Below are 115,343 nucleotides of genomic sequence, written 5' to 3' on the forward strand. Positions count from 1 at the left end.
ATACAATATCTCGCGGAACTCATGGAACAGTACATATTCCTCATATTACTTTAACAGTTCCGATAACCATATCTCGTTCAATGGAATGCCAAGCTTATCTGCTGCAGGAGGATAAATCACTTTTCCTTTATTCAGACTTCTGCATTTAGACATGGTTATAAACTAGCGATGTAAGATGCTAGTCATAGACTTCTATGTATTCATGCTCTATGACTATGAGTAGCCCAGGCCTAGGCTCTAGCTGGTTGGCCATTGAAGCTATTCTCTCGGCTAGTCTTTGTATTTCGTTCTTAGAAGGCTGGTAGGAAATGTAGATTACTCCATACCTTATCAGAGATAAGAGACTTGGTACTGTAAAATCGGCGTCTCTTGTTAATATTATCCGCTCAAGTTCGTTTGCTATATTGACTAACTCTTTGTCGCTAATACCCCGGATACCTAAGTCTTGTAAACGAGTAACATCTACGCCATACTGTCTCAAAAAGGTTACCAGCTTTTTAGGTATATTTTCATCAGCTAGAAGCCTCAGCAACGACTCTAACCCTCTTTAGCGTCTTAGATGCAAACCTTAATGCCTCATATACGGCTTCCAACGGTATATCAAATTCCTCAGCAACCTCTTCGGGTCTCCAGCCAGCCGCAAGCATGTCTAGAATATCGTCAACTGTTATGCGAGTTCCTCTAACGGTTGGTCTGCCACCACGCTTTCCTGGCACCACTTCTAGCCATTTGTATCCTGGTAGTAGCACCATTTCTTTGGATACCTCCATGCCCATCTTACTTATAGGGTATTACATTCCAATATCTTTATCTCTCCAAGATCCCACACGATAAAAGATCTCAAATAAAAATAGAATTTAATAGAGAAACAATCTCGATAACATGGGCGTCCCATACATTATCCTACAGGGTATAAATAGATTAGGGAATCGTCCCAACTCAATGGAGAACTATGGGACGATTGTTTTAAGTGTCGGCCTCCGGAGCCGCAGGGTCTTGGGCTCTGAATCCCGGCTGGCCCGTCACATGGGTGATTCTCCTTTAATACTTTACACTTCTATTTCAACGCTAAATTAATTATATTTTTATTTTATTAAATTATTAAACTAGAAGGCATGTTTACAAGTATTCTATAGGTCTTGAGATAGTCATCCTTATAGTCTTTCTTGTTCCATGTTAATAGTATCACTTTCTCGTACTCCTCAGATAAATGCAGTGCTAGGACAACGAAATCGGCATCTGCTAGATCGTTCACGCAAATTCTTGGCAGTCTCCAAATAGTCCGTGTAAGCTTGCTTCACGATGATCTTCACGCCTAGTAATAGGATCCTTACTGCCACTCTTAGCTCTTCAATATGTATTTTCTTTCTCTTGGCTAGCTCTACTAAATGCTCTTCTATCTCCTGTAACGCCTTTTCCGGCATATAGGTCTCTACTCCGAGGACATCTATGAGATAAACTATCACTTTATCCTATCTGAGCACATGTTGCATCTCTCCATGAACTCGTGCAACCCGAATGTTTATAGTGCGGGTCTCCGGAGCCGGAGGCTCGCGGGTTCAAACTCTCGGCGAGCCCCCGCAGTCCAATCAGTGATTGGTCGTTAAGAGACAGTAGTTGATTCTTACATTGCATCTCTTCTTATCTATGGCGCCCTCGATAGCTCTTGCCCTTTCCAACCTGCCTAGCGCCTTATCAGTTATAACTTGGATCTCTGGGCATGGGATTCTCACAGTTGCTATGTCATTTATTTTTGTCTCTATCGTACATGGGAGAAGCTTTTCATATGTGAAGAGCATCCATTTATCTAAGTGCTTGAGCTGTACGTCAGCCATGATGTCTACTAGCACTCCATCCAGTAAGACTCTCCCATGGAATCCCCTAATCGTACTCCCTTCTCGCCACCTTACTGGCTCAAGCATACCAATGCCTTGTTCTTGTTGAATCATGGTGTTTAGCTTCTCAACGTTTTCCTTGCTTACAAGTATGTCGATGTCGTCGGGCTTGATTGCAGATATGCCTAGGAGATAGTCTGCTAGACTACCAATTACTATGTATCCAATACGATGCTTATCAAGTAGCTTATCAAGTTTAACCAGTACGTTTAACAGCTCAGCCATATTCAACCTGGCCACCGATCCCTACCTGATGTCGTATTATAAAATCTTGGCTACGTGAGTTGCTCATGACTGTAGGTATCAATGCTTTATATTAAATCTTATGATAGTTTATTAAGGTCCTTAGAGTTCACTTAGTTCTCTAAGGAATTCTTCAAGTAGCTTCCTAGATATCCAGAAGCCGCTTTCTACGAGCTTATCTATTATTGGCTTTGCCTTAGGAATTAGTCCTCCATATTTAGCTAGCGCTATCACGCCTAGCGTACCCATTACTTGTAGTCCCAGCTTTTTAGCTATTTCTCTTGCATCGCGGTCGTCGACGAGTAATAGATCTGCGTTTCGCTCTAGTGCTAGAACTATTGCTTCTGCTTCACCGCTATCCACGAACCCTTCAAGAAGAGTTACTAGCCTCCTATTACCAGCTTTCCCTACATGTATGAAATCTGCCCTCACTATCTTCTCATGGCCAGGCTTGCCTTTAACTGCTATTTCCCTCCAGACAGCTTCTGAGACAAGGATCTTCCCAAAGGGTTTCTCCAAGAGGTCTAAACGGCATATCCTGGCAAGTGCGATAATAACGCTTGAATTAGAGACGACTAGAAACTCTCCCTCCGCTCTGTTACTCTCTTGTCTTCTCTGCAAGCTTCTTAGCAACCTCCAGGTCTTCTTTCAACTCCTCTTCACCGTAGTGTAGCGGTATGCCTTCCCTGGCTAGTAGTTCTAGGAAATCCCATTTCGAGAGACCCGCTATCCTTCTAGCCTGGCCCAGCGACGCTATACCCTTTTCATAAAGCCTCAACGCTAGTTCTATCCGGAGTCTTTCCTCAAGCTCGCCAGGAGGAATCCTTAGACCCTCAGGAACCTCGATAACAACTCGTTTGGCACTAGTCCTGGCCACTTAAATCCCCTATAGTTACCTTATGCTTATAGGAAGAAGATATTAATCTTAGCCGCCCCCAAGATAGACCAGGCTTTAACAACATTAAATCTCCAAGCTAAACCGTCCCATATACTAGATAATAGGTATAAAAACTTTACCTATCTGTCCCAGAACATCATCAGCTTCTGGGACAGTGTATTTAAATGACAGCCTCCGGAGCCGGAGGCTCGCGGGTTCAAATCCCGGCGGGCCCGCTATATTCCATAAGCTAGTGTTTTGGATGGAGCTAGCGGTAACATATGGTATTTAATGTCTAGGTCACTGTTGGTAGTTGTGGGAGTATTATATGGCGGGCCGTGATAAAGCCATTTTAGAGATTATTAAGAGTGAGAGAGTTCCTTATCGAGACCCGGAGAGGCTTTTCCTAGTCCTGGGGTTGCTCTTATCACGCAGGATCTCTATGGGCAAGGCCGCCGAGCTGCTGGGTTTACGTATCGATGAGCTTTGGCTGGTGTTGAGGAGGCTCGGGATAGAGTATGAGGTAGTTGACGAGGAGGAGGCAGAGGAAGAAATTGAAGCCTACAAGAGGCTCTTTAAGAGTGGTTCTTAACACGTCTCCCCTCATAGTGCTATCAAAGTTAGGGTTACTCGAATTAGCCTTGACAGAGTTGTTTTCTGAAGCTCAGATCCCACAGGGTGTATTGTCTGAACTTGGGAGAAAAGATGATGCCGTCTATCACCTGGTAAAAGACATGGTGAGGAGGGGACTGCTCAAGGTTGAAGAAGTTTCCGTGTCTTTCCCGAGGCTTGGCACGGGAGAGTCATCTGCTATACTAGTTGCACTGAACAAGGGTAAGGTTGCTGTAATCGATGATAAGAGGGCGAGGAGGCTTGCCCGGGAGCTAGGATTAGAGGTTATAGGAACACTAGCAATTCTACGGAAACTATATGAGCAAGGCTATATTAAAATGACGATAGAAGAACTCTATATTAAACTCTTAGACCTGGGCTTTTACATCAGAAGAGACATTTATGACAAAATATTTAAAAATAAAAATAAATAAAGTTAATTACATAGTATGGGCACACTTCTTACACGATATTACTCCAAACCTAATTTCAAACGATTCATGCAAAACATTAAGCATATATGAGGATCCTTAAAATACCTAAGGCCTTTACCCAGACATGTTGCAATATTATCGGTAATGAGCTGCCAATAGGATTATCACGCTGAAGTGCATGTTGCGTTCCCTCATGGATTCATGCAACATTGGTTTATTTAGAGCGGGTCTCCGGAGCCGGAGGCTCGCGGGTTCAAACTCTCGGCGAGCCCGCCACTATTCTTTAGTTCTACTTTAGTTTTAGTTTCTTTAGAATCTCGTTTATTACACTATCAGATACCCTGAACCCGTGTTCTTTTAGTTCTCTTAGTGCTCGGATTAGCTTGTCTTTGTCTATGATACCTTTATCGTATGCTAGTCGTAGGAGGCCTATTGTTCCCTTGACTGCTAGCCCCATGGATTTCGCTTTAAGTCTTGCAATTCTATCATCGAGGATTACCGTGCAGCCATGCTCAACTGCTAGTGCTATTGCCTCCGATTCACCTATACCTAGAGGATCGTGGAGAGCCTCCACCAGCGCTCTATCCCGTGGCGCTAAAACCTTTACCTTACCTTGGCGTACGAGATCTTCTAGCTCTCCTGAGCCAGGCCTGCCGCGGCCCTTAACTGCTACCTCCTCGTAGACCGCTTGAGGCACGATTATCTCCATGCCAGGCGCTTCCATGATATCCGCCATACCTATCTCTGCAAGAGCTATTATGGCGCTAGAATCTAGTACTAGGCATCTACTAGCCTTGTTCTTCAATTCCCAGCTCCTCTCGGAGCTCCTCATCACTATAAGGGTAGGCTTGTATCCCCCTCCTACGAAGCTCAACTAGGAAGTCGTATAGGCTCGTCCCAGCCAGCTCGGCTGCACGCTCAACACTAACAACGCCCCGAAGGAATAGATCGACGGCATAGGCTAGCCTAACCTCCCTCTCAACATCCCCAACATAGTGAGAAGGCACCCTAACCCTAACAACCACCTCACGAGACAACCCATCCCCCCGCTACCAATAATACATCGCAACCCTTAAGTCCTTAAAGCCCCGCAACATGGAATAGAGTGTCCTATATGTTACCTCCATACTGGTATAAATGAGTTAGAAACTGTCCCAGAATAATGGAGAGTTATGGGACGATTGTTTTTGAGTGCCGGCCTCTGGAGCCGCGGGGGTCTCGGGCTCAGACCTCACAAAACTATTATTATCCAGGCGTAGAATTATATTAGTAACTGAGATAGTGGAACTAGTCGATACATTCTTCGAGTTTGATAACCTCTCAACGTGATATATCATCTCTTTACATTAATTTATAATTAGTTATATTATATTTTGAAATTAAGGTTATCGAGCAAACCCTCTAGGTCCTGTTTATCTAAGATGTAGAATGCCTTGATCTTGGACTTTTTGGCGTTTAGTGCTTGTACTCTGTCGCTTGTTGCTAGGGGCGCGTTTAGGGTCCTGGCTAGGCCGATGTAGTAGGAGTCTGCACCCCTAGAGCCAGTAGCCAGAGCAGTCTCTACTGCTTCTGTGAAGTAGAGGTCGTCTCCAACAAGCGTTACCTCGTCTCTCAGCCTCCCGACTACACCCCTCGCTACGCACCCAAACACCTTCTCAGCCGACACTACGCGAAGCTCTTCCCAGCCAGCAAAGAGGTCCACGGCAACAGAGGTGTCAAATACTAGCTTCTCCACACCAGCCTACCCCTCTCCCGAGAGAGAACCTCACTAGGCTCCCCTCCCCGGCCCGTTAGACTACGGCGGACACGGCGGGCATACTTTACTAAATCCTCCTTCAAGACCACAACTACCTCTTCACCCTCCTCGAGCCCTAGAGGCTCAAGAGTCTTTAGCACCCTGTTCTCATACATCACAGGTATAACTTTGGACGACTTTTTCCCTACTATCATTAATATGATTAATAGGGGCTCTAGGCTTTTGCCTCTAAGTTGCTGCAATGGATTCATCGCTGGTATGAGCCCGTGGGAGTACTGTGATGTCTTCCTCGTCTACCGCGTCCTTGGCCATTGCTATATCGAGTACGAGCCTTATCTTGGCATCCTTCAAGCCATGCCAGACTCTCCCTAGCATGACTGGCTCTGTTACCCCCAGGCTCTTCAGGAACCCGTTAATTGATACGACTCCAGCATTTGATAGTATGACGTAGATTGGTTCCTCGGGCTTGGCTGGCCATTTAAACTCGATCGATCCAGGCTCCCTCGTCTCGGTAATCCTGGCCTTGTACTTGATCCCCTCGTATACCCCTGTTATCTCGACTCGTGCCCCCCTAGACTTTGATCCGGGAGCTCGATAATACTCAAGGCGGCCTCGTATGACCCCGTCTTCCACGTCTATTTCAGCCCTAGCTATATCCCGCTCGTGTGATACTTGGAGCGTCCTCCTACCTATGGCTATTGGTAGGGATGGCTTGCGGTATAGAGCTATGCATACATCGAATACCGGGGTCGCGTATTCTCTCTCCCTTACAATATAGCATGGTAGATTCACCCACTCGACAATGCTCCGGGCGGAGCCAATGCTCACCGGCCCAGCTCCGACTACTACACGTGACCAGTCCACGTTAGCGGCTATACTCTCGGCCTCGGCGAAGTCCTCGGGGCTCAGCGTTTCCCTCGTAACCTCCTGGTCCTCGCTCTCATTGAAGCTGAGCCTTGTCTCGTACCTCTTATTCCTCTCCACCAGGCTTATACTCAGCGTGCCCCTCTTCAGCCTGAACCGGCGGGGCAGGACGAGCCTATCATCCTCGACCCCTACCTCCATGCTAAGCCTCTTCAAGATCCGCGACATCGCCGGCCCGTATCTGATCTGGTAGATGCCGCCGATCGTGGCGATGAAGCCTACTATAGCGAATACAAGGCGGACCGGTATAGGTATTGTAGACATGTTTCCATCCATCACGAACGGGAGTATGCCTATCGCTAGAAACAAGAGGCCAAGCATGAGTACAACTACACCGACCAGTGTACCAGCCTTTACCGGAAAGACGTACACGCGGGCGATAATCCCACCATATTAAAGCAATATGATAGAGACATTTATTAAAATACTTTCCAGTGAGGGTCTAGCTATACTCTACGGAGAACTCCAGCACCCCTATTCCAGCGATCCCCCTTATCGTTGGCTGACTCTTCATCCTTTCAAGATCAATATACAGCGCGTCAACCATTTTCGCCGTAGCTGGCTTTAACCTCCATTAAGAACCTAGCACAACACTATGGACAAATACAGCCCGGGGTATTTCAACAGTAGAAGTACCTGGGGCCGGGGGAGGCGTATAGGGCGTCTCCCCCCTTGACTCCCTGGTCCGGTCGTCTATATTTGTTACTCTTGGGATGTTATAGTGGAGATCATTGTCGAGTAGGGGTCTAGGGGGCGCCCTTAGACATTAGGTCTCTAGACGCCTCGTAGATGAGGCTCACCGTGTCTTCGTCTAGCCCGTTGAAATTATAGCTCTCATTATACACGGTCTCCTCCAACTCCCGATGAAGCAGGGTGAATGCCTGGTTCAATCTATGGAGGCTCTCTTCGCCTGGCAGCGTGTCGCAGTCGAGAGTCCTATTGTCTAGCATGTACTGGTACACGCGCTGTGATAATAGCCGGAAGAATACTCCTATATCGTGCAGCGATAAGTCCAGCTCCCAGGGCATCTTCTCCCCAGTGGAAGTGTATGCTATTGCAAGGTCTGCCCGGAGACCATCGACGCGGTCCGCTAGACCCGTGAGACCATAAATGTAATACATGGTCCTCTCCGACTCCGCCCGCCTGAGCCCTGCTGGGCTACAATTGTACTTCATCAAATCGTCTATCAGGTTCTGGGTGAAGTTTCCAGAGAAGGTTAGACTCGCCGACTCCTGTAATGCTTGATCCAATGCTATTACTAATGTCTTATGTAGTCTCTCCTCGTATCTACCCGTTTCCTGTATTATGGCGAGTGAGGCTATGGCTATGGCGCCTATGAGCAGTGCTGCACATAGGCGCAGTGTCTTACTCATAAAACGTGCCCCCAGCTTATGCTGATTGGGTATCCACGCTAATATCGAGTCGGTAGACGTTGAGGTGTCTATCTACGGGCTCGTTTGCCCTAGGAGCCGTCACTGTCTGTCTCCGCCTTGGCGTGCAAACACGGCTGCATGTGTATAGGATGGCGGTTACTGCCAGTATAGTGGTTGCTACGAGTATGGGTGGTTCTGGTATGGGGACTGGTGTCCCTGGGTCTACGGAATTCGTATTAGTGTAGAAGTTTGACAATACGTTGCCCCCGGTCTCTAGTGATATGTAGTAGGGTATGTATCCTAGATGGTAGTAATAGTCCACTGCGAGTACTATCTTGTCTTTGAATCGTACAGTCATATTCTCTAATTCCAGCCATATAGTCCCGCTATTGGAGTCATAGGGTTTAACATAGAAGTAGTCGAAGTCTAGAGTTAGGGAGCCACCCATCCCGGTATCTAGTGTATAGCCTGCTACTACATTGCCGTTGGGGTCGACCACGCTATAATGGATGGCCCAGTAGCTCGAAGTGTTGCTAAGCCTAATGCTGGCTAGATAGAACCCTGTCACCGGTATGTTGATCGGCGTGCTGCTTAAATCGACGTAATGATACTGCCAGCCGTCTATACTACTTAGAAACTCCAGCCTAACGATACTATTGCTGCTGACGAGGGCTTTAATGATAGCCTGGTAGCCCTGGTTATCAATGTAGAAGCCTAGCCTAGAGACATAGAATCTACCATCGCTACTGCTCTGTGACTTGACCCTAAACGACAAGTTAGCCTCTAGCAAGTATCCGGGCTTGGGTTGCCTCCCGTACTCGCTACTCTGTATCATCCAGTCATCATAGAACAGGCTTATGATAGATGTGGTATTGTCGGGATCTACCAGGCGTAGATACCCGGGTTCTAGTTGCCCTCCCTGATAGTACGCTATGACCCTTTCAGCATGTTTAGCCCATACGTCATAGCCGTCCCAGTGGTATGGTAATCCAGTGGCGGCCCCCCATACAACGTATCCCCAGAATCCCCCGTTGACGCTTGTGGTAGAGTTCAGCCTTAACGACTCCCATATTAGCGTGTAGAAGGCTAGACTCTGCTCTAGCTCGTCCTGCTCGGCGTCTAGATTAGACGTATAATCGAATGGCTCATCCAGATAGCCATCTACGCTCCTATATCCCACCTCCATGAATATCAATGGCTTGTCGTAGAAGTCCCTGACGTCGAGGAGTCGTTGTGTATAGTTTAGGTTCTCCGGGTTCGACCCGTCCCAGGCGTCTTTTAACTCGTCTAGCGTGGGATCTGGGTTTGTTGTTAGCGGGAAGTATGCCGCTATGCCGATTGCATCTAGATTAGTGTTCGTGAAGGTGCTGTATAGCACATCGCTAGTACTGCCTGTTATGTCGTTGATTAGTCTATCCCAGTTCACCGTCATAACTATTCTGCCATTATATACACTGGATATTGAATTAACCAGGTCATTCCAGTCGGCATCGTATGTGCTTGTAAACAACTTGTTTAGCTCAGACGCAACCTCTAGGCAATAGACTCCCTTATTCTCAGCCCACTGCGCTATAATTGTTACTATGTTCTCAAAGTTGGCAAACCAGGTGTTGGGGTCACTCGGGTTTATATTGCCCCGCCACCCCCAATCGCCGTATGTGTTGAATATTCTTATACAGACCTTGAACCCCATGTCACGGGCCTTATCGACGAGCTGGCCCACGTAGTCTAGGTAATCGGCTCCCAGGGAACCGAACTTATCATTACTCTGATTCGCCAGATGGGGATCATTACTGTCTGCACTCGACTGGTTTACGAACACGGGGATGGCTATCAGGTCGAATCCATCGAGTTTAAAGCGGTTGAAGTCGATTTCAGCGGCTATTTTAGTCCCGTTGAGAAGCGGTAATGTGGATGTGGCGTTAACCAGCTGGCCTGCACTCCAGTAAAAGTAGTTGACCCCATTTAACAGGCTTAATGCATCGCCTCGTGATTGAGCCCCAGCTAGAGTAATACCATCATACACAATACCCACTAGATATAATATAAATAAAAATAAAATAGCAGAGACAGGCATTATCGTCTTCAACACCCATACACCATATTACTATTACAAAATATAGGTACAATGGGGGATTAATTCTTAACTCATAACGCCCACTTGAAGTTCCGCCGAATATAGACTTAGCCGTCCAAGACATGTCTCCCAGCTCTACACCCTAGCTAATCTCAGGCCTGGGGTTGAACGGCACAGGTATCACCCTTGATACTAGGTATCAGGGGTGATACTTGATGAGCCATGAGACACGATAAGCCTTTACGTGATAGCACTGGGATAGGATTCCAGATTCAGCCTTTATCCCTGGGTGTGGGCGTGTTCCTCCATCTCCCGGATAGTATTGTCCCCCGGGGGTCCCTCACGCCCGTGGATTTTAGTGTATTGTAGAGCCTCTCGTAGAATCCGGGTTTCATTTTGCTGGCTAGCCTGAGCTCGTGTAGGTGCATCGCCGGGCACACCATGCATCCTATCCTCTGGAAGCCCGTGTCGTAGAGCGGGTTGACTGGTAGCCTCTTCAGGCTGGCGTATAGTTGTACTTCGAGCCTGCTCCAGGACTTTATGGGGAGTAGCCTCTTCACCCCCGGTATGAGGGGGTTCACGCCCACCCTCGGGGTCTTGGCCCGGCCCTCGCTCTCAAGGGATCTAGCCCCGTCGACTACAACCCTAGCCCCCACCCTCTTGTAGAACCTCCTTAGGGGCTCTAGCTTGAGTAGCCTGGTGCACCATCGGTTGTCCCTGGCCATCAGGCCCCTCTCCCGTATAAGCTCCAGGGGGTCCCTCTCTGCTCTAACCACGGCTAGCTCGACTCCGAGCCTGCTGGCCAGGGCCTCGACCGTCTCCCTGGACTCGGGGAACTCCATCCCGGTGTCGGCGTATACCGCCGTTATCCTCTCGGGGCCGAGGGCCTCGACCGCTAGTGTAAGGGCCACGCTGCTATCCAATCCCCCACTCACTGCAACGTAGACTCGGCCTCTCCCGGCCTCGCTGGCTATGAACTCCCGGGCCTCCGAGGCGAGCCTCTCAATATAGGCCCTATTGACGGCGACGGCATCCTCTACTGTGGACTCGCCCAGGGGCTTGAAGCCCCCGGGAGCCATATCCTTCACCCGATACATGCAGTCCCCGCCGAGGCGCCTCGCAACCCCGCTATATCCCCGCGACCCTACAATGATGTACTCCTTGTCCTCGCAGCCCTCTATCCTTATCTTCTTCCCCTTCAGTCTACCTCTAGCCTCAACCCTATACACCGGATAACCCATGGTTGCCAATAGGCTGGCCAGCGCCCCGGTAGGGTAGAGCCTCCACTTGGACCCCTCATAGGCCAGGAGCCCGGCCCTCAGCGCGTCGTGGAACACCTCAACCCCGTATCCGCCGTCGGGCGAGAAGGCCCTGTGGAATAGGAGGAGCCTGTCGCCTAGGAGGGATGAGGAGCCTGGGAAGGCCTCTTCGAGGGCCTCCATATACCAACGCTTCTCCTCCCTGCCCGCTAGCCAGTGGTCTCGGGCTAGCTTGAAGCCCCGTGCTACGCCCAGCCAGGGCGAGTTGGCCCTGGGGTTCCACCCTACGATCCTCGCAGGCCCTTGGAATCTTCTCTCCCTCATCGCTCAGCCCAGAGTGCCTCGAATGCCTCCCCTAGCGTGGTCTCCAGGCTCTCGGAGGCGAGCCTCCTAATAACGCTATACTCCACGGGATCCATATACTCCCTCAGGCCCTCCACCTTCTCCAGGATCTCGTCCATGGACACGCTGCTACCTGGCTCGCCGCGGGGCCTGTCCCTATAGCTGGATAGGGTCCCTCCCCTAGCCTGGATCACCAGCTCCGCCGGCTGCCTAGCCGGGTACTGGCCCGTGTATTCATCGACGGCCTCAAGCTCGACTAGCCTAGCCAGCCTATGGACCATGGGGTCCCGGAGGGACCCTTCTATCTCCCTGAACCCGACCCTGCCATAGACTAGGGCCGCCGCCACCAGGTATGGTATGCTGAACCGGGCCTCCTCCACGCCGCGGGGCTCCCTTATGCCGGCTACTTCAACGGCCTCCCGATACAGCCTGGCCCTTATCCTCTTGATCTCGCCTGGCTTGACCCTCCCGTAGAGTTCTAGGGCGGCCTCTATCACCGTGTGGGAGTGGCGGCACGATGGGTAGAACTTGTACCCGTTTACTGCAACCCCATACCTGTAGGATTCAATGTACCTACAGTCGCCGTAGAGGGCCTGGCATGCACGCTCTATGCCGCCGGGCACGGGCTTCCCCTCCACCAAGGCAGCCTTAGCCGCTAGCACCCCTGTCTCGACCGCCTTGGCCGGTGAGAGGGGCTTGTAGAGCGCGCCAGCCCTGTTCACACTCCACAGTCCCCCCATGTAGGATGCCGCTAGTGTTATCGCCGCCTCCAAAACCCTTCTTGAGGGTCCCTCCACTAGCATCGTATAGACTGTCGCGGCCACCACCGATCCGATCGTGGCCGTCCCATGGTAGCGGAGGTAGTGGCTCCTGCCCATGTAGGAGCCTACCTTGAGTCCAGCCTCGTAGCCAGCTGCGATAGCCTGTAGGACCTCGCGGAGGCTGGAGTCGTAGCCGTAGCTCAAAACCACGGGTATGGCGATGCTCCCGGCGTGTACGTAGCCGGGGGCGAGCCAGTCGTCGAACTCTATGCTGTGAGCTAGGAACGCGTTAGCCAGCGCCGCGGCTAGCCTGGGAGCCCTCCCGCCCCCGGAGCCAAGTATGGGGATCGGACCGGGCTCGCCCCCTGCTATGGCTGATGCAATCCTCAAGGCTTTCGGGTATACGCGTGGCGCGGCGGCCGCGACTGCCAGCGTGTCTATGAGGGCCTTCCTCGCCTCCCCAAGAACCCAGTCCCCAGCCTCGACCACGCCTAGTACATCGTCTACCACGGCCTCCGCTATGCCAGCCAATCCCCGTGTCACCCTGCTCCCTGGCAGTCGATGTCTAGGTCTAGGCTTAGGAGTGGGGCGTGTTGTTGTGCTCCGTAGACGTCCGTATCCCCGGGGTGCCCGGAGGGGACTAGCCTGGGCAGGTTTATCTTCACGGCGTTGGCGGGCTTGTAGAGTATTATCTCCACGTTCTCCGGGTCTATCCTGTAGAGTGCTCCTACCATATCCCTGGTGATCCTCTTGTATGCCTCCACAGCGCACTCCACGGAGTCGAATATTATGTCGAGGGTCAGCGTATAGGGCCCCGCGTTCTTGCTCCTCACAACCCTAGCAACACTACCAAGCTCCACCAAGTCAACCAGCCTCCAACACCTCAAGCCTAGCATACTCCAGAGGGTCCCTCTCCTCCACCAAATGCCATATACTCCACTCGTAGACGCGCCCGCCATCTAGGTCGCTCGGGCTGAAGGGGAACGCCAGGTTCCCCGCGGTAGTCTTCCTACCCTCCCAGCCCATGTGGAGGAGCGTGCTCCTCACGAGCCCAGCCACGGTCTTAGCCCTATCCCTGCTAGCGGCCACGACCTCGATCACGAGCCCAGCCTCATGGCCCAGCCTCGGCGTTGGTTCCCGCGGGCCCATCACGCCATCCCTCCCATAGACCCTGACATACACGCGGTAGCCGTCTCCGCCCACGAGCCTGGAGACGTGGCTGAGCGCGGCGTTGACCAGCTCGTCGAGCCTCTCAAGGAACCCGGGGTCCCTCACGCCAGCTATTACAACGTACCTGTGGCCAACCAGCCTGACGCCCTCAAGCTTCACAAGCCTCCTCTCCGAGGATATCCACCTGCTCCCCCGGACAACGACCCTCCCATCACCCAGCTCCTCGTAGGTAGTCTCCGTGAGGTCCGCGTAGCCCCCGGGGATGTACTCGCGGTAGGGGTCCCTCCTCTCGTAGAGAGCGTGCTCTGAGACGCTGGTAACTGTAGCCCTCCTAGCCGGGTTGAGCGGGTAGACCTCGAACTCCCCACTCCTAATCACGCCCATCATGCCGTCGCTCCCGCTACCGGGCTCGGCCGCGAGGGCGCCGCACTCAAGTATCTTCGCCATGTGTACGGCTAGTCCCCGGTCGAAGCCCTTCATCCATGGGAGGGCAGCGAATGGGGCCACGTCGACACTCCTACCCGCGAGGACTACGTCGACGCCCCGCTTCAAGAGTTCTATGAAGGGCTCTACACCCACCTGGGCCACGATCCTACTACTAGATAGTACCAGCTCCTCGCCTAGCTCTGGCAGGGGAGAGTAGGGGTCCCTCACGCTATACAAGCCGTTTCTCAACCTACCGGCTAGTAGGTCTTTATCGACATCGCTATAGACCAGGCCAACCCTTACACGCCTGCCTAGCCTAGAGGCGGCGCGCCTAAGCCTCTCAAGGGCCCACTCCACGTGGGGACGGGCGCCCCCACCGCCGGCACTCCCTACTAGGAGTGGTATTCCGTGGTCGAGGGAGGCCTCTAGGAGATGGTAGAGGTCGCGTTCAACTGCCTCCGCCGATACGAAGGGGACCCCCTCGCCCAAGTAATAGGGGCCCGGATCGGTCGAGCCGGCGTCAACCGCGATAGCGTCGGGCCCGTCCCTCAGCCCGCGCCTAAAGCTCTCAAGGGGAAACCCATAACCCAGTATGGCCGTGGGCGACAGGATCCTCAACTCCAACAGGATACACCGCGTTGAACCAGACCGGGCACCACAAGTACAGGGCCCGGCTTAAACGGTTTCCCCCAGGCAGACACTATACCGCCAAGAGGAGGAAATCCAAGCTCCATAGAGAGGTGTCACTTTTTGACCCAGACGACGCCCTTCTTCTCCAGGCCAGCCTCTATCAGGCCGCGTCCAGCGAGGCATGCTAGGGCTCCTCGGAGGCTCTGCTCTACCAGGAACATCGCGCCTGGAGAGCCAGCCTTGGAGGCGTCATCCACCAGCCTGTGGAGGATCTCCTCGAACGAGACTGGCTCCTCCAGCGACTCGACCAGCCTTGAGAGGAATGAGTCTAGGACCCGCATGTTAGCCCGGACCAGCTCGCGCCCCTCACCCTCCTCCAACACGGGCCCGTGGCCCGGGACCAACACCCGGAAGCTGGCTCCGAGTAGCTTGGCCAGGCTGTCCCTAGCCTTGCATGGATCCCTATGGTATGGCAGTAGGTAGGCTTCGAGGACCCTCTCGCCGAACACGGCATCGGCCGCGTAGAGGACCCCGTCTGGCGTGAGCACGCCGATCTGGCCGGGCGTGTGGCCTGGGAGGTGTAGGGTCTCCAGGGGACCCACCCGGCTGCCGCAGTCGAAGGCTTCATCCACGCCCACAGCAACGGGCTTGTAGAGTAGTGCTTCCTGCCACTCCTCTAGTGGTAGACCGAAGGTCATTGACACGCGATACTCCGGGTGCTCTATGCCGGGCTTGTCCAGTCGGGAAGAGTAGATTTTCCCGATTCCTGTGTCCTTTGACAGGGATTCGAAGTGGTCACTGTGATAGTGCGTTACTACCGCCACAGCCTCGCCGCCGAGCTCCGCTAGTACCCTCTTAATCTGCTTGGCTCTCTTTGATCCATGCCCAGGGTCAATAACATACACGACTTCGTCGTTCACGTGGAATAGGGTCGAGGGAGACCCCCTGAGGAGGTAGGTTGAGTCGCCGAGCCTCATGAGCTTGTCAATAGCGCCCAAACTGCCATGCCACCAAGCTGGGAGAGCCGGCTGGAGAACTTAATAATGAGACCATATCCAAGGCAGTGCTCCGCTATCAATATTGTAGAGAGGGGGATTATCGGGTTGGCGGGAGGGTTATCATCTTCTATGGTAGAAGACTGCCAATACCAGAGCTATAACAGCCACGGCGATAGCCGCGTACCAGGGTTCCGGTACGGGCTCTGGTATAATGTTATCGTTTGCTGTGTAGACGGTTGGGTTGATGGAGTTCAATACTATGCATGTGAGGGGGCTCGATAGAGGCGTGTTTGTTGATGCCGCATAGGGGCCGTTGGTGGAGGGGTTTATGTCTGTCCTCTTGGTTATGGTGGCTATGCCTGTTAGGTCCTTCAAGACGGTTACCGGGGGCCAGCTTATGCTTCCCTGCCAGTCCAGCTGGTTTGATATCTCATTGCTGTAGAGTAGTAGGCCGACGTTGGGCCAGGCTGTGTTGGAGTAGCCCGTGGTCCCCATGGCGAACGTGTACCCGTTGTAGACGCTCCCGGTGAAGTACTCGCCACGGGGCTTGCTGTAGTCCGAAGACGTAGGCGCTGGGGCCATAGCCGCGCTCTCCACTGATCCATCGGGAGCTACCACAGCTATCAGTGGATACTGGTTTCCGCTATAGCCGCTGTGCGCTAGGGAGCCGTATAGTACTATCCTATCACTACTGCCGGTGTCAGTATCGTATAGCGCTACTGCATAGCCGTGGTCATCGTCGTCGTTGTCGAATACTACCACCCACTCGAAGGCTGGATTCCCCAAGGCCATGTCCTGGAGGTCCACCTTTATCAGCACGGGATCACTGTCACTCCCCGTGCCCCAGTCTGTATAGGAGTTATCACTCTTCTCAGCGGCTATATACGCGTAGTAGGTGCCGTCCTCCTCGTTAACCAGCACATCGTGGATGTATAGCCCGTTCAGGTACTTGATGACGTACGCTTGGGTGTAATCGTTGCTGCTAGGGTTCCACTTGAATAACGCTATGTGGCCCTGGGAATTGAGCGTTGCAATGACTACAAGGTCGCCATAGGAGTCTATGCTAATAGCGGCTGTTGTCACGCCGTTTTGATTCCAGACTTGGTAGTTACTGGCTATATAGTTCTCTATACTAAGGTCAGTTGGGTCTAATATCAGCATTACTGGATAGTTACCGTTGGAGTCCGCTGCAACGGCCAGCAATACCTTGCCATAGTATGGATGGATCGCCAGTTCGAGGTCCTTTATCTCGCCTACATTATAGTATCTTATGGCGTTAAGCGTGTAGCTTCCCCCGGGTGATCCGCCTATCATGGCCACGAAGTAGTATTTGGTGGTTTCGTCACTGTACTGAGCGTATCCCCCTACGTATAGGTTCCCGTTGTCCTCGGCCGTGACCGCCGTTACAACTACATCTTGCGGTTCAGTACATGACCTGTCCTTCAGTAGCTTGAGCAGTTTATAGGCTGGAGGCTCTGTTGAGAGATCGCTGACAGCTATCCATCCAGAGTATCCTGAAGTTGCCGAATTATAGAAGCGTCCTCCTACGGCCAGTATGTTTCCTTGCGGGGAGTGCCCTCCTGTGAGGGTGTAGGAGTAGGGTAGGTTAACCTCTACGCTGTTGAAAAAATGTGATGTGTATGAGAGGGCCGTCACCGGGGCTAGCGTTATGACGACCAGTGTTAAGGCCACTAGGGCTCGCCTAGTTGTGTTCATCTATGTATCACCTTCCCGGGTATGGGTTTGTCTGTGGTGGAGGTGGCTCAACGGATTTATATAGATTTTATTTAGTGGTTAGAATTGTTTATAAACCGCTTCAGCGCAGGGAGAATATATTTTCATGTAAGGATAATTACGAGTCCTATAAGAACTAGTATATAGAAATACTAATATATTATAACTAATAACCATTATATAATTCATTGATAAATCCCCCCTTTAACTCATACACTATAACCTAGAGGCTAAAGGGTGACACCCATGAAACCCAAACCCTACACCTTCACCTACATGCCAAAACCACCATACTGGTTCACCGGGCACCTAGAGAGGTTCAGCCTACCCAATCGCCCGCTCCCATGGATATATGACTGGGGCGAGAAGTCGTGTAGGAGGCTCATAGGGTATAGGGAGGCGCTTGTCCCGGTAAAGGTGTACTTCCGGGGGGAGCCCTGGATGCCCTCCGTAAAAACCGTCATCTGGAGCCGTAGCGCGGAGCAGGCCAGAGGGCTCAACGAGGCGCTCCTAGAGTGTATACGGGCGCGCTTCGACTACAGGGAGTTCCTGGCCGTGTTGGATGGGTGGCCTAGGCTCCGCGTGCTTGCTGAGAAGTATCCTGGCTTGAGGCCTGGTCGGACTATGAGCCTTTACGAGGCCCTGGTTGACTCGGTTGTGAAGCAGAGGATAGCGTTGAGGATGGCGCTGCGTGTACAGTCTAGGCTCGTGTCCAGGTACGGGGCCAAGCTCGTCATGAAGGACGAGGTGTTCTATTCGTTCCCGCTACCAGAGGCTCTGGCGTCATCCAAGGTAGAGGACCTCTATGGCCTCGGGTTGACGCGTATGAAGGCTAGGGCCCTGAGGGAGATCGCGCTCGCAGAAGTCGAGGGGAGGCTTCCCAGCGTGGGAGAGGTTGTAAGGGACCCCCAAGGCAATATAGAGGAGTTGACCGGGCTATACGGGGTTGGGAGGTGGACTGCCGAGCTCTCCATAGCCATGGTCCATCCCAGGTTCCCAGTCGGCCCGGCTAGTGACCTGGCCGTTTCGAGGGGGCTTGAGAGGCTGCTTGGCTTGAAGCTGTCGGAGGCCCGCTTGAGGGAGTTGCTGGAGGATTTGGGGGATTACCTGGGGCTCATCATGTACTTGGCCGCCTACGACTACGAGTCCGCCAAGAAGAGGGGTAGGCAGGGCTAGCATGGGCGTGGCAGTATCCTCCTGTAGGCTACCGCCTTGCTATGCACCTGGGATAACTCCCTCCTGACAGTCTCTATGTCGTCGTCCGATAGCTCCCTCACGGGCTTCGCCGGCACGCCTAGGGCTAGTGTCCGCGGCGGTATCTCTTTGCCCGGCGGTACGAGGGCTCCAGCGGCTACTATCGCCTCCTCCCCTATCCTGGCCCCGTCGAGTACTATCGCTCCTATGCCCACTAGGGCTCCATCCCCTACCGTGGCCCCGTGTATTATGGCCCCGTGGCTTACCAGCACGTTCCTGCCTATGGTGACCGGGTGCCCCTTTGGCGCCTCCACGAGACTGTTCTCCAGTATGGCGGTATCCCTGCCTATCTCCACCCTGTCGTCGTCTCCCCTTATTATGGTGCCGAAGAGGACTACCGCGTTCTCCCCGATGCGGACGTCTCCGAAGACCCTGGCCATGGGGTCTATGTAGGCTGAGGGGTCGACCCGGGGCTTCAGCCCATTGTACGCGATTATGTTACACGGGTAGCCGGGGTTCATGGGGCTCGACCTCCATCCACGGGAGAGGGGACCCTCTAGCGATAATGTATTGCACGCCTATACCGGGGGCTGTCTATTTCCTCCATCACAGTCTCATGTCCTTCTTGTCCCTGAAGCTTATGTGGAAGCTGAAGGCCTCCTCCAGCGCCACGGGGATGTGGCCCCCGTACTCCAACGCCTTCCTGTAGTACCTGTATAGCTTGTCCCTGTAGTCTGGGTGGCTGCACCTTTCTATTATGAGCTCGGCCTTCTCCCTCGGGCTCAGCCCCCTCAGGTCGCAGACCCCCTGTTCCGTTACTATCACGTCCACGTCGTGGTCCGGCGTGTCCACGTGTGAGGCCATGGGTACTATGGAGCTCACGGCCCTGCCCTTGCGGGTGCTCGGGGTTATGAATATCGACAGGAGGGCTCCCCTGGCATAGTCCCCGCTCCCGCCGATCCCGTTTATTATCTTGGATCCTAGTACGTGGGTTGAGTTGACGTTGCCATAGATATCCACCTCTACGGCCGTGTTTATCGCTATGACGCGGAGCCTCCTGATCACCTCTATGTTATTGGTTATGTCCTGAGGCCTCAGGGTGATCGCCTCGATATAGTCTCTCGGGTTGCTGTAGAGCCTCTCCAGGTTCCTCGGAGTCAGCATGAGGCTCGTGCACGACATGGCCTCGGTCATGCCCTCATTGTACAAGTCTAGTAGGCTGTCCTGCACCACCTCGGTCCAAGCCGTGAGGCCCTTGAACCCAGCGTCCTTCAAGGCCTTGAACACCGCGTCGTTGACTGTGCCGACCCCGCTCTCCAGGGGGTAGAGTGATGGTGGTAGGCGGCCCGCTGAGACCTCCTCCTGTAGGAAGCTTAGGAGGTTCTCTGCTATCATCTTCTCAACCCTACTGGGCTCGGCTGGCTCTCCCCCGTGGTCTATCCCCCTGCTCTCGACTATCGCCACTATCTTGTCCCTGGGGACCCTTACTAGGGGCGACCCGACCCTGTCGTCGACCCTCCTTATCGGTATGGGCTCCCCGTCGACAGGCCTGTATATGTCGTGTATCCCGTAGAGGTCTGGTGGGGAGTCCATGTTCACCTCTATAACCACGTAGTCGGCCATCTCGACCCATGCCGGGCCCGCGCCCACGCTGGCCGTGGGCACGAAGCCCTCCTCCAATACGAGGCTAGCCTCTACAACGGCCACGTCTATCCCGTCTATGAACCTGTGTAGGTGCCCTGTCTTCACCATGTAGGGCCACTCGCCGAGGTGGTAGTCCTGGAATGCGACGACGCCATCGTTTATCAGCTTTCTTAGCTTGGGGTTGTTCTGGTAGGGGTATCTCCTCGCCACGACGCCTTGGTCTACGAGCCTCTCGTCCATGTCGTAGGCGCTGGCCCCCGTCAGCACAATCAGCCTACCGTTCTCTCCTGCCAGGAGGCTTCCCAGCTCCTGGGGGAAGCTCTTGGGATACCCCACGCTTCCAAAGCCGCTGGTCCCCATGGATACGGTCTTCTTACCTCCCAGCTTCTCGTACAGTCTTCTAGCCGCGTTTTCGGGGTCTTGCAGTAGGTTGCAGAGGCTGTCCGGTATCCTGCCCTCCAGGCATGACAATAGCGTGGCACCCGCTGGGTCTTGTATTGTATAGATGGTCTAAATATTGGAGGGCGGCTATTGTATGTAGGGTGTTTTGTACCCGATACTTACGGGTCCAGCATTATATTCACATATGAAAACATATGGATAAAATAACGATGGATTATAAATACAAGTGCAGGCACCATAAGGTTTAAACCGAGCCATACCTGCTGAGGTGCGTATGCTTTGAGGAAGGGAATGCTCTTTGCAATGGTCCTGGTAGCGCTGATGCTCGCCGGTCCAGTGGCGTTCGCCGACATGTACCCGGAGAGCGTGTCGGGCGACGTCATCAAGATCGGCATGACCATAAGCCTGTCGGGCAAGTTCGCTACCGAGGGCCAGCAGGCTCTATGCGGTGTGAAGGCTGTCATCAAATGGTATAACGACCAGGGAGGAGTCGATATAGGCGGTAAGAAGTACAAGCTACAGCTAGTCTACTACAACGACGAGTCCAGCAAGGACAACGTCGCATCCCTATACACGAAGCTCATAACGACAGACAAGGTAGACTTCCTACTAGCACCATACTCCAGCGGCCTCACCCTGGCAGCACTGCCAGTGGCAGAGCAGAACAACAAGCTCATCCTAAGCCACGGCGGTGCAAGCGACTCGATAGTCAGCAAGGGCTACTACTACATAGTCCAGGTACTCACACCCGCGAGCAGGTACCTGGAGCAGGCCGCTGTGCTAGTGCATGACAAGATACCCAACGCCAAGGTCGCCCTGATATTCGAGAACGCCGCCTTCGCCCAGGCCGTCAAGAAGGGACTCAAGAGCTACCTAGAGAAGTACGGTGTAAACGTGGTGTACGAGGCCGACTACGAGCCCGGGACCAGCGACTTCTCAGTCTACATACAGTCGGCCAAGCAGAAGGGAGCCGATGTACTGCTGGGCGGCGGGCACTACGAGGATGGGAAGGCCCTGGTAAAGCAGGCCCATGACAGCGAGTGGAGCCTCAAGTTCATAGCAATCCTAGTAGCCCCTGCACAGCCGAAGTTCTACGACGAGCTAGGCGAGGGTATTGTGAACGGCGTAGCCTACCCAAGCCAGTGGAGCCCCAAGGCCAACTACAACCCACAGGCAGCACAGCAGGCCGGCCTAACCTGGGCTGGACCGACGATCGACGACTACCTGAACTACTTCCACCAGGTATGCCCAGACCTTGAATCGCCAGCCTACCAGTCAGCCGAGGCTGGAGCAGCCGTAGTCTACCTGGTCGAGGCCATCAAGAAGGCCAACGAGATGTTCGGCGCGGACGCCATAAAGGACAGTGCAAAGGTCAGGGAGGCCTTCAACGACCTGAAGATAATGACGTTCTTCGGCCCGCTATGGATAGACCCAGACACCGGTAAACAAATGGGACACCCAATGCTACTGATGCAGTGGCAGGGCAAGAACAGGGTCATCATATACCCGCCGGAGTACGCTGAGGCTAGCCCGCTGATAGCGGCCCCGAACTGGCAGTTCGGCGGAGCCCCTGCTACGACGACGACCCAGGCTCCCGCGACTACAACGACCCAGCCCGCGTCACCGACTAAGACGACGACTACAACGACTGCCGCCAAGGGTGGCATGTCCACGGGACTGGTAGCTAGTATAGTGATACTGATTATCATAATAGTTGCTGTCGCCTGGTATGCTATGAGCAAGAAATAAATATCAAATCTTTCTAATATTTTCTTTTAATTTCTTTTCATATATATGAGCATCCTTGTAACCCTTAAATATCCACTGCCAAGGCAGAATACCCGAAAGACAGGACACCGGAAACCCATGTGGATTGTGGGTAAAGGGGTGGATTCATGGTAGACCTAGGAGAACTACTACGATTCACACTCCAAGGCCTACTCACAGGCTTCCTCTACGGCTCCGTCCTAGGAGTCGTCGCGGTAGGGCTCACACTCATCTGGGGCGTGATGAAGGTAGTCAACCTAGCACACGGCCACCTAGTAGTCCTCGGAAGCATGTTCGCAGCATACATCTTCATAGCAATGGGCCTAAACCCGATACTCATATTCATACTCTTCCTAGGCTTCGGAGCGATAATGGGCGCGATACTCTACTACTCCTCCATCCACAAGATCATCGGGAAGGTCGACGTGATAACGCTCAAGGAGGAAATGGCCACGCTGATGACGACCTTCGGCTTCGGAATCACGCTCTTCGGCCTACACTACGTGATAAACCACTTCAAACCCGACTACAGCACCGAGCCCAGCCTATCCTGGAAGGCGACCATAGCCGGGAAATCCATCGTAAGCATACAGGCCATAAGCCTCGGAGAGGCGCCCTTCACCATCTCAATAACACAGATAGTCGCGGCCATACTAGCACTACTACTAGCACTAGCACTACACCTACTCATAAACAAGACGACCCTAGGCCTCACCATAAGAGCCGTCGCACAGGACTCAAGGGCACTCGCGTTAGCGGGTATAAACCCCGTCAACATAAAACTGGCGACAACCGTCATCTCCTCCAGCGTCGCTGTAGCGGCCGGAGTACTCTACATAATCTACACCGGCTCCGCCACGCCGGTGACAGAGTCGATCGTGGCCCCACTCAGCTTCGTCATAGTAGTCCTAGGAGGCCTCGGGAGCATACTAGGCACATACGCCGGGGGGCTGATACTAGGGATAATATACCAGGTCATAGTGTACTCAAGCCAGGCGTTCTTCGGCCAGCCGCAACAGGCCCTAGCCCTGGCAACGGCCTTCGCTATACTACTCATAATGCTGATCGTAAGGCCACAGGGCCTCTTCGGCAAGAGGGGGTGATGGAGCGGTGATAGGCTTGTTCAAGAGGCCGAGCTTCTACATCGCCCTAGCACTACTCGTGATCTTCGGAGTGATAGGCGCGGCCGGGACCGCTGGCATAGGCTCCGAGCAGTTAATCGCCAACAGCATGGACCTTATGATGTGGATAGGCCTGGGCCTGGCGATGGCCGTTATAATGAGCTACGCCGGCTACGTCAGCTTCGGGCACACGGTATTCATAGGAATCGGCTCCTTCGCAACAGCATACATCGTAGCCGTGAGGAACTACGACACGATAATCCAGATCATGAGGGACCTAAGGAGGCAGGCCATACAGGCGGGGCTCCCACCGAGCTCCGTCTCACTACCCACCAGCGAGGTGGTGAAGCTATTCATTGTCAGCTCCCTGCTAGCCAGTGTGCTAGCGGTGGTGGTCGCCGCCGGCGTGGGCTACGCGGTGCTCCGCCTCAGGGGAGCCTTCTTCGCCATAGCCACCATAGGCTTGAACTACGTGGTGATGTACATAGTGGTCTTCTACCTCAAGAACTACCTGGGCAGCACCGAGGGCCAGGAAGTGGGTAACCCCGCGATGGGGCTGACCAACATAGACTTCTACTGGATGCACTACGTCGTATTCATAGTAACAGTGCTGGTCGCCTACCTCGTGAGGGTGAGCAGGCTCGGCTATGGCCTCGCAGCCATAAGGGAAGACGAGGACGCCGCCGAGGTGGTTGGAGTAGACACCTTCAAGTACAAGATAATAGCCTTCAGCATCGCAGCCTGGCTAGCCAGCCTATGGGGGGTTGCAAGGGAGTTCAGGGGCTCCTTCGTGGCCCCCGTGGAGTTCAACCTGCTAAACAGCGTTGTAATGCTACTCGAAAACGCTATAGGAGGCCTGGGCTCCTTCACAGGCCCGATAATAGGCGCGTTCATATACTACCCCCTGAAATGGTACACGCAGACCATAGCCGGCGTGTTCGCGCTAGTCATACTGGGAGTGCTGATAATATTGGTGGTGAGCTTCGCGCCTGGAGGAATAGTCGGCATACTCAGGAACAGGTTCCCCCGGCTGAGGAAGATACTGGAGTAGAGTGGGGTGGTCCATGGTGTCGGATGGCGATGTCATACTCAGGATCCAGGGCGTGACCAAGAGGTTCGGGGGCCTCGTAGCCCTCTCAGGCGTCTCCTTCGACGTCTATAGGAAGGAGATACTCGGCCTCATAGGCCCGAACGGCGCCGGCAAGACCACGCTATTCAACGTGATCTCAGGCGTCTACAAGCCGGAAGAGGGCAGGGTCATATTCAAGGGCGTCGACATAACCGGGTGGAGGCCTCACAGGGTCGCCAGGCTGGGCATAGCGAGGACCCACCAGATAGTCAAGCCCTTCGGAGACCTGACGGTGCTGGAGAACACGATGGTCGGGGCACTCTTCGGGAAGAGAGCCGGCAAAATAGGCGAGGCGGAGGCCAGAGAGATAGCCCAGGAGGTATTGGACTTCATAGGCCTGGGCGACAAGGCAGAGCTCCCAGCCAGGGTGCTGAACGTTCAGGAGAAGAAGAGGCTTGAGCTTGCCCGTGCCCTAGCCTCCGAGCCAGAGTTACTGCTACTAGACGAGGTACTGGCAGGCCTAACGCCGCAGGAGGTGGACAGGATGCTCGAACTGTTGAGGAGGATAAGGGAGGAGAAGAATGTAACCATGATCATGATAGAGCACGTGATGCACGCGGTGATGAACATTGCCGACAGGATAGTAGTGCTACACTTCGGCAGGAAGCTGGCCGAGGGCACCCCGGAGGAGGTGGCCAACAACCAGGAGGTCATAACAGCCTACCTAGGAGACCCGACGCTGGCCCTCAGGTTCGTTAAGAAGCTCAGGGAGAAGGGTGGTGCCTGATGGCCGGGAAGTACATATTGGAGGTCGAGGACCTGGTATCGGGCTATGGCGAGACCCAGATACTCTTCGGGGTCTCGCTGAAGGTAGAGAAGGGCACGATAACGACGCTGCTCGGCTCGAACGGCGCCGGGAAGAGCACGACCCTCTGGACAATAATGAGCGTGGTCGAGCCCTGGAAGGGCACGATAAAGCTAGACGGCGCCGACGTCACGCGGCTCCCAACCCACAAGAAGGTCAGGCTCGGGATGATACTAGTCCCCGAGGGGAGAAGGCTCTGGCCCGGGCTAACAGTCGAGGAGAACTTGAAGCTAGCGGCACTGATACCCAGGGCCAAGGAGAAGGTCGAGGAGAACCTTGAACTAGTCTACAACTACTTCCCCAGGCTGAAGGAGAGGAAAGACCAGCTCGCCGGCACCCTGAGCGGCGGGGAGCAGCAAATGCTCGCCATAGCCCGGGGGCTAATGCTCAACCCGGAGATACTGATGCTCGACGAGCCGAGCCTGGGCCTGGCGCCCAAGCTAGTCCAGGAGATAGCTGGTATAGTGAAGAGGCTTAGGGACGAGGAGAACAAGACGATATTCCTGGTGGAGCAGAACATACACATAGCCCTAACCGTAGCCGACTACGGCTACCTGCTTGAGAACGGCAGGGTCGTGCTGGAGGGCACCCCGAAGGAGCTACAGGAGAACCCCAAGATGAAGGAGGCCTACCTAGGCCTCTAGAAGCCCCGCTTAAACCCTATGGGTTTTCTCCAGTTCCTACTTCTTTGCCGGCGGCTAGTATATCAGGTATATCATAGCCACTCCTATGGCTACAGCTGCCAGGATGCTGGCGTAGGTCTTCAACAATACGCGGCCCATGCTAGACTCGAAGTAGTCAACCGTGAGGGCCAGGCATAGGTGCACGGGGCTACCCATCACCCCGAGGAAGCCTCCCAGGTATGCTAGGGCTAGCATGCTCCAGTTTATCCCTGTCTGTAGGGTGAGGTATGGGATTAGGGCTGGCATGGCCGTTGATGCGAAGAAGTTCTCGCCGCCGGCCGCTAGGCCTAGTATGAAGGGGACCATGAAGACTAGGAGTGCCTCGTTTATGCCTGCCGTGTCGGCGAAGGAGGCCATTGCAACCCCCATGTCGGTGGCTAGGAGAACGTTCTTGAAGTAGAGGCTCTCAAGCAACACCAAGTGTATCGTGGGCCTCGTCGCCAGCTTCAAAGCTCTAACCAGCTGGGGCCTGCCAGGCCTCCATATAGCCACGAAGACGATGATGACCGTGGCTAGCGCGACGAGCATGGGGACTCCCGAGAAGAAGAGGATCACCAGGCCTAGGAGGGGTGATATAGAGGCCAGGAACACGGCGAGGGTCCCCCTGCCCCCGCCGCAGGAGACGCTTCTGAGTATCGGGTATGATATGAGGGCGCCGCCGAGTATGGCTGCCACGGTCCCTATCCACGTGTGGCTCACGACGTCGATTGGGTTTATGTAGAGTACGCTGGCAGTTATCACGACGCTCTGGAAGAGGGGCCACGAGGGGACCCACACGTGCCTGAACCAGTAGTTGAGGTAGGTCGCGTCGTCACGGGACACCCTGGCCTCGGCTAGGTACTTGTCCTTCAACGCTATAGCCGATACTAGGGCGCCGCCTGGCATGGGCATCAGGCCTATCAGGGCTGGCACGCCGGTGAGGGCTAGCCTGCAGCTTGACGATGAGAGGGATTCCACCATCTCATCGAGGAGACCTGTCTCCTTCATCAGCCCCGCTAGGAGCATTGAGAGGAATATGTAGACGAAGACTCTCAGGTCGTTCCATTCGAGTAGCTTGGCCCCGGCCTCCACGGCTTCCCTCGGGGTTGCTGAGAGGAGTACGTATGTGGCTATCATGCCGGCTATTACTATGTAGACTTTCCTGATCCTGCTGGCTAGTATCACGAGTAGGATGTATGAGGCTATGAATCCATATACTGGGTTTAGCGGCACTGTCTGGTGCACCTTATCCCGGGGGGGCAGTCTTCTGTGTCCTTCCTCCATTGGACGAAGTCCAATATATCGGTTATCATTACTTTAGCCGTCCTCCAGGCGGGCCCGGCAGGCCCCCTGAGCACGATACTCGTACCCTCCAGGCCAAACACTATAACGTTCTCCTCTCCCTCAGCCAATGCGAGGGGGTCACTCCCCTCCAAGACCATAGGCTCCACGCCCAGCCGGCTCGACTCGAAGTCGGCATAGGCGACGTACTTCACCCTCTTGCCCTCCCTCAGGCTCTCGGCCACCAGCTTCTCCTCCATACTCTCTAGAGGGACCCTCTTGACGTCCTCAAGCCTGGCATCATACCCGAGCGTGTTGGAGAGTATGACTAGCTTCGCCGCCGGGTCCCAGCCGTGCGTGTCCACCGTGGGATCTGGCTCGGCTAGCTTCGCCTCTATAGCCTTCTCTAGGGCCTCCCTGTAGGAGTATCCCTTCTCGACGAAGCCGAGTATATAGTTCGTGGAGGCGTTCAACACCGCCCTCACTGACTCGACCCCCCTCAGCCTCAGGCCGAGGGCAGAGTCTATCGCCGGCGTCCCGGCGGCGACTGTGGCTCTGTATCCTAGGAAGAGGCACCGCCTCCTGACCTCTTCGATGAACCTCTTCCCCTCAAGGGCTAGCACCGTCTTGTCTGCCGTGATTATGGAGACCCCCTTCTCGACTAGCCCATGGTATATGGTCTTGTTGGGCTCGCCTGTCTGGTAGCTTGGGGGTATGGTTATCAGGGCTACGTCTGCGTTGGCTAGGATGGCGGCTTCTATGGGGTCTAGGCCCTCCTTGAAGTTGTGGTGTCTATCCAGCTTCTCCCCGGAGCGTGCTAGTTTGGCTAGCTTGGCTAGATCGCCTGGCCCGCCCACTATAACGGCTCCCCCGCTCGACGCGACTCCCGTCACCTTTACCGGCAGGCCGGTACCTGGGTCGAGGAGCCTCTGGGCTAGTTCCCTGCCGACGTTCCCAAACCCGATAAGTACGGCGTTGTACTCCATCCCTCCTCACCCGCGGTTCAAATATACTACCGCCATGGCAGTGGGTTAATGTCGTATTAGTGGCTACCGCGTAAATACCGAGACCACATATATGTATATGTGAAAACAGAGGAAAGCCGAGAGAGCATAGAGGGTGTATAGCCTATGGCGATCCAGCTAGAGGAGATATTCTACGACTTCATCAAGAGAGTCGCAACCGGCATACCAGAGGACGTGTACAAGAAGATAAAGGAAGCCTACGAGAAGGAAACGGTCCCAGCGGCCAAGGCACAGCTCGAAGCGATACTGGCAGACATGGAGATAGCCTGCAAGAAGGAGAGGCCCATATGCCAGGACACGGGGACCCCCTACCTGTGGATAGAGTGGGGCGAGGACTTCCCCCTGAAACCCACCGCGATAATAGAGGCCTACAAGAACGCCCTAAGGAGAGTAACCAAAGACGGGTACCTAAGGCCCAACGCCGTAGACCCCCTCAAGGCAAAGAACTCCGGGGACAACACGGGCAGGTTCATACCATGGATACACGTGGAACCAGTACCGGGAGACAAGCTGGTAGTACACATGATGAGCAAGGGAGGAGGAAGCGAGGCCCCGTCAACACTCATAATGTCAACCCCCCTCAAGGGCTTCGAGAACCTTAAGAAGGGAGTAGTAGAGGCGGTGGCCAGGGCAGGGCCACTACCATGCCCGCCGGTGATAGTTGGAGTGGCTATAGGCGCGGGAGCCGACATAGTGATGAGCCTAGCCAAGAGGGCGCTACTAAGGCCGATAGGCGAGAGGCACCCGGACCCGGACGCCGCCAAGCTAGAAGAGGAGTTGCTAGAAGCCCTGAACAAGCTAGAGCTAGGCCCCCACGGCTTCGGAGGCCACCTAACGGCGCTAGACGTCAAGTTCGAATACGCCCACAGGCATCCGGCCACCTTCGCGATAGGCATAGTAACTAGCTGCTGGGCTACCAGGAGGGGCAGCATAGAGGTGGGCCCCGACGGGAGCTGGCGCATGCTAACCAAGCACCTGGTCCCCGGGGACGGTGGTTGTGTTATTAGGTGAGTGGGGTGGTTTGTGGTGAGCGAGTCTAGAGTATTCCATCTCCGGACCCCCCTCTCGGACGAGGACGTCGAGAAGCTCAGGATAGGAGACATAGTCTACGTGACGGGTATAATGGTCACAGCGAGGGACGAGGCCCATAAGGAGATACTCGAAACCATAGAACGCGGAGAGAAGCTGCCCATCGACCTGAAGGGCCTAGTGCTATACCACTGCGGCCCGGTGGTCAGGAAGAAGCCCGACGGGAGCTGGGAGGTCGTAGCGGCCGGGCCGACCACCAGCATGAGGATGGAGTCGGTCGAGGCCGAATTCATAGAGAAGACCGGCGTGAAGATGATAGTTGGAAAAGGCGGGATGGGCCCGAGGACCGCTGAGGCCATGAAGAAGCACAAGGCCGTCTACGCGGTATTCACCGGCGGCGCTGGAGCCCTCGCCGCGGACAGGATCAAGAGGGTGGTCGACGTCTACTGGCTCGACAAGCTGGGCATACCGGAGGCCGTCTGGGTTTTCGAAGTAGAGAACTTCGGCCCCCTCATAGTGACGATAGACTCCACGGGCAGGAACTACTATGAGGAGAGGCTGAAGAAAGTCAAGGAGAACGCTGAGAGGGTAGTAAAGGAGCTGCTCTCCAGGGAGGGCTAGCCCTTCTAAATCAACCCTTTTTCGGGAGGTACCTGTAGACTAGGCTCGCCAGGGCTGGTAGGAGCCTCGTCTGGAGCCATACCCTTCCAGGACCCCTTAGCTCGAATACTATCCCTTCTCCCCCGAAGAGGAAGGACTTCCATCCCCCGAACTTCCTGGCACTCCACTGGACCGTGGGGTCCATTGCCACGAGGTGGAAGTTGTCGACTATCATGGTCTCGCCGGCCTGCAGCGTATAAGTCTCTAGGGCCCCGTAGGACGAGAGCCATGCCCTCCCCCTGCCCTCGATCTTGAGCCAGAAGAACTGTCCCTCGGAGAGCCAGCCCTTCAAGCCGCGCCAGGCGGTCGTGACCTTCAGATCCCCATAGTGGGCTAGGTAGCTCGTGTCCTGCACCAATAGCTCTCCAGCTATATCAACGCCCACTATATCGCCTGGAGCCGATGGGGCGAGTCCGACCGCCGAGGGGCCCCTGGCCCTGGCCACGTTTAGGAAGAAGGACTCACCGCCCAGCAACTTCCTCTTTAGAGCCGAGCCCAGGCCGCCGCTGGTTGTTGTGACCTCTATAGGGCCTCGGCTGTACACGAAGGCCCCCGCCTCAAACCATACCTCTTCTCCAGCATTCAGCTCTAGTTCGAGGAGGCTGTAGGCTGGTCCCCCGACAATCTTCTCCTTCATACAAGTCCACCCATACGTCCTTGTAGAGTCGCTGGCCCGGGTTAATATAGTGGCTTGGCTTGATAAGCCTAATACCCTCTGGGCGTCTACCTGTGTATGGCTTGGTGTAGCGTGTTTTGGATGGACTGGATTATGAGGTGAGGGAGCTCTTATCTCGCTTGAGGAAGGAGTCCTTAGAGAGTTACGTGCCCCTGATAGACGCGGAGGATGGTGCCGCGCTCGCCACCCTCGCCTTCATGGCCCCTGAGGGTTTGATTGTTGACCTGGGCGCGGGGGTTGGCTACTCTGCCCTCTGGCTTGCCATCGGGGCCCGTGGGAAGAGTGGTGCTAGGATTGTGGCGGTCGAGTGGGATCCGGATTTGGCCCAGGTGTTGGCTAGGAATGCTAAGGCTATAGAGAGGATAACCGGTGTTGGGGTAGAGGTAGTTAATGATGATGCTCTGGAGTACTTGGACTCGCTACCCGAGGAGGAACTGTTCTCGCTGGCCTTCGTCGACATAGAAAAGAACCAGTACCCGGAGGCCCTCGCGAAGCTAGTGCCGAGGACCAGGAAGGGCGGCGTGCTGGCGTTCCACAACGCGTACTTCCCGTCCCCGCCCAAGTCCTTCTACGAGATGATTAGAGGCTATAGGCACCTCATAGTGCCGACGCCGCAGGGCCTGGCAGTGATAGTAGTGTGAGGCTACCTGGCGAGCGATACTATCCTCCTGATGATGCTCTCCTTGCCCGGGAACTCGTTGGGAGGCATGTACTCGACCCGTATACGCTCGTCTCCCAGGGACTCCACCTGCCGTGCAAGCCTCTTATCCCCGGTGACGAGGATCACCCTCCTACCACTACCAGCTAGGCGCTCGACGATCTTCAACACGTCATAGTCGTCGTGCGCTGGCCAACGCGTGACCCGGCCAGCCTTGACAGGGGACTCCAAGCCCTTACCCAGCACCTCGTGTACCTCAACGGATCCGGGCAACTCTCTGGCCACAACCTCCGCCAAGCCCCTGAACATCTGGTCTAAAACAATAGCCACGACGCCAGCCGGGCTAGCGGAGGCCTCTAGACCGGGCCCTGGCTCCCTCCTTCCGGCTGCCTGTGGCTTCTCGACCCTCAACACCAGGGGCTCGTCCTCGAACAGGATTACGACTCCCCCGTTCTCCCGGGCCAGCTTCAAGGCCTCACCTAGATCGTCGAGGAGCCTGTATTCCCCCTTGACCCAGACGATCCTAGCCATCCCATAACCCTCTCCCGGCGCCACCCAGGCTAGAGTATTGTAGGCCCTGATAGATGCTTTTATATCCACTAGGCCGGGCCAGTGTAGATGGTGGACGGTTATGGCGAAGAAGAAGGGCAAGGCCGAGGGCGGCGCCAAGGGGAAGGCGAGGAGCCTGGTGGAGCAGGCCAGGTATGACGTCAGCCTCCCGCCGGAGCTCCTAGAGAGGGCTAAGAAGGACTTGAAGAGGGAGAAGTACCTGACTCCATTGAAGCTCTCCCAGAAGTACAATGTAACGCTTAGCACCGCCAGGAAGATACTGAAGGCCCTCGAAGGGGAGGGGCTGATAGTAAAGTTCGGAGCCAGCAGGAGAGCGCCAGTCTACGTGCCAGCGGATAAGGCCAGGGAGCTACCCCAAGGGATATAGCATAGCCCAGGAGCATTCAACCCAACTCCTATGACACAAGCTAGAGTGGCTAGGCCTCCTCCGGTGGCCCAGGTCATGCCCTCGATACTAGTAGTTGGATACCACGAGCACGACGCGGGCAAGACGATCCTAACCGGTAGCCTAGTGAGTATACTGAGGGGCCGGGGAGTCGATGCCGTGGCGGTCAAGCCCATGGCTGGCGTGGACCTGTGGGAGTCGCCGTGGGTTCTAAACGAGATCAAGGCCCGGGGGCTAGTTGTCAGCGGCGATGCATTGAAGCTCGCCGAGGCTAGCGGCGGAGTCGATCCCGAGATCTTGAACCCTGTCACCCTGATATACGCCCCCGTGGATCCGAGCAAGGTGCATTGGAGGCCTCGCATCGGCGAGGGTAATGTAGAGGTCCTCGGTAGGGTTAGCGTGTGTAGGGAGGATAGAGTCGACACCATGCACTTCATAAACGTTGAAGCCCTGAACCTCATACCGAATGGCCTGGCTTCTAGCGTGTTGGAGGCGGGAGGCCGGCTGAAGCCGTACCCCTTTAGGGCGAGCCGGGAGCTCGTGGATAAGGTTGTGACGGGGGGCTTCACCGCTGAAATCGAATCCTGTATGAGCAAGGTGTACTCAAGCCACGGGCTGGTCGTGGTAGAGTCTAACAGTGACGTGGCGGTGCCTACGCCCAGCTCCCTAGGGGCCGAGTGGGTCCTAGTCTCTGGCAGGGGCGTGGTAGCCGTGGTTGAGGGGGAGAGGTGGGCTAAGGCCGTGGAGGTTCTGGCTGGTACCGGTGGGGTGCGCGCGTTAACTACCAGGGATGTGCTCAGCCTGACTGGCGTGAAGGAGGTCTTCCAACTACCCTTCCTCGTGGAGCCTATTGAGGGCTATAGTGAGTCCGACCTGGATCCGCTCCTATCCTACATACTCGGTAGGAGTTGACGGCTAGATTAATCACCTCCACCGGGCCACGTGGGGTTTCCTGGGCCGATGGGGTGAGTCGTGCCCGGTAGAGGAGCCACCTCTAGCCAATGACTGTGGCTTTGGCGGCGATGACTAGCTCTGGGGTACCCGGAGGCCCCTCCTTCATTCCCTGCCATGGGTATATTGCCTCCGAGGACAGGTATCCTAGCCTGGTGGATGGGCGAGCGGCTTTGGCGGCCTCGACGAGGGTGTATGTTGAGAGGCTGAAGACTGGCGTGCCCGGCTTCGACCCCCTGGTGAATGGAGGGATCCCCAGGGGCTTCTTCGTCGCTGTAGTGGGCGAGCCTGGGACTGGGAAGACGGTCTTCAGCATCCACTTCGCGTGGCAGGGCGTTGTCGAGGGCGACAAGGTAGTGTATGTGACTACAGAGGAGAGCCGGGAGAGTATCGTGAGGCAGGCCGCTATGTTTGGGATGGACCTGGCTAGGGCGATGGATAAGGGTAGGCTGGTTATAATTGACGCTTTGATGAAGAGTAAGGGTGATGAGTGGAGTCTGGGCGAGCTCGATATTGAGGAGCTAGTGGAGAAGGTGCTTGAGGCCAAGAAGAAGCTCGGCTATGGTAGGGCTAGGCTGGTCATAGACTCGATGAGCGCCTTCTGGCTCGACAAGCCGGCGATGGCTAGGAAGTATAGCTACGCGGTGAAGAGGATACTCTACAAGTGGGACTTCACGGGCTACCTGGTTAGCCAGTACGCGATAACGACCTCTGAGGCCTTCGGCTGGGGGGTCGAGCACGTCGCGGACGGCATAGTCAGGTTCAGGCGCTATATCAGGGGAGGCGTGCTGAGGAGGTATGTTCTAGTGGAGAAGATGAGGCAGACGCCCCACAGCCTAGTCATGCACGAGATCAATATAGTAGATGGAAAGGGGATGATGGTCACGAGGCCAGTCACGGCCCGCAGGGAGGACGTGGCACTGCCGGGTAGCGTGAGGGACCGGATAATCCGGGCCCGCCTGGAGGAGGAGCTAGCCTCTCCTGATAACGTATCGGAGGGCGGCGATGTAGGCGACGACTTCGAGCCTACCCAGTAGCATGGCCGCTATGAGTATAGCCTTCACTCCAAGCGGCGCGCCCGCGGCCGATAGCCCTGCGCTCAGGCCCACGTTGCCCATCGCGCTGGCTATCTCGAAGGCGATGTCCCCCAGGTCGTACATTCCAGGGTAGACGGCGGCTAGCAGTATGACTAGTAGGGTATAGGTCACGACGAAGGCCGTCACGGTGGCTAGGGTCCTCCTCACCAGCTCCTCGTTCAACACGTACCTGCCAAGCCTCCTGCTAGGCACATATCCCCTAGCGTGGACCACGAGGTCCGCCTCGTAGGATATGCTCTTGAGCGATATCAGTATACGGAACACCTTTATACCTCCAGCCGTGGAGAAGGCGCTCCCCCCTATCAAGGCTAGGATCGCTAGTAGGACCTTGTAGGACTCCGTGGTGGCGTGGAGGTCTCCTGCCTGGAAGCCCGCGGTGGCGAAGGAGGAGACGACGTGGAACCATACCTGGGTGAAGGTGAAGTTCCTGTGGAAGAGGGGGTCCCTCACCCACATATAGCCCGCTAGGAGTATCGAGCCTGCTATGATCGCTAGCTGCGCGTGTAGCTCTATGCTGTACCTCAGCTCCCTGAACCTGCCCGTTAGGATCGCGTTGTGATCTGCGAAGCTCACAGCCCCCAGGAACATTATGAAAGCCGCTACCAGGAGTATCCAGTGGTTACTCATGTAGTACCCTATGCTCTCCGTGTGGGTTGAGAAGCCTGCCGTGGCTATACCGGTCATCGAGTGTTGTATGGCGTCGCCTAGAGGCATGCCTGCCAGGAAGAAGAGCACCGCCCCTATAATGGTCAGGACGATGTAGATAGCTCCCATCTTGACGGCGCTCCTCCTGAGGCTGGCCTCCAAGCGCTCGAACTTACCCTCAGCCAGGTATAGCGTCGCGACGGACACGCCTGGCGGGGCTAGGAAGGCTATCGTGAAGATGACTATGCCTAGCCCGCCCTCCCACTGCATCAGGCTCCTCCAGACCTTCAACGTCTCCGGTATGGCGCTGACCTCTGGAACGTATACGTGGTGCCAGGTGCTCGGCTCGCCCGAGAGTATTGTTAACCCGGTTGTGGTCCACCCGCTGACGCTCTCGAACAACGCGTCGATGAATGGTATATGGGACGCTGCCATGAATGGTACCGCGTCAAGGGTCGGCACTAGGAGCCAGATGAGCACTGTTACGGCCACTGCCTCACTCATCTTCAAGGGCTCGGTGCCCCTACGGGTCAACAGGTACCCTGCCAGTATGAAGGAGAGGCCCATGGAGAACATCACTATAGCCGGGTACCTCTCCTGGGGGAGGCCTTGCAGGTAGGCTAGGTATAGGCCGTATAGCCCGGAGCCTATCAGGGATAGGCTAGACGCTATTATAGCCAGGCCAGAGTAGTAGCCGAACTTCTTCAGCATCCCTCCATGGCCTCCCCCACGGCTATAGAGCCCGTCGCGATTGAGGAGAGGGTCCCTCCTTGGATGATATGCGTTTCCCGGGGGTAGGGGGCTGAGGAGTCCTCATCGCAGGGCCTCCCCATCGCCACGAAGGGTCGGGGTCGGAGGTTCCAGTCATCCGCCAGCCCCTCCCCCAGGGGTTTATGAGCGTGCTTGGAGGCTCTAATCGGTTCCCAGTAGCTCCGAGAGGGTCCCCCTCAGCTTCTCCAGGGCTAGCGGGTGTCTAACAACGCTGCTCCCCACGCGCTCTCTCCCCAGCTCCCTTTTTATGGCCTCATAGGTTTCCTCGTCGAGGACTACTACTAGTTTATCCGTCATCCCTGCCTCCTCGAAGGCCTGTTTTATGGCTTCTAGGGTCTCGGATTCGAGGTGGAAGTAGGCGATGAACTTTTTATAGTGCCTGCCGTGGGCGGCCAGGTAGTCTTTGACCCTCTTCTTCGTTATCTCTATGTAGTCCCTCTTGACCTCTTCAGTCTCCATCCACTCGGGCCAGTCGTAGTGGGTGAATGGATACCTGTCGTGGTATTCCCATGGTATGACTCCCGGGGTCGAGACCACTATCAGGTGTAGCTTCGGGAACCACGGGTACCCGGATATAGCGGATAGTATGGCCCTGTGGGTCTTGCTCTTCCTATAGGGCTTCCTATAGCTGCAGGGCAGTAGTAGCGCGTACTCCTTATTCTTGGGCGGCTCGTAGAATCTCGTGATGTAGTCTTGCCACACCTCGAAGTGGGGGTGGAGGAGTATCTCCCTGCCGACGCCCTTTATCCTCTGCCATAGCCTGCGCGGGATCTTTGGGACGAACGCGAAGTTGCTGTGGTCGACTTCTATGGCGACGCCCATGTACTCGTACCGGCCGGTGTCCCTCCTGACGCCGCCTAGCCTCGATATAGCCCTATCGACGAGCCCGTGGAAGCTCTGCTCGTCTAGGGGCTTCCACTTGCCCTCTATCCAGTCCAGTATGAGCCTGGTGTCCCTGTGGGGGTACGTGTTTATGACTACTATCGAGTCGCTGTAGACCGCTGCCAGGTGGATCGTCCTCTCAAGTAGCTCCTCCTGTACCTCCAGGTTGTTGTACATGATGGGGTGGCCGTTTACGAGCACGTAGGTCCTCAGGCCGAAGCCCTTGCTCTTGAGCAGCCTGGCGGCCCGGATGTAGTCTGCTACCCCCGTGTTCTTCCTGTAATACCTGTAGAGTATTATGTCGTCGGCCACCTCTAGCCCGATGGCCACTGTGATCTTTATCCCGTCTACCCACACGCGGTCGAGGTTCTCCGTGGTGACGTCGTCGGACTTGCCCTCTATAACTATCTCCCTAACGCCTCTAGCCTTCGCCTCTTCTATCAGGGACTTTACAAAGTCGAGGGGGAATTGCCTCGGGTCCAGCATGCTGCCCGAGGAGAAGAGCTTCACTACCTCGGGCTTGCCGGCCTTGTCGAGGGCCCTGAGGTACTTTTGCCTGAGTGCCTCTAGGCTTGTCTCGGCTCTTCTCTTCCCCCAGCCGCAGAAGTAGCATGCGCCCCAGCTGCACCTGCCGTGCTCTAGTACTACCGATATCGTTTTCTGCATTGTCTCTGTCGCCTTGGGGATAGTGTTTTGTTCCTGGTGGTTTAATACTTGAGTAGTATCTCTGGGGTTGAAGGGGCTAGTTAATTAATGGCGTGGCCGGACAATTGTGTCGTTGGGGTCCTGGGCTTGGCTAGCGAGGTATTGGATAAGATCGTTATAATCGGCGGCACCACCGGGATCGGGTTAAAAAGACTATATAATTGCCTGAAAACTAGGAAATTCGATGTTGGAGACGCATGCGTATTCCACTTCGAGAGCATGCTGGAGGAGGAGTACTCTCGCCCGGGTCGATGCGGCGATATAGAGCAGCTGATAGCTCTGACGCTCACCTCAAGGCCAGCCGCCCTCAAGGCCTTCTCCAGAGGGATAGAGCGGATAAGGGCTAGAATAGCGGAGAGGGGGTGCAACAAGGCGGTAGTGGTAGCCCATCTAACATACCTGAGCAAGAGGAGCATAATAGCGAATCCCGCCCTCGTGGACCTGCTGAGGATGGCTAGGGAGGCGTCTATAATCTACATGACCGACGACCACTTCGACGCGCTATACAGGATGGCCCTCAGCGCAAGCGACCGCGTAGTCAGCGGCTCGGGCAGCTGCGCCGGGCTACCCGAGACCCCCTACCACATAGATCCGGTGCTCTACCTCACATGGCGCGCGGTGGACTCCAACATACTGAGCCTGGCCGTCGAGATAAAGCCGGGGACCGAGACCTATATCTTCGGGGTCAAACACCCGGCCAGGGACTTCCAGCTCCTCCTCAAGAGGGTCTTGAAGACGCGGCGGGAGTTCATGGTTGACTCGACGCCGGTCACGGCCTATCTCTCGCACCCGATAACGCAGGTTAGAGCGATGTACGTCGCGCTCGGCGATAGGCCGCTGAGCGAGCTTTCTCTCGTCAAGTCTATAGAGGCTTTGAAGGAGGCGCTGAGGAGGGCTAAGGACGATATAGTGATATATGAGCCCACGACCGTAGACGAGTTACACCAGGATAGGTATTCTAGGATAAGGGAGATCGTACCCCGGGATCTGGTGGAGAAGACCGTCCTTGGAGGAAGCTTGGGCGTCGAGGAAGTAGAGGGTGATCCTCCCCTTATACACTCGCTCTTCGTGGATTCCATGAATAGGTGGCCCTACAGCGAGGTGAACCTCCGCGAGTATTGCGCTGGCCAGCCAGTGTATCCCTATCGGGAGGGCGGCAGGCTCAGTATACTGGATCCCCTGATGGCTGTGATATATGGGGATGACATGTACAGCAATTTGCTTGTAGACGTCGTGGTCCACAACATGGCCAAGCCAGGCCCTACTAGCGGGGCTATGAGAGGCATGCTAATGACCCAGCTCCTGGACCTCGTCAACGCCCAGATAGAGGAGAGGGACTACGCCTACGTATCACAGTCAGACCATATAATAGCCGCTACGACCGCGGTGGTAGTCTCCGAGAAGGACGCTAGGGAGATGGGCATAGAGCCTGGCATATACATCCCATGGAGTACTGGAATGGACGCTGAGATACAGCGGGCCAGAGCCCTAGCCAAGCCAATAACCTACTACCTGCTACCACTGTGCTCCGACACTCTACTCGAAGCAACCACCAGCAGGGATGAGGCCAGACGCCTCGGCGAGACCCTGACAGCGGGGTTCAAGCAGTGCAATGCTAATACGACGGCTAGCACTTGCGGCGACGAGGAGGCTATAGAGGCGGTCAGGAGGTGCGCAGTCAGGATACAGAGGGGAGGCCTCTTCGCAACCATAGGGGGCGGGGTCAGGGTGTGCGTCCTACCAGTCCTCTACAGGAAGGGTGTGGAGTATGAGGAGCTCGTGGAGGCCTACTCCAAGTCCCTCTGTTGACCGTGGACCAGAACCCTTGCAACCATATACGGGTAATCCTCCTCCCTGTAGAATAGCTTGTTTATCTTGAAGAGGAGCACGCCCTTCCCGGATACCCTGCGCATCTCGATCCTCAGCCCCTTCTCCTTCAACGGGTAGGATAGGCTCGCTGCCTTCAGCGCTTTATCCTCCGAGTACTCTACTATAATCTTGTCCTCCAACGCGCCCATCCCTAGAGTCTACTATAGGGACCCGGGGGATCTAACCCGGTTTCTCCCGGTAGTACGGGGTTGCCCCCAGTGCTATGTCTTGCCCTGTATTACCATTTATGCCGGAAGCCCCTCTCGGCTCCTAAGACTGTATGGGAACACTGTGGGGGCAGAGATAAGACCCTAGAGGATACACTAGGACCGAGGAGGGTAGATGAAGAGCCATGAATAGGAGAGACATGGTGAAGAGGGCGGCCGAGATCCTAGCGTCTTCAACCCACGCCATAGCATTCACCGGAGCCGGGATATCGACTCCAAGCGGCATACCCGACTTCCGGGGCCCCTCAGGCCTATGGAGGAGGATCTCGCCGGAGGTGTTCGAGATAAGCTACTTCCGCAGGCACCCCGAGGAGGCCTGGAGGGTGTTCATAGAGCTCTACAAGTCAATTAAGGGGGTTAAGCCTAACCCCGCGCACTACGCGCTGGCATACCTCGAACGGATAGGCGTCGTCAAGCACGTCATAACCCAGAACATAGACCGTCTCCACCAGGCCGCTGGGAGCAGGAACGTGATAGAACTCCACGGTTCGATAGGATACGCCGTTTGCCTCGACTGCAGGCGGAGGATCAAGCTGGAGGAGGCCATAGCGATCGCGGAGAAGGGAAGGCCCAGATGCCCCTACTGTGGAGGGCTACTCAAGCCGGACGTCGTCTTCTTCGGAGAGACACTACCCCTGGAGGCTCTGGAGAGGGCCTTTGACATAGCCAGGACGAGTGACGCCGTGCTAGTGGCTGGTAGCAGTCTATACGTGGCCCCTGCACGCTATGTCCCTCTCATAGCCAAGGAGTCCGGGGCTAGGATAATCATTGTCAACATGGGACACGTCTACGGGAGGGAGATCGCCGACATCTACCTGGAGGCCCCGGTGGAGGAGGCGTTACCCGAGATATGCGCTGAGACGGCCAGGCTCCTGGGAGAGGATCCGAGGGGCTGCAGGTCCCCACAAGACTCGTAAGGTCTAGGAGGGCCACGGGGATCGATCTGCTAGTAGGATTTATTGAGGCCGGCGAACGATATTAACCCGGCCAGAGAGGGTGCCAAGCCGCAATGCCAGCGAACCTACCGCCGGAGGCCAAGGCTAAGCTGGCCAAGTACAGCGATGCGAAGACGCCGGAGGAGAAGATGCGGGCCCTAGAGGAGTTTCTATCGGCGGTCCCGAAGCACAAGGGGACCGAGAACATAAGACTGTGGGCCCGTAGGCGCCTGGCGGAGCTCAGGGAGGAGGTCGAGGCTAGGAAAGCTAGGAGGGGAGGCGGGGGCCCCAGGATCTTCGTGGAGAGGGCTGGGGCCGGCCAGGTGGTCTTGCTGGGCCCCCCTAACTCTGGCAAGAGCAGTATCCTAGCCAGGGTCACCAATGCATCGCCCGAGATAGCGGATTACCCCTTCACCACGCAGCTACCGGTTCCGGGCATGCTGGCCTACAAGGATATACAGTTCCAGCTGGTCGACACGCCCCCGCTACTGCTCGATCAGCCCAATAGCCCCATCAACAACAGGGTCATCGGGCTTGCTCGCAACGCTAACGCGGTAGCCCTAGTTGTGGGGCTCGACGAGGAGGATCCTGGTAGGGTACTCTCTAGGCTTATAGGCTTCCTGGCCGAGCGTGGTATAGTCATAACAAAGACCCGTGGACTGGTTAGGATAAGGCGGGACCGTAGTGTTAACGGCTTGAAGATCGTGGGTAGCGGTAGGATGCTTGACTTCACGGAGGACGACTTGCGTAGGCTCCTCTCCCAGTACAGGATATACAATGCGGTTGTAGAGCTTGAGGGCGACGTCACCCTCGACGACGTCGAGGACGCCATATTCACGACCAGGGTCTACAAGCCAGCGATAATCATACTGAACAAGGTCGACCTACCCGACGCGCGGGGAAAGCTGGAGCTCGTCAAGAGAGTCGCTCCCCCAGACGTCCCCCTAATAGCTGCAAGTGCGAGGACCGGCGAGGGCCTCGAAGGCCTGGGCGAGACCATCTTCAAGGTGCTGGGCGTCATAAGGGTCTACACGAAGCAGCCCAACAAGGAGCCGGACCCGGACCCTCTAGTGCTTGAGAGGGGCTCCACAGTGATGGATGCTGCCAAGAGGATCCACAAGGACCTGGCCAGGCGTTTCCGGTATGCGAAGATCTGGGGGCCGAGTGCAAAGTACCCGGGGCAGAGGGTTGGAGCTGACCATGTCCTGGAGGACGGTGACGTCATAGAGGTCCACGCCGGCTAGCTCCTCCCCTTGACGTCTATGTGCACTGTTAGGTCGACGTTGTACTCCTCCCTGGCTATATAGGAGGCCTCGTCGACCAGCAGATCCGCGACCTCGTAGGGTATGTCCACGGCCTCCACAACCATGTCCCCGTGGTACTTGCCCGGCACCACGGTCCTAAGCCTTATGCTCTTAACCCTGAGACCCCTCTCCTCGAAGAGGCCACGTATCCTCCTTAGGATCGCCGGGTCTATAGTGTCGCTCATGAGCACTCCCAGCCTCTGAGACTCGCTCCAGAGCTCGTAGACTAGGTACATGGTTATGACGAGCCCGCCAGCGATATCGTACACCCTCCCATAGTAGACCGCCGTGTAGCTCGCGGTTATGGTTACTACCCCCTCTATCACCTCCGTGAACGTGAAGGCCGAGAAGACGCCTCCAGCATAGCCCTGCCTCCTCGACACCAGGATTGAGGCCCCGTAGAAGAGTGTTCCTATGAGGGCGAAGAGGGGCGCGCCCTCCTCCACACTATAGGCCTGGCCGAGAGAATAGTACAGTACTGCCGTGCTCAGGCCCGCTATGAAGGAGTAGGTGACGAGGACAAGCAACACGCCATGATAGACTAGCCTGGTGTGGCCGAAGGGGTGGTCCTCGTCCGGTGGCCTGGAGGCGGCTCTCAGGCTCCTGTAGAGGAGTATCCCGGCCACGATGTTTCCTATGCAGGTTGCCCCGTCTATGAAGACCGCCCGCGAGCCGTAGAGTAGTCCTCCGAGGATCTTGAAGACTGCCCCGGCTCCCCCCAGTATTAATGCTATTAGTATTATTCTAGCGCTCTCGCCATAGCTTTGCAAAATCCTTCACACTTAGCTTTAAAGCGGCCTTGAGCTTATAATTATAGCTTCTCGCCAGCTCCTCTACGAGGTCCTCGGGGAGGCCCTTGAGGCTCTTCTTGAACTTCCTGGTGTAGGATCTCCTAGTCATCCATAGGTGCAGTCTCAGCCTTAGGATGACTAGGGTTATCTTGGCCGCTAAAAAGAGGGATAGGGTTATTAGAGATAGTATGGCCTTAGCTTTTCCCGCTTTCCCCATAGTCTCTCAGCCTCACTATACTCCTAGTCCCCTTCCTCTCAACACTCACTATGCCGAGGCTCTCAAGCTGCTTGATCCTCTCGACCAGGGTCTTCCTGGAGGCGCGCCCTCTCAGCCTTCTTACAGCCCTCTCAAGCCCCCTTATGCTCATGGGTCCCTCGACTACTAGCACCTCCACTACAGCCCTGCTGATCTCGTCGACCCGGCCCATTCCGCCTACCAGCCCGATTATTGTCCTAGCATACTCGACAGCTTTCTGGGCTGGTAGGTTGAATGCCGCGGTCAGCTCTCCCGCTATGCCGAGTGATTCGTCCTCTCTAAGCTTGTCTTCGAGCCACTTGAGCCTTTCGAGTACCTCGGCTAGCATCTTCTCTATCTTGGCGAGCCTTTCCTCCAGGCTTTGGGGCAACCTGGCTTGCCCTCAACTGTGTTGGCTACTCTTTCGTCTCCTCCTCTTCGTCCTCATCCTTTTCCTCTTCTTCCCCGCCGCTCTTCCCCTTGCCGTGTTTTAGGGCTTCCATGAATGGGGGTTTCCCTCCCTTGAATAGGTTAGTTATGCTTGACATTGCGTCTAGTATCTTGGTCCTCTTCTCGAAGTATTCCTTGGTCATCTCCCTGGCCAGGTCCTCCGGTATGCCGCTCTCTACTAGTGACTTGTAGAACGCCGCTATCTCGCTGCCGAACTTGTCGCCCCTCACCGGCTCTAGCAGGGTCTCTAGCAGGTCCTTTATCGGCTTCTGTACTTCCTTTAGGAAGTCTGAGACCGCTGTTAGGATGCCCCGGACCTCTTCCACGTCCTCGCTCACGGACTCGGGCCTCCTCTCCTCTTCTGCCACTCTATTCCACCTCCGTTCCTCAGGCGTCGTGAATACTACTAGTTGTACATGTAATTACGTTTTTATGGTCACTAGTGAACCAAGAGTAGACCAGTGAGGGTGGAATGCCACGCTACATTAATCTAGGAGACTACACCCAGGTAGACCGTGGCGCCGTGGTTGAGAGCTACGAGAAGCTACTCTACATAGGAGAGGTCCACGAGCAGGAGTGGCTGATCAAGGAGGTCGTCCTTCTACTCGGAGAAGCCTGCGAGACCGGGAAGCTCGGGTTCCTAGCAATGGAGCACTTCAACATAGAACAACAGGAGATACTCGACAAGTGGCTAGAGGATGAGTTGTCCTTCGAGGAGCTAGCCGCCGTCTACGAGAAGGGGCCGGAGGGCTTCAACCTAAGGGTGTATAGGCCCCTTATGGAGGCCGCAAGGGACTGTGGAGCCCGTATTATAGGCGTGATGCCGCCGAGGGACAAGGCCCAGATAGTGTCTAGAACAGGCTCGATACCATGGATCCCCGAGGGTGCTCCGGATCCCAGTGATATGAGTAGAGAGTATATCGAGTTGCTCTCAAGGCTGTTCCCCCGGGAGGGGCCCATGGCTCGCATACCCGTTGAGAGGCTACTACTGGCCCAGTCCTACAAGGACTCTATCGCCTCCTGGAGGATAGCGGAGGAGTTGAAGACGGGGAGGAGTGGGATTGTGTTGATGGGCTGGACCCATGTAGAGGTTAAGGGTGCAGTTGCCTCTAGAGTCTCGGCCCTGAGCGGGCTGGTTAAACCCGGGTATAGGGTTGTCGGTGCTAGGCTTGACCCTGGAGAGCTAGATTTCTACCGGGAGAATAAAGGGTTGGTTGAAACGGATTACCTCTTAGTTGCCAGGTAGATTCCAGCCGCGACGACTACTACCGCCAGTATAGAGGCTGCTACCAGTAGCGTGTTGGCCCCTGCCTTCTCTCCGGTGGTCTCGGTCGAGGATGTAGCTGTGTAGGGTGCTACGGTCGAGGTGGTGGTTGTAGTGGTCTCGGTTGTACTCTTGGCCCCGGTGGTCTGGCTCGTGTGCGTGGTCGGGGCTGTTGTAGTGGTCGTGGTCTCCGAGGTGGTGGTCGTGGTTGTTGCTTGGCTCGGGGCGATGTACCCTGTAATGTCTATCGCGCCCCCGAGGGGCCTGGCGGCGACTACCGTGGCTCCAGCCGACTCATTGCCGGCCTCTACTATGTAGACGTATGTGTCGTTGGAGGTGGAGTTTGATTCGAGCCTGTAGCCGGAGGGTCCCTCCAGGAGCTTAACGTATACCGTGGTGTCGGGTGGTATCATGGAGACATAGTAGACCTTGTAGAGCTTCTCACCCACGCTCACATTGAACTGGAGCCTCACAGGCATCTCGGCCGGGTCCCCGTAGACCGTGACCTTGCTGTTCCTCACAAGCACGTACGTCTTATTGACGTACTCCACCGTGAAGTTACCCGAGCCCTTCCCGGCCTTAACCGGGATATACCGGTAGGTGTGGTCCGGGTACAACAGGAGGACTAGGTAGTTGTAGGATGAGACGCATGAGGCCGCGGCCTCGCAGTCGCTAGCCTTGTAGAGTGGAGCGCCGAGGCTACCGACTATCAGCCACGTGGTGCCACCGCTCTTGTACTCGGCCCACCCATGCCAGTGCGCCTGCAATACCAGGACCGGCTGTCCTGTCTCGTTAATCCTCTCAAGGAGTAGCTCCGCCTTCCCCGGGTAATCGTCCTGCAGGTTGTGGTGTACGTATGGCTTGATGGGCCTGTGGAAGGCTACTATAAGGCTCCTGTCCCCGAGGCCCCGGTAGGCTTCCTCAACCCCGTTCCTCCAGAGCTCGGGTTTGCCCTCGGTGTCCAGGACCGCGATCCTCCAACCTGGTATGTCGTCGAAGACCAGAGTGTAGGGCCCTATATACCGGGCCCAGTACTTCCAGGCCACTCCACCGTAGGAGACGTCGTGGTTGCCCATGGCGTAGAGCTGGTTCTCCAGCCCTGACTCGTTCATGACCCTGTAGAACTCCTTGTACTGCCTCTTGCTACCCTGGCCCACGTGATCCCCTAGGCCTATCGTGGCCACGGGGTTCACCATCGATATCTCCCGTATACCGTCGTAGAAGACCTGTGGTAGCTTGACCCATGGTATCGCCCTGGGCCTGTTGTCCCCGAACACTACGACCGGGTACCACGGCAGGTTCCCGGGTATGGGACGCCTAGTCTTATTGTATAGCGGGACCACCTCCTGCTGTTGCCCCATGCTTGTCGGGGCCGATGCATAGAGTAGTATCGGAGTGGCAACCGCTATCAGTACTAGGAGGCCTCCCGTTATCCTCCTATTCAATGCGCGTCCCCCTCCCTCTCCTCGCTCAAGGCTACTGGTAGTTTGGCGGTTATCGATATGCATTGCGGGAGTGTCGTGAACGTGTTTATGAAGGCGAGCCTCTCGTCGATGTAGGTGACGTATAGGAACCTCTTGAAGTCCGGTATGTCCTGGCTTATGAGCTCCGCCATCCCGCTAGGCCAGAAGTTGTCCGCCACCTCTATAGGATCCCTCCACTCGAAGGTGAGAGTAGCGTACTTCCTCCTAGGCTCCCCGCCACCGTTACAGAAGAAGTAGAAGAGGATCTCGTGCCTAGGCCCCTTCTTCCGCTCGCTGAGGCTCTCCACTATATAGATTAGCCTGACGGGCTCGACCTCAAGGCCAGCCTCCTCCTTCATCTCCCTAACCACAGTGAAGGGGAGGCTTTCGAGGAACTCAAGCCTCCCGCCAGGCACGCTGTAGACGCCGTTCTTCTCCCTCTGTAGGAGGATCTTGCCGTCGCGCTCCAGTATGCACCTGCTCCTCACAATGACCCTGCTCCTATAGGTCCATGCCGGCTTCTTCCTCCAACTCATTACCTCGCCCCGTCTACCAGTTCCACCGGGCTACTATTAGCCTCTATCCCTCCATACAGCGGTAACACCGGGCTACACCTGCAAACTACCGTTGATACCCCTATCACTTGAGAATGGTGTAGGAGTAGATGCCTGGGGTAGCTCAGAAGATACTGGAGGTCCTAGAGGAGAGGGGAGCCCTGGCCCCCGGGGACGTGGTCTCGATAACGGGAGAACCAAGGTATAGGGTGCTGGCGGCATTCCACTGCCTGGAGGAACTCGGGCTCATCGACAAGATGTACGAGAGGGGCACATACAAGATATATCAGGTCACGGTGCTAGGCAAGGAGCTACTTAGGCAGGCCAAGGGCCACGGACTAGCCTACGCGCTGGAGAAGGTGCTGCTGGACTCGTCTAGCGTTGCAGGGGTTCAGCTCTCGACCGAGACGTAGACGGGCTTCTCCGCCAGGTTTATCACGGGCACAACCACCCAGCCGGGCCTAGCCCTGTCGGTGACCTCGATCCTCTCACCCGACTCGTCAGTCCTGGCAATGATGTACTTCACCTGGCTCGCATCCCTCTCGTCGTCCTCGGCCACATAGTAGTATATCACGGGGAGCCCGTAGCATCGGTAGTAGTCCTTGTACATCATCTGGAGGAAGTAGACGCTGCCCTTCCCCGACTTGAACCTGTAGACGGGCATGACGACCATCCGCCCGGCGAGGCTGCTGGCAAGCCTCACGAGGTCGCTCAGCGTCTCGACCCTAACACTAATGGCTTCCCCGACCTTGTCGGCCTCACAGTAGCCGGACACCCTCTAAGACACCCCCCCTGGGGGATTGTACCCAGCCTCTAACAATAAAAACCCAGATATACAATGGAGCGAGACTAGGAGCAAAGGCCCGGGGAGGGGTGCGGGGGTGCCCGAGCTTGGCCAAAGGGGTCGGGCTCAGGACCCGATGGCGTAGGCCTGCGCGGGTTCAAATCCCGCCCCCCGCACCATAGACGCCCCCATAGGTAGTCTAGGCCCGTGGTGGCGGTTGTGAGAAAGACTATACCGGTAGTCTTGGCGATTCTACTGCTCGCCTTGGCTGTTACTGGGGCATATTATCTTGTGCGTCCCACCGGTGGTTCTAGTGGTCCGGGGGAGGGCGTCTCGGGGTATTTGATCGGTGTCGACGACGCCGGTGAGGTGGGGGTACGTCATTGGCGCTATCTCATACTGGACCCGGATTCCTTCGAGTCTCCACCCCAATGCGGGTGTTATGACGTCGTCTTGGCGTACTTGAACGTTGGTTACGCCGAGGAGTGGCGCGATTACTATGGGGGTCTTCCTGGCTCGATCCTCCACGGGGAGTCCGGGTATGAGGGCGAGTTCCTGGTAGAGTATTGGAGTGGTTTGTGGCATGGGTTGATGACTAGGCTGGCATTGGATTACCTCGCCAACGGCTATGACGGCGTATACCTTGACAACATCGACGCGCTGGAGCACGTAAGCAATGCGAGCTGGGCCAGCGTGGACCCGGCCAGCGCTATGGTTGACCTGGTCTGCGATATATCCCATGCAGTGAAGGCACGCTACAATGCATACGTATTCATAAACATTGGCGGCGCCACAGACCTACTCTACAACGACAAGCTAGCCAACTGTATAGACGGCGTACTACGGGAAGAGCTCTGGACCCGATGGACCCCCACAGGGCCAGAGCCGGTGGACGTGAACGAGTCAAACACGGTGCTAGAGGCGTTGCAACACGTTAGAGAGCTCGGAAAACACGTCATAGTGGTCGATCCACAGAGCAACGCTGAAGAAGCCGAACGGTTCTGCAGGCTGGCCTGGAGCTACGGGTTCAGCCCCGTGCCACAGCCTGCCTGGTCCCCCGACTACACCGTGCCGCCTCCCAGCGACTGGTGCAGCTAGGATAGGAGACTCGCGCACCCCTTCATGCTTATACCTTGTAGCCCTTCCTCTCCAGACAGCTCCTCAGGGCCTCCTCAACCCTAGACACATAGCCCTCCCTGGATACTACGAAGGACAATAGCCTGCCCGCACGCCCTCCGTATACCCTTATAACGCTCTCCGCCCTCGCATCGAGGCTGGGAGCCTCGTTGTCGATACTGTAGACGTTATCTTGCCTGGGGCGTAGACCGGGCTTCTCGCCGGGATAGCCTATAGTCAGCCCCACTAGCGGCACAAGCTCCTCAGGCAGTGAAAGGACCTCCTGCAATCTACAGGGGTCCGCGTAGGCTGCTATGAAGGTCACTCCATAGCCCAGGCTCTCCGCGGCTACAGCAGCCCATGCAGCCATTATGCCAGCGCCTATAGCGGCCTCGACTAGGTGAGCTAGACCCTTGGGGGCGGGCTCTAGGCCCAGCTTCTCGGCGGCCCGGAGTATCTTGTCGTAGTCTAGGCTGAAGACCAGGAATACAGCGCTCTCCTCCACGTGCCTCTGCCCGCCGACCGCTATGGCCGCCTTCTTCTTTAACTCCCTATCGATTATGGCGGAGACGTGGACTGGCATGAGGTTCCAGGCCGTCGGCGCTCTCCGAGCGGCTTCTAGTATCGCCTTGAGGTCTCCGCTTGGGATCTCCTTCTCCTCGTATTCTCTGATGCTAACATGGTTATTCAGTACTTCTATACAGTCCTTGGGCATCTTATACTAACACCTCGCTCCAACCGGATGACACTGAGTTTAACTTCTCTTACGGGATCCCGGGGGATCCTGTTTGACCTTGCGGATAAACCCATATATGAACTTGCAATATAGGCTCCCGGGGATCCCAGGGCCAAGAATCCCTACAGCCTCTTTGGGGGAGCTGTTACTTGCATTTTGAGTCCTGTTAGGCGGGAGACTGGAATCGCGGCCTTAGCATCCTTTCCCTACACTCATCGCAGAGGTATATCGCCTTAATAGCCCTCTCGGGTAGGCCCCTCGACCTCATCACCTCCTCCACCTTAAGGAACATCCTACGGGGACCCAGAGGCTTGCCGCACACCCTGCACCGCACTAGTTTATCCTCGGCGACGACAACCTCCCTACCATAAAGCCTGGTGTCAACAGAGAAGCTGACCTCAATAGCATCATGGGGGCAAACCTTGAGACACGCCTCACAGCTCACGCATTTAGAATGCCTAAACACCAGGGTAATCCTGCTATCCTCGATCCTCTTCTCCAGAGCCCCGGTCGGGCAATTCACAACACATGCATCACAGAGCGTGCAGTTCTCATTAACCTCTATAACGCCCAAGACAGGAGTCCTGGTCTCAAGCCTCTCCAAGCCCAGCAGGGCTATGGCCCGGGCGGGGGCGGCATCCGGAGCATATCCGCCCTCTGGAAGGCCTTGCCTCCTCAGCTCCCTGGACAGCTCCTTCCTCGAAGCCGCTATCCTGGCTAGTCTATTGAGGTGGGGGTCCTCGGCGAGCTTACCCCTGGGATCGTATATTATAGTGTCCACCCCATAGGTTAGCCCCGTGATGAGAGTCTTCTCGTCAATCCACCCCAGGTCATCGACTATCTCGACTATGAAGGGCGTAGCCTCATCGGGGTACTCTAGACCCTTTAACTCGTCTATCTCCATTACCAGGAGCCTCAATGGCCCATCATAGTATCTCCTGATGTAGCTGAGGACCCTCTCGACCCTGTAGGGACCCCAGCGCGGCATTGTCAAGACGTTGAACGGGCATTCATGGACGCATATCCCGCACCAAGTGCACCTGTCTATGGCGAGTGATGGAGGCTTGCCCACCAGCGCGTTCTCGGGGCACCTCTCTACGCATCTTGTACACCGGGGCACTATCGCGCAGGCCTGGTAATTCACCATTATGGGGGCCGGGACGTACTCTCGTATCGCCCTCTGCGGGCGTAATAGTAGCGTGCGCCTGGTCACGCTCTTGCTAGCGTTGACGCGGTACTCCATCTTCCAGGGCTTGCTGGCCATTACAGCCTCTAGCCTGGCCCCGGGTAGTAGCCTGGCTAGGCTCCTGGGTAGGACTTCCATGTAGAGGGTGTCTAGGGGCTCGTAGAGGTATGGGTTTCCCCCCTCGCTCCTAACCAGCCTATGGATCCCGGGGTACTCCTTGAAGGCGCCCCGGTATATGCCGACTACAGGCATGCCCGAGAGGACACGGTCCAATACGAGCTCCCTGACATTGCCATCAACCGCCTTCACATCAAGGCCCTCGGGGAAGGGCCCGAACCGCTCGACGACCTCCTTAGAAGCTATAACGGTCAAGCAGCCTCCCCTCCTGGGATGCGTTGAGCCCTACCCTGACCCCTGCCCCTAGGGGCGGACCTGGAGCCTAGCCAGGCCGCTACCATTATAGCGGCGAACATCGCCGTGCCTATCACCATCATGCCAATACCGCTCGGGTCGGGGCTTATCGCCGCGCCCAGGAGCATTGATGCTAGTAGGACGTATTTCCTGTTCTCCCCGACGAACCAGGTGTGGTCTATCACGGCTAGGGATACTAGGAGGTAGACTATCAGGGGGGTTTCGAAGGCTATCCCGGTTGCCACCGCTATGAGTATTATCGTGGTGAAGAGCTGTTCTACGTCGCTGAAGGCTATGAGGGTCTTCTCCCCCGTGACGGCTGTCGACGTTATAATCATTATCCTGAAGGCTAGGGGCATTACTATGGTGAACGCGACTACGACGCCCAGAGCGAATAGTATCACGGCGAATACTGAGAATATCTTGACCTTCCTCCTCTCATAGGGGTATAGTCCTGGGGCTATGTAGCCGTAGATCTCCCTCGCTATAACGGGGCTCGCGCCCAACAGGCCTAGGAGCAGGGCGGTCTTCAAGAGTATGTTGAACCCGGCGAAGGGGTTGTACTGGGCTATGTGGACCTCGATTACCCTGCCACGCCACACTACCTGGTCTGGCAGAACGTAGCCTAGAACCATGTCGGGGAAGTAGCTGATCAAGGGGATATAGTACTTGTAGTCGATTGGTATAGCCGAGAGTACGGCCCCGGCTATTATGACCGAAATGAATATCCTCCGGAGCCTTAGGGATAGCTCTGCTACGTGACTCCATATAGGCCTCGGCTCGTCATAGAACGGCCCATTATCCCCTGACACTGTTACATCTCCTGCCAATCCCAAGTGATGGGGAAAGGGGGTGAGGGGTTAGCTGGTATCTTGTATTAGTTCCTTGGAAGGTGCCACCGGTTACGGCCCTAGCCGAGATCCTTTCTCTTGGCTACCTCGACTATCTCATTGTATAGTTCATCATCGCTCTTGCCAGTGGTTTCAATGCCAAGGTTACCCGCAATGACTTCTAGGGTAGCCCGATCGTAGGTTCTATTCAAGCCCGCTGGCCTGAGCCCTCGGCTGGCTGGGACAGCCTCGTATTCTCCCTGGGCAGCTTTCCTAAACTCTCTTAGAGCCTGGCCTAGGCCCCTTGCTAGTGCGGGTAGCTTGGAGGGCCCGAGTATTAGCAGGAGTATTACTAGGATTATGAGCAACTCGTTGCCCTGGAGGAAACTACCCATGTCTCATCCCGTGTTATACTCTAATCGGCCCCGCTGGTAAAATATTTACATACCTTGATCTTATATATGTAGCTAGAATTAATCTATACAACTGTAGTCTAAACATAGACTATAATATATAATCAACTGGTACCGTCAAGGACTACAGCTAAATCACCTATAACCCTCTTATACAACAGCCCTAAACCCCTACTCCTGTAGTACGACGCCTCCCTCACGAGAAAACGCCGGGCTCTCGAAGGGTCCGACTCCCAGTAACGTAATGCGTCAACGAAGAAACCATGATCAATACGTACTATGTCATCGATCCTAGGGGCATCCTCACCGGCAAACTCCCCGGGCCTATTAACGTTGCTGAACTCGGCGGGGCTACTAGCCACGACGCTCCAACCAACGAGGGCCATGCCCCTCACCCTATAGAGGTCCGAGAGCCCAGCCCTACGACCCTTCACAGAGCAAATCCTATCCACAAAGCCCAAGGCACCCCGCGATAGGACGCCGATCGAGCTGGCAAGGTAACCACTCCAGAGCAACACAGTCCCACCCAGGAAACCCCCGTCAATGACGAAGCTGGCCAGGTTCTCCAGGGTACTCGCCTCTAGGAGGGGGTAGTCGACCGGGACGTATAGATAGTACCCTGCTTGGACCGCCTTGAGAGAGGAGGCAAGGCCCCTCAGAGGGCCCTGGCACGGCAGATTCCTGTCATAGACTATGCAATCCGAGATACTCCTTGACAGGTCAAGCAAGTCCCCCGAGGGGTCCCTCAGCACTATACATGCATAGCCGGTGGCCCTGGATACTTTGCTATAGGCCTTCTCAAGAAACGTCTCTCCACCAATCCGGGCTAGGGCCTTCGGGGACCCGTAGCGGCGTGACTCGCCGCCAGCTAACACGAGGCCGACGAGCCCTCTAGGCTTAAACCCCTTCTTATTCATGGTTGTATCCTCCGCTCTTCATCCTCCCGGGAGAGAATCCTTCAAACAATGTAATACAACTTGATCCAACTTCCTATATAAATTATTTTATTTAAATAAAAAAGTTTAGGGTTTAGGGTAGTGGAACCGCTATTACACCAGAGTCCAGTACTATGAACCTCAACAACAACCCTCCGATGACGACAGTCCATCCGACTATCGCAGAGGCTAGCTCGACCCTGAAGTTCTCCTCTTTGACCCGGAGTGTATATCCCAGGAGGAGTGCCAGTGGCAGTATTATTCCGATTAACACCACGCCGATCCAGAATGCCGGGGCAAGGCTCCCGTAGAGGATCTCCCTGGCAGGCCTGGCGGCGCCTGGGGGACCCCACAAGGCTATGTCTAGGAAGGCGAAGAGGAGGAAGAGCTCGCCTACTAGCACGTATACCTCGAACCTCTGTATGGCCAGCCTAACCCTCGTCCCCACCTGCTTGTACTGGGGGACCCTCCATGATAGGATGGGAGCCACTATGCCACAGTAGGTCCCGCATAACCCGCTTGAAGCGGCTGATGCTAGGAAGAGCACGGGGAGCATGGGGTTATTCCAGAACTGGACCCCTCTAGCCGCTGCCAAGAGGAAGCCCGTGTAGGCGGCTGTAGCCAGGCCTAGGGCCGACGTTACTAGTCCAAAGATCGTTACGTTCTTGCGCCCTAGCCTAAGCCTCGCGAGGAAGCCCTTTGGGCTGGGAGTGAATTGCAGCGTGTAGGCTAGTGTCATGATCATGTAGAGCGTTATTATGTAGGTGCCTATCGTCATCCATGACCCTAGGTTCAGCCTAGGACTAGTGGCTAGCGCTGTCACGTTGCCGGGGCTGCCTAGATCTATGACCAGTAGAACCACGCCGACTAGCATCGCCAGGAAGGCTACGATTCCCCCACTGTAGTTGACCAGCTTGTTACCATCCCTATACCAGAAGTAGTATGCCACCGGGACCGACGCCCCCGCCATGCCGCCTAGGAAGAGGTAGCCCGCGATGATCCAACCCCACCAGTCTTGGCCCACGAACACGACTCCACTCACGGCCATCACCCCTGCTATGGAGGAATCACGTATACCTTGGGCTTGGTCCCCAGCTCTGGCCCGAGCGTTACGGCGTGCTTGGCGAGTCTAGCGACCCTGCTCTCCGGGTCGTCTAGGTCGCCGAAGACTATGGAGTCCGTCGGACAGGCCTCTGCACACGCCGGCTGGAGGCCTTCCTTCAGCCTGTGTATGCACATAGTGCACTTGTCGGGGCCTCCCAGGGCCTCGTTCACGTATCTAGCGTCGTAGGGGCATGCCACCAGGCAGTATTTACAGCCTATGCATAAATCATGGTCGACTAGGACTATGCCGTCCTCGGTCTTGTAGGTTGCACCGGTTGGGCAGACGGCCGCGCAGGGGGCCTCCTCGCAGTGCATGCATGTCCTGTGGTAGTGGGCGCGTATGACTGAGGGGAACACGCCCTTCTCTGAGACCCATATATCCCTTCTACCGCCAAGCGGTACTACCGCGTCCTCTTTGATCTCGCTGAGCACGAGTGTGTTCTCCTCGCTACACGCGGCGACGCAATCGCCGCAGCCTATGCATGTGGATAGGTCTATCACGAATCCATACCTAGCCATAGGGCATCACCCTAACTATAACATCCTGGTCCGACGAGGATGCCGAGGGGTTCCTGTAGTCGACCATGACCGGCTTGATCACCCCGTCGCCTCCCTTTATCGTGAACTCGTAGCTCTTCATGAACCTTGACAGCTGCCCGATGCCGTGTGGCACGAATATGACGTCAGGCCGGACCGCCTCGGTCACGTGGACCCTGCCAGCGAGCCTGTACCTGGGCTTGTGCAGTGTCGCCTCCTCGCTGAAGGTCCTGACAGCCTCCACGAGGACCAGGTCCCCCTCCTTTACGCCGATCCTCGCGGCGGTCGAGGGGTGTATCCAGATCCTGTTCGCGTGGTGCTTGGCGAGGAAGTACATCAGCCACTCGTTGTTAACCGTCTTGGAGTGCCTGTTCATGCTGAAGACCGATGTGACTAGCACGAGCTCGCCCTCGCCTAGCCCCTCGTAGGTGAAGGTGTCCATCCAGCGGGGGAGGGGGTCGTAGCCGTGCTCCGCCAGCTCTACTGGGAGTAGCTCTATCCTGCCGGACCTTGTCTTGAGCTTCCTCAGGTCCTTGGGCGTCCAGTCGAGAGAGAATATCTTCTCCCTCTGGAGCTGTTCTAGCGTGACACTAGTCCCGAGCTTCTTGTTGTACAGGTCTATCATCTTCTGCAGCTCTTCCTCCTTCGACACGAGGAAGTATTCGCTGAAGTAGTTGTTCTCCAGGTCCTCCCTAGTTATGCCGAGTCTCTCCGCGATCCTGTAGGCTAGTTGTTTGACTATCCATTTCTCGCTCTTGGCCTCGGGGTGTACCGGGGGTATGCCGTCGACCCAGTGTATCCTGTAGGTTAGGTCGAAGCTCTTGGAGTATCCTATAGTGGGCCCGCCCTCTAGGAAGAGCTTCTCGGGGAGGACTACGTCGGCTAGTGTGGCCATCTCGTCGGGGTATATGTTGACGTTGACTATGATCCCGTCGTTATCCTCCACGACGTGCTTGATAGCGGCCTCCACGAGCTCGTAGTCCATGAAGGCCTGGAGGCCCTGGGCCCATACTACGACGACCTTGACGGGGTACGGGTTGTCGTGGAGTATATTGTACCAGACCTTCTGGAACACCCCCTCCTTGGCGTACTTCTTGTAGACGGGGAACTTCTCCCTCTCATCAACAGTAAGCCCCCGGTACTCCTCCGGTATAGGGTATAGGTCTGCGAAGGTCTTCTTGGGCTTCTTGCTAACGGCCTTCTTAACGAACTTGGCGGTCCTATTGAATAGCCAGCCTCCCCTCCTCTCGACGTTACCGGTCAAGGCCATGAGGAGTGCAATGGCCTTGTAGGTCTCGACCCCCTGCCTCCTATTAGGCCCTGTACCGCCAGACCTCTTCCAGTGCGGAATACTAGCCGGCTTCACAGTGGCCAGCTCCCTCGCTATCTCCCTAATCTTAGAGCTCGGGACCCCGCTGACCCTCTCGGCCCACTCCGGGGTATACTCCCTCATCCTCTCCCTCAGGAGCCTGAAGACCGTCGCGACACGCCTACCCTTATACACGCCCTCCCAGTCAAGGGCAGGAGACCCCGCCTCCCCGACCGGTACGATCTCGCCCCGTACAGTGTCATAGACCAGGAGCTCTCCATCGCTGGCATAGGTCAGCTTCTCCCTGTCTACCAGTATGGGCGCGTTCGTGTAGTTGACCAGGAAGTCCCTATCGTATAGCTCCTCCTCTAGTATGACGTTGGCCATGGCGAAGGCGACCGCCGCGTCTGTGCCCGGCTTTATGGGTATCCACTCGGTGGCCTTGCTCGCCGTCTCGGAGAGCCGGGGCTCGAATACTATGATCTTGGCTCCACGCCTCTTGGCCTCCGAGAACAGCCATGGGAAGGGGTTCTTTGACTTGCCGGCTCCCTGGTCGAAGCCGAAGGCCACTATCAGCTTCGAGTTAGCCATGTCGGCGTTCGGCACAGAGCCGTACATTGGCTTGAGGACTACGTCCCACGTGGAATGGCACGTGGTATGGTGCTTGACCACGTTGGGGGTCCCGATTAAGCTAGCCAGAGCTCCCCCCTTGCCGTGGCCTATGAAGACTATCGACTGGGGCCCCCACTCCCTTATAGCCTCGGCCATCTTATCCGCTACAAGGTCCAGGGCCTCGTCCCAGGTGGCCTCCCTCCACTTGGGGTCCTTCACTCCAACTACGGCTCCCTTGTCGTCTAGTATGAAGCCCCTGTCCCTGCTCGTCCTTATGAGGGGCTTCCTGAGCCTGTCTGGGTCGTATAGCATCTTCAGGGAGGTCTTGCCCTTGACGCATGGCGTCCCGTGGGAGACCCAGTCCCGCGGGTCGCCCTCTATCTTCACAAGCCTCCCGTTCCTGTCAACGTACCCCTTTAGTACACACCCGCCACCGCATATCCGGCAGACGAAGTAGCGCTCCTCTAGACCGCGTCCTTCGACTGCTGACTCTAGGAGGCTCATGGAGTCCCTCTTGAGGAATATGCCGTCTACACCAGCCTTGCTGGTCGCGGCTATCGCTGTGGATACGGCTGCCAGCTTTAGGAACTCTCTGCGTTTGAGCTTGGGCATTTAAGACACCCTTCGGGGGCCGGTTATACTAGTGATATATATTCTGAGGGATATAAATATATAGATTGCTATATAAATACTTGCTAGACTCTAGAAGTATAATATCTAGCCTAGAATGTATATACGAGGGAGCGGGTTGAGGGAATGCATCGCATTAACCTCCAAGATAGCAGCCACTCTAGAACGCCTCCTCCTGAACCCCAAATACGTAGAGAAGCGCTGGGAGAGCCTAGACGCCGGCAGCGACTGCCCAGCAGCACAGTGTAGAGAGGCGCTGTTGCTAGCCACGCGAGCCTCCGAGAAACTGTACGCCGGGCCTCCCGACGAACTGGAGATAGAGTACACGAGGCTCTTCACCGCCTCCTACCCAAGGCCCAAGTGCCCGATATACGAGTCATACTATCTCGGGGGAGAACACACGCTGGGAAAACCAGACATAATAGACGACCTCTACAGTATCATTAGAGAAGCAGGGCTCAAGCTAGACACCACAAGAGAGCGGCTCCCAGACAACATACCTGTAATCCTAGAACTATACTCGATAATATCCAGCAGCGCCCACATAGACGCCCAGCCCATCCTGAGGAAGCTGGCCTACAACCACCTCATAGAAACACTACCCAGGCTAGCGAAATGCATAGACGAGAACACAGAGACCGAGTACTACAGGCTAGTGAGCAAAGCCCTGGCTAGATACTCGGAGTGCCTCAGAGAGATACTATAAGGGGGAAAGAAAAACCCGGCCCCTAGGGACCCCCGGCGATCCCAAGCGCCTCCCCAAACCCCAAAGGGGAGGCGTTCCTGTCGAGGGTGGGGTTATGCTTCTCACGGCGTCGTGGCGCGCCGTGGCGGGCCTTATGGCCCTCCTCATACGCCCCCCGCCGGCGGGGCTCGCCCCTCTCGCAGCACCGGGCTGGCGCTCTTGGATGTGCATCGGGGCGTGTCTATAGCGTGTGTATTGGGGGTCCCTGGGGGCCGGGCCGTCTAATTATACATTGTCTGGGAGAGGATAAATCGTTTTCCCATGGTTATCCCACTGTTTTCAGCGTACCCGGGATCCTGGGCCCCCGTATTTGCTCTATATGGGGCTCTGAAATTCAGAGTATCATCGTGGCTTATTTCCCCAGTGAGGCTACATTTAATCCCTGGTGGAGGCCGTGGAGCCACTGGTTGTCGTAGAGAACCTTGCCAAGATATACAGGGACGGGTCCGTCGGCGTGGACAACGTGTCCTTCGAGGCGGGCGAGGGCATAACGATGCTCATGGGCCCGAATGGCAGCGGCAAGACCACGACGATGTCCATTATAGCCGGGGCCCTAACGCCCACGCGGGGGAGCGTGAGGGTCTGCGGCTACGAGGTCTGGGGCAGCGGGTGGGAGAGGGCCCGCGAGTGCATAGGGTTCGCCCCCCAGGACATGCCCTTCAGGCTGCGCCTCACGGTGATGGAGAACCTGGTATGGTATGGGCTCCTCAGGGGCCTCGGTATGGGCGAGGCTAAGAGGAGGGGGTTGGAGCTACTGGAGGCCCTGGGCCTGTTGGAGCATAGGGGTAAGAAGGTCCAGCAGCTCAGTGGTGGGATGAGGAAGAAGCTCTCTATAGCGGCGGCGATGATGGGTGATCCGAGGGTCTTGATACTCGACGAGCCGACGAGCGGGTTGGACCCGGCTGCGAGGAGGGAGTTGTGGAGGATTATAAGGGGCCTGGCGGGTGGCCGCGTGGTCCTTGCGAGCACGCATATAGCTGAGGATGCCGAGGAGAACGCTGACAGGGTCCTTATCTTCCATAGGGGTAGGATTGTGGCCGAGGGCAGGCCGCTCGACCTGATAAGGGAGCACGCTGGGTTCGCTAGGATTAGGATTCGCGGGGTCTTGAGGGACCCTCCGCCTTCTAACGGCGAGTATAAGCTGTTGAGGGTTTCTGACGGCGAGGCCTGGTATTTGACTAGGGATCCCGATACCGTGCTCCCCAGGATTATAGAGGTTTTAATTAATAATAATTCTAGTATAGAGCTCGTTGAGGTGAAGAAGCCCGGGCTCGCAGAGGTGTACCTACACCTGACCGGGGTGGAGCTTGGAGAGGGGGTGGAGGAGTGATGGGCTCGCTAAACAGGATACTGAGCGAGGCATACGTGGGGGTCAAGGGCATATTCAGGTACAAGGAGGTACTCTTCTGGGTGATACTATTCCCCATACTCTTCTACGGGCTAATGATAGGCATATGGGGGAACACGAGCTACAACCCTATCAAAGCCGGCATATACGACCCCGACAACGGAGTGGTCCTAGAGAACGGGACCAGGCTAGACCTCAGCGACGCGCTGAAGACCGCCATGAACGAGTCCAAGGTATTCAAGATCTACATATACGACAACGAGACCAAGCTCATTGAAAGCGTGAAGCGGGGAGGAGTAGACGTCGGGCTCATAATACCTGGTAACTTCACCGAGTCACTCCTCAACATGACCCCCGCGACCATACGCCTAGTCACCCTGAAGACCCCCTGGGGCGACTACAATAGAGAGGCCACCATAGGCTTCCTCAACGGGTTCGCCGACGGCATCAGGGAGAGATACCTCAACATGACCATGAAGTTTGCGGTGCAATACGTCCCAGAGGAGTACAAGGCCTACCTGGGCAACTGGTTCAACTTCCTCAGGAAACCGCTGACTGTCAACGAGACCCTCTACACGCCGCCACTCCTAGAGACGCCGGAGGGCGTGAGGGCCTTCTACGCCATAGGAATGATAGGGGTCGAGATACTCTTCATAGGCCTCTCAACTGGCACGAGTAGCATAATAGACATGAAGAAGGAGGGGACCCTCAGGATAATCCTCTCCTCGCCCATAAGGAAGTGGGAGCTGCTGGCTTCGCTGACCCTATCGACGCTGATAGCTGTGGCGATATCCTCCCTGTCAATAATACTCTTCAGCCTGGCGCTCGGGGCCAGCTACAACATATCGCTACAGGCGGCCATAGCGATAATAGCGTTGCTGGCGCTTGGAGCACTATTCACTATAGGGCTAGGCCTACTACTGGCACCCCTAGCCAGGAGCCAGGAGGCGGCCATGGTCATAGTAAACGCTATCGCGTTCCCGATAATGTTCATCGGCGGGATAGTAATCCCGAAGTTCATACTGCCAGAGAGCCTCCAGGTAGTCGCCGACGTATACCCGCTCTCCCGCGAGATAGAGGCGATAAGGAGGATGACCCTATACAACTACACTCCAGGCGAGGCCCTGGCCATGGCATGGCCAGCGATAGCAGGAACCATAATAGTCTACGCGATAGGCCTAGCGATATTCAACAAGCTACTAGCCAGGGCCGCGGAAGAGTAAACAAGGGGGGTCCCCCAGGGCAATATAGAAATGATAATACCATAAATGATAATACCATAGACGCCCTCCGAGGCGGAGGCACGCTATAGTGGAGTGGGAGGCGCCAATAGCCTACACGGGCGCGGTAACAGGCTACCTACTAGAATCCTCATACTACTGCGAGTACAAGCCCCTACTAGACGCTAGGAGGACCGGGAGGATAGGCCCCGGCAGGGCCAGGGAGCTGGCCAGGAAAATGCTCGAAGCCCTCAGGCGCGTGCCCAGGAAGGGCAGGGGGTTCGTCAAGGTAACCCTGGTGGGGGAAGTCGACGGGGTCCCGGCCATAGTGAGCCCCGACGCGGTATACTACGAGGATGGGAGGCCCCGGGCCCTGGTGAGGGCTAGGATAAGGGGCAGGCTACGGGTATACCCCGGTGACTGGGCCCCGCTAATACTAGCCGCCCACATACTAGAAACAACAACCAATACAGGCGACGCCACCCTAGCGGTCGCTGTAGGCCTAGACGAGTCGAGCCTAGCCACTGCCCTGTCAAACCTGAAGATGCACGGGCCTAAGCCAGCTAAGGGAGGCAAATGGATGGTCACAACCAGAATATACAACCCGGTGGCCGACCTCCACGAGCTAAGAGACAAGATAGCCCTGCTAGCCGGCGGGAGGTCGCCCCGCGTGGGAGGCGGGCGCCGGTGCCAATACTGCCCATACAACGGCGAGTGCCCCTGGAGTGCGGGTCGAGAATCCTAGCAAGGATTTATCCCCGGGGCCCGTGATAGTGTTTACCCGGGCGATGGAGTGGCTTGACCGCTGCCGACCCCCACCGCCTCCATGGGGGGATGGCGAGCGAACCCGAGCCTCAAGCCGCCCATTCTCCCGCCACTGACTCCATGTTATATTCCCCGGTGCACGACGGGCTACTAAACCCAGGGGTGTACGTGTATGCCGGAGATTAGGGTTGAAGTGAGCGGCGAGGCGCTGCGCGGCCTTGAAAAGCTTGCCGAGAGCCTGAAGACTAGCGTCGAGGACCTAGTGAGTAGTTCCCTTGAATCCATGTCGGCCTACTCGGGCCACCTGGCGCGCTGGGGGCTGGAGCTTAGGGTTAGGAAGGAGCATAGGGTGGCCAGCCTCTTCGACGAAGTGTACTTCTACGCCGTGGAGGCTTGGGGAGGGCTAGTATCCAGGATACTGGATAGGTTGAAGGCCAGGGGGAGGTTCGAGCTTGAGATGCTAGAGTTCGACCCGGAGGAGCCGGGGGTTATAGTGGAGCTCGTGGCCCTTGAGGGGAGCGACCTCCTGGCCGACAAGATCAGGATAGACTGGGGCGTGAACGAGGTCCTCGTCGAGGCCTACTACTACCTCGAAGAGGGGGAGGAGCCTCCCCTGCCCAGGCAGGGCGAGGGCTTTGACTGGGTCTACCTGCCGGACGAGAGGGCGGTGGTGGTGACCGTGAGGGCCCCCAAGCTCTCCATGATACCGCCGGTCCACGTGATAGACAAGTACTCGGGGCTAGCCGAGTAGGCTTCCGAGGATGAGGGGAGGGTCCCTCCGGGGAGTAGTGCAATGAAGGGTCTGCTAGTTGTGAACGACTCCATACCCCTGTCCATGGCCCCGGCGATACCGCTGTTCATAGCTCCCAGGTTTCCCGGGGGCTACGATGTCGTAGTAGCGGTCTCCCGCCTAGCCACCGGGGGGCTGACTGTGGGGAGCCTCGGGTCCCTGTGGAGCGGTGAGGATGGGGTTCGTAGAGCCAGTGGAGGCGGCCGGTACCATGCAGAGGCGGGCGACTATCACGTGGCGATCGTGCTCCGCAGTGGATCGCTTAGGTGGGTCTACTCCAGGTACGAGGAGGAGCTCCAGGGTGACGGCGTTGTCGGGATCGGCAAGAGCTCCGGGAAGCCCTTCGTAGAGGTATACACTGGAAGGGACCCCCTAGGCAGGATAGAGGAGCTGTTCCCGGGGCTGGAGGAGGGGGACCCCATAGAGCCCGAGCTACTAGAACCCATAGCCGTGGACCTGGCCAGGGACGAGTGGAGGGACCCCATAGAGGGGGGCTCCCGGCTCGCCTCGTACCGCGTTGCTAGTGGGAGGCACTATTTCGGCTTGGTGGGGGTGGTGGGCGAGGAGGGCCTCATCCTGAGGGCCTGGCCCGACTCGACTATCCACGTCTACCCGCCCGGCCTGGCCAGGAGTGTCGTGAAGGAGATAGGCATGGCCCCGCCCAGCATGCCCCTGGCATTCCACGCGGCCAACGGCTTCCTCAGCCTAGTGGAGTATGCTGGCGTGGAGTCAAACCATATAGTCGAGGCCTTCCAGGGGTTCATACGAGAGGCTGAGAAGCTTGCAGGAGGAGATAGAGGTCAGGGAGGAGTCCCATAGGGCCTGTGCAATGGAGTTCACCGTTGGGGAGGAGCACCTGGCGCTCCACCTAAAGGAGAGGGGGCGCCGCGTGCTATCGACTCCCTGCCTCGTCCTAATGATGGAGGTAACCGCCAGGACCTGCCTAGACCTAGCCCTCCCCGCCGGTAAGACTAGCGTCGGCTACAGGGTCGACGTGAGGCATAGGAAGAGCGTTGGGGAGGGGGAGAAGGTGAGGGTGGAGGCCAGGCTGGTGTCCTTCGATGGTAGGAGGGCGTTGTTCCACGTGACGGCCTATAGCCGCGGCGAGGTCGTCGGCGAGGCCATACACGAGCGCTACGTGGTGGATTAGGGGTATGACGCCTAGACCCGCATATCCCGGCGTCGAGGTCGAGTATGACGAGTGGAGGTGGAGGGTTCTAGCAGAGAAGAGGGCTAAGGCCGTGAAGATCATGGAGGCTCTCAGGCCCCTGCGCGTCGAGGTCATAGTCCACGGTAGCATAGCCCGGGGCGACGTTGACAGGGACTCGGACGTCGACGTCGTGGTCGTCGAGCCCGTCTCCCCAGGCATCGTGGAACTCCTGCTTGAGAGGGCCGGCTATAGGGTTAGATATAGGGAGATCGTGCAGGCGACGCCCAACTATACCCCAAAGGTCTACTTCTACCTGGATGAGGCGGAGGAGCAGGTCGTCAGCGTCCCCCTGGCGGTTTTGAAGCCGAGGGAGAGGGAGTTCTATAGGTGGGGCGGGGAGCTGGGCCTGGAGGGGGTCCGGGCGGGCAAGAGGGTCCCCGGGGTCAACAAGGACCTCGTACTCATTATACCGACCGAGAGGGGGCATGTCGAGGTCGAGCTTGAGGGTAACGAGAGGCTGGCGGCTAAGCTGACCGGCGTGAGCCTTGAGACCGTCGAGGAGAGGATACGGGTGTTGTCGAGGCGCAGGGAGCACGGCAGGACGGGGGTATTCGTCAAGAGGCCCGTCCCCCCGGGCAAGAGCGTTGAGGAGGTAGTCGAGGAGGTCGCCAGGGAGAACCCCTACTTCAGGAGGGCCCTAGGCCCTAGGCGGGTCTAGCCTGAACAAGGCGTCCTTTGAGGTGGTCCCAAGCAGGGGGTACCCGTCGAGGAGTAGCAGATCCTTGTGGGGCAGGGATTTCAGGAGCGACACGACTACGGGGCCCCGGGAGACCCTCCTCAACTCCCCCACAGCCCTCCTAACGCTGTCGACCAGGTCGAGCACCGTGAAGCTGTAGACCGTGTCGAAGCTCTCGTCCCCGAATGGGATCTCCAATACGTTGCCCTCGACGGCCACACACCTACCCGGGCATATATGGCTGAGCCTCCACCTGGCTATCTCCAGCATGCTCCAGCTATAGTCCATGCAGACGTAGAGATCCACCCTGTCCAGGTAGCCGGCGAGCCTCATGTACTCGGCCAGGAGCCCCGTGCCGCATCCAGCGTCGAGGACCCTGCCCCGGGGAGGGACCCTCCTCAGGGCGACGCTATACTTCTCATACTGCTCCGCCCTATACAGCTCATCGTACCCTTTGGCGGTCGCCTCATACCTCTCCCTTATAACGTGACCCTTACCCACCGCCGCTAGCCCTCCGCGGGCCCTAGGATATGCCTCGTAGATCATCATATTGATCTAGAGTAATTAAGGGAGGGTTCCTCCGGCCCCTGGGGAGGGGGAGGCCGTGGCGGGGTACACGCTACTAGTCCATCCCTTATGCAAGTCGAGCTACAGCCTACTGCGGGGTCTCGATGAGAAGGGTTTGCTCGGGGAGTTCAAGGTGGTTGTCCTCGATAGGCCCCTCACGTCCACCATAAGGGGGTTCCCGTGGTCTGTCCCGATGATCCTAGACTCCAGGGGCACGCCGCTGGCCATGGATCCCCTGGGCGTGGAGGAGGCCGAGTCTATACTGGCCGGGGATGCCGTGGTTGAGGATGACGTGGAGCAGTTTACCAGATCGATACTCTACAGCGCCTACGCGAGCGCGACCGTGCTCTCGCACAGGAGCCTGGAGCCCCTGCTAGACCATAGCTTCCTGGCTCCAGCCCTACGCCTACCACTACGACGCGTCGACTATGGAGAGGTTCTCGACAGGCTCAGGCAGGGCCTGGAGAGGCTGTACGAGGAGAATAAGGAGGTGATAGCCAAGGCCCTATCCCTATCGATAGTACGCTTCCTCTACTATAGCGGGGTTAGGGACCCCGAGAGGCTGTCGGCAGCCGTTAACGGGGACAGCGTCTCTGCCATGATACACTCTATGGCGAGTATAGGCAGGATAAACACGCCCCTCGACCCGGGCAGGGCCGATATGAGCGACTACATAGCAAGCTTCATAGCCAGGAGGGCTAAGGGCCTCCTCAGGAAGATAGCCAGGGAGCACGAGGAGATCACTGGCGACGAGGGCTACTGGAGGTTGATCGAGAGGCTTAGGGGGGTAGAGGGGCTAGGCGCTGGTCAGCCGGAGGCTCGCCGGGGCTAGGCTCCCCACAGCGTGCCTGGCTATCTCTACATTACAGGTCTTGTGCCTGGAGCACCAGGACTCGCATTCCCTAGCCGTCTCCCTGCTACGGTATATGAGGCCGCATTCGCCGCAGGCGTAGTAGGTCTCGCCGGATATGGTTATCTTGTACACTTATGCTTCCACCCGTGTTATACATGTGTCAATACTCTACTTATATACACAGTATATACTTTACCGTATCCCCAGTCTAGCCAGTCTAGGCCTGCAACGGGTCACGCAACAAGCCGGGTATCACCTCAACTATGTCGAGGGCGGTCAACGACTCCCCGAGCCTCCCATAGGCCAGTTCTCCAGCACGGCCAACCAGGTAGGCCCCTGTTATAGCCGAGTTAAGGGGCGACGGGTCCCCGAGTATGCTGTTGCGCTTCGCCATTATCCCGGCTATGACGCCGGTCAACACGTCCCCCGTGCCACCCACACTCATCGCGGCGACTCCACTCCTATTCTCCCTGCACAGCCCCTCGGCACTACACGCGGCATCCCTCGGGGCCTTCACCAACACAGTAGCCCCCAGCCTCCTGCTTATGCTCCTGGCCTGCTCCAGCGGGGCGGCGTCGACGCCCGATAAGAGCCTCGCCTCCCCGCGGTGTGGTGTGAGGACTACGGTTTCGGCCAGGCTAGTGCCGGACTCTGCCACCGCCCTCAGGCCATCGGCGTCTACGACTAGAGGGACCCTCTTCTCGACCGCCAACTCTATTATCCTGGCGGCGGCCTCAAGGGTCTCCTCCTCCCTCCCCAGGCCGGGGCCGATTGCCACCGCATGGACCCTCTCCATCATGCTAGCTATCCCCTCTAGGTCCTCTCTTGAGAGGGTCTCTCCCCGCAGCGGGTATGGTATCACGGTGCTACACTTGGACGCTGCTGTGAAGGCTATCTCCCGTGGGGAGGCTAGGTAGACCAGGTCCACGCCGGTCCTCGCGGCGGATAGGGCTGTGAGGAGCGGCGCCCCGACATAGTACTTGCTCCCGGCCACGACCAGCACCCTCCCGCCGACGCCCTTATGGGAGTCCCTGGGCCTCCGCGGTATCCTGGCGGCTACGTCGCCTGGCCCGGCATAGTATTCGGCGTCCCTGGTCAGCCCTATGTAGGCGACCACCAGCTCTCCCGTGTAGAGCCTAGCCTTCAACAGGCCCCTCTTGACCTTGTGCATTGTAACCGTTGCGTCAGCCCTCGCCGCCTCATCCACAGCCGCCCCCGTGTCGGGGTCCACGCCTGTGGGGGCGTCGATTGAGACCCGGAGCCCCGGGGCCTTGTTGAAGGCTTCCACCGCCTCCTTGACCGGGCTCCTGAGGGACCCTCTGACCCCGGTTCCAAGGAGCGCGTCGACCACCACGTCTGAGTCGTCGACCTCTAGCCAGCCCCGGGCCATGGGCTTCACTATCCCCACGGAGTCCATCCTCAGGAGGGCTTCTAGGTTGAGCCTTGCATCCTCGTGGATGACCTCGGTGGGGGGATATGCCAGGTGTACCTGGACCCGGGCCCCCCTACCGGCTAGGTGTCTGGCGGCTACGAACCCGTCCCCGGCGTTGCCCCCCTTCCCTGCTATGACCGCTATCCTCTTCCCCTTCACGCCGCCTAGCCTGTACTCTATGTAGTCGGCGACGCTCCTGCCCGCGTTCTCCATCATTAGGAGTAGTGGTATGCCTAGGGAGACGCCGTTTAGCTCGTAGGCCCTCATATCCTCTACCGAGATAGCCTCTACCTCATCCTCGCCTACCACGTAGAATCCCTGCGGCAACCCTGCCCTTCACCCCTCCCGGGTGTCAAGCTGGTTGAGGGTCCCTCGTAATATTCCATTGCCATACTGCGACTAGGCAAGCGTTATACGCTCCGCGATGGAATAATACTGGTATTGGGGGTGGCTTGGGCGTGGTCATGGTCGAGGTCCCCGAGTACAGTGTCGTCGACAGGGTCGAGCTCCCAGCCGATAAGACCGCCGTGATAGTCGTAGACATGCAGAACGACTTCGTCAAGCCTGAGGGCAAGCTCCACGTGCCCAGGGCCATGGAGACGGTGGAGCCTATAAGGAGGCTGTTGGACAAGGCCCGGCGCGCCGGGGCCAGGATCTTCTACACCCAAGACACCCACTACGACGATGACCCGGAGTACGGGATCTGGGGCGAGCACGTCCGCTACGGGACCTGGGGCTGGCAGATCATAGACGAGCTAAAGCCCCAGCCGGGGGACATAGTGCTCGTCAAGACCAGGTACGACGGCTTCTACGGCACGCCCCTCGACGACCTACTCAGGGTGTATGGGATCGAGTACACGGTGATCGTCGGCACGGTAGCCAACATATGCGTGCTACACACGGCGGCGAGCGCGGCGCTTAGATGGTACAAGGTGGTGGTCCCGGTGGACGGTATAAGCGCCCTGACAGACTTCGACATGCACGCCACGCTAAGACAGATAAGCTGGCTGTATAAGGGCATAATCGTGGAGTCCGTCGAAGGCATAACCTTCACCGGGAGGGGCCGATGACTGGGATCGCCGGCACCGACGCGATCCGCGACCAGAGGCGTGGGGACCAGGCTAAACAAGGAGGCCCGCCAGGGGAAGGGGACGGTAGGCCACACCCCCGGATTCCCCATTCTCGCGTCGTGTAGTCATACATGGGTAATACTGTGTTCTAGGCTCCGATAATCCCGGCGTATTAACCAATTACCCACCGGGGTGCCTTGGAGTGTCAATAGCTAGAACCGCCTGGCTCATAGCCAGCGAGGATGCGGAGAGGTATAGGGCGATGGCCAGGAAGGCCAGGAACCCCCATAGGGCCGCTGTGCTTAGGATGGCCGCTAACGTGTTGGAGCAGGCCGCGTGGGAGATAATGAATGGGAGGGTTACGTCCTCCACATTGGAGAACCTGCAGGTCATAGAGAGCCTTTTGAAGTCGAGGGGCATGCCCGTGGGCCCCGTCAGGAGGGCTAGGTCTATTCTGATGAGGATGATCAAGTTTAGGATAGAGGATATTGTCGGCGTGAGTGGCGAGGCTCTCGGCCTGCCCTAGAAGGGGCTCTCCACCGCCGGTTTGTGTGCCTCGAACTCCACGGCCTCGTAGCCGTTTATCTTGGTGCCACGCCTTACTCTAACCACCGCGATCCTACCATTTCTCCTATACGTGACCCTGCCCGGCGTCTCCAGCCTCCTTATCCTCCCGTCTGGCTGGGCGATCCAGTAGACGATGTAGGGGTACTCGGCGGCGCCGGGCTCGTAGTAGTTCTCGTAGACGTTGACGCCGTCTATCGGCGAGTATGGTATCCTTACGTGGAACGTGATGCTATGCCTCCTCCTGCTGCCCCGGAAGTGTAGGATAGCCGCGTCTACGACAGGCCTCACCTCGACCCCGTTAACGAGTGTGCGCTCGTCGTCGATGGCCTCCTGCATGAGCCTCCGGGTCTCTTCCTCCTCTCTCCTCCTATTACGGGGGTCCCTCATATAGGACCAGAACTCGCCCGTGGGGTCCACGTAGTCGAAGACTATGGTATAGTATATGACTCCCCACGCGATGTTAAAGATCCCCTCGCCGTAAACCGGGATTATCCTCACCGGGGACCCTCCACCCAGAGGCTAACCCCCGGGATGCAATGTAATAAGTAGATATGCAGGTAGCTACAGGGGGACGGGGCAGAGGCCATTGGACAGCTACAGGGCCGAGATACACCTCCACACGAGGGTGAGCGACGGAGCCATGACCCCCGAGGAGGCCGTCAGGATAGCGCTCAACAGGGGGCTCACGGCCCTAGCGGTGACGGACCACGACACCTTCAGGGGCAGCTCCCTGGCCGAGAGGATCTCCAGGATCCTTGGAGGCCCCATGATAATCCACGGGAACGAGGTCAGGACAGACCTAGGCGACGTGCTAGTCTACTGCGACTCCCCCCACCCAGAGAACCCGACCACTCTAGAAGAGCTAAGGGACTGGGCCGACGAGAGGAACTGCCTAATGGTGGCAGCGCACCCGTTCCACCCTGTCAGGAGCAGCATCGGGCTAAAGATCCTCAAGAAATACAGGTTCTTCGACGCGGTAGAGGTCTGGAACGCCCGCGGGCCCCCCTGCCTGAACACACCGGCTATCATACTAGCCCATAAACGGGGGATCCCAGGGACCAGCGGGTCAGACGCCCACGTCCACAGGGAGCTGGGGACCACGCCCATAGTACTCCCAGAGGAGCCCACGGGAGTCGACGACGTGCTGGAGTGGATCAGGAAGAGACGCGTTAAGCCGACCTACAGGCCGGTTAGGCTCACAGCCATACCCTACATCCTGGCCTGGAGCGTCAAGAGGAGGAGCCTCTAGCCAGGAGCCTATAGGCCGGGCTACACCCCATGGCCTCGAAACACCTCTGCACACCCTCCAGGCACTCCCGGAGCCCACGGCACCTGTACAAGTGAGTCTCGGCAACGCTATCATCGCTCGATCCAAACCCCCTGATCCACGGGGTCAGGAGCCTGCTGCACTCCAGGGCTAGAGACCCCTCGCTACAGTCGCTGTCACAGGAGTAGAAGACTCCTACGGGCTCGGCCCTGGCAGACACGTAGTCTATGTGCCACCTAAGCCTCTTCTCCCGAGCCATATGCCTACAGACCCTAGCCCTAACCCCTCCAGGGCCCCTCGCACTCCCAACGTAGGCGTAGACACCGGGCGGGAATCTCTGGGGGCCGAGGCCTCCCACAGCCGCCTCCAGCCCCTCCTCCACCTGGAAGAGGTACACGTAGACGCCCCTGCAAGGTGGTATCTCGCTGCACGAGCCGCGCAATCCATGGCCCCCATGCCCTTGACCAGCGCCTAGGCTATATTTACCGGGGGAGGGACCCTCCACTGCATAGCACCGGCATTCCCGGAGGCTAGGGCTTGGAGTACGCCTTGTGGGATTGAGTGGTGCGATGAGCGTTGTATAGGGCGCTGGTGGTCTCGCCGCCTACAATCGACGTGTTGGAGACTGGTTGCCGGGCTGGGGGCCCCGCGCTATACGCCGGGTACGCCTTCAGGGAGTTAGGCGTGGAGCCCTATGCTATCGGCCCTGTTGGACACGCCACCATGGAGGTTGTCGGGGTCGAGCGGGGGCTTGGGGTACGCAGGGCTGGGTACATGGTTGTGGGGCCGGGCATGGTGTTTGAGATCTCCTATGAGGGTCCCTCAAGGACCATAAGGGCCAGGTCTTCGGTCCCAGTGATCGATGCCGGACAAGTTCTGAGTGTTGCTAGGAGTGTGGGCCCTCTTGACGTGGCTTTGGTGAGCCCGGTTTACGGGGAAGAGTATGGAGGGCTCCCGCTGCTCCTACAGGGCTACTCTAGGATTGTGGCCTTGGACGTGCAGGGGTACTCTAGGAGGGGCCTCCTCTACCCCGGGGGCATGGGAGTGGTGCAGGTGGTTCATGCCAGCGAGGGCGAAGCCCCCTATACGCCTGGGACCTGGCTTTTCCTACTGACCCGGGGGCCCGGGAGGGTTGACGTGTACATGTACGGGCGCCTCCTCGGGGGTGTTGATCCCCCTGGTGGGGTGTTGGAGGACCCGACGGGTGCTGGCGACGCGTTTACGGCCGCCTTCCTGGGCTATATGCTCCGTGGGTATGGTGTGGAGGATTCCGTGGCGCTGGCCTCCGAGATAGTCCCCTCTCTCCTGGAGGAGGTGCATGAGGCCGCGTGGATCGGGGATTGCAGTGTATAGGCGGTAGCGTCTTAATTGCCTGGCCTAGGAACGGTATCTGGAGTTGAGTGGGGGTTGGACAGGGGTCTGCTGGCGTTCGCCGCGATACTGGTAGTGTTCTGGACAATAGTCTACTCGCTGTTCCGCGGTAAGAGGGGTAGGGTGGAGGTCCACCCCGGCTATATAATAGCCAGGGCGGGGATAAGCCTCGACCCCATGCCCGAGGGCCGCAAGGCCAGGCTCTTCCGCCTCTACGGGTGGGCCAGCTTCGTAATCCTCATAGCGTCGGCGGTGCTCTTCTACTACTACACGATAGACCTCTTCCTGCTACGATACATCAAGCCCCCCGAGTGCTCCGCGGGGGTCGCCGGCTTCGTCCCCTTCATACCCGGCGTGACCATGTCGTGGCAGGCCACGATATACATACTACTGGCGCTGGGCGTGGCCGCGTTCTTCCACGAGCTAGCTCACGCCTACGTGGCGAGGGCCGTCGGGCTGAAGATAAGGGATGCCGGGATAGCCTTCTTCCTCTTCATACCGGGGGCGTTCGTCGAGCCCGACGAGGAGGAGCTGAATAGAGCCGAGAAGAGGAGGAAGATACCCGTCTATTCCGCCGGCGTCGGGGCCAACGCCGTGATCGCGGTTATAGCGCTACTCCTGGCTGGGGCCCTTGTAGCGGGAGCCGTCATCACCGGGGTTGACCCTGGGAGCCCTGCCAGCGAGGCGGGCTTGAAGCCCGGCATGGAGATCCTCGCCATAAACGGGACTCCTGTTAGGAGTGTTGGGGACGTGTTGAATATACTCGGAGGGATGGGCCTGCCGGACCCCACGAAGACCCTGACAATAGACTTCGAGGTCCGGTACAACGGTGAGGTAACCCATGTAATCGTGCATAGAGAGGGTAACCCCAACGCGAAGCCCTGTGAGCGTGGGAGGATAGGCATAACCCTTGAGAACGAGTACTGGCCTAGCAGAGAAGTCGGCGTGTTCGTGAACCTGCTCTTCATAATAAACCTGAGCCTCGCCATAGTTAACGCCGCCCCCCTGGTGCTCCCACTACCGGGCGGCTCGATCCTGGCCGACGGAGCCTACATCCTTAAAGAGCTCGTGGAGCCTCTCCTAGGCGAGAAGAAGGCCATGGCCCTGACCGTAGCGGTTGGCGTAGGGACCCTCTTGCTGGTCCTATCGCTCCTGAGCTTCCAGAGGATAATGTAGGATCGCCCCCGGGTAAGGGTTATAGAGGCCGTGGCCCCACGGCCTCCAGGAGGTGTCGGGCTTATGGATAAACGCGCCGGGATCGTCTTGATCCTAGTCGGGCTAGCAGTCATGGCAAGCTCCCTATACTCCTACTCCTCGACCGCAAGCCAGGTCTACACGGCGTTCACGGGCAAGCCCTCCGAGTGTAATGGAACGGCCTTCGGCGTGAACCTAGCCAACCTGGAGTCCCAGGGGAAGGGCTCCCTGGTGGCTTACTTCGAGGAGAACAGGAGCGTGGAGGTCCTGGAGAACTTCACCTGGAGGCTCTCAGTCCTAAACGACCCCTGTAGAGACGGGTACGCCGAGGTCCGCCTGACGACGTCAAACGGCGAGGATATACACACGAACACAACCATAGAGAACCTATACAGTATACTGGCCGCTCCCCTAGACCTCCTAGCACTATACGCCCAGCAGAGCGGAGTGGTGTCTAGCCTGGGACCGGCGTCGGGCTACCGGGTAGACCTGCAGCCCCAAATCATAACCGGCCCGGTGAACGGGACCTACTACCTAGGCTTCACCACGTACTACTACCACGGCTCCACGGGCCTCCTAATGAAGATAGAATCCCACCGAGTGCTCAGCTACGGTAACGCCACTGGCGCTCCCAAGCTAATGCTCCTCAAGATGGAGGTAAACGACTACTCCTACCAGAAGGGCGGGGAAACCGCCTCCTACAGGGAGAGCCTAGACATAGCCACCGCCGCATCATTTCTATACGGGCTCTACTTCATACTTGGGCTCGTCATAACCCTATACGGCCTCGGAAAACTAGCCTCCCTACTCTAACCCCAAGTATACCCCAGTCCTGAGGCCCCGGGATTAGACGCCCCAAGCCTCAGCCGTCAAGAGGAGGAAGACTATCCCGAGGACCGCGACTAGGAGGACGCTCGGGCTGAGCATGTCCCGGGGCTTCCTAAGCGAAACCACTATAACTAGGCCCAGGACCGTGGCGCTCGACGTGCAGAGGAACAGGGACGCTATGCCAGGGTAGTACGTCGTTGCATGGTCTATGGCATCTAGCAGGTATACGAATACACTGCTAGCTGCCAGGTGGGAGGCCAGGCCAGCGGTCGCGAGGCCCAGCGCAAAAGCCAGGACCGGGTCCACCGGGGGCGTGGCTTCCCTGCCTCCGAGGCCCGTGACTATCCACGCTATACTGCCAGACACCATCGAGGCGAGGAGGGCGGAGGCGTAGGCCTTCAAGGGCTCCCTCTTCCAGGCGAAGTACGCGGGGGCCACGTAGGTGGGGAGCCCGGCTAGAGCACCCGCTACCAGGGTGCTCCCAGTGGCCAGGTAGCCCGCGTAGGCTAGTATGAAGGCTAGCAGTATGCTCCCCAGGCCCACGAGGGGCTTCCTCTTACCCCGTTGCCGCGGAGTCCTCGACAGGTTCATTACCCGGTTACACCCACTTCGACGAGGCCCCTGCTGGTCTGCTTCCAGGCCCTTATCTCCCTCTTCGATGCGATGACCCATATATATGGCCACCGCTTCATCCCCTCAAGGTCGTATTTGCTCGGCCTTGGCTCCCCGCAGGGGTGGTTGTGGTATACAGCTACAAGCTCCAACCCGTACCTCTCGGCCATGGTGAAGGCCACGACTATATCCCAGGCGTCTCCCTGGAACCTGTCCCTGGCACCATACACGTTCCTCAATGGAACGTAGACTAGGACGCGGGAGCCTCTACCGAAGAGTAGCCCGATGTGCTCGACGCTGGAGTCGGCTGCTATGACCTCCAACAGCCTCTTCAAGCCGTCGAGCTCGATTACCTCTTGTCCAGCCAAATTATCCTCGCCTTCAACGTGCTCGTATCCAGCACTGCTACGCTGGGCTCCCCGAGCCAGCCCCCGGTCTCGCCGGGATTCAATACCAGGACTCCCCTCTTGTAGCGTAGATCGCTATCGTGGGTGTGACCATACAATACCGCGTCCCACCTCCGCGACTCCGCCAGTGCATCGACTATCTCAACGGTATTCTCGGGCGACCCGAAACCGTGTAGCAGGAGTATCCTCCTGCCGTCTAGTGTAAGAGTGTAGGGCGGCTCCCGGATCCCGGCTCCCACCTTTGAAGCAGCCCTCCTCAGACCCTCCTTCTCGCCGCAGTTATTACCGTAGACCGCTTCTACCCTGGCCTTGAGGCTCCCGGCTAGCTCTATCAGTGTGAAGGGCGCGACTATGTCTCCTAGGTGTATTACCAGGTCCACTCCGAGCTCGTTGAACACTCCTGCAGCCCTTCTGACATTCGCTAGGTTGTCGTGGGAGTCACTCATTACACCTACCAGCACGGGGGTACGCCCTCCTAGTAATGTAGTTGCCCGTTGGGGGCAAAAACGTTGGGGCCCTCGGCCGTCATGGCCGTATCCTCCTATGGGGGTAGTCCGGGTTTTATATTAGTATTTAGTTTTACGCGATTACCCTGTTAGAGGGCGTCTGATGCGATATGGAGCCTGTAATGCCCGTGGATATACTCGGCGGGGCGTGGCTGTTACTAACAATTCTAAAATACCTAGAGGCGTCTATCTAGTGAATATGGTCTATTAGAGAAGTGGTGTTTGTCCATGGTTCAGAAGCCAAGGGTTTTCGTGACTAGGCAGATCCCGGAGCCCGGGCTGGAGAGGATCCGGGAATACTACGATGTAGACGTCTGGAGCGAATACACGGCGCCGCCCTACGAGGTCCTCCTGGAGAAGGCCCGCGAGTACGACGCCCTGGTCACACTACTTACTGACAGGGTCGACTGCAACCTGATCAAGGAGGGCCAGCCCCGGCTGAGGATAATTGCGCAGTACGCCGTGGGATTCGATAACATAGACCTGGAGTGCGCCACAAAGTATGGGGTATACGTGACTAACACGCCCGGGGTATTGACGGAGGCTGTAGCCGACTTCACATGGGGGCTCATACTGGCTGTCACCAGGAGGATCGTAGAGGCCGACGGCTTCGTTAGGAGCGGCGAGTGGCACAAGACGGGGACGGGATGGCACCCGCTCATGATGCTCGGCTTCGAGGTCAACGGCAAGACGCTGGGCATAATAGGCATGGGACGCATAGGGAGGGCCGTGGCCGAGAGGGCTAAAGGCTTCAACATGAAGATCCTATACTACGATTCGAGGCGCCTGCCGCGCGAGGAAGAGGAGAGGCTCAACGCCAGATACGCCACCCTCGAAGAACTACTCAGGGAGTCGGACATCGTCTCGCTACACGTACCGTTGACGAAGGAGACCTACCATTTGATAGGCGAGCGGGAGCTCAAGATGATGAAGAAGACAGCGTACCTAATCAACACGGCCCGAGGGAAGGTTGTAGACAACATGGCTCTAGCCAAGGCCCTTGAGGAGGGATGGATCGCCGGCGCCGGTATAGACGTGTTCGAGCAGGAGCCACTGCCCCCAGACCATCCCCTCACGAAGCTTAAGAACGTCGTGCTGGCTCCTCACGCCGCGAGCGCTACCACAGAGACGAGGACGAGGATGGCCATGCTCGTAGCCGATAACTTGATCGCCTTCCTCAAGGGAGAGGTGCCTCCTACGCTCGTGAACAGGGAGGTCGTCAATGTGAGGAAGCCCGGCTTCAACAAGTAAACCCCGCGCCACGTCTAGACCCTCGGGTGGCTTGCTATGGCCGAGGATAGGTTTAGGGAGTACGAGGAGGCGTTGTCCCGTGTCAGCGAGTTGAAGATAGGCGATTTGAGGAAGCTCTGGATCGAGTATGATAAGCAGAACGATATACTCTACTTCGTATTCAGCGACGAGGAGCCCGATGAGAGCATAATGATCGAGGACGACATTATAGTGAGCCTCAAAGGCGATAGACTCGTGAGCATCTCGGTCTACAACTTCTCGAAGCGGGTAAACCTCTAGGCTCCAATAAATAATAATTTTTCCCTGTAGGCGTATGATCTCTATAACCAATAGATATTAACCCTTCTCCACAGGGATATAGATGGAAAAAGGGTGAAGGTGATTGACTAAAATAAACCTTAAACCGGTACTCCTACTGGCAATACTCGTGCTACTACCAATAGCACAGGCATTAATAGCCTCGACCACGGTAAACGAGACAGCCAGTCTCGGAGCAAGCCACTCGACCATAACCTACCAGCTACAGGCGACGACTGAGAAGCCTACCAACGCTACCGGGTCCTTCACGCTGACCCTACAGGGCGATAGCAACAGCGGAACCATGTCCCTAGCCGGGGACTCCAACATAGACTACGTGAACGAGAACATGAGCGACCTTTACATAAGGCTAAACCTGCAGGGCTCCTATAGCAGCGAGAGATTCTCCACGTCATTCGACCTAGACTTCTACACCAACCTAAGCAACACTATGAACATGACCCCATCGCCATCACTGATAGCGCCTCTAACCGCGGAGTTACCCTACCTGCAGGTAGCAATGCCAGCCTACATACTCCAGAACCCCATGAACCCCATGGGCGGGCAACCCGGCATGCCGGGCATGCCGAGTATGGAGGTATCAGTCAATGCCACGGGAACAACCACGGGAGTATTTAATGGAACGCACGGCGTGTTCCAGACCAATGTCGACGGCGTGTTCAACCTAGTGAACGGTGCCATGATCCTCGTCGGCATGCCCGGCGACTTGAAGGGCAACTTCACGCTCTACCAGATGCAGGTGGTCACTAACACCTCGTCTACCACGGATACAATGATGAATGTGACCTTCAACAGCGGCAACACTACTATAGACCAGCAGGCAGCGTACAACCTCTACAACATACTCTCCATGATGAAGTCGATGCTAGAAGCCAACAACCAGACCTCCACCAGCATAGACGTGACATACTCCGGGGGCACTAGCGTGGGTGTCCATATACACTCGGAGACTAGCACAACGGCACCGCCAACAACGCCTATAGCAGGGAACTACACGGTACAACCCAACATCACGGCCAACGCGATACCACTCTTCTACGAGAATGCGACGGGATCATTCACATACCACCTACTCCTAACAGGCAGCTCGTCCACCAAGACCCTACACGCAGAGGATACAATCCAGGCCAATGTAGAGGGGATAAACCCGGACGCGCTATCCTTCTACCCGACAAACATTAATGTAAACGGGCAGATCACAAACAACGGGTTATCCGCCAACATCAACATCGAGGGAGACGGCGACCCGAGCGTGGCCTACGATATAGCAGCCACGCTACTCTACCCCTTCATGGACGAGGGACTCTGCAGCAAGACCAGCCTCACAGCCGACTTCTCCACGGATGGCAGCATACACTTCTACAACACGGAGACCGGCGAGGACCTAGGGACGCAGCTACACATAACGTGCCAGAACCTCGAGGACCTAGAGCACATAACGGTTGGAGAACCAGGGTTATCGGTTCGGAAGGTCGCTAGCGGAGAGACCATAGTAGAGGGTTCTGGAGAGACGGTGAACCTCAGCTACCCAATATTCCAGGGGTCCAAGGTCGTCGAGGTCCACGGGAAGGGATTCAGCGTAAAGACTGGTAGAATAGCCCTCGCATCGAGCAAGGTATTCGTCGTCAAGGCCGGGAGCCGCGAGGTCGTGTTCAAGACCCATGGAAACACGGTGATAGATGGCGCCCTAAAGCTGAAGGTCCTTGACGAGACCGAGGCTTCACAGCTAGCCGCCTCCCACGGCTACACGGCCGCTGGAGTGGGCGTTAGCGTGGAGGGTATTGAGAAGGGCAAGGCCGACATAACCCTGCCGGTAGAGTCGACGAACGTCGCTATACTAGAGCTACACGATGATGGCACAGCGACCCTGATAACGAATGTTAACGTGAACCCTGACGGAACAGTGACGTTTAGGGCCTCAAGCTTCTCCACCTTCATCCCAGTAGCTCTTGGAGGTAGCGGAGGCGGAGCAACGACCACGTCCACCGCGAGCCAGACACAGACGAGCACAGGCACACAAACCACGACAACCAGCAGCCCAGGTACAACAACCAGCACAAGCCAGACGACAACGACAAAGGAGGAATCACCAGGCCCGACAATAGCGCCGGGAACCACTACGACAACAACCACGAAACCCTCGCCAACAGGGTCAAAGACGACGGCAACCGGTACAACGGAAACAACCAGCACAAGTACACAAGAGGAGAGCCAGGAACAAGCCAGTAGCATAACCACACAGGGAGGCGGAGGAGAACAAGGAAGCGGTAACACAGCCCTGATGGCCGCCGCCATAATAGTTATAATCGTTGTTGGAGCCGCTGCGGCACTAGCCCTGAAAAGGTAACGCCACCGTATAGTCTAAAGAGTCGGGGGGCCTACGCACCTCCATCCGTTTTTACTATTAATAATCCGGTGGTAGCCATCGTTCTAAGGGAAGGGTGTAAAGTTGGCTAGAAGGGTCAAGATCGTACTATTCGACATGGACGGGGTCCTGGTGAGGATCCATAGCAGTTGGGAGTACCTCCACAGGCGCTTCGGCGTCTTGGAGGAGGCCAAGAGGGTCATGCGGGAGTTCCTTGAGGGAAAAATAGACTATATCGAGTGGATGAGGCGGGACACAGAGCTATGGGTCAAGAAGAAGGGCAGGGTCCATATCCGTGAACTCATAGAGGAGTTCAACAATGTCGAGATCGACCCCGAGGTTCCGGTTGTAGGGAGCGGCCTCCACAAGAGGGGTATACTAGTCGGCATCGTCTCCGGGGGGATCGACCTGCTGGCCAGGAGGGTCGCCCGCGTTATTGGCGCCGACGTATGGGTGGCCAACAAGCTGGAGTTCGATAAGAGGGGCTACTTGAAGCCCGGCGGCGTGCCTATTGTTGGCGTGGATAAGTCGAGGGCTGTTAGGAGGATACTGGGAGAGTATGGTATAGAGCCGTGGGAGGCCATGTTCGTGGGGGATAGTAGGTGGGATGAGAGTGCTATGCGGGTCGTGGGCTATCCCGTCGCCTACGGCGACTCGTGTAGCTATCTCGATAGCGTGGTGAAGTGCAGGGTGTCTAGGCTAGTCGAGGTCTTGGAGTTAGTTGATGAAATAGAGGAAAAGGGTGATTGCCCAGGTTTCAGGGTCTAGGCTTCCTTTATGAACTGTACCAGCGCGTCTGTGTACTCCGTGGTCTTCACCGGCTCTACTCCCGGCATATGCCTTGCTAGGTCGTATGTCACTATCTTGTTGGCTATCGCCTTCCTTATAGCGTCTTCTACGAGGGGCCTGACCTCGCTCCAGCCCATGAAGTCCGCTACCAGTAGCACCCCGCTGAGTATCTCGGCCGTCGGGTTTATGACGTTCTTGCCAGCGTACTTGGGGGCTGTGCCGTGGACTGGTTCTCCAACTGCTATGCCGTCTCCTAGGTTCATCCCGGCGGCCATCCCGATGCCTCCGACGAGGGCGTTTGCCTCGTCGCTTATGTAGTCTCCGTTCAGGTTGGGGGTTACTATTATCTGGTAGTCCCATGGCCTCGTGATTATCTGCTGTAGCATGTTGTCGGCTATCCTGTCGTTCACCAGTATCTTGCCCTCGGGTAGCTCCCCGTTGTACTTCTCCCAGAGCTCGTCCTCGGTCACTATATAGTCCCTGAACTCGTTTAGCGCGACCTCGTAGGCCCACTGCCTGAAGGCGCCCTCGGTGTACTTCATTATGTTGCCCTTGTGCATTATCGTGACCCTGGTGTAGCCATGCCTAATGGCCCACTCCATAGCCCTCCTCATGTGCCTCTTGGTCTTGAACTCGCTGATCGGCTTTATCCCGATGCCGGAGTCCTTGGGCAGCTCCACGCCGAACTCCTTCTTGAGGAACTCAAGTATCTTAAGGGCCTCATTCGTGCCGGCGGGCCACTCTATGCCAGCGTAGACGTCCTCGGTGTTCTCCCTGAATACCACGAAGTTAACCTTATCCGCGTACTTGTGGGGCGCCGGCTGCCCATACCACTTGACCGGCCTCACGTTCGAGTACAGGTCGAGTGCCATCCTTATCGCGACGTTCAGGCTCCTGTACCCGCTTCCTACGGGCGTGGTTAGGGGTCCCTTGAGGCCTAGCCTGGTCATCTTTATGGCTTCCAGCGTGGCCTGAGGGAGGAGTACACCGCACTCCTTCTGGGCTTTCTCGCCTGCCAGCATCTCCCACCAGACTATCTTCCTCTTGCCCCCATAGGCCTTCTCCACGGCGGCGTCTAGCACTTTCCTTGCGCTGGCCATTATCTCGGGGCCTATACCATCGCCCTCTATGAACACTACTATCGGGTTATCGGGCACGACCAGCTTGCCGTTCTCGACCTTGGCGAGTTCTCCCTCGCTTGGAGGCTTCAGCTCGTCTGGCGTGCACGCGTATGTAGCCATGTTTATATTCACCTCGTGTTTAGGGTGGCGTGGAATAGAGTATTTATTGATGGGATGGAGGATGGTTTAGGTCACTGGCTTAAGAGTCCCTTAAGGCTCTTCGTGTAGGGGGGATACGCTATCCCCTTCTCGGTGATTATCGCGGTTATCAGCCTGGGCGGCGTTATGTCGAAGGAGGGATTATACACGTTCACGTCCTGGAGTGTGATGGGGTATTTACCCATGACCCTTCTCACTTCGTCGGGGTCCCTCTCCTCTATAACTATCTCGCCTGGATCCTCGGTTGCCTGTATCGTGCTAGTCGGGGCTGCGACATAGAAGGGCTTCTCATTGTCCCACGCGGCCAACGCAACCATGTAGGTCCCGATTTTATTGGCCGTGTGGCCCGTGAGTATGATCCTGTCGGCCCCCACGATCGCGAGGTCCGCCATCCCCTTCATGAAGACGAGCCCCGGCATGCCGTCGGTCACCAGGGTGAATGGTATCCCCTCCTTGGTCAGCTCCCACACGTTAAGCCTAGCCCCCTGTAGCACGGGCCTGGTCTCCGTCGTAATGACGTGGATCCTCTTACCCTCATACCACGCGTATCTAACCACTCCAAGGGCGGTCCCGAAGCCGGCTGTCGCGAGGGCGCCCGTGTTGCAGTGGGTCAGTATCTTGTCACCGTCGTCTATGAGCTTTGACCCGATCCTGCCCATCTCGATGTTATTCCTCACGTCCTCCACGTAGATCCTATAGGCCTCCTCTAAAACAGCCTCCCTAACCTCATCGATGTCTCCTCTGGCGGCTGACTCGGTTATCCTGGCCCATACCCTGTCCAGGGCCCAGAAGAGGTTGTAGGCGGTGGGCCTCGTCGACGCCAGGTAGTTGCGTGCCTCTTCGAGATGAGCCAGCAGCTCCTCCACGGTCTTCGCGTCATTGTATAGGGATGCTAGGGCCATCGCGAAGGCTGCTGAGACGCCTATGGCTGGGGCCCCCCTTATCTCCATGTTCTTTATTGCCTCTCCAACCCTTCTGTAGTCCTTGGTCCTCCTATAGACCTCCTCGAAGGGGAGTAGCCTGGTGTCGAGCCATACGAACTCTCCCGCCTCCACGTCCCAGTAGAGCGGCTTTATCTTCAGGAACTCCTCGTATTTCTCCAGTTCCTCTAGCGGGTTCACCTATATCCACCTGAGGGTGTAGGTATAGCTTGCGTTGGTTTAAAAGAGAAGGGTGTCGACCGGTCTGGGCTCCTCGGTAGAGAGTGGGGGAGTCGGCGTGGATTCGAAGGAAAGGAGGGGAAAAACACTATATCTTCAGGCCGAAGGCCTGCCTGACTAGCTGCCTGACTATCGTGAGCCTCTGTATCTCGTTGGTGCCCTCGTAGATCGTTGTTATTATAGCGTCCCTCAGGTACCTGGCCACGCCGGTCTCCTCGTCTGCTCCTACGCCGCCGTGTATCTGTATGGCCTGTCTCGCGATCCACTCGGCGGCTTCGGTGGCGAAGGCCTTCGCCAGGCTGCTGGCTATGACGAACTCCCTCCTGCCCTGGTCCGCTAGTGATGCGGCCCAGTAGGTTAGGAGTCTGGCGGCTTCCAGCTTCATGTACATGTCGGCTAGCTTCTGTATTATCATCTCGAAGGTTATTAGTTGTTGGCCGAAGGCCTCCCTCTGTAGGGCGTAGTTTAGCGCCTGCTCGAAGGTGGCCTGGGCTATGCCTACCGCCTGGGCTGCTATGCCTATCCTCGTGTGGTCGTAGGTGGTTACTATGTATTTGAACGCCTCGTTCTCGTTACCTATCCTGTTCTCGGCGGGCACCTTGACCTCGTCTAGTATGACCTCGTAGGGCTGCTCTCCCCTCATGCCGATCACGTTGAAGCGCTGGCCGATCTTCAACCCCGGGGTATCCCTCTCGACGACGAAGAGGCTGATGCCATACCACCTCTTGCCGGTCTCCTTGAGGGCCTGCTCGATTGGCATGGTCCTCGCGGAGACGACGAAGTAGTCGGCCTTCTCGGCGCCGCTTATGAAGATCTTCCTCCCCGAGATTATGTAATGGTCGTTCACTCTCCTAGCCTTCGACTGTATACCGGCAACATCACTACCCGCCCCGGGCTCGGTGTTGGCGTGGGCCCCGAAGGCCTCCCCCCTAGCTATTGGTGGTATGTACTTCTTCTTCTGCTCCTCACTGCCGAATAGGAGTATTGGTATTCCGAACAGGTGGTTCACGCCGATCGCCACGGCCAGGCTTGGGACGGCCCTCGCGACCTCCTCGGTGAGTATCGCTACGAGGGTCTGGCCACCGCCCTGCCCGTCGTACTCCTCCGGTATGCCTACGCCGAAGAAGCCCTGCTGGGCGAACTCTTCGAATATCTCCCTGGGTATCTCGTTGGTCTTCTCGATCTCCTGCCAACGGGGCAGTACCTTGTTCTCTATGACCTCCCTGACAGCCTTCCTAAAGAGCTCGTGCTCCTCCGTCAGCTCTATCTTGAAGTCCTCCACGCTCCTGAAGGGGAAAACCATTCCCTGCTACACCCGCCCTTCATACTACTCTCTGTGTAATGTACGTCGGGCGGAGACGTTTTCAATATAATAATATGGGAGTATAGGCTCATATAGAGGCTTTCATTTATTAGGGAACCCTCCCAGGCCCCACAGCTAAGCCCGACTCGACCTGACTACATATGTACGATAGCTTTGCCAGGGTCGAGCCCGGCGTGAAGGGCGCTGGGACATATATCACTGGGGAGCCTAGTCTCACGGCCTGCTCGTAGAGCCACTGGTTCCTCTTCCCAATAGGCTCCCCGTGTAGGCCGACTAGGACCACCGCGATTCCGCCCTCCCCGAGGACTTCTACAGCCTTCTGCAGGGTTTCCGGCGTCACCTGGGCCTCCTCTCCGGGTGAGAGGATTACGCTAGTTTCCACGCCAAGCCATTCTACAGCATATTGAGCCACCGGGCTCCCGAGCACTGCCTTCGATCCTCGGAGGGACTCTCTGCACGCGTCTAGCCGGGCCAGTCTAGCAGTTACCTCGTGCATGTTGGATTCGATTACGTCCTTGCATTGGGGCATCTTGTCAGCTAGAACAGATGCCAGCGCCTCGATGTACTTCTCGTAGTTGTCCGGGTCGTATATTGGCATGTGCGGGTTCACGACGCCGTTGGGCATCTTCTCCAGCCTTATACCCTGTATCCTGGTTATCTCCAACAGCCTATCGCCTTCCACTATCTTCCGGATTTGGAGTTCGAAGGGGGCGTGGGAGGACGAGACGATTAGTAGGGCATGCTTCACGGCAACCACCTGCCTCGTGCCCAGGTTGTAACTGTGTGGATCGATCCCCGGAGGCGCTATGGATTGTACTGTCACGTTGCATCCATCAGTTAGGAGTCGTATGTCATCCGCTATGCCCGGGAAGGTGCCCAGCACTATGGGCCCAGGGGTCCCTCCAGCCAGCCCTGCCCCTACTATGGTTGCTAAAACAGCTATCACTAGTATCGCCGCGGCCAGCAATGACTCCCTGGACCCGGTGTCGTCACCTTTCAATGTGCACCTACCCCCGTTATCTCTTCTATAGATATTATTATATGTGCACGAAGGCAGGATTAAAGTATATCTTCGACGATATCCGGAAGACTGTATGCTCGGAGTCTACATGGTATCGTGCATATTAGCCTTGAATCTACCCCTATAATGTGCACCGGGGGCCGACGCATTGGACTTAGAGGTAAGACACGTATGGTACAGCATAGATGGCGAGACGATACTGGAAGACGTTAACATGCGACTGGAGGGCCCCGGCCTAGTACAGCTATTGGGGCCGAACGGAGCCGGTAAAACCACGCTACTCAGAGTGATCACTGGGCTACTAAAGCCGACTCGGGGCGACGTGATAGTTTGCGGTGAGAACGTCACAGGCCGCCCGGAGCTGGCAGGGCGGTGCATAGGCTATGTACCCCAGAGGCCCCCTATCTCCCGCTATAACCCGATGACCGTAGGCGACTTCCTCGCGACCAGGATACTCCTCGGCGGGAAGTGGCCTAGGATAAGGCCTACAGGCTCCCTGCTACGCCACACAAAGGGTATCATGGAGATAGTTGGAATAGACCCCAGGCTACAGGATAAGAGGCTCTGGGAGCTCAGCGGCGGGCAGCTGATGCGTGTGTTCATAGCCAGGACCCTGCTCCACGAGCCCGAGATACTACTGCTCGACGAGCCGTTGGCCCCGGTCGACCCGGGTGGGAAGGCTGAGATCGCGAAGCTACTGGCTGGTCTGGCCAGGGACAAGCTGGTGGTTGTGACGAGCCATGATCCGATCCTCCTCATGGAGCATACGAGGACCCTCGTACTACTCAACAGGAGGATCCATGGTATAGGCGCCCCGAGCGAGATCTTCAGGCAGGAGATCCTGGCCAGGGTGTATGAGGGCGCGGTTGTCGAGGTTGGGAAGCACTTCCACATTGTCGACGAGCACGGAGGTGGGAGGAGTTGAAGGGCTTCGACTATATGGTTATGGGCCTGCTCGCGGCCTCCCTCATAGCTGGCATATATGTCGGCGTCGTCTACGATCCCTACTGGCCGCTGAACCTGGCCGCGGCCGGCCTGGCCTTCGGCTCCCTCAGCCTACTAGTCTATTCCAGGAGGCTGATGTATATAGCAGCTGCATCACCTCATGGAGCCTTCCTCTCAGCGAGCCTAGCTATACCGGCCAGTATAGCGGTTGGGGGCCCCGTAGAGGCGTGGACCCTGGTCTTCAGCATACTAACAGTGTATATAGCATGGTATCTGGTAGGCAAGGGCCTGGACCCTGACGAGGCCACCAGTATATATGTGGGGGTCTCGGCGACCGGGGGAGTATTGGCCGCGTACCTAGTGTTAACCCGCTACCCGTACTCTTCCCAGGTGATTGCATCGATTATAGGGGACCCCCTGCTAGCTGGCAGGGGCGAGGTGCTCTTAGCCCTCGCCGTCGCTCTAGTCTTCCTACTGGTCTCTGCGTCTAGCCTGAGGGAGGTCCTTTACGTGGGGGCGGATCCCGAGGACGCGAGGCTCAGCGGGATGAGGGTGTGGGCATACGACCTATTCCTCTATACTAGTATAGCTGTAATAGCCGCGGTAATGGTCCGGGTCGTGGGCTTCGTGCTTGAGCACGTCATGATACTCCTGCCGGGCCTGATAGCCCACTACACTGTCAGGGGGGCCTATCGCGCCTTCACGGCCAGCGTGGTGGTCTCGCTGTCAGCCTCCATACTAGGCCTCCACCTGGCCATCCTACTAGACCAGTCCCCCTCGGCTATGACCGGCTTGATATTGATAACCGCCTTCCTAATAGCAGTGGCGCGGGGGAGGGGTTAATGGCTAAGAAGAGGTTCGGCATAAGCCTTGAGGAGTCCCTGGCAGCCTCCATAGACTTGCTCTCCGACAAGCTAGGCGTCAACAGGAGTAGGCTGATCGAGGAGGCTATAAGGAACTACCTTGAGGATCATAGCCACCTGCTCGTGCCGCACAGGTGCCGCGGCGTTATCGTTGCTACATGCCCCTCCTCGTGGATGACTAGGCGGGTCGCCGAGGAGTATAAGGGGGTGATTAACGCCTGGCTGCACGCCCACGTGCAGGGGGAGTGCGTTGAGATGCTCGTGGTCGAGGGTGAAACCGATGAAATCGCCAAGCTCTACTCGACAGTCAAGAAGATGGGATGCAGGTCGAGATATATACCCACCACGCCCGAAGCCACTAGATCCACGGAAACCTAACAGGAGGAGCGACATCGATCTCCGGGGGAGGGATCCCTGGTAACCAGCCAGGGGGATACAGGATAGGATAGGGGCTATGGGATGGCGAGGCTCTGGCTATACATTCTATACATCGGCCTCTTACTCTACACCTGGAGCATGGCCGAGGCCGGTGTATCGCTGGCCTACCAGGGCAGGCCCGAGAGTATATCGCTGATAGTAGCCCTGTGGGGCTTCTCCTGGTTTATATCCTACCGGGTCGCCTTGCTCAATGCGGGTAGCGTCGAGGGGAGGCGGAGGACGATAGCGTATTCCTCCCTCTCCTCGGCTATAGCCCTGATACTATCCCTGGCCAACGGGGGAGACTATCTCCTAGCCGCGTCCTACGTGCTCTCAACGGCAGCGCTAGCGCTAGGCACGGGATCAATCATATCATCCATACTACGAGGGGCGCCTGCCGGCGATATAACCGGGATGATCTTCAAAGCCCGAGTCTATCCAGGCCTCGTCCACGCCGGGCTAGTCCTGGCTTCTAGCACTGTACACTACCACCCACTGGCTCTCGCATCGACGATACTATTGGTTGCGGCTTTGATTGCGGCCTCCGAGTCTAGGCCCCTGGTCCCGGCTGTCTCCCTTGAGGTCATCGATAGATTCGCCGATGCCCTGCTGGAGGGTCCCTCTAGGGCGTACTTTAACGGGTACCTTAGAGGCCTGGCGGCCTTCATGATAGCCGTCTTATCCATTGCCAGGATACTCTACCTCCCGGGCGCCATAGAGGGTGGCTTGACGACTGGTATGCTACTCTATGCTGTATCGCTTATGCTGGGCGCGTTCCTGGGTAGCCTGGTCGGGTTTAGGACTGCCCTGCTCGTTGTACTGGTCTCCTCGCTGGTCTCTTGGATGGGTCCCCGTCCCTACATTGACTTGGCGGTAATTGTGATGCTGTTCTCCCTGTTGGATGTCAAGGCCTTCCTAGCGACGGCTATGGGCATGCCCTCCCGCATCCCGGAGCTCTCCTGGAGGATATCGCTCTTGATAATGGTGTTCTCCCTAGCAACGGCCCTCGTTGTGAGGGTTCTCGGGGAGCCCAGGGCTATACTATTATCGGCTGTCATGTTGGCCGCGGTGGTAGGGCTTCTAGCCGGGGGATGGCGGGGCTAGTGCGACTGGCCTCTATTCGCGTATAATCCCTCCATAACCGGATAATACTCTACGGCGACGGCCATTCGTATAATTCTACAATTACAAACAGAAGTCATTTATTCTCTTTGACGCCCATATTATAAAACCAGAGATCTCGAATTAGTAGTTGTTAACGGGTGACAGCGTTGGTTGATCTATTAGGCCAGTGGGCAAAGTATCCAGCGTTCCACGACAGAGTGCTGTCCATGATAGGTATAGAGGTCCACTGGGCCATACTCCAGTACGTGGTAGGGCTGAGCTTCATAGCATTCGTAGCATACCTGGTCTACCTCAAGACCGGCGACAAGAAATGGGAGAAGCTTGCCTACACCATCTTCAAGGGCTTCGTGATAGTATTCGCTGTCGGTGCAGCCACCGGTACAGCCAGCGAGTTCGGACTAGTACTCCTATGGCCCAACCTCACCGAGGCAGCCGGCCGGTACATCTATTTCCCACTCTACGCAGAGGTATTCGCCTTCCTACTAGAGGTCATATTCGTCTACCTGACCTTCTATGGCTGGAAGAAGTTCGGCAAGAAGGCCATGGTAGTACTACTACTCCTCTCCTTCATAGGGCCATGGTACAGCGCTGCCATGATCGTGAGCGTGAACAGCTACATGGTCGCCCCAACAGGCATAGTGCCAGCCTACGACCCATCCACCGGGGCATGGCTCTACGACCAGGGATACCCGAAGATAACCCTCGTGGTCCCCAACGACCTAGTCGAGGCCCTGAACGTGTCACTGCTACAGAGCCTTGGCATGACCGTGAAAGGCAAGCTAAGCGACGCGGTCATAGTGGAGATGCCGTCTAGGATAGTACAACACCTAGCCTACGAGGCCTGGTCCGGCCACACGGTGAAGGACAGCATACTAGCGCTGGTGGCGAACAAGGACTACGTAAAGGCCCACCCAGAGATACTGAATGTGCCAGTCAAGGCTATAGTAGATAAGATACTCGTCAGGACGGTAGAGTACGCCGGAGTCGAGGTCGTAACCTTCAAGAGCCCCGTCTACACAGCATCGATCCTACACGTCATAGGCTCAGCGTTGACTGTCAGCGCCTTCACGATGCTAGGAGCCTATGCGCTGAGGATCAAGAGATACGGGGAGGCGTCGCCGGAATACAAGGACTACATAGACTCGGCCTTCAAGTTTGCAGCCGTCTTCGCCCTGGTAATCATCGCGCTCCAGGGATTCGTCTTCGGCCACGAGATGGGCGTGTCCATAGCCCACTACAACCCAGAGAAGTTCTCGGCCATGGAGGCGACGACAAGCAAGATAACCCCGCTTACGAAGCTCATGCCGGGAGCAGAGAAGCTGGCCGCCTTCCTGGCATACGGCGATCCCAACGCGCCGCTACCCAGCTACGATGAGATACCCGACAACTACTGCGCGTGCCAGGCCACGCTGGGAGACGACATGGCCAGAATAGGGACCTGCAAGCCGCCACTGATAATACACTACCTCTACTACACCAAGATAGGCCTAGGAGTACTCCTAGGACTCTACGCGCTGATACTAGTATTCTACCTATGGAGGAGCGGCGTCTCCGGAGTGCCGGGATGGCTACTAGCACTAGGGCCGGTGGCGCTGGTGGTGGCCCAGATAGTCAGCTACTTCGGCTGGGCTGTCAGGGAGATCGGAAGAAAGCCGTGGACTATCTACGGAGTCATGACCCCAGACGTAGCCCACACCGCCAACCCAGCGAGCACCGCCGCCGTAGCACTGGTTGCGCTCTTCTTCATCGTAGTCCTGGCTGCACTCGGCTACAGCGTGTACAGGTTCCTCTGGGTGCCTGGTAGGCCTGAAGAGGAGGAGGTGATGGCGTGATGTTGACGTGGACAACCTTCTGGCTAGCCCTCGTATTCTCCTTCCACATAGTCATGGTGAACCTGGGCATATTCCTAGCGCTATACGTGCCACTACTCAAATACAGAGTCGACAAGAAGGGCGACAAGCCGCTAGACGCCGTCGCCTACAAGCTTATGAAGTTCTACGCGGCAACCTACGGGGTCGCCGGGGTCTTCGCCACCGCATTCACAGTATTCCTGCTAAGCTTCTATCCAGACTTCCTAGGACTCGCGGGCAACATCACACTGATACCCTTCGGGCTAGCGATAATAATGATCGTAGTGCACTTCTTCTCCATAACAGGCTTCTACTACGGCTGGCATAGATGGAGTAGAGGAACCCACTACCTCTTCGGCTTCCTACTAGGACTATCAGCGGTACTCATACCATTCGCCTTCAGATCAGTATTCGCATTCCTAAACATACCGGTAGGCCTCGAACTGGCGGGCGGAAAGCTGAGCCTCAACGTCGGGAAGGCGCTAACAAACCCGACCTTCCCACCGCTATACCTCAAGTCCCTGACCGCCGCGATAACCGCTGGAGCCTTCGCCGTGGCCGGAGGCCTAGCATTCTCGGCGGCCAAGAGCAACGATGCAGAGTACAAGAGGGCGGTCGGCGTCGTGACCAGGGACCTGGCGCCGGTGATAGCGGCTGGTCTAATCCTAATGATTGTATTCGGCCTATGGTACGCTATAAGCCTACAAGACATACCCTACAAGTTCAACAACGTGTTCGCCAGGCTCGGCTGGAAGGCCGGTGACGGAGCCATTGCCCACGACCTGAGCTGGCTGTTCGTGTTGAAGATGCTGTTCTTCGCCTTCCAGATCTACGTGATAGCGGTAGTGTACAAGTACCTGAAGAGCGGAGAGATACCGCCGTCCAAGGCGAGCCTAGCCCTCTACGGAGGCCTAGCCGCCCTACTCACCGTGGCCCTGGGAGAATTGCTCAACGCCTTCAGCCAGTACCCCTACTTCATAGCCTGCCTCGGCTCGCCGCAGCCATGCCAGGACCTACTAGCACAGATACCCAAGGACCAGCTACAGTACCTGGCAAACACGTTGAACCTGGAGACCTACAACTCGCTAGCAGTACTAGGAGGCGTGAAGATCATAACGTCGCTCTTCATGATATTCCTGATAGCGTCGACCTTCTACTTCTTCTACGTCTACTTCTTCAAGAAGGAACAAGCATAAACCATCTAAAACAATAATCTTTTTCCCTCTCCCCTGTCCCCTAGCCCAGACGCTTCTACAGCCCCCATGGATATATGAAGCCCAGGGCCCAGCTAGACGTAACCCATGGGGGAGCCTATCTACCATGACCGGTAGAGTGGAGCTCGTAGTGGTTAACGATAACGAGCCGGGTCCTGGGCTCTACAACGACTGGGGCTGGAGCCTATACATCAAGGCCCATAATAGAGAGGTGTTGTTCGACGCCGACACCAAATACACCGTCATAGAATACAACGCTAGAGCACTGGGAATCGACCTGTCGAGGCTGGACTTCGCGGTCCTAAGCCACTGGCACAGAGATCACTACGGAGGCTTCCCAGCCGTAGCCATGGCTAGAAAGGGGCTAACCGTATACACCCCACCCGGCCCCCTGCCGAGGCTCGCGAGACTGGGACTAGAGCCCGTGCCAGTCGACGAGACACTCTACATCGGCGGATACACTATAATGGAGCCCCTCTACGTAGGGGGACTAGACCTGTACGAGCTAGGCCTCATAGTAGAGTCCCCGAAGGGGCCGGTTCTAGTGGTGGGCTGCAGCCATCCAGGCATAGACAACATAGCCAGGAAAGCCGCCAGCATAGTAGAGGAAGAGCTATTCATGGTTATCGGTGGCTTCCACAACCCACCGGCAGACGCGATAGACGCTGTAGCCGAGCTAGTAGAGGGACCCATATGCGCGAGCCACTGTAGCGGCGACGATGCGAAACGCTACATAAGATCCCGGTATCCCGGCAAGTCCTGCAGCGTGAGGACTGGGTCCAAGATCACGATCACCGGGGCATAGAAGGGGAGAGCCCTCTCGGGTGTGTCGGATGAAGCTTGCGGTCATAGCGAGGCCCGTCTACGGGGCTAGAAACGCCTTCGGACCCCTGCTCACGAGCATAGAGGAGGAGCTCGGGGATAAAGTGGAAACCCTGGTGGTGGAGGGGAACCCGCTACGCGAGGCGAGCTCCTATAAGCTAAGAGGGTACACGCCGGTCATACTCTACGGCGTCTCCTCGCCCTCATACCTGGAGCTGAGGAGTGAAATCCGGGAGGCCGCGGGGAGGTATATTGTCGTGGCGGGGGGACCTCATGCCGAGGGAGCCTACTGGCACCTTCTGAGGGATGGCGTGTGGGCTGCTGTAGTGGGTGACGGCGAGGCCGCGTTGACCAGCCTACTCCAGGCTTTGGTGAGGCGTGAGGGTCCCTCTGAGGCGGTCAACGTCGCCTACAGGGACGAGGACGGGGGGTTTAGGGTCTCTAGGCAGGTGCTTGTGAGGCTAGACGACTACCCGCCCTACAATGTTAGGCACCAGCTCTATCCCCCCATAGAGATCATGAGGGGATGCATATACCGGTGCAGGTTCTGCCAAGTCCCATGGCTCTTCAAAGCATCAGTCAGGTATAGGGGGCTGGAGTCTACCCTTGAAGCCTCCCAGAGGTATATAGAGGCTGGGTACCGGAGGATTAGATTCGTAGCACCCATAGGATTCGCCTATATGAGCCGTGGACCCGGGGACGTCAACCTCGACGCTATAGAGGGTCTCTTGAAGGGTGTTAGGAGGCTGGGGGGCGTCCCGTTCCTCGGAAGCTTCCCCAGCGAGGTGAGGCCCGAGTACGTGACTAGAGAGGTACTAGACCTTGTTAGAAGGTATGCAGGTAATAGGAGGGTTTCCCTGGGCCTGCAGAGCGGTTCCGACAAGTTGCTTGAGAGGGTTGGACGCGGCCATACGGTTGAGGACACCTTGGAGGCCGTCAAGCTGGTCCTGGACCACGGGCTTGTCCCAGTGGTTGATCTAATGTTCTCGTTGCCAGGCGAGGATGAGGAGGATGTAGAGGAGACCGTTAGAGTCATGTTCGAGCTAGCAGGGATGGGTGCTAGGCTGAGGCTCCACACCTTCATCCCCCTACCAGGGACCCCGCTGGCCAGGTCCAAGCCCTCCCCAGTCAACGAGAGATACAAGAAGGCGGCGCTCAAACTGCTTGGCAAGGGCGTCCTTGAGGGCTACTGGAGGGAGCAGGAGCAACTAGCGCCAAGGGTCTACTGTCTGACGGCTCTCGATCCGGCTCCGACCCCCGAGCCTAGGCCCCTGCCCGGGAGCCTGGAGTACTGTTCTAGGCACGGCTTGTCCCTCCCAGGTAATACCGTGCATATACAGGAACCCAGTAACAGTTTTAAGTAAGTCTACCATGGTGACTAGTTTTCAATAGTTAATTAAAGATAATCTCATGTGAGAAAGCCTAGTATTTAAACATTTTACCCGTTTGTTTCAAACGGGGGATCATTATGAGCCTAGCCTCAAGGCTTGACTCCTTCTTCAAGATAAGCGAGAGAGGCTCAAGCATACGGATCGAGGTCATAGCCGGCCTAACCACCTTCATGACAATGGCCTACATACTGCTAGTGAACCCCATAATCCTGGGGGATGGCGGTGTCCCCAAGGAGGGCGTGGTCGCAGCCACCGCTCTCTCCTCGGCCCTGGCGACCCTCATGATGGGGCTATACGCCAACGCGCCCTACGCGCTGGCGCCGGGCATGGGGCTCAACGCCTACTTCGCCTATAGCGTCGTGCCCTTCATAGCAACCATACTCGCGGCCAGGGGCATATCGTCTACCGAGCCCTGGCGTATAGCCCTGGCGGCGGTCTTCATAGAGGGCCTGGTATTCATACTCCTCTCCGTCACCAGGGCCCGGGAGGCTGTGGCGAACGCCATACCTCCAGGGCTCAAGTACTCTATAGCCGCGGGGATAGGCCTGTTCCTAACACTAATCGGCTTCGAGAACGCTGGGCTGGTAACCGGTAACCCGGCTACATTCATAGGACTCAACATAGAGGCCTTCACAAAGCCTGGCCCCATCATAGCACTCGTATTCCTCCTCGTGGCCGGAGCCCTAATGGCCCTCCGGGTACCGGGGGCCCTCCTACTGTCGATTATAACGGCCGCGATAGCTAGCTGGATCACGGGGGTCTCGAAACCCCCGGAGCATCTGGTGGCCCTGCCTAGCTTCAGTGCGGCCTTCAAACTAGACCTTCCCGGCCTCCTGGATCTAGGGCTCGCCACCATGGTGGCGATCATATTCACATTCTTCATGGTAGATTTCTTCGACACCCTGGGGACAGTCACTGGGCTATCAGCGATAGCCGGGCTGATGGACGAGAGGGGCAGGATCAAGGGGCTCGGGCGGATGCTGCTCACAGACGCCACCGGGACCACTATAGGGGCCTTGCTCGGCACTAGCACTGTGACCACGTACATTGAGAGCGCGGCCGGGGTAGAGGAGGGTGGCAGGACCGGGCTGACCGCGGTCGTGGTTGGCCTGCTCTTCCTCCTGGGACTCTTCTTCGCGCCATTCTTCGTTGCAACCCCGAAATACGCGACGGCCCCCGCGTTGATAATTGTGGGGCTCCTCATGGCCCAGGCGATCAATAGGATTGACTTGAGGGACCCTACGGAGGCGATACCGGCCTTCCTAACGATAGCCGGTATACCCTTCACGTTCAGCATAGCGGACGGTATGGCGCTAGGCTTCATAAGCTATGTGGTGTTGAAGGCGGCGAGCGGGAGGTGGAGGGAGCTCAACTGGGTTATAGTCCTCATAGCCCTGATATTCCTAGCCTACTTCATAAGCCTACCCCAGATCCAAGCATCGATCTCCTAAAACGGGGAAAACTGGATAACCGCAGCATTCATTTTTAACTATATAAAATTATTAATAATTAAATATACCTGCATAACCTACCCTCACACCCTCAACCACAAAAAATCCGAAGGTCCCTAGGGCAAGCAACACTAGACCTCCCAGGCAAGCCTATAAGAGGGAATCCAAGAGCCAAAAATAGTCATATAGCCATATCATTTAAGATCCTCCGAGTAGTATTCTCTATAGGGGGCTACTAGGTGGGATCCACAATAAGCACTGTCGAAGAACTTGTCTTAAGGAGAAGATGGCTCATAGAAGAAACAAAAAAATTTGAGAAAAAATATGGTATCGATAGTAGAGATTTCTATGAGAAGTGGAGTAAAGGGCTACTCCCCGAGCCCTTAGACCCAGAGGTACACGGGGATTTCATGATATGGTATGGGCTCATAGAGGAGTTAAACAGGCTTGAAGTGGAACTCGAAAAGAAGCTTAAACCGAGCAAAAGAGAGTGAAATAATGCCAACTAGACTAGCTGACCGAATAGCCTATATCACAGGTAAGCTACGAACACTAGGATTCCAAAGCATTATCCTCGCAGCCTACAGGCCTGGTCCCACGAGTATAGAAGGCTACTTCAAGTTAAATGCAACAAAACAGGATTTCAGAGTCTTTACGGCGGAGCTTATCTTAGGAGGATCAGTCATAAAATACTCGTACACACTGCTTTACGGCGGAAAAGTTATTCTCAGGTACGATAACGCTCCCCATCACCCCCATATCGAAACATTTCCACACCATAAACACGAAGACGATAAAATAACGCCGCTTTTCAACCCCTCGGTAGACGCCTTTATTGAAGACGCCAAGCAAATAATCAAGGATCCCTAACAGGAGGTATACTACTCACCCTCTAACGCATTGGTGGATCCATCAGCGAGAACCCGAGCCTATCACCGCTTTAGAGCATTGTAGCTAAATACTCCGGTTCCTTTCCCAGCCATTCTCTAATTCTTTCCTTATTTCTCTGCAATTCCCTTTCTGCCCTCAAGAATAGAGGACTCAGGCCGTACTTCTTTGCCGCTGCTAGCGTGTAACAGCCTCCTAGGCTTATCGGTATTTGACACTTACATTTTGCCGCGTGCTCCCAGATCTTCTCGTCCTCTATGATTGTGAGCGTCCTTGAATCTATTAGGATCTGCATCCTTTCCAACGCCTTTTCCGAGCCCCACAATCTACAAGTCACATATAAGGCCTCGGTTAGGCCAAGCCTCGTCGCGTACGCGTCGATACTCCCTGTAATTATTGAGTTCACTAAGTCCTTGACTATATCGCTCCCAGCTAATACTTCGATCAAGACACTCGCGTCTAAGATATACGCCTTTTGTGGGGAGTTCAAAACCTTGTATCCCTCCTCCTCTCGCTCGCTAAAAGGCGTTGTGCCGTATCAGTGTTGTGTTCTTTAACGGGGTTCTCTAGAAGGAGTTTTAGGAGTTGCGGCTTAGACTGTGCCCGCATGGCTAGGATACGTATTAATTCATCGTAGTCCAGTCTCCTCCCTAGCATAGCTTCGAAATCTATAAGGACCCTCTCAAGGAGTTTCTTCGTTTCCTTCCGGACTCTTATACTCGTATACTCCGACAATAGCCACGCCCACTTAATATGCAATGCATACAGAGCATATATGTTTTGCAAAGTATAACGATCTAGAAAGAATCAGAATACAAACTATGAGCAGAACTGGAGAGCACTAGCAAGACGTGTAGACCCTGTCGAAATAGTTGTTGGCGTTGAGGTGCTAAGGCCCGGCAATCATGCCACGGCCTGTACAGGTATATTCTATGGTAGCCCTATCGGGTACTTGCTGCATGCCTTGTCACAGTTATGATTGTGGGAGAGGCGTTCCGAGGTCGTCAGCGGTTTCCCCGGGGTTCTGTAGCTACTAGATCATTGATGTTATTGATGTTCATGTTGTTTGTTTTGTGGCTCTGTTTCCGTGTCGTGATTGTGTGTTTCTTTGCTACGATTACTGGTATGTAGCCTGTTAGGGTGTAGAGGAGTATCGTGTAGGCTAGTAGCTGGGCGAGCGCCCTGACTAGCCAGTTGTATGGTGTTATTATGAATAGTGTCATGAATGATATGCGGGCTACGTCGTAGAGTAGTTGCCTGTACTTGAATGTAGAGTCCGTGGCTCGGCCTCGCAGGGGCCTCCTGTAGTAGGGTATTGGCGCGGCTGTAGCCGCTAGTAGTAGCAGGAGGGGTATCGGGTGGGGGGTCCCTCCGGAGACTATGGTGAAGAGTATGTACAGCGCGTGTGCTATGAAGGGTAGGCCGCTGAAGTACTCCCTCCCATGGACCTGCCTATAGACCAGCCTGTAGAATCCCAAGGGTACTAGCAGCATCGCGTAGGCTATGTAGGGCGGGCTAGCCCCAGTTAGCGAGAGCAGTAGTAGAGAGGGGGCTACGACCTGGCTGTACCTGTCCACTGCCCTGTCCAGAAGGAAGCCCTCCCTGGTGGGCCCCTCGTACCTGGCCACGATCCCATCTACAACGTCTAGGGTGTAGGAGAGGAAGAGCAGGCGGATTGCCAGGGTGATATGGCCCTCTACTGCTAGCCCGAGGGCTAGCGTGGTGGTGGATGCCGATGATAGGGTTACTAGGTCGGCCTTCCTAACCATCAACCAACTCCCTACACGCTACGCTAGCCTCCCAGTCACTGACTTCTTGTAGAGGCTTATGCCCTCGATCACCTCGGGATCCCGGCCCATGTACTCTGCCAGCCTCACGCTGGCCAGCCCCGCTATTAGGGCCGAGTAGAGCACTCCGGCCAGCGGGTGGCTGGCGGCCTCTGCCGTGGCGTCTACCACCTTTACCGGGCCGATGGACGAGTAGTGCTCCTCTATGTGGGCCTTGACGAGCCTACAGAGCCTGTCCTGGCTAAGATCTATGTATATGGTCGCATATCTACCGCGAGTATAATACCACCTGGCCACCGCGTTGTGGCCAGCCTCTGGGAAGATCTCGACTAGAGCTGGGTGCTTCGCGTTCTCGGCGAGCTCCGTGGCCCACCGCTCTGCAACGAACCCGAGGGGGCCGCACGACGCTATTATGGGTGTTAGGGGGTCCCCCTGGTTCCATATTAGCCCTGCCACCTCCCCGGCTATCTCTTCCGCCTTCCCGACTCGCAGCTGGCCCGCTATCACGTCTACCTGGTCCTTTACAGTATCGCCTAGGAGGAGGGCTAGTAGTCCTCCTACCAGTGATGCCAGGCTTGACCTGGGGTGCCCCTTCTTCTCTATACCGACTATAGCGCTCTTGTTCTTGACCCCGAGGTTGTATAGGGTGCTGTCCCTGCCCGCTACGATCGCCGTCTTCGCCCCCTTCTCTAAGGCCTTCCTCACGCATGATATTGTCTCGTAGGTCTCCCCAGAGTAGCTTACGCCGACTACCAGGTCCCTATCGTTTACATAGCTTGGGAGGCGGTCGGAGCGCTCTACTATGTAGGGCTTCGCTTCCTCCATGAGCGGTTTTATGGCGTAGAGGGAGAAGCCGGAGCCGCCCATACCACATCCGAGGACCAGCCGGTGTTCTCCCAGGTCTACACTGCCCTGCCGTGCTTCTAGAGCTTTAGAATAGGTTTCTGTTAGCTGGCTTGGCCAGGAGAGGTATTGTTCCCTTATCGGAATCACTGTCCTGTGCACCTGGGAGTGTATGGTGGTTGCGTTGTACTATTCAATCTTTCACTATGCCCCCAGCGTGTCCTATCAGCCTTGTACCATATGGTTATATCCACTGCATACTATCCTGTAGTCTATTAGGGAGTATGGCCGGTGGAGGCGTTAATCACGCTACTAACGATAATACTGGTAAGTATAATAATAAATAAGATTGCCACCGCTGCTTTGAAGAGGACCGGGCTCCCGAAGGACGTGGCGAGCTTCCAGGCCCAGTCCGCCTTCTCGGGAGTGGGGTTCACGACGAGCGAGTCGGAGTACGTAGTGAACCACCCGGTCAGGAGGAGGATAATCAGGATCCTGATACTCCTGGGAAGCGCCGGGTTCACCGGCGTGCTCGCCACGCTAATACTAACGTTCATCGGGCAGACCAGGGAGACTGCCATTGCACGGCTACTCGTGCTCTCCGCGGGGCTACTGGCCTTGTATGTATTTGCTTCTAGCGAGAAGATAGACAAGGTTGTTGGTAGGGTCATAGAGTGGGGGTTGGATAGGTTCACCAGTATAAGGGTTGTCGACTATGAGTCCCTCCTCGGAGTCGGCCACGGCTACACGATAGCGAGCTTCACGGTAAGCGAGGACAGTTGGCTGGCAGGGAAGAGGCTGAGGGAGACGAGGCTCAGGGATGAGGGCGTGGTAGTCCTCGGAATCTACAGGCGTGGCAGGGATGGTGGCATAGTCTATATAGGAGCGCCGGGCCCGGAGACCGTGATCAAGCCGGGCGACGAGCTAATAGTCTACGGGCACGAGGAGACCATATCCAACCTGTCCAGGAGGCTTAAGGGGTCGGCTGGCGATGCGGAGCATTTGAAGATGGTTGAGAGGCATAGAGCTAGGGTTAGCCTTGAGGAGGCACAAGAAGCCCTCTCAGGGGGCTAGGTGCAGGGTACAGCTACGGCTCCGAGGACTAGCAGGCTCCGGAAGAGTTCGTGGAACCCGTATTGCTTTAAGCTAAGCCTCTCGTACAGGCCGGCTGGTATCATTGCTAGCCTCAATAGCACGTCTAGTATTAGGATTGCTGAGGAGGCTGTGCAGGTGTTTGAGAGGGTGAGTGCTGCTATGACTACTCCTACGCCGCCCAGCGAGGCTGTAAGCGTTAGCTCCTTGTACCTCCCGGTTACCCTTGCTCCCGCTAGTGCTACTGTCATGAGGGAGTATGTGAGTGGTAGGAGTGGGTAGATGGGGTTGCCGCTTGCGAGGGCTAGTGCGCCTCCCACGGCCGATACGAGTGGTCCCCCTATTAGTATGAGTGATAGCCCTGTTGCTATCGCAGCTCCTACCAATAGTGTGATTGTTGGGATGAGGTAGTAGATGGAGCCCGGGAGTGTGTCTAGGACGAGTGGTAGGAAGAGTATTCCTATGGGGATGATTATCTTTGCTCTCTCCCTCCCGGGTTTCCTGTTTAGTGCTAATCCTGTTGCTGGTAGCGCTGCTATTGCCCCTATCAAAGCTGCTAGGAGGTATGGGTTATCTATGTATTTTATTGATAGTATTATGCCGTATGTTAGGCTGGATATCCAGACTCCCAGGATGCCGCCCTCTTTCGGTATTATTCCGCGGGTTTTTATGGTGTAGTGCTCTTGTTCTGTCATCCATTTTGGCAATAAATCCTTCACCGGGGCGTCGTTATGGCCCGGGTATTAGTTTAATTGTCTAGTATTGACGCGTAATGTTGCGGCTCCAGGGATATGTATCTTGGCACGGCTTGACGAGTATTTATATGAATATCTTATTATATTTTACTAGATACTAGTTAATTGATAAAGTTTTATAACAGGGGCTGGGAATGAGAGGTAACACAGGAATAATCTACCAGGTGCCCTATAGTGTTCAACGAGAAATACTGGGTCGAGAAGCCGGTCGTAGTGACTGGCGGCGCAAGCTTCATTGGAAGCCACCTCGTCGACAAGCTCGTAGAGCTAGGAGCAAAGGTGACGGTCATCGACAATTTCAGCAGTGGTAAAATGGAGAACCTCGCTGAGAGCAAGGATAAAATCGACATAATCAAGATGGACCTGGAGTACGATGAGTTCGACAAGATAGTCAAAGTGCTAAAAGACAATGAAATAGTATTCCATCTAGCAGCCGTACACGGTGGGAGGGGATATATAGCGACACATCCAGCAGATGTAGCCTCGATATTCGCCATAGACCATCGCACCTTCGAGGCGAGCCTAAAGGCTGGTGTCGAGAAAGTCGTCTACGCGAGCAGCGCCTGCGTCTATCCGCCCAAGCTACAGACAGACGAGTACCGTGATTATCTGATTAAGGAGGAGGACAGTGACCCCTTCAAGCTAGACGATTACCTCAGCGCCGACGAGCTGTATGGCTGGTCTAAGCTCATGGGGGAGGCACAGCTGATAGCATTCATAAAACAATACGGGCTGAAAGGCGCCAACCTCCGCTTCGTAACGGTGTACGGGCCTAGGGAGAACGAGACACACGCCATAATAGCCCTAATCTACAAGGCCTTCGAGCGCATGGACCCCTACATAATCTGGGGCGATGGAGAACAAGAGAGGGACTTCACATACGTCTCCGACATCGTGAATGGCCTCATACTCGCCGCCGAGAAGATAGACGATGGAACACCCCTGAACCTGGGTACAGGAGTCAAGTACAAGATCAAGGACATAGCGGAGCTGATATTCAAGATAATGGGCTGGCGCCCCAACAAGCTGGTATTCGACAAGAGCAAGCCTGTAGGGGTGATAAGCAGGGGGCTCGACATAACCAAGGCCAGGAGATTGATCGGGTATGAGCCGAAGGTGACGCTGGAGGAGGGGCTTAGAAGGACTATAGAGTGGTATGTGAAGACCCATGAGAGGAAGGGGTATGTCGATGAGAAGATCCTGATGGAGAGGGAGAGATAGAGAGGGACCCTGCGGGAGAGACCCGATGGCTAGCGAAGAGATAATTGACACCGTCAACGTGGAGAGGCCCCTGGTCTCAGTCCTGCTCCCCGTCCACAACGAAGCCGACCTCATAGCCGACGTAGTCGCCGAGATCCATGAGAAAATCCTCTCCAAGATAGACGGGGAGATAGTGATTAGCGAAGACGGGAGTACCGATGGGACCAAGGACGTGGTAAAACAGTTGAGCCGAGAGATACCATTAAGGGCGATACTATCTGACGAGAGGAAGGGTTACGCCTACGGCATAATAGACGGGTTGAAACACGTGAGGGCGCCATACGTGTTGTTCATGGACAGCGACGGCCAGTACAACCCAGACGACTTCTGGAAGCTCTGGGAGTACAAGGACAAGTACGATATAGTCGTTGGCAGGAGAGTTAAACGCAACGATAACTGGTTCCGCAAACTAATGTCAGCCACATTCCAGTCCATGTCTAAGATAGCCTTCTGGCTATGGTACGTGAAGGATATAACATCGCCCTTTAGACTCGCGAAGACCACCGTAGCCCGGGATGTAGCCTCAGAGTTCAAATACATGGTCGAGAGCTTCTGGACCGAGTTCACCATAAAAGCCCACCTCAAAGGATACAAGACCATAGAGATCCCAATAGAACACAGGCCAAGGCCCACAGGCGATACGAGAGTCTACAAGCCATCCAAGATCCCCGGCATAGCCTTTAGGCAGGCCAAGGCCCTCGTAAAGATCCGGTTCGAGGCCTGGAGGAGGAGAAGCGGGTGAATGCCAGCGGCGTTAAGCTTAACGTAAAATACCTCATAGTCAGCCTCATAATCCTCATAATCCTCTACAAGATCGGCGATCCCCACGAGATCGCCGCGACCCTCTCCCGCATAAACGCCAAGTACTTTCTCTCCTCGATACTCCTCTACATACTAGCCTCCATATTCGTAGCACTGGCCCTACAGTTCTCGATAGCCAGCTCCGGTGAGCGTCCCCCCGCATTGAAGGTTGTGATGGCAAGCTTCGCCGGGCAACTGCTGAGCGATATAACGCCGATGAGGTCAGGGTACTTCACCACGCCCTATTTCCTGTCGAAGATGAGCGCTACCAGCCTGGAGAGGGGGATATCAGGGGTCTTTCTGGTTGGTATTGTGAATTCCCTTACCAAGGCCCTGATAGGCTCGCTGGCCGCGGTATACATTGTCTGGAGGATCAAATTCTATGACAGCATACTGAGCCGGGTCATAATATACTCCTCGGTGATTGGAGTATTCATGCTGCTCCTCATAGCCCTCGCACTCTACGTGGTGCTATTCAACAACAAGAGGGTACTATCCCTGCTAGGGAAACTACCGTATATAGGAGAGAAGGCGCTCAGCCTTGCCGGGAACGTCAAGATAGACAAGGAATACCTAGACAGGAGATACCTCGTCTACTCGTCCATAATGATAATAGCCTCCGTGATAGTAAACGGGCTAGCTACCATGGCCGTGCTAAAATCCGTAAATCCGGCCTACGACCTGAGGATCCTAGACTTCATATTCATAGCCTCGATAACGCCGCTATTCATCTACGCCCCCTACACGATAGCCGGGCTGGGTCTACAGGAGACCGGCTATGCGGCCCTAGCAGTAGCATTATACAACATCCCTGTGAACGAGGCGGTGGCCTTCGCATTCCTAGCGCGTATACTATTCACGGGGACCGACGTGATAGGGCTGCCAGTTATAGCGAAATACCTAGCGGAGGCAAGGGACGCCGAGGACAGCGAGGCCTCTGGCCTCTATAAGCCCTCAAGTAAGCCAGCCAACCTCTCGCGGAACACCCGGTAGTCGTATTCTCTAGCCCGTGAAATGCTGAGCGTGGAATACCTCTTGTAGGCCTCTTCATCCTCTAGTAGGACCCGTAGGTTGCTGGCCAGCTCCCCTAGGGTCTCGTAGGATAGACCATAGACGTCTCTATCGATTATGTCGTGATAGGCGCCGCCGCTCCTGTGTACGACCACCGGGAGGCCCAGTGCCATGGCTTCGAGGATCGTTATCCCGAAGTGCTCACCTATCGCTGAGTGCACGTAGACTAGGCTCCTGCCCACTAGCTTGAGCAGCTGGTCGTAGGAGGGGTTTAGCTTGACGTCTAGATCTACATTGTACTTCTTGGCGGTTCTCAGCAGCTTCTCCAGGTACCATCTGTTGCTCCTCGCGTAGGATCCGATTATCCTGACCCCGGGCCTCTCACCCTCTATTAGGCTGACAGCCTTGATTATGTCCTCGAACCTCTTCTCAGGGCTTATCCTGCCTATAGAGACCACGTATCTCTCCCTGCTGCGGCTCCGGAAGCGGCTTATGTATCCGTAGTCGATGGGCGGATGGAGGACTATGCCTCCCCGGCCGTAGAGCATCTCTAACAGGCGGTTGGTCCAGGTCGAGTTGGCCAGTAGGAGGCTTGCCTCGGAGTGTGGATCGCCTCGCATGTATCTCTTGGCTAGCCGCGTGAAGGCTCCAAGGTATATCCTACCTATACGAGACTTCCTGTATTTCCTGAAGTAGGGTTCTATCTCCCTCCTCGCCTCTGGAGGGAGCATCTTGTAGTTCTCTGGTAGTAGGGTTTCGAGAGGGAAGTGCACGTACTCCACTATACCGGCCACCGTCTTGCCTAGGTTCTTGTAGAAGGGATTGTCTATGAACACTAGATCCGCTGGAGGAGTTCCAGCGCCTAGGATCCTCTTCAGCCCCCATCTGAGCAGGAGCCTCTGGTAGAAGAAGAAGGTCTTAGTCGCGACTGGGATCATGTAGGATACGCCGCCTACACAGGTGCCCCTGAGAAACCTTGTTGCCTCCCTGGAGGGTTTCGTAGCCGTCACGATTAACGGCACCTCGAAACCGGTTTCGCATAGGGCTCGTATAACGTTGTTGACTAGATGGGTCTCGCCTCCGTGGTGAAAGCTGTGGTGTGCCACGAGCATCCTGTGCTGCAAGCCTACACCCTCTAGACGGTCAGTGTCTAGCGGTACCTCCCGGGGGCTAGTCTTCCATGGGTGTTCACTGGTTTAGGTTCTCGTCAGTGATTTTATTAATGCCCCCATTCATGTTGTTCAGAGGGTTAGGAGGATAATTGCAGAGAATCGTGCTATCCATGATCACCTATAACAGCATCAGACGGCGCGGTAGAAGGCTGCTGGAGAGGGTCTTGGAGTCCTCCCTCCAAGTCCCCTACGACGCCATGATCGTAGTCGATGACGGATACGATGGGACCGGCGACTTTATAAGAGCCTGGGCTGGAGAGCATGGGAAAGAGGTCTTCGTAACAAGGTCTAGGGCCGGCCGTGGAGTGGTGACGCGGGCGACCGCTAGGCAGACTGCTATAGACTTATTCCTAGAGGAATATACTGGTGAATGGCTAATGTTTCTAGACGACGACGCCGTACTACTTGAGGGCTGGTGGAGTGAGGCGAAGAGATACGTCTCAGAGGACCGGGTGGGGATCATATGGGGGGTCAACCGAGACCTCCTAGAACCCGAGAGGAATCTAGAGAAGAAGATCAAGGGGTTCAAGGTGAGGGGTGGGCTCCACGATACGCTACTGAGGAGGGAGGCATTAATGGAGATACCACCCATACCGGAAACCCTCCACGCCTACGAGGACGCGTGGATCTACTGGAACATGACGTGCCGTGGCTGGGAGTATAGGATAGTAGAGACGGGATGCCTCCACTATGGAGGCGACAACCCGTTTCTACACGGCGATCCTAGAGCGGTCTACGAGGCCTACCGCCTGCTAGGCCTAGTGGAGGACTATAGGGAGGATGCGGTCAGAGACTACCAGGGCGTTGTGAAGCCCTTCATAAACGTCGTCAGGCCACTCCTGGGCCTGCTGGTGAGGATGCCGGCCGCCCTGAGAAGGGGAACCGCTAGAAGGCTTGTGAAGATGCAGTTCAACAAGGCCAGGGCTAGATGGCACCAAGCGATAGCCCGGCTGAAGTATGGTCCCCCCAGGAACCCCTGCGAGTTGCTCATACGAGACGCCACAATATAAAGCGTCTACACCCCCAAGGGCTACAGCATGGGAGCAAGGGGAATGACTAGGGTAATAGTCCTGGGCTTCGACGGCCTAAGCCCGGAAATGGCCGCTAGCATGCCGAGCCTGTCACAGCTCAACCTATACAGTATGGATAGCCTTATACCGTTGACCTACTCCAGTTGGCCTTCCATAATGAGCGGCGTGAACCCGGGCAAACACGGGATATACGACTTCTTCAAGTACAATAAGAGCAGCGATGGCGGATGGTCCTTCGACATAGTGACGAGCCTAGACCTACAGTATCCTAGGATAAATGAGATCATAGAGCTTGCTGGCCCGCGCCACAATCCAAAGTACGCCTTCATAAACCCAATCCCCAGTTATCCCCTGAGTCCGTTAAGGGCTAGGAAGGGCTTCGTGGCTTCACTCGACTTCTTCACGCCGAAACCCGTGTCTTCAGACGACTCTATACTCCGGGAATCGATCGACCTAGAGAAACTATCACTACTAATAGACAAATTCATGGGGACCTTGTCCTGCGATAGGGTTGTCGAGTACGCTAGAGAGAAGATCAGGCTCTACCACTCCATGCTGAAGTGGTTCATCGACGCTGGATACGACCTGGTGTGGATAACAATCAACTTACCAGACGCCCTGCTACATAGATGCCCTCAGGCCCTCCCCCAAAATGGCAAGAGATACCTGGAATCCATTCTAGAGGAGCTAGACTCGATGGTCTCCTACAGCAGGTCCAGGGCGGACAACCTAATCGTTGTGAGCGACCACGGATTCAAAGAATACAAGGGGGTGGTAAGGCTCAACTCTCTACTCTACAAGAACGGATACGCCGTACGAGCCCGGGACGAATCCTCTATACTCCGCCTTGATTCAGCCTTCGACGATAGACCTGAAAAGAACATAAAGTTGAACCCCAAGCTGGTAAAGCTATCCTTTGCAATAGCCAGGGGGCCTCTAAGGAGGGTCCTTAGGAGGGGATATTGGCTGGCCTACAGAGTCGCTACCGCCATCACCGGGAAAGGAATAACATATGATATACCAGGGGGAGCTGACTCCAGGGAGTCTAAGGCGTTTACGCCCTCTGGCTCGAAGAAGGCTACTCCAAAATACGTCATCCTGCTAAATGACTTAAGCATCAGAAGGGATCTCATAGACCTGCTTGAAAAGGCTGGTCTCTATGCGTTCTACTCCAGGGATCTCCTCTGGGGCCCGCATGTACCCGACTTTATCGTATTTACTTATGGTCTTGAGCGGCATCCTGTGGCAGGGACTACTTATGAGACGCCCATAGATGATTCCAGGACTGTAACTAATCATTCCCGGTTCGGGGTCCTGGCGGTGGCGACTGAGGACCCCGATCTTGTGTCAGCTACCGGTGATGTGGTCCACGGGTTCCTAGCTACTCCCCTCGCTCTATGCGGTCTAGGGGTTCCTCTGGACGACTATATGGATGGGGTTTCGTATCTTGGGGGTAAATGTAAAGGTGAGCGTATAGACTATAGGGCGAGGTGGACTATACGCAAGCGGCTGGCCAGGTCTAGGATCTCTACACGGGTGAAGATCGTGTAGGGTCTATGCGTCTGAAGGTGCGGTCGGTATTGGGGGCTGGAGAGGTTAGGCTGGTCTACAGTAGTATATCGCTCTACGTCTCGCTGCTATGGAGGATGGCTACCAGCATATTATATACTATAGTCGTGGCTAGGAGGCTTAACATTGGAGACTATGCGCTGCTCGGCCTGAGCGTATCCTTCTCGATGCTATTCTCCCTCCCGGTCAACCAGTGGGCCTACTGGGCCCAGAGGGCCATAGCTAGGCGTGCTGGGAGTGGTGTTGGATCCACGGGGCTCCTGCTGACGCTCCTCTATTCACTAGCCTCGCTCCCCCTATACATAGCCGTGGCTTGGGTTGAATCGGTTGTGCTGGGTTATGGTTTTAGGGGACTCTTACTGGCGGTCCCGCTTGTAGTGGCTATGCAGGTCCACGTGTACTTGGGCAGTATAACGTCGGTTACGATGCCATCAAGGTTCGCGGGGGCTAGGATTGCTGGGGACACGGTCAAGCTCCTAGCCGCGCTTACACTAGTAACGTATCTAGGCTACAAGTATCCCGGAGCCATAGCCGCGCTTACTCTATCGACTGTAACCTCGATGTCGATTATGCTATTACTAACGTATAGGCGTGGCATGCTCCGGGGCGGGTTCGAGTGGCCGCTTGCTAAGTCCTGGATCCGGGGCTTCTATACGCCCCTTGCAAGGAACATGATCGGGATACTGCGCTCCCTCATGAGACCCATAGTCTCGTGGGTAACCGGTAACCCGGCGTCCGTTGCGTACCTGCACGTGGGGCTCTCGGCCGAGACACCGTTACTGCAGGCCGGATCCTATACCGCAACCCCCCTCTACTCTCGCGCTCTCAGGAAACCCTCAGGGGACGATGTCGGGACCAGCCTGGGACTATACCTCATATTCGCCGGGTTCATAGCCGCCGTACTCACTGGAATGGCTAAACCCGTGGTTACAACCTTTAACCCAGCCTATATAGGGGCGTGGCCCGTCATGGTACTAGTCACGGTATACGCGTTCCTCTTCGGAGTCATAGGGATCTATAGGTCAGCCCTCATCGCCCTCGACACGAGCGACAGGAAGGGCCTTGCAACCGGTTATAGGACCTTCATGACTAGGATTCTGGAGGCTAATATAGCAGCTATGCTGGTAGCCTACACTGCGGCTGTACCGTTAATGTGGGTCTACCGCGGAGATGCACTGGCCCCGGTAGCCATACTATTGTCGTCGTTCATAGCAGTCTACACTGTCCTCCTGGCCTACTACCACAGGCTTCTCTCGAAGAGGCTTGACTACAGGCCTCCCCATAGCGAGGTAGCGGGTCTGGTGTTGGCGCTGGCGGCATCCTACTCGTACTACTACTATAGTGGAGCGTATTCTATTGTGGTGACTAGCTTCCTCCGTGACGTATGGGGGCTTATACTCCATATTGCGGTGTCTGGCGTGATATTCTACACCATCATGCTGGCCGTGAGTCCCCTTGCTAGAAGGATATTGCGGAGAGGGTTTTTGATGCTGTCCGGGTAAAGGTCCGTGGTTCTGCCTGGTGTTTGGCACTGGTCTTTGGATTCTAGATGTTGCTTGAGCGCGTCTGTTAGTCTAAGAATAAAGACGTTTTATTTTATTTTTTATTTTTATGTATTAAAGTTTATTAACCTGTTATTACTTGTATTCGATTTGGTGCACTTGTATGGGAGGTAAACGATTAACTATACTCCTAATATTAATATTATTATTAAATTTAATATTAATTGATGCCCAAGCTTCCAGCAACGACTACGAGATGGTAGGAGCTGAACCAGGAGAGCAAGGAAGCCAATCAAGCCCCTCATGGGCTGGCTCCGACATGGACATAAAGAACGTCTCGATAAAAATGAATAACAGCTACGTCACCTTCCGGATAGGACTAGAAGCACCCTTCCAAGGAGGCAAAGGCAGCTTCAGGAGCTGGTGGCAGATATTCCTCGACACCAACAAAGACACCGCTACTAGAGGCGCCCCAGTGGTAGAGTTCAGAGACTTTCTATGGGACTACGTAGTCCATATCGTAAACTTCACCGAGACAAACACGCTGGTATGCCAGATAGTCAAGAATGAAGAACCGGACGACACCCTTATCGGATACTGCGACGCCTTCACCGCGAACAAGGGAGACTACTACCTATATATCACGGTCAACAGGACCCTGCCCGACGGAGCGCTCATACGCGACTCCTTCTACCTGATGGCGAGAACCGCCGTACTCAATACGGGTGAAACCACGCCGACAGTATACGATCTAGCCCCCTCCGACGACTATATCGGTTATGGCTCTGTCCAGACTGCAGACTACTACATGTACAACTATGACAAGAATATACCTGGCTGGAACCTCGTGATTGGTGACGAGGTTAATTCTAGTATCAGTGGAAACCTAGATATAACCTGGTTGAACGAGACATCCGACTCCCTAAACTTATACATTGGATTATCAGTTAGAGAACCCTACGAATGGTACCAGTCATACATCTACGACTACAACTATACGGTTTACATCGACGTCGATAATGATACAGCCACAGGCTACCAGTTAAAGGACGATAGTAACCAAGTAATTCTAGGGGCCGAGTATAAGATCGTCTATAAACCGGGCTATACTCCTAGACTCTACAACTACACGCTGGTCGACCCAGATAACAAGGTCTGGGACTTCACATTCACCCGGTATATTGACTACTTGAAGAACCCGGCCGACCCCAGCGACGATCTAATTCTGATAATACCTAGGTATGCCATAAATGCTGGCAGCGGTGACCCCGTTGTTGCTGCGGAGACTACAAGGGCCCAGGTCTATCCCAGCCAGCAGGGGGCGTCCCGGGTCGATGTGACCTCTAACCCGCTCTCGGCCCCTATTCCGGAGAGCTCTTATCCGGCTATTGCTGTGTTGATAGTAGCCTTATCCATAATAATATATAAATATTTCTTATAATAATTATTTTATATTGTATATACTAGGTGGTGTGGAAAGCATATATTCTTAAATGATTTCTAATTCGATATGACTTCGAACAACAAGGTGTTTAGAATGGCTAGGCGGAATGTAGAACTCATAGAGCAAGCGGGGATTGATGTAAAGAAGCTCCTCGACATGCTCATAAGAGCCGCGGCGGCGGAGTTCACAACATACTACTATTACACTATACTGAGGATGCATGCGGCCGGGCTTGAGGGAGAGTCTATAAAGGAGATAGTTGAGGATGCAAGGATAGAGGATAGGAACCACTTCGAGGCACTAGCAGTAAGGATCTATGAGCTGGGAGGCGAACTACCCAACGACATCAGGGAGTTCTCCGATATGGCCAGCTGTATGGATGCAAAGCTCCCGGAGAACCCGACGATCGAGAACCTGCTGAAGGTCCTCCTTGATGCAGAGCGCTGTGCTGTGGGAGTGTATACTGAGATACTCAACTATGTGTGGGGCAAGGACTATAGGACCGCTGACCTCGCGCTGGCTATACTGCATGAGGAGATAGAGCATGAAGCATGGTTCGAGGAGCTGTTGACTGGGAAGCCGAGTGGGCATTTCCGGAGGAGGGCTCCCGGGGAGAGCCCCTACACGTCCAAATTCCTAAAAACATAATCTTTTCTCTATATTTATTTAGGTTTGTCTTATTGGTGGTGCCTGTGGCACGACTCATCCTATTCCGAGACAGAGGGCCTAGGATCGACGAGGAAACACTCAAATCAATATGCTGGTGCGGCCTGAGCAAAACCCACCCATACTGCAGTGGAATGCATATCCACATAACAGACGAGGAGGAGGGAAGGATCTACGTCTACGACTCGAAGGGCGACAGGATCGGAGCCGTTGCGAAGATCATCCTAGAAGACGGTAGAGAAATAGACCCCGCCACTATCTACACGCAACGAAAAACGCGGGTCCCCCAAGGATAGCACTCTCGACGAGCTACAAGTAGATACAGGTCTTAATATAATACTAGGGTTTATTAAGACTAGATTGTAATATTTGAGGCATGGGAGTAGCATTATGCAGCTAGACGCTGGAGAGCTCCCCACGCTAGCATTATACCTGGTGGTCATGTGGATTCCACCACTACTCCTCCTCTACAGGCTAACCTCTAAAAGCAACATGAGTGCTCTATGGAAGACAGTATTCGCTGCCGCCTCGATAATGTTACTCCTAGTACTGTTTCTATCGGGGCTACTCTCGATCGCCTCATACATCTCCCTAGCACTGCTCATCGGCTCGTACCTAAGCGGTAGGATTGGTTTCTCGGGCGCGGTATTCCTCGGCTTCGTCGTCTCGGGAGTTATTGGAGGGACCCTCCAGGCGTTATACTGGCCCTCCGAGTCGGCAGTCTACTTCGACGTCCTGGGTGGTGTTGTCGGCGAGGAGATCTACGATCTCGCCGTAGAGTCGTTGGGAGACCCTCATAGTGCTAGCGCGGATGCCACTGTCCCCGCGGCTTTCAGGTATCCCTGGGTGTTAATGCTGGGGTCCCTCACCGCCTGGTGCGGTCTTGGGGCTATGTTAGCCCTAGTGTTCCACCGCCTACGCCTAGGCCACATAATATAATTAAATATATAATTAAACTTATATTAATTGATTAAACCATGGAGATCCCAGTACTGGCCCACCGCCCCCTAGCCAATAACGGCTACTAGGTAACAGTCCCTCCACGCTTGTAATCACCTTATTAACCCGGCCGGAGGCCCGGTAAACGAGTATAGAGGATGGAGGACTCGGAGTAACAGGACATGGGTTTACTAGGCAAACTATTCATTCTCGCCATAGTCATCCTGGCTCTGGGATACTATGCCGACCAGAAGGGCTACATCGACGTCGAGACGGAATTCAACATAGACACCGGATCCACGGGCAAGAGCGTCCTATGGACGAATGACAACTTCAGCCTCGCAGCAGCCAGCCCAGGAGACCACAAAGACGAGAAGGTGTCCCTAGACGTGTACGTATTCAATTCGATACCGCTCGAAACAGATGACGGGACGATAACAGGGTACGAGGCCTACCTGGGGGGCATTAAGCAATTATCGAGCGACCCCTTCAACACGGGCAAGAGGATAGTCTTCTCCTACGCCCAGGGAGACGTCCCCACGGACGCCTGCATGCATATCGAGGGCCATATATACGGGTCCTCAGACGTGACCGTGCAGTCGGGCCAAGTAATACACCCAGTATACATTGTCTCAGACCACGTGGCATCGATCGACTGCTCCACCCTACCCTAACAAGACACCGGGGGCAAGGAGATGAGAACCCCCATATACACACAACCCCCTTTTCTCATAAACCCCGCTACCAGCTCGGGCTAAGTAGCACGTGGCCAGCAAGCCTGAGGGTGCTAGACATGCCTCTTCACCAGCGTTACGCGCCCGCTTAATAACGGCCTAATGCAGCCTGGGAATAGTAGAGGAGGTGTTCTAGCGGTTGTCCAAGGTCGCTGGCGCCGGGCTAGCGGTGATGTTTATCGGAATGCTCGTCCTCATACTAGCATTGTCTGTAGCCTACCCCAGCCACTACGAGGAGCCAGTATCCCAACGCACCATGCTAATCTACATCATAGCCATAAGCGCTGTAGCACTAATAGCCTCGGGGACTGCTCTACTAGCCCTCTCCTTCGACCTCGACGAAATACTCAACTTGCTAAGAAAGTGCAACAAACGCGAAGCCGGAAGCCGAGATGAAGGCTAGAACCCCTCTAAAATTCAAGAGACAATGGAGCCAGAGTGATCGTGGTAACAGTACCTGAAGGGTCCTCTAGAGGAACACGTACACAGATTAATCAACAGTCACTGCAAACAGCAATTCCCTGGGTTCCCGGGAATTAGGCGTAGCAGGCAAACCCCTGGGGTTAATGGAAAACAGGGCTCTAGCCCCGGGGATTCTACACACCCACAATCAACTACAAGACGAAATTCCCTGGAAATCCGGGAATTCCGGGCCTGGCCAGGCAAAACATATACATTCATGACTGTAAAGGATAAATATGATGAGGGCGGCCCCTGTCATGAGTTTCATAGTGAATCCACTGTATGGATGTGTGTTTAATGGGGGTTAAAGGCTCCCTTTAAAGATGGGAATCTGACCGATAGAAGAGGGCTAAAGGAAACCTCTAGCCCGAGCTATACTGAAAATCTAACATAGAATTGAAAGACCCTCAAAAGCGCCATCTTCCAGATGAAGTTCGCCGCGAAAATCTAACATAGAATTGAAAGGTAATGCGCCCCTTTCGGAGGGAGAGCCCCTAGCGATCACCCTGAAAATCTAACATAGAATTGAAAGTTCATGAATCATAAAGTAGTATGCGACTGTCTTTATGGAGAAAATCTAACATAGAATTGAAAGACTATAAAGTCCATTACTAACATAGCGTCGCCTAGTGTCAAAATCTAACATAGAATTGAAAGACGCTATGTGGCGTCGGGGGATCGCAGACAGGTGACGCGTCAAAATCTAACATAGAATTGAAAGTTCTTCTATTGGCGGGTCCAGCGTCCTGTACTGCACGCCAGCCTCGTTCAACCAAAATCTAACATAGAATTGAAAGTCCAACTCTTCGTCACTCAACCAGCCGTCCTGGCCCTCAAATGCAAAATCTAACATAGAATTGAAAGAGACACGGCGATCCTTGAAGTGGCGTGGCAACTCCTGGTTAAGCAACAAAATCTAACATAGAATTGAAAGTGATTCGTCCAAGCCAGTAAAACGCCTTCTTCAAGTATCTTCAAAATCTAACATAGAATTGAAAGTACATTACCTTTATTATTTCTATTATATTTTTGTCTGTTAGCAAAATCTAACATAGAATTGAAAGAGCCTGAGAGTCCGACCAGTTACAGGTACTGGCTCAGGAAGTACAAAATCTAACATAGAATTGAAAGGTAATATAATATCGCCGTAAGGCCATGGTATTCCATTCAAAATCTAACATAGAATTGAAAGACACATCACACGGTCACCTCGGCTTCTATTGGCTTGAACTTGTCTGCAAAATCTAACATAGAATTGAAAGTTGAAAGAATAGAGAACTCCGTGCTCTCGGAGAGCTCTTAGCCTCCGCAAAATCTAACATAGAATTGAAAGACAATTATGCACTTGGCCCCCATCCTCCTAGCCGTCTCCAAAATCTAACATAGAATTGAAAGGCCATAGATCATGAACTCAGCTATCTTCTCATTGTTATGATCAAAATCTAACATAGAATTGAAAGTCAAATGAACAGCCACCTATAGATATTCCATTAACATAATGACAAAATCTAACATAGAATTGAAAGGGGCGAGCCCGGAGCAGGTCAAGGCGGTAGTGGCGGGGACAAAATCTAACATAGAATTGAAAGGGGAATTCTCGACGAAGACGCAGTTATACAGCCAAAGCACGACAAAATCCAACGGGGCGGTAGTCTAGACGAAGGTGATTAAGAATACTCGGGAAGCCATAGAATTGTATCTAAAAACCCTATCAGAGGAGAGAGCTTCTGAATAGAAGTTGTTGGAATCAAGAGAGTGAAGGCTGTTGCCTAGGGGATCACGCCCATTGATTCCTATAGGCTAATATGCCTTTTGGGCGAACTCGTGTATGGTCTATAGGGTAGAAGGGGTCCCCTGCGTAGTTCTAATTAACGGGTGGGGGATTGTCTGGAGGGAATTACTTTAGGTTCCTGGAAGGAGGTTGCTAGGCGGCTAACCGGCTATATCTAAAAAATAAAAATATTATTTTACTGTTATTTTCTGTAGGCTATTAGCACTCCGCCAGCCAGGGCGATCCAGGCTCCTATAGTCCAGAATCCGCCGTCGAAGGGCATGGTTATCAGGGCTAGGATCACTATGGTCCAGCCTACAGCTGCTGGGTGGCTCTTGTACCAGTACAGGGCAATGTACATTATTATGCTGAGTATTATCTCTATCCATCCCGTGACGGTTGCACTAGCATAGTGCCATCCATAGAAGTTACCGCTTGCTAGGACTGCCGCTCCGTCGATTAGTATTAATAGTGCGCCGATGGCAGCGGTCCAGAGACCAGCTTTACCCTGTTCTTCGATCGCCTGCTCTGACATTTGTTTTCACCGTTTAGCTATTGTTATGGTTCTAAAACGTATACAATTTTTCTTTGATAAATTAAAGCCGCTGGGATCTACAACCTGTATATAACACCGTGACATGTCATCTACAAATTGTAATATATACTACCATGCAAATCTCAACTCCAAACACGGAAACTCCAAAACTAGTGGCTCGTAGGAACCCTCAACCCGCCACGTCCAACAATACTACGTATTCCGTTCCCGACTTTACCTCGGCTCCGCCTGTTATCTTAACCCAGGCATTGAGTACTATGTAGTAGTTGCCCGGCTCTATCTTCTCATCTAAGATTATAGCCAGGTTGTATGGTCCCTCGCCTCTCTCCTGGAGGCTGATATGGGAAGGGTTTATGGGCTTAGCTCCTGGTATGTTAGTTCTATTTCCGGGTTCTAGGCGTAATCCGTATTCAATCCTAATCTGGTCCCTGGGTGTTAGCTTGAGTGTCTCTCTTACACACTCCAATAAATTATTATTTAAATCTATTTTTATTTTGATATTTATTTTATCGCCTCTCCCAGCATCAACGACAAGAGTCTGCGGACTAATATGCCTATACCCATGAGAGGAATTAACCACTAAGAGCCCGATATCGAATGGACACAGCTTCAATCCCGCCAATCCAGGATGCGTACTTTGCCTGGGCTCCTGGGCACTAGCTCGCTGTATGACGGTAAAGTTTGATGTCGCCACAACCGTCTGATCAGATCCCGACATAAGTGTAGCCGAGCGCGTCTATTAGTGATATGTTCTTTCCCTTCCTCTTCTGTTGTAGCTTGA

The 115,343-nt window shown here is 55.8% G+C and carries 126 protein-coding genes, 1 tRNA gene, 1 pseudogene and 1 CRISPR repeat array (1 of these 129 running past the window's edge); of the genes and pseudogenes, 65 read left to right on the forward strand and 63 right to left on the reverse strand.

The annotated features are described in order from the left end of the window. Positions 1-178: 178 nt before the first annotated feature. From F7C38_05355 to F7C38_05375, 5 genes are all read right to left on the reverse strand, one after another. Positions 179-481, reverse strand: a complete 303-nt coding sequence (locus tag F7C38_05355; protein MCE4600974.1) for a DUF5615 family PIN-like protein — start codon at positions 479-481, stop codon at positions 179-181. Positions 482-512: 31 nt separating this feature from the next. After that, positions 513-770, reverse strand: a complete 258-nt coding sequence (locus F7C38_05360) for a DUF433 domain-containing protein (protein ID MCE4600975.1) — start codon at positions 768-770, stop codon at positions 513-515. Between the two features lie 819 nt (positions 771-1,589). Beyond that, entirely contained in the window at positions 1,590-2,126 is a 537-nt protein-coding gene (locus tag F7C38_05365; GenBank protein MCE4600976.1) for a hypothetical protein, read from the reverse strand. A gap of 114 nt (positions 2,127-2,240) precedes the next feature. Continuing rightward, a complete protein-coding gene (locus F7C38_05370; GenBank protein ID MCE4600977.1) occupies positions 2,241-2,759 on the reverse strand; it encodes a DUF3368 domain-containing protein in 519 nt (172 codons plus the stop codon). Then, positions 2,737-3,015 (reverse strand): UPF0175 family protein, encoded by a 279-nt coding sequence (locus F7C38_05375; GenBank protein MCE4600978.1) that lies wholly within the window; start codon positions 3,013-3,015, stop codon positions 2,737-2,739. Before F7C38_05375 ends, F7C38_05370 begins: the two co-directional genes overlap by 23 nt. A gap of 328 nt (positions 3,016-3,343) precedes the next feature. On the opposite strand from F7C38_05375, the gene F7C38_05380 reads away from it, so the two are divergent. Together F7C38_05380 and F7C38_05385 are read left to right on the forward strand one after the other, a co-directional pair. Next, on the forward strand, positions 3,344-3,607 hold the full coding sequence (locus F7C38_05380; GenBank protein MCE4600979.1) for a UPF0175 family protein: 264 nt from the start codon (positions 3,344-3,346) through the stop codon (positions 3,605-3,607). Continuing rightward, complete coding sequence (locus F7C38_05385) at positions 3,543-4,061, forward strand: DUF3368 domain-containing protein (protein MCE4600980.1); 519 nt, start codon at positions 3,543-3,545, stop codon at positions 4,059-4,061. Before F7C38_05380 ends, F7C38_05385 begins: the two co-directional genes overlap by 65 nt. A gap of 289 nt (positions 4,062-4,350) precedes the next feature. On the opposite strand, the gene F7C38_05390 is transcribed toward F7C38_05385, so the two are convergent. From F7C38_05390 to F7C38_05450, 13 genes are all read right to left on the reverse strand, one after another. Continuing rightward, a complete protein-coding gene (locus F7C38_05390) occupies positions 4,351-4,866 on the reverse strand; it encodes a DUF3368 domain-containing protein (GenBank protein ID MCE4600981.1) in 516 nt (171 codons plus the stop codon). Continuing rightward, on the reverse strand, positions 4,850-5,098 hold the full coding sequence (locus F7C38_05395; GenBank protein MCE4600982.1) for a UPF0175 family protein: 249 nt from the start codon (positions 5,096-5,098) through the stop codon (positions 4,850-4,852). The genes F7C38_05390 and F7C38_05395 overlap by 17 nt, the downstream gene beginning before the upstream one ends. Positions 5,099-5,427: 329 nt before the next feature. Then, positions 5,428-5,796, reverse strand: coding sequence for a hypothetical protein (locus F7C38_05400; protein ID MCE4600983.1), 369 nt, complete (start codon positions 5,794-5,796; stop codon positions 5,428-5,430). Continuing rightward, complete coding sequence (locus tag F7C38_05405) at positions 5,784-5,972, reverse strand: DUF104 domain-containing protein (GenBank protein ID MCE4600984.1); 189 nt, start codon at positions 5,970-5,972, stop codon at positions 5,784-5,786. Before F7C38_05405 ends, F7C38_05400 begins: the two co-directional genes overlap by 13 nt. 73 nt (positions 5,973-6,045) lie before the next feature. Next, positions 6,046-7,113 carry a hypothetical protein gene (locus F7C38_05410; GenBank protein MCE4600985.1) on the reverse strand — a complete coding sequence of 356 codons (1,068 nt, stop codon included), beginning with the start codon at positions 7,111-7,113 and terminating at the stop codon, positions 6,046-6,048. 374 nt (positions 7,114-7,487) lie between these two features. Next, the gene (locus F7C38_05415) at positions 7,488-8,114 is read right to left on the reverse strand and encodes a hypothetical protein (GenBank protein ID MCE4600986.1); all 627 of its coding nucleotides are present in this window, start codon (positions 8,112-8,114) and stop codon (positions 7,488-7,490) included. Positions 8,115-8,130: 16 nt separating this feature from the next. Next, a complete protein-coding gene (locus F7C38_05420; GenBank protein MCE4600987.1) occupies positions 8,131-10,140 on the reverse strand; it encodes a hypothetical protein in 2,010 nt (669 codons plus the stop codon). Between the two features lie 323 nt (positions 10,141-10,463). Further along, a complete protein-coding gene (locus tag F7C38_05425; protein ID MCE4600988.1) occupies positions 10,464-11,774 on the reverse strand; it encodes a phosphoadenosine phosphosulfate reductase family protein in 1,311 nt (436 codons plus the stop codon). Beyond that, positions 11,771-13,084, reverse strand: coding sequence for an MmgE/PrpD family protein (locus F7C38_05430; GenBank protein MCE4600989.1), 1,314 nt, complete (start codon positions 13,082-13,084; stop codon positions 11,771-11,773). Before F7C38_05430 ends, F7C38_05425 begins: the two co-directional genes overlap by 4 nt. An 8-nt stretch (positions 13,085-13,092) precedes the next feature. Further along, complete coding sequence (locus F7C38_05435) at positions 13,093-13,440, reverse strand: DUF4387 domain-containing protein (protein ID MCE4600990.1); 348 nt, start codon at positions 13,438-13,440, stop codon at positions 13,093-13,095. Then, on the reverse strand, positions 13,418-14,773 hold the full coding sequence (locus F7C38_05440; protein MCE4600991.1) for a DUF1446 domain-containing protein: 1,356 nt from the start codon (positions 14,771-14,773) through the stop codon (positions 13,418-13,420). Before F7C38_05440 ends, F7C38_05435 begins: the two co-directional genes overlap by 23 nt. Before the next feature lie 119 nt (positions 14,774-14,892). Continuing rightward, positions 14,893-15,777 carry an MBL fold metallo-hydrolase gene (locus F7C38_05445; GenBank protein ID MCE4600992.1) on the reverse strand — a complete coding sequence of 295 codons (885 nt, stop codon included), beginning with the start codon at positions 15,775-15,777 and terminating at the stop codon, positions 14,893-14,895. A 120-nt stretch (positions 15,778-15,897) separates the two neighbouring features. Then, complete coding sequence (locus F7C38_05450; protein MCE4600993.1) at positions 15,898-17,493, reverse strand: hypothetical protein; 1,596 nt, start codon at positions 17,491-17,493, stop codon at positions 15,898-15,900. A 264-nt stretch (positions 17,494-17,757) separates the two neighbouring features. Here F7C38_05450 and F7C38_05455 point away from each other — a divergent pair, with 264 nt between their 5' ends. After that, complete coding sequence (locus F7C38_05455) at positions 17,758-18,687, forward strand: hypothetical protein (protein MCE4600994.1); 930 nt, start codon at positions 17,758-17,760, stop codon at positions 18,685-18,687. On the opposite strand, the gene F7C38_05460 is transcribed toward F7C38_05455, so the two are convergent. Both F7C38_05460 and F7C38_05465 read right to left on the reverse strand, forming a co-directional pair. Continuing rightward, positions 18,684-19,226, reverse strand: coding sequence for a gamma carbonic anhydrase family protein (locus F7C38_05460; GenBank protein ID MCE4600995.1), 543 nt, complete (start codon positions 19,224-19,226; stop codon positions 18,684-18,686). The genes F7C38_05455 and F7C38_05460 overlap by 4 nt on opposite strands. 85 nt (positions 19,227-19,311) lie before the next feature. Further along, the gene (locus F7C38_05465; protein MCE4600996.1) at positions 19,312-20,820 is read right to left on the reverse strand and encodes a hypothetical protein; all 1,509 of its coding nucleotides are present in this window, start codon (positions 20,818-20,820) and stop codon (positions 19,312-19,314) included. 210 nt (positions 20,821-21,030) lie between these two features. Here F7C38_05465 and F7C38_05470 point away from each other — a divergent pair, with 210 nt between their 5' ends. The 5 genes from F7C38_05470 (at position 21,031) to F7C38_05490 (ending at position 26,217) form a co-directional block, all read left to right on the forward strand. Continuing rightward, entirely contained in the window at positions 21,031-22,500 is a 1,470-nt protein-coding gene (locus F7C38_05470; protein MCE4600997.1) for an amino acid ABC transporter substrate-binding protein, read from the forward strand. Positions 22,501-22,646: 146 nt separating this feature from the next. Next, the gene (locus tag F7C38_05475) at positions 22,647-23,621 is read left to right on the forward strand and encodes a branched-chain amino acid ABC transporter permease (protein MCE4600998.1); all 975 of its coding nucleotides are present in this window, start codon (positions 22,647-22,649) and stop codon (positions 23,619-23,621) included. Positions 23,622-23,628: 7 nt separating this feature from the next. Next, the gene (locus tag F7C38_05480; protein ID MCE4600999.1) at positions 23,629-24,690 is read left to right on the forward strand and encodes a branched-chain amino acid ABC transporter permease; all 1,062 of its coding nucleotides are present in this window, start codon (positions 23,629-23,631) and stop codon (positions 24,688-24,690) included. Positions 24,691-24,706: 16 nt separating this feature from the next. After that, a complete protein-coding gene (locus tag F7C38_05485; GenBank protein ID MCE4601000.1) occupies positions 24,707-25,495 on the forward strand; it encodes an ABC transporter ATP-binding protein in 789 nt (262 codons plus the stop codon). Further along, entirely contained in the window at positions 25,495-26,217 is a 723-nt protein-coding gene (locus tag F7C38_05490) for an ABC transporter ATP-binding protein (protein ID MCE4601001.1), read from the forward strand. The genes F7C38_05485 and F7C38_05490 overlap by 1 nt, the downstream gene beginning before the upstream one ends. A 54-nt stretch (positions 26,218-26,271) precedes the next feature. Here F7C38_05490 and F7C38_05495 read toward each other — a convergent pair whose 3' ends face one another. Together F7C38_05495 and F7C38_05500 are read right to left on the reverse strand one after the other, a co-directional pair. Beyond that, positions 26,272-27,468 carry a DUF401 family protein gene (locus F7C38_05495; protein ID MCE4601002.1) on the reverse strand — a complete coding sequence of 399 codons (1,197 nt, stop codon included), beginning with the start codon at positions 27,466-27,468 and terminating at the stop codon, positions 26,272-26,274. Then, the gene (locus F7C38_05500; GenBank protein MCE4601003.1) at positions 27,459-28,502 is read right to left on the reverse strand and encodes a hypothetical protein; all 1,044 of its coding nucleotides are present in this window, start codon (positions 28,500-28,502) and stop codon (positions 27,459-27,461) included. Before F7C38_05500 ends, F7C38_05495 begins: the two co-directional genes overlap by 10 nt. Before the next feature lie 144 nt (positions 28,503-28,646). On the opposite strand from F7C38_05500, the gene F7C38_05505 reads away from it, so the two are divergent. Together F7C38_05505 and F7C38_05510 are read left to right on the forward strand one after the other, a co-directional pair. After that, positions 28,647-29,552, forward strand: a complete 906-nt coding sequence (locus tag F7C38_05505) for a fumarate hydratase (GenBank protein MCE4601004.1) — start codon at positions 28,647-28,649, stop codon at positions 29,550-29,552. Positions 29,553-29,567: 15 nt separating this feature from the next. Next, on the forward strand, positions 29,568-30,191 hold the full coding sequence (locus F7C38_05510) for a FumA C-terminus/TtdB family hydratase beta subunit (protein MCE4601005.1): 624 nt from the start codon (positions 29,568-29,570) through the stop codon (positions 30,189-30,191). A gap of 10 nt (positions 30,192-30,201) precedes the next feature. Here F7C38_05510 and F7C38_05515 read toward each other — a convergent pair whose 3' ends face one another. Next, the gene (locus F7C38_05515; GenBank protein MCE4601006.1) at positions 30,202-30,867 is read right to left on the reverse strand and encodes a TIGR00266 family protein; all 666 of its coding nucleotides are present in this window, start codon (positions 30,865-30,867) and stop codon (positions 30,202-30,204) included. Between the two features lie 116 nt (positions 30,868-30,983). Here F7C38_05515 and F7C38_05520 point away from each other — a divergent pair, with 116 nt between their 5' ends. Further along, positions 30,984-31,547: a class I SAM-dependent methyltransferase gene (locus F7C38_05520; GenBank protein ID MCE4601007.1), complete on the forward strand. Its 564-nt coding sequence runs from the start codon at positions 30,984-30,986 to the stop codon at positions 31,545-31,547. A gap of 2 nt (positions 31,548-31,549) precedes the next feature. Here the strand turns inward: F7C38_05520 and F7C38_05525 are convergent, their stop codons facing one another. After that, positions 31,550-32,215, reverse strand: coding sequence for a hypothetical protein (locus F7C38_05525; protein ID MCE4601008.1), 666 nt, complete (start codon positions 32,213-32,215; stop codon positions 31,550-31,552). Here F7C38_05525 and F7C38_05530 point away from each other — a divergent pair. The 3 genes from F7C38_05530 (at position 32,196) to F7C38_05540 (ending at position 34,507) form a co-directional block, all read left to right on the forward strand. Further along, positions 32,196-32,501 carry a 30S ribosomal protein S25e gene (locus tag F7C38_05530; protein ID MCE4601009.1) on the forward strand — a complete coding sequence of 102 codons (306 nt, stop codon included), beginning with the start codon at positions 32,196-32,198 and terminating at the stop codon, positions 32,499-32,501. The two genes, F7C38_05525 and F7C38_05530, sit on opposite strands and share 20 nt — an antisense overlap. A 75-nt stretch (positions 32,502-32,576) precedes the next feature. Next, positions 32,577-33,431 carry a hypothetical protein gene (locus F7C38_05535; GenBank protein MCE4601010.1) on the forward strand — a complete coding sequence of 285 codons (855 nt, stop codon included), beginning with the start codon at positions 32,577-32,579 and terminating at the stop codon, positions 33,429-33,431. A 194-nt stretch (positions 33,432-33,625) separates the two neighbouring features. Beyond that, positions 33,626-34,507 carry a KaiC domain-containing protein gene (locus F7C38_05540; protein MCE4601011.1) on the forward strand — a complete coding sequence of 294 codons (882 nt, stop codon included), beginning with the start codon at positions 33,626-33,628 and terminating at the stop codon, positions 34,505-34,507. Here the strand turns inward: F7C38_05540 and F7C38_05545 are convergent. Further along, positions 34,442-35,923, reverse strand: coding sequence for a TrkH family potassium uptake protein (locus F7C38_05545; GenBank protein ID MCE4601012.1), 1,482 nt, complete (start codon positions 35,921-35,923; stop codon positions 34,442-34,444). The two genes, F7C38_05540 and F7C38_05545, sit on opposite strands and share 66 nt — an antisense overlap. A 201-nt stretch (positions 35,924-36,124) precedes the next feature. Further along, positions 36,125-37,531 carry a DUF5591 domain-containing protein gene (locus tag F7C38_05550; protein ID MCE4601013.1) on the reverse strand — a complete coding sequence of 469 codons (1,407 nt, stop codon included), beginning with the start codon at positions 37,529-37,531 and terminating at the stop codon, positions 36,125-36,127. 126 nt (positions 37,532-37,657) lie between these two features. On the opposite strand from F7C38_05550, the gene F7C38_05555 reads away from it, so the two are divergent. Further along, positions 37,658-39,379: a hypothetical protein gene (locus F7C38_05555; GenBank protein ID MCE4601014.1), complete on the forward strand. Its 1,722-nt coding sequence runs from the start codon at positions 37,658-37,660 to the stop codon at positions 39,377-39,379. Here the strand turns inward: F7C38_05555 and F7C38_05560 are convergent. Further along, positions 39,358-39,579: a hypothetical protein gene (locus tag F7C38_05560; GenBank protein MCE4601015.1), complete on the reverse strand. Its 222-nt coding sequence runs from the start codon at positions 39,577-39,579 to the stop codon at positions 39,358-39,360. The genes F7C38_05555 and F7C38_05560 overlap by 22 nt on opposite strands. 212 nt (positions 39,580-39,791) lie before the next feature. Here F7C38_05560 and F7C38_05565 point away from each other — a divergent pair, with 212 nt between their 5' ends. Beyond that, on the forward strand, positions 39,792-40,583 hold the full coding sequence (locus F7C38_05565) for an NAD-dependent deacylase (protein MCE4601016.1): 792 nt from the start codon (positions 39,792-39,794) through the stop codon (positions 40,581-40,583). Between the two features lie 92 nt (positions 40,584-40,675). Further along, positions 40,676-41,845 (forward strand): GTP-binding protein, encoded by a 1,170-nt coding sequence (locus F7C38_05570; GenBank protein ID MCE4601017.1) that lies wholly within the window; start codon positions 40,676-40,678, stop codon positions 41,843-41,845. Here the strand turns inward: F7C38_05570 and F7C38_05575 are convergent. The 4 genes from F7C38_05575 to F7C38_05590 are packed head-to-tail and all read right to left on the reverse strand — an operon-like array spanning position 41,842 to position 43,749. Continuing rightward, complete coding sequence (locus tag F7C38_05575) at positions 41,842-42,675, reverse strand: cation transporter (GenBank protein ID MCE4601018.1); 834 nt, start codon at positions 42,673-42,675, stop codon at positions 41,842-41,844. The genes F7C38_05570 and F7C38_05575 overlap by 4 nt on opposite strands. Beyond that, on the reverse strand, positions 42,650-42,913 hold the full coding sequence (locus F7C38_05580) for a hypothetical protein (GenBank protein ID MCE4601019.1): 264 nt from the start codon (positions 42,911-42,913) through the stop codon (positions 42,650-42,652). Before F7C38_05580 ends, F7C38_05575 begins: the two co-directional genes overlap by 26 nt. Next, complete coding sequence (locus tag F7C38_05585; protein MCE4601020.1) at positions 42,891-43,322, reverse strand: hypothetical protein; 432 nt, start codon at positions 43,320-43,322, stop codon at positions 42,891-42,893. Before F7C38_05585 ends, F7C38_05580 begins: the two co-directional genes overlap by 23 nt. Before the next feature lie 25 nt (positions 43,323-43,347). Next, positions 43,348-43,749 carry a hypothetical protein gene (locus tag F7C38_05590; protein MCE4601021.1) on the reverse strand — a complete coding sequence of 134 codons (402 nt, stop codon included), beginning with the start codon at positions 43,747-43,749 and terminating at the stop codon, positions 43,348-43,350. Between the two features lie 104 nt (positions 43,750-43,853). Between F7C38_05590 and F7C38_05595 the strand changes: the two genes are divergently transcribed. Next, positions 43,854-44,627: a ChaN family lipoprotein gene (locus F7C38_05595; GenBank protein MCE4601022.1), complete on the forward strand. Its 774-nt coding sequence runs from the start codon at positions 43,854-43,856 to the stop codon at positions 44,625-44,627. Here F7C38_05595 and F7C38_05600 read toward each other — a convergent pair. Both F7C38_05600 and F7C38_05605 read right to left on the reverse strand, forming a co-directional pair. Then, the gene (locus tag F7C38_05600; GenBank protein MCE4601023.1) at positions 44,606-46,090 is read right to left on the reverse strand and encodes a metallophosphoesterase; all 1,485 of its coding nucleotides are present in this window, start codon (positions 46,088-46,090) and stop codon (positions 44,606-44,608) included. The genes F7C38_05595 and F7C38_05600 overlap by 22 nt on opposite strands. Then, the gene (locus F7C38_05605) at positions 46,087-46,644 is read right to left on the reverse strand and encodes an NUDIX domain-containing protein (GenBank protein ID MCE4601024.1); all 558 of its coding nucleotides are present in this window, start codon (positions 46,642-46,644) and stop codon (positions 46,087-46,089) included. The genes F7C38_05600 and F7C38_05605 overlap by 4 nt, the downstream gene beginning before the upstream one ends. 128 nt (positions 46,645-46,772) lie before the next feature. Between F7C38_05605 and F7C38_05610 the strand changes: the two genes are divergently transcribed. Next, the gene (locus F7C38_05610) at positions 46,773-47,075 is read left to right on the forward strand and encodes a hypothetical protein (GenBank protein ID MCE4601025.1); all 303 of its coding nucleotides are present in this window, start codon (positions 46,773-46,775) and stop codon (positions 47,073-47,075) included. Here the strand turns inward: F7C38_05610 and F7C38_05615 are convergent. Continuing rightward, positions 47,054-47,437 carry a cren protein gene (locus F7C38_05615; protein MCE4601026.1) on the reverse strand — a complete coding sequence of 128 codons (384 nt, stop codon included), beginning with the start codon at positions 47,435-47,437 and terminating at the stop codon, positions 47,054-47,056. The genes F7C38_05610 and F7C38_05615 overlap by 22 nt on opposite strands. A 100-nt stretch (positions 47,438-47,537) precedes the next feature. Between F7C38_05615 and F7C38_05620 the strand changes: the two genes are divergently transcribed. Beyond that, a tRNA-Leu gene (locus F7C38_05620) sits at positions 47,538-47,625 on the forward strand. 40 nt (positions 47,626-47,665) lie between these two features. Further along, positions 47,666-48,544, forward strand: a complete 879-nt coding sequence (locus tag F7C38_05625) for an endo alpha-1,4 polygalactosaminidase (GenBank protein ID MCE4601027.1) — start codon at positions 47,666-47,668, stop codon at positions 48,542-48,544. A gap of 28 nt (positions 48,545-48,572) precedes the next feature. On the opposite strand, the gene F7C38_05630 is transcribed toward F7C38_05625, so the two are convergent. The 8 genes from F7C38_05630 to F7C38_05665 all read right to left on the reverse strand — a co-directional run bounded on the left by F7C38_05630 (position 48,573) and on the right by F7C38_05665 (position 57,247). After that, the gene (locus F7C38_05630) at positions 48,573-49,277 is read right to left on the reverse strand and encodes a nitroreductase family protein (protein ID MCE4601028.1); all 705 of its coding nucleotides are present in this window, start codon (positions 49,275-49,277) and stop codon (positions 48,573-48,575) included. Between the two features lie 187 nt (positions 49,278-49,464). Further along, positions 49,465-50,856: a 4Fe-4S binding protein gene (locus F7C38_05635; GenBank protein MCE4601029.1), complete on the reverse strand. Its 1,392-nt coding sequence runs from the start codon at positions 50,854-50,856 to the stop codon at positions 49,465-49,467. Continuing rightward, a complete protein-coding gene (locus F7C38_05640; protein MCE4601030.1) occupies positions 50,853-51,707 on the reverse strand; it encodes a twin-arginine translocase subunit TatC in 855 nt (284 codons plus the stop codon). The genes F7C38_05635 and F7C38_05640 overlap by 4 nt, the downstream gene beginning before the upstream one ends. A 98-nt stretch (positions 51,708-51,805) precedes the next feature. Then, positions 51,806-52,120 carry a twin-arginine translocase TatA/TatE family subunit gene (locus tag F7C38_05645; GenBank protein ID MCE4601031.1) on the reverse strand — a complete coding sequence of 105 codons (315 nt, stop codon included), beginning with the start codon at positions 52,118-52,120 and terminating at the stop codon, positions 51,806-51,808. Between the two features lie 122 nt (positions 52,121-52,242). Next, positions 52,243-53,055, reverse strand: coding sequence for an NTP transferase domain-containing protein (locus tag F7C38_05650; protein MCE4601032.1), 813 nt, complete (start codon positions 53,053-53,055; stop codon positions 52,243-52,245). A 112-nt stretch (positions 53,056-53,167) separates the two neighbouring features. Then, the gene (nrfD, locus tag F7C38_05655; protein MCE4601033.1) at positions 53,168-54,115 is read right to left on the reverse strand and encodes a polysulfide reductase NrfD; all 948 of its coding nucleotides are present in this window, start codon (positions 54,113-54,115) and stop codon (positions 53,168-53,170) included. A 14-nt stretch (positions 54,116-54,129) separates the two neighbouring features. Beyond that, a complete protein-coding gene (locus tag F7C38_05660; protein MCE4601034.1) occupies positions 54,130-54,696 on the reverse strand; it encodes a 4Fe-4S dicluster domain-containing protein in 567 nt (188 codons plus the stop codon). Next, positions 54,689-57,247 carry a molybdopterin-dependent oxidoreductase gene (locus tag F7C38_05665; GenBank protein MCE4601035.1) on the reverse strand — a complete coding sequence of 853 codons (2,559 nt, stop codon included), beginning with the start codon at positions 57,245-57,247 and terminating at the stop codon, positions 54,689-54,691. Before F7C38_05665 ends, F7C38_05660 begins: the two co-directional genes overlap by 8 nt. Before the next feature lie 136 nt (positions 57,248-57,383). Between F7C38_05665 and F7C38_05670 the strand changes: the two genes are divergently transcribed. The 8 genes from F7C38_05670 to F7C38_05705 all read left to right on the forward strand — a co-directional run bounded on the left by F7C38_05670 (position 57,384) and on the right by F7C38_05705 (position 64,001). Further along, a complete protein-coding gene (locus F7C38_05670) occupies positions 57,384-57,971 on the forward strand; it encodes a molecular chaperone TorD family protein (GenBank protein ID MCE4601036.1) in 588 nt (195 codons plus the stop codon). A gap of 433 nt (positions 57,972-58,404) precedes the next feature. Then, the gene (locus F7C38_05675; protein MCE4601037.1) at positions 58,405-59,340 is read left to right on the forward strand and encodes an ABC transporter ATP-binding protein; all 936 of its coding nucleotides are present in this window, start codon (positions 58,405-58,407) and stop codon (positions 59,338-59,340) included. Then, positions 59,340-60,581: an ABC transporter permease gene (locus tag F7C38_05680; protein MCE4601038.1), complete on the forward strand. Its 1,242-nt coding sequence runs from the start codon at positions 59,340-59,342 to the stop codon at positions 60,579-60,581. Before F7C38_05675 ends, F7C38_05680 begins: the two co-directional genes overlap by 1 nt. Before the next feature lie 88 nt (positions 60,582-60,669). Further along, the gene (locus F7C38_05685) at positions 60,670-61,323 is read left to right on the forward strand and encodes a hypothetical protein (protein ID MCE4601039.1); all 654 of its coding nucleotides are present in this window, start codon (positions 60,670-60,672) and stop codon (positions 61,321-61,323) included. Positions 61,324-61,515: 192 nt separating this feature from the next. Continuing rightward, entirely contained in the window at positions 61,516-62,094 is a 579-nt protein-coding gene (locus F7C38_05690) for a hypothetical protein (protein MCE4601040.1), read from the forward strand. 42 nt (positions 62,095-62,136) lie between these two features. Continuing rightward, on the forward strand, positions 62,137-62,952 hold the full coding sequence (locus F7C38_05695) for a hypothetical protein (GenBank protein ID MCE4601041.1): 816 nt from the start codon (positions 62,137-62,139) through the stop codon (positions 62,950-62,952). Further along, positions 62,915-63,283: a thioesterase gene (locus tag F7C38_05700; protein ID MCE4601042.1), complete on the forward strand. Its 369-nt coding sequence runs from the start codon at positions 62,915-62,917 to the stop codon at positions 63,281-63,283. The genes F7C38_05695 and F7C38_05700 overlap by 38 nt, the downstream gene beginning before the upstream one ends. Positions 63,284-63,287: 4 nt before the next feature. Beyond that, positions 63,288-64,001: a nucleotidyltransferase domain-containing protein gene (locus tag F7C38_05705; GenBank protein MCE4601043.1), complete on the forward strand. Its 714-nt coding sequence runs from the start codon at positions 63,288-63,290 to the stop codon at positions 63,999-64,001. On the opposite strand, the gene F7C38_05710 is transcribed toward F7C38_05705, so the two are convergent. Beyond that, entirely contained in the window at positions 63,981-64,520 is a 540-nt protein-coding gene (locus tag F7C38_05710; protein MCE4601044.1) for a class I SAM-dependent methyltransferase, read from the reverse strand. The genes F7C38_05705 and F7C38_05710 overlap by 21 nt on opposite strands. Before the next feature lie 103 nt (positions 64,521-64,623). Here F7C38_05710 and F7C38_05715 point away from each other — a divergent pair, with 103 nt between their 5' ends. Then, the gene (locus tag F7C38_05715; protein ID MCE4601045.1) at positions 64,624-65,418 is read left to right on the forward strand and encodes a hypothetical protein; all 795 of its coding nucleotides are present in this window, start codon (positions 64,624-64,626) and stop codon (positions 65,416-65,418) included. On the opposite strand, the gene F7C38_05720 is transcribed toward F7C38_05715, so the two are convergent. Together F7C38_05720 and F7C38_05725 are read right to left on the reverse strand one after the other, a co-directional pair. Beyond that, a complete protein-coding gene (locus F7C38_05720; GenBank protein MCE4601046.1) occupies positions 65,383-65,571 on the reverse strand; it encodes a hypothetical protein in 189 nt (62 codons plus the stop codon). The genes F7C38_05715 and F7C38_05720 overlap by 36 nt on opposite strands. Before the next feature lie 85 nt (positions 65,572-65,656). Further along, positions 65,657-67,198: an NAD(P)H-hydrate dehydratase gene (locus F7C38_05725; protein ID MCE4601047.1), complete on the reverse strand. Its 1,542-nt coding sequence runs from the start codon at positions 67,196-67,198 to the stop codon at positions 65,657-65,659. A gap of 137 nt (positions 67,199-67,335) precedes the next feature. Between F7C38_05725 and F7C38_05730 the strand changes: the two genes are divergently transcribed. Both F7C38_05730 and F7C38_05735 read left to right on the forward strand, forming a co-directional pair. Then, on the forward strand, positions 67,336-67,941 hold the full coding sequence (locus F7C38_05730; GenBank protein MCE4601048.1) for a cysteine hydrolase: 606 nt from the start codon (positions 67,336-67,338) through the stop codon (positions 67,939-67,941). 202 nt (positions 67,942-68,143) lie between these two features. Continuing rightward, positions 68,144-68,467 (forward strand): hypothetical protein, encoded by a 324-nt coding sequence (locus F7C38_05735; GenBank protein ID MCE4601049.1) that lies wholly within the window; start codon positions 68,144-68,146, stop codon positions 68,465-68,467. Here F7C38_05735 and F7C38_05740 read toward each other — a convergent pair. Continuing rightward, positions 68,464-69,006 (reverse strand): hypothetical protein, encoded by a 543-nt coding sequence (locus tag F7C38_05740; protein ID MCE4601050.1) that lies wholly within the window; start codon positions 69,004-69,006, stop codon positions 68,464-68,466. The genes F7C38_05735 and F7C38_05740 overlap by 4 nt on opposite strands. Before the next feature lie 103 nt (positions 69,007-69,109). Here F7C38_05740 and F7C38_05745 point away from each other — a divergent pair. Both F7C38_05745 and F7C38_05750 read left to right on the forward strand, forming a co-directional pair. After that, a pseudogene (locus tag F7C38_05745) lies at positions 69,110-69,220 on the forward strand (PHP domain-containing protein). A gap of 183 nt (positions 69,221-69,403) precedes the next feature. Continuing rightward, positions 69,404-69,757 carry a PHP domain-containing protein gene (locus F7C38_05750; GenBank protein ID MCE4601051.1) on the forward strand — a complete coding sequence of 118 codons (354 nt, stop codon included), beginning with the start codon at positions 69,404-69,406 and terminating at the stop codon, positions 69,755-69,757. Here F7C38_05750 and F7C38_05755 read toward each other — a convergent pair. Continuing rightward, on the reverse strand, positions 69,738-70,217 hold the full coding sequence (locus tag F7C38_05755) for a GIY-YIG nuclease family protein (protein MCE4601052.1): 480 nt from the start codon (positions 70,215-70,217) through the stop codon (positions 69,738-69,740). The genes F7C38_05750 and F7C38_05755 overlap by 20 nt on opposite strands. Positions 70,218-70,351: 134 nt before the next feature. On the opposite strand from F7C38_05755, the gene F7C38_05760 reads away from it, so the two are divergent. The 3 genes from F7C38_05760 (at position 70,352) to F7C38_05770 (ending at position 73,153) form a co-directional block, all read left to right on the forward strand. After that, on the forward strand, positions 70,352-71,128 hold the full coding sequence (locus tag F7C38_05760) for a PfkB family carbohydrate kinase (protein ID MCE4601053.1): 777 nt from the start codon (positions 70,352-70,354) through the stop codon (positions 71,126-71,128). Positions 71,129-71,143: 15 nt separating this feature from the next. Further along, positions 71,144-72,322, forward strand: coding sequence for a site-2 protease family protein (locus F7C38_05765; protein MCE4601054.1), 1,179 nt, complete (start codon positions 71,144-71,146; stop codon positions 72,320-72,322). Between the two features lie 63 nt (positions 72,323-72,385). Beyond that, positions 72,386-73,153: a hypothetical protein gene (locus F7C38_05770; protein MCE4601055.1), complete on the forward strand. Its 768-nt coding sequence runs from the start codon at positions 72,386-72,388 to the stop codon at positions 73,151-73,153. Between the two features lie 33 nt (positions 73,154-73,186). On the opposite strand, the gene F7C38_05775 is transcribed toward F7C38_05770, so the two are convergent. From F7C38_05775 to F7C38_05785, 3 genes are read right to left on the reverse strand one after another with little or no spacing between them, the layout of a single operon-like run. Continuing rightward, complete coding sequence (locus F7C38_05775) at positions 73,187-73,759, reverse strand: hypothetical protein (protein ID MCE4601056.1); 573 nt, start codon at positions 73,757-73,759, stop codon at positions 73,187-73,189. Continuing rightward, positions 73,759-74,148: a Mov34/MPN/PAD-1 family protein gene (locus tag F7C38_05780; GenBank protein ID MCE4601057.1), complete on the reverse strand. Its 390-nt coding sequence runs from the start codon at positions 74,146-74,148 to the stop codon at positions 73,759-73,761. The genes F7C38_05775 and F7C38_05780 overlap by 1 nt, the downstream gene beginning before the upstream one ends. Continuing rightward, on the reverse strand, positions 74,130-74,648 hold the full coding sequence (locus F7C38_05785) for a metallophosphoesterase (protein ID MCE4601058.1): 519 nt from the start codon (positions 74,646-74,648) through the stop codon (positions 74,130-74,132). Before F7C38_05785 ends, F7C38_05780 begins: the two co-directional genes overlap by 19 nt. Positions 74,649-74,921: 273 nt before the next feature. Here F7C38_05785 and F7C38_05790 point away from each other — a divergent pair, with 273 nt between their 5' ends. From F7C38_05790 to F7C38_05805, 4 genes are all read left to right on the forward strand, one after another. Beyond that, positions 74,922-75,944: an NAD(P)-binding domain-containing protein gene (locus F7C38_05790; protein ID MCE4601059.1), complete on the forward strand. Its 1,023-nt coding sequence runs from the start codon at positions 74,922-74,924 to the stop codon at positions 75,942-75,944. 36 nt (positions 75,945-75,980) lie between these two features. Continuing rightward, positions 75,981-76,223, forward strand: coding sequence for a DUF2283 domain-containing protein (locus tag F7C38_05795; protein MCE4601060.1), 243 nt, complete (start codon positions 75,981-75,983; stop codon positions 76,221-76,223). Between the two features lie 103 nt (positions 76,224-76,326). Beyond that, positions 76,327-78,609, forward strand: coding sequence for a hypothetical protein (locus F7C38_05800; protein ID MCE4601061.1), 2,283 nt, complete (start codon positions 76,327-76,329; stop codon positions 78,607-78,609). Positions 78,610-78,711: 102 nt separating this feature from the next. Beyond that, positions 78,712-79,395 carry an HAD-IB family phosphatase gene (locus tag F7C38_05805; protein MCE4601062.1) on the forward strand — a complete coding sequence of 228 codons (684 nt, stop codon included), beginning with the start codon at positions 78,712-78,714 and terminating at the stop codon, positions 79,393-79,395. Here the strand turns inward: F7C38_05805 and F7C38_05810 are convergent. The 4 genes from F7C38_05810 to F7C38_05825 all read right to left on the reverse strand — a co-directional run bounded on the left by F7C38_05810 (position 79,392) and on the right by F7C38_05825 (position 84,180). Beyond that, positions 79,392-80,657: an NADP-dependent isocitrate dehydrogenase gene (locus F7C38_05810; protein MCE4601063.1), complete on the reverse strand. Its 1,266-nt coding sequence runs from the start codon at positions 80,655-80,657 to the stop codon at positions 79,392-79,394. The genes F7C38_05805 and F7C38_05810 overlap by 4 nt on opposite strands. A 71-nt stretch (positions 80,658-80,728) precedes the next feature. Beyond that, positions 80,729-81,817 (reverse strand): S-methyl-5-thioribose-1-phosphate isomerase, encoded by a 1,089-nt coding sequence (gene mtnA / locus F7C38_05815; protein MCE4601064.1) that lies wholly within the window; start codon positions 81,815-81,817, stop codon positions 80,729-80,731. Positions 81,818-81,944: 127 nt separating this feature from the next. Further along, positions 81,945-83,159 carry an acyl-CoA dehydrogenase family protein gene (locus F7C38_05820; protein MCE4601065.1) on the reverse strand — a complete coding sequence of 405 codons (1,215 nt, stop codon included), beginning with the start codon at positions 83,157-83,159 and terminating at the stop codon, positions 81,945-81,947. Between the two features lie 109 nt (positions 83,160-83,268). Beyond that, on the reverse strand, positions 83,269-84,180 hold the full coding sequence (locus F7C38_05825) for a zinc ABC transporter substrate-binding protein (protein ID MCE4601066.1): 912 nt from the start codon (positions 84,178-84,180) through the stop codon (positions 83,269-83,271). Positions 84,181-84,349: 169 nt separating this feature from the next. Here F7C38_05825 and F7C38_05830 point away from each other — a divergent pair, with 169 nt between their 5' ends. The 11 genes from F7C38_05830 to F7C38_05880 all read left to right on the forward strand — a co-directional run bounded on the left by F7C38_05830 (position 84,350) and on the right by F7C38_05880 (position 95,149). Then, on the forward strand, positions 84,350-85,126 hold the full coding sequence (locus tag F7C38_05830; protein MCE4601067.1) for a metal ABC transporter ATP-binding protein: 777 nt from the start codon (positions 84,350-84,352) through the stop codon (positions 85,124-85,126). Then, on the forward strand, positions 85,123-85,989 hold the full coding sequence (locus tag F7C38_05835; GenBank protein ID MCE4601068.1) for a metal ABC transporter permease: 867 nt from the start codon (positions 85,123-85,125) through the stop codon (positions 85,987-85,989). Before F7C38_05830 ends, F7C38_05835 begins: the two co-directional genes overlap by 4 nt. Next, entirely contained in the window at positions 85,989-86,387 is a 399-nt protein-coding gene (locus F7C38_05840) for a CopG family ribbon-helix-helix protein (GenBank protein MCE4601069.1), read from the forward strand. The genes F7C38_05835 and F7C38_05840 overlap by 1 nt, the downstream gene beginning before the upstream one ends. An 81-nt stretch (positions 86,388-86,468) precedes the next feature. Beyond that, a complete protein-coding gene (locus F7C38_05845) occupies positions 86,469-87,530 on the forward strand; it encodes a hypothetical protein (protein MCE4601070.1) in 1,062 nt (353 codons plus the stop codon). A gap of 167 nt (positions 87,531-87,697) precedes the next feature. Continuing rightward, positions 87,698-89,383: a cytochrome ubiquinol oxidase subunit I gene (locus F7C38_05850; GenBank protein MCE4601071.1), complete on the forward strand. Its 1,686-nt coding sequence runs from the start codon at positions 87,698-87,700 to the stop codon at positions 89,381-89,383. Between the two features lie 2 nt (positions 89,384-89,385). After that, positions 89,386-90,597: a cytochrome ubiquinol oxidase subunit I gene (locus tag F7C38_05855; GenBank protein MCE4601072.1), complete on the forward strand. Its 1,212-nt coding sequence runs from the start codon at positions 89,386-89,388 to the stop codon at positions 90,595-90,597. Between the two features lie 124 nt (positions 90,598-90,721). Further along, on the forward strand, positions 90,722-91,420 hold the full coding sequence (locus tag F7C38_05860; GenBank protein MCE4601073.1) for an MBL fold metallo-hydrolase: 699 nt from the start codon (positions 90,722-90,724) through the stop codon (positions 91,418-91,420). A 28-nt stretch (positions 91,421-91,448) separates the two neighbouring features. Beyond that, positions 91,449-92,801, forward strand: coding sequence for a TIGR04013 family B12-binding domain/radical SAM domain-containing protein (locus F7C38_05865; GenBank protein MCE4601074.1), 1,353 nt, complete (start codon positions 91,449-91,451; stop codon positions 92,799-92,801). Positions 92,802-92,905: 104 nt separating this feature from the next. Beyond that, positions 92,906-94,279, forward strand: a complete 1,374-nt coding sequence (locus tag F7C38_05870) for an NCS2 family permease (GenBank protein MCE4601075.1) — start codon at positions 92,906-92,908, stop codon at positions 94,277-94,279. A gap of 239 nt (positions 94,280-94,518) precedes the next feature. Then, positions 94,519-94,773 (forward strand): hypothetical protein, encoded by a 255-nt coding sequence (locus tag F7C38_05875; protein MCE4601076.1) that lies wholly within the window; start codon positions 94,519-94,521, stop codon positions 94,771-94,773. Beyond that, positions 94,727-95,149 carry a DUF6516 family protein gene (locus F7C38_05880; GenBank protein ID MCE4601077.1) on the forward strand — a complete coding sequence of 141 codons (423 nt, stop codon included), beginning with the start codon at positions 94,727-94,729 and terminating at the stop codon, positions 95,147-95,149. The genes F7C38_05875 and F7C38_05880 overlap by 47 nt, the downstream gene beginning before the upstream one ends. 70 nt (positions 95,150-95,219) lie before the next feature. On the opposite strand, the gene F7C38_05885 is transcribed toward F7C38_05880, so the two are convergent. The 4 genes from F7C38_05885 to F7C38_05900 form a co-directional block, all read right to left on the reverse strand. Further along, positions 95,220-95,657 carry a PIN domain-containing protein gene (locus F7C38_05885; protein MCE4601078.1) on the reverse strand — a complete coding sequence of 146 codons (438 nt, stop codon included), beginning with the start codon at positions 95,655-95,657 and terminating at the stop codon, positions 95,220-95,222. Then, positions 95,654-95,902 carry a hypothetical protein gene (locus tag F7C38_05890; protein MCE4601079.1) on the reverse strand — a complete coding sequence of 83 codons (249 nt, stop codon included), beginning with the start codon at positions 95,900-95,902 and terminating at the stop codon, positions 95,654-95,656. The genes F7C38_05885 and F7C38_05890 overlap by 4 nt, the downstream gene beginning before the upstream one ends. A gap of 269 nt (positions 95,903-96,171) precedes the next feature. Beyond that, positions 96,172-96,936: a hypothetical protein gene (locus tag F7C38_05895; GenBank protein ID MCE4601080.1), complete on the reverse strand. Its 765-nt coding sequence runs from the start codon at positions 96,934-96,936 to the stop codon at positions 96,172-96,174. An 18-nt stretch (positions 96,937-96,954) separates the two neighbouring features. After that, positions 96,955-97,947: an SIS domain-containing protein gene (locus F7C38_05900; GenBank protein MCE4601081.1), complete on the reverse strand. Its 993-nt coding sequence runs from the start codon at positions 97,945-97,947 to the stop codon at positions 96,955-96,957. A gap of 141 nt (positions 97,948-98,088) precedes the next feature. On the opposite strand from F7C38_05900, the gene F7C38_05905 reads away from it, so the two are divergent. Then, the gene (locus F7C38_05905) at positions 98,089-98,871 is read left to right on the forward strand and encodes a TrkA C-terminal domain-containing protein (protein MCE4601082.1); all 783 of its coding nucleotides are present in this window, start codon (positions 98,089-98,091) and stop codon (positions 98,869-98,871) included. Here the strand turns inward: F7C38_05905 and F7C38_05910 are convergent. Continuing rightward, positions 98,868-99,596, reverse strand: a complete 729-nt coding sequence (locus tag F7C38_05910; GenBank protein ID MCE4601083.1) for a hypothetical protein — start codon at positions 99,594-99,596, stop codon at positions 98,868-98,870. The two genes, F7C38_05905 and F7C38_05910, sit on opposite strands and share 4 nt — an antisense overlap. 222 nt (positions 99,597-99,818) lie before the next feature. On the opposite strand from F7C38_05910, the gene F7C38_05915 reads away from it, so the two are divergent. Genes F7C38_05915 through F7C38_05925 form a run of 3 tightly spaced genes read left to right on the forward strand, consistent with a single transcriptional unit; the run spans position 99,819 to position 102,698 of the window. Then, positions 99,819-100,865 (forward strand): NAD-dependent epimerase/dehydratase family protein, encoded by a 1,047-nt coding sequence (locus F7C38_05915; GenBank protein ID MCE4601084.1) that lies wholly within the window; start codon positions 99,819-99,821, stop codon positions 100,863-100,865. A gap of 25 nt (positions 100,866-100,890) precedes the next feature. Then, positions 100,891-101,646 carry a glycosyltransferase family 2 protein gene (locus tag F7C38_05920; protein MCE4601085.1) on the forward strand — a complete coding sequence of 252 codons (756 nt, stop codon included), beginning with the start codon at positions 100,891-100,893 and terminating at the stop codon, positions 101,644-101,646. Beyond that, the gene (locus tag F7C38_05925; GenBank protein MCE4601086.1) at positions 101,643-102,698 is read left to right on the forward strand and encodes a flippase-like domain-containing protein; all 1,056 of its coding nucleotides are present in this window, start codon (positions 101,643-101,645) and stop codon (positions 102,696-102,698) included. Before F7C38_05920 ends, F7C38_05925 begins: the two co-directional genes overlap by 4 nt. Here F7C38_05925 and F7C38_05930 read toward each other — a convergent pair. Beyond that, positions 102,650-103,840 carry a glycosyltransferase gene (locus F7C38_05930; protein ID MCE4601087.1) on the reverse strand — a complete coding sequence of 397 codons (1,191 nt, stop codon included), beginning with the start codon at positions 103,838-103,840 and terminating at the stop codon, positions 102,650-102,652. The genes F7C38_05925 and F7C38_05930 overlap by 49 nt on opposite strands. Before the next feature lie 137 nt (positions 103,841-103,977). On the opposite strand from F7C38_05930, the gene F7C38_05935 reads away from it, so the two are divergent. From F7C38_05935 to F7C38_05975, 9 genes are all read left to right on the forward strand, one after another. Further along, entirely contained in the window at positions 103,978-104,898 is a 921-nt protein-coding gene (locus F7C38_05935; protein MCE4601088.1) for a glycosyltransferase, read from the forward strand. Positions 104,899-104,940: 42 nt separating this feature from the next. Continuing rightward, positions 104,941-106,470 (forward strand): alkaline phosphatase family protein, encoded by a 1,530-nt coding sequence (locus tag F7C38_05940; protein ID MCE4601089.1) that lies wholly within the window; start codon positions 104,941-104,943, stop codon positions 106,468-106,470. Between the two features lie 29 nt (positions 106,471-106,499). After that, positions 106,500-107,990, forward strand: coding sequence for a hypothetical protein (locus F7C38_05945; protein MCE4601090.1), 1,491 nt, complete (start codon positions 106,500-106,502; stop codon positions 107,988-107,990). Positions 107,991-108,153: 163 nt separating this feature from the next. After that, entirely contained in the window at positions 108,154-109,431 is a 1,278-nt protein-coding gene (locus F7C38_05950) for a hypothetical protein (protein ID MCE4601091.1), read from the forward strand. 96 nt (positions 109,432-109,527) lie between these two features. Further along, the gene (locus tag F7C38_05955) at positions 109,528-110,082 is read left to right on the forward strand and encodes a hypothetical protein (protein ID MCE4601092.1); all 555 of its coding nucleotides are present in this window, start codon (positions 109,528-109,530) and stop codon (positions 110,080-110,082) included. A gap of 44 nt (positions 110,083-110,126) precedes the next feature. Beyond that, positions 110,127-110,396 carry a hypothetical protein gene (locus tag F7C38_05960; GenBank protein MCE4601093.1) on the forward strand — a complete coding sequence of 90 codons (270 nt, stop codon included), beginning with the start codon at positions 110,127-110,129 and terminating at the stop codon, positions 110,394-110,396. Between the two features lie 94 nt (positions 110,397-110,490). Then, the gene (locus F7C38_05965) at positions 110,491-111,039 is read left to right on the forward strand and encodes a hypothetical protein (GenBank protein ID MCE4601094.1); all 549 of its coding nucleotides are present in this window, start codon (positions 110,491-110,493) and stop codon (positions 111,037-111,039) included. A 182-nt stretch (positions 111,040-111,221) separates the two neighbouring features. After that, positions 111,222-111,713 (forward strand): hypothetical protein, encoded by a 492-nt coding sequence (locus F7C38_05970; protein MCE4601095.1) that lies wholly within the window; start codon positions 111,222-111,224, stop codon positions 111,711-111,713. 199 nt (positions 111,714-111,912) lie between these two features. Continuing rightward, complete coding sequence (locus F7C38_05975) at positions 111,913-112,176, forward strand: hypothetical protein (GenBank protein ID MCE4601096.1); 264 nt, start codon at positions 111,913-111,915, stop codon at positions 112,174-112,176. Positions 112,177-112,614: 438 nt separating this feature from the next. Further along, a CRISPR array of direct repeats spans positions 112,615-113,824; the repeat unit is 23 nt; unit sequence AAAATCTAACATAGAATTGAAAG. Between the two features lie 384 nt (positions 113,825-114,208). On the opposite strand, the gene F7C38_05980 is transcribed toward F7C38_05975, so the two are convergent. The 3 genes from F7C38_05980 to F7C38_05990 form a co-directional block, all read right to left on the reverse strand. After that, the gene (locus tag F7C38_05980; protein ID MCE4601097.1) at positions 114,209-114,541 is read right to left on the reverse strand and encodes a hypothetical protein; all 333 of its coding nucleotides are present in this window, start codon (positions 114,539-114,541) and stop codon (positions 114,209-114,211) included. A gap of 190 nt (positions 114,542-114,731) precedes the next feature. After that, on the reverse strand, positions 114,732-115,028 hold the full coding sequence (locus tag F7C38_05985; GenBank protein MCE4601098.1) for a hypothetical protein: 297 nt from the start codon (positions 115,026-115,028) through the stop codon (positions 114,732-114,734). A gap of 238 nt (positions 115,029-115,266) precedes the next feature. Next, positions 115,267-115,343: the 3' portion of a hypothetical protein gene (locus F7C38_05990; protein MCE4601099.1), read on the reverse strand. 61 nt of this gene lie beyond the right edge of the window; only the last 77 of its 138 coding nucleotides appear in the window; its start codon lies beyond the right edge, outside the window; it ends in the stop codon at positions 115,267-115,269.

Source organism: Candidatus Thermodiscus eudorianus, assembly GCA_015521085.1.
Classification (GTDB): Archaea; Thermoproteota; Thermoprotei_A; order Sulfolobales; family Acidilobaceae; genus Thermodiscus; species Thermodiscus eudorianus.

What these genes read in the sequence shown, in the direction of transcription:
- F7C38_05360 (MCE4600975.1), bottom strand. Translation starts at nt 770, where the DNA reads ATGGAGGTATCCAAAGAAATGGTGCTACTACCAGGATACAAATGGCTA.
- F7C38_05380 (MCE4600979.1), top strand. Translation starts at nt 3,344, where the DNA reads ATGGCGGGCCGTGATAAAGCCATTTTAGAGATTATTAAGAGTGAGAGA.
- F7C38_05405 (MCE4600984.1), bottom strand. Translation starts at nt 5,972, where the DNA reads ATGTATGAGAACAGGGTGCTAAAGACTCTTGAGCCTCTAGGGCTCGAG.
- F7C38_05415 (MCE4600986.1), bottom strand. Translation starts at nt 8,114, where the DNA reads ATGAGTAAGACACTGCGCCTATGTGCAGCACTGCTCATAGGCGCCATA.
- F7C38_05425 (MCE4600988.1), bottom strand. Translation starts at nt 11,774, where the DNA reads ATGAGGGAGAGAAGATTCCAAGGGCCTGCGAGGATCGTAGGGTGGAAC.
- F7C38_05450 (MCE4600993.1), bottom strand. Translation starts at nt 17,493, where the DNA reads ATGAACACAACTAGGCGAGCCCTAGTGGCCTTAACACTGGTCGTCATA.
- F7C38_05455 (MCE4600994.1), top strand. Translation starts at nt 17,758, where the DNA reads ATGAAACCCAAACCCTACACCTTCACCTACATGCCAAAACCACCATAC.
- F7C38_05460 (MCE4600995.1), bottom strand. Translation starts at nt 19,226, where the DNA reads ATGAACCCCGGCTACCCGTGTAACATAATCGCGTACAATGGGCTGAAG.
- F7C38_05475 (MCE4600998.1), top strand. Translation starts at nt 22,647, where the DNA reads ATGGTAGACCTAGGAGAACTACTACGATTCACACTCCAAGGCCTACTC.
- F7C38_05490 (MCE4601001.1), top strand. Translation starts at nt 25,495, where the DNA reads ATGGCCGGGAAGTACATATTGGAGGTCGAGGACCTGGTATCGGGCTAT.
- F7C38_05500 (MCE4601003.1), bottom strand. Translation starts at nt 28,502, where the DNA reads ATGGAGTACAACGCCGTACTTATCGGGTTTGGGAACGTCGGCAGGGAA.
- F7C38_05505 (MCE4601004.1), top strand. Translation starts at nt 28,647, where the DNA reads ATGGCGATCCAGCTAGAGGAGATATTCTACGACTTCATCAAGAGAGTC.
- F7C38_05515 (MCE4601006.1), bottom strand. Translation starts at nt 30,867, where the DNA reads ATGAAGGAGAAGATTGTCGGGGGACCAGCCTACAGCCTCCTCGAACTA.
- F7C38_05530 (MCE4601009.1), top strand. Translation starts at nt 32,196, where the DNA reads ATGGCGAAGAAGAAGGGCAAGGCCGAGGGCGGCGCCAAGGGGAAGGCG.
- F7C38_05535 (MCE4601010.1), top strand. Translation starts at nt 32,577, where the DNA reads ATGCCCTCGATACTAGTAGTTGGATACCACGAGCACGACGCGGGCAAG.
- F7C38_05545 (MCE4601012.1), bottom strand. Translation starts at nt 35,923, where the DNA reads ATGCTGAAGAAGTTCGGCTACTACTCTGGCCTGGCTATAATAGCGTCT.
- F7C38_05550 (MCE4601013.1), bottom strand. Translation starts at nt 37,531, where the DNA reads ATGCAGAAAACGATATCGGTAGTACTAGAGCACGGCAGGTGCAGCTGG.
- F7C38_05565 (MCE4601016.1), top strand. Translation starts at nt 39,792, where the DNA reads ATGAATAGGAGAGACATGGTGAAGAGGGCGGCCGAGATCCTAGCGTCT.
- F7C38_05570 (MCE4601017.1), top strand. Translation starts at nt 40,676, where the DNA reads ATGCCAGCGAACCTACCGCCGGAGGCCAAGGCTAAGCTGGCCAAGTAC.
- F7C38_05580 (MCE4601019.1), bottom strand. Translation starts at nt 42,913, where the DNA reads ATGGGGAAAGCGGGAAAAGCTAAGGCCATACTATCTCTAATAACCCTA.
- F7C38_05595 (MCE4601022.1), top strand. Translation starts at nt 43,854, where the DNA reads ATGCCACGCTACATTAATCTAGGAGACTACACCCAGGTAGACCGTGGC.
- F7C38_05605 (MCE4601024.1), bottom strand. Translation starts at nt 46,644, where the DNA reads ATGAGTTGGAGGAAGAAGCCGGCATGGACCTATAGGAGCAGGGTCATT.
- F7C38_05610 (MCE4601025.1), top strand. Translation starts at nt 46,773, where the DNA reads ATGCCTGGGGTAGCTCAGAAGATACTGGAGGTCCTAGAGGAGAGGGGA.
- F7C38_05630 (MCE4601028.1), bottom strand. Translation starts at nt 49,277, where the DNA reads ATGCCCAAGGACTGTATAGAAGTACTGAATAACCATGTTAGCATCAGA.
- F7C38_05645 (MCE4601031.1), bottom strand. Translation starts at nt 52,120, where the DNA reads ATGGGTAGTTTCCTCCAGGGCAACGAGTTGCTCATAATCCTAGTAATA.
- F7C38_05650 (MCE4601032.1), bottom strand. Translation starts at nt 53,055, where the DNA reads ATGAATAAGAAGGGGTTTAAGCCTAGAGGGCTCGTCGGCCTCGTGTTA.
- F7C38_05660 (MCE4601034.1), bottom strand. Translation starts at nt 54,696, where the DNA reads ATGGCTAGGTATGGATTCGTGATAGACCTATCCACATGCATAGGCTGC.
- F7C38_05665 (MCE4601035.1), bottom strand. Translation starts at nt 57,247, where the DNA reads ATGCCCAAGCTCAAACGCAGAGAGTTCCTAAAGCTGGCAGCCGTATCC.
- F7C38_05680 (MCE4601038.1), top strand. Translation starts at nt 59,340, where the DNA reads ATGGGCTCGCTAAACAGGATACTGAGCGAGGCATACGTGGGGGTCAAG.
- F7C38_05690 (MCE4601040.1), top strand. Translation starts at nt 61,516, where the DNA reads ATGCCGGAGATTAGGGTTGAAGTGAGCGGCGAGGCGCTGCGCGGCCTT.
- F7C38_05695 (MCE4601041.1), top strand. Translation starts at nt 62,137, where the DNA reads ATGAAGGGTCTGCTAGTTGTGAACGACTCCATACCCCTGTCCATGGCC.
- F7C38_05705 (MCE4601043.1), top strand. Translation starts at nt 63,288, where the DNA reads ATGACGCCTAGACCCGCATATCCCGGCGTCGAGGTCGAGTATGACGAG.
- F7C38_05730 (MCE4601048.1), top strand. Translation starts at nt 67,336, where the DNA reads ATGGTCGAGGTCCCCGAGTACAGTGTCGTCGACAGGGTCGAGCTCCCA.
- F7C38_05750 (MCE4601051.1), top strand. Translation starts at nt 69,404, where the DNA reads ATGGTGGCAGCGCACCCGTTCCACCCTGTCAGGAGCAGCATCGGGCTA.
- F7C38_05770 (MCE4601055.1), top strand. Translation starts at nt 72,386, where the DNA reads ATGGATAAACGCGCCGGGATCGTCTTGATCCTAGTCGGGCTAGCAGTC.
- F7C38_05775 (MCE4601056.1), bottom strand. Translation starts at nt 73,759, where the DNA reads ATGAACCTGTCGAGGACTCCGCGGCAACGGGGTAAGAGGAAGCCCCTC.
- F7C38_05790 (MCE4601059.1), top strand. Translation starts at nt 74,922, where the DNA reads ATGGTTCAGAAGCCAAGGGTTTTCGTGACTAGGCAGATCCCGGAGCCC.
- F7C38_05795 (MCE4601060.1), top strand. Translation starts at nt 75,981, where the DNA reads ATGGCCGAGGATAGGTTTAGGGAGTACGAGGAGGCGTTGTCCCGTGTC.
- F7C38_05810 (MCE4601063.1), bottom strand. Translation starts at nt 80,657, where the DNA reads ATGGCTACATACGCGTGCACGCCAGACGAGCTGAAGCCTCCAAGCGAG.
- F7C38_05820 (MCE4601065.1), bottom strand. Translation starts at nt 83,159, where the DNA reads ATGGTTTTCCCCTTCAGGAGCGTGGAGGACTTCAAGATAGAGCTGACG.
- F7C38_05840 (MCE4601069.1), top strand. Translation starts at nt 85,989, where the DNA reads ATGGCTAAGAAGAGGTTCGGCATAAGCCTTGAGGAGTCCCTGGCAGCC.
- F7C38_05845 (MCE4601070.1), top strand. Translation starts at nt 86,469, where the DNA reads ATGGCGAGGCTCTGGCTATACATTCTATACATCGGCCTCTTACTCTAC.
- F7C38_05860 (MCE4601073.1), top strand. Translation starts at nt 90,722, where the DNA reads ATGACCGGTAGAGTGGAGCTCGTAGTGGTTAACGATAACGAGCCGGGT.
- F7C38_05865 (MCE4601074.1), top strand. Translation starts at nt 91,449, where the DNA reads ATGAAGCTTGCGGTCATAGCGAGGCCCGTCTACGGGGCTAGAAACGCC.
- F7C38_05870 (MCE4601075.1), top strand. Translation starts at nt 92,906, where the DNA reads ATGAGCCTAGCCTCAAGGCTTGACTCCTTCTTCAAGATAAGCGAGAGA.
- F7C38_05895 (MCE4601080.1), bottom strand. Translation starts at nt 96,936, where the DNA reads ATGGTTAGGAAGGCCGACCTAGTAACCCTATCATCGGCATCCACCACC.
- F7C38_05920 (MCE4601085.1), top strand. Translation starts at nt 100,891, where the DNA reads ATGGCTAGCGAAGAGATAATTGACACCGTCAACGTGGAGAGGCCCCTG.
- F7C38_05940 (MCE4601089.1), top strand. Translation starts at nt 104,941, where the DNA reads ATGACTAGGGTAATAGTCCTGGGCTTCGACGGCCTAAGCCCGGAAATG.
- F7C38_05950 (MCE4601091.1), top strand. Translation starts at nt 108,154, where the DNA reads ATGGGAGGTAAACGATTAACTATACTCCTAATATTAATATTATTATTA.
- F7C38_05955 (MCE4601092.1), top strand. Translation starts at nt 109,528, where the DNA reads ATGGCTAGGCGGAATGTAGAACTCATAGAGCAAGCGGGGATTGATGTA.
- F7C38_05965 (MCE4601094.1), top strand. Translation starts at nt 110,491, where the DNA reads ATGCAGCTAGACGCTGGAGAGCTCCCCACGCTAGCATTATACCTGGTG.
- F7C38_05970 (MCE4601095.1), top strand. Translation starts at nt 111,222, where the DNA reads ATGGGTTTACTAGGCAAACTATTCATTCTCGCCATAGTCATCCTGGCT.
- F7C38_05980 (MCE4601097.1), bottom strand. Translation starts at nt 114,541, where the DNA reads ATGTCAGAGCAGGCGATCGAAGAACAGGGTAAAGCTGGTCTCTGGACC.